At 73.6% G+C, this 114,500-nt stretch carries 93 protein-coding genes and 1 pseudogene (1 of these 94 running past the window's edge); 48 read left to right on the top strand and 46 right to left on the bottom strand.

Features of this window, described 5'->3' with window-relative positions; all coding sequences use genetic code 11:
• From ACIRPK_RS00470 to ACIRPK_RS00430, 9 genes are all read right to left on the bottom strand, one after another.
• Positions 1-5, bottom strand: the beginning of a protein-coding gene (locus tag ACIRPK_RS00470) for an ABC transporter ATP-binding protein (protein WP_403030816.1). The gene continues 892 nt to the left of window position 1, outside the view; the window shows 5 of its 897 coding nt (coding positions 1-5); the start codon lies at positions 3-5; the stop codon falls past the left edge of the window.
• 62 nt (positions 6-67) lie between these two features.
• Complete coding sequence (locus ACIRPK_RS00465; protein WP_403030813.1) at positions 68-2,911, bottom strand: hypothetical protein; 2,844 nt, start codon at positions 2,909-2,911, stop codon at positions 68-70.
• Between the two features lie 79 nt (positions 2,912-2,990).
• Positions 2,991-6,326, bottom strand: coding sequence for an FtsX-like permease family protein (locus ACIRPK_RS00460; protein ID WP_403030807.1), 3,336 nt, complete (start codon positions 6,324-6,326; stop codon positions 2,991-2,993).
• Positions 6,327-6,447: 121 nt separating this feature from the next.
• A complete protein-coding gene (locus ACIRPK_RS00455) occupies positions 6,448-6,981 on the bottom strand; it encodes a hypothetical protein (protein WP_403030804.1) in 534 nt (177 codons plus the stop codon).
• Between the two features lie 105 nt (positions 6,982-7,086).
• Positions 7,087-8,307: a beta-ketoacyl-[acyl-carrier-protein] synthase family protein gene (locus ACIRPK_RS00450; RefSeq protein WP_403030801.1), complete on the bottom strand. Its 1,221-nt coding sequence runs from the start codon at positions 8,305-8,307 to the stop codon at positions 7,087-7,089.
• Positions 8,308-8,338: 31 nt separating this feature from the next.
• Positions 8,339-9,451: a beta-ketoacyl-ACP synthase III gene (locus ACIRPK_RS00445; protein WP_403030798.1), complete on the bottom strand. Its 1,113-nt coding sequence runs from the start codon at positions 9,449-9,451 to the stop codon at positions 8,339-8,341.
• Positions 9,448-10,302 (bottom strand): SDR family NAD(P)-dependent oxidoreductase, encoded by an 855-nt coding sequence (locus ACIRPK_RS00440; protein WP_403030795.1) that lies wholly within the window; start codon positions 10,300-10,302, stop codon positions 9,448-9,450. Before ACIRPK_RS00440 ends, ACIRPK_RS00445 begins: the two co-directional genes overlap by 4 nt.
• Entirely contained in the window at positions 10,299-11,324 is a 1,026-nt protein-coding gene (locus ACIRPK_RS00435; protein WP_403030792.1) for a 3-oxoacyl-ACP synthase III family protein, read from the bottom strand. The genes ACIRPK_RS00440 and ACIRPK_RS00435 overlap by 4 nt, the downstream gene beginning before the upstream one ends.
• Positions 11,321-13,213: an acyl-CoA dehydrogenase gene (locus ACIRPK_RS00430; RefSeq protein WP_403030790.1), complete on the bottom strand. Its 1,893-nt coding sequence runs from the start codon at positions 13,211-13,213 to the stop codon at positions 11,321-11,323. Before ACIRPK_RS00430 ends, ACIRPK_RS00435 begins: the two co-directional genes overlap by 4 nt.
• 262 nt (positions 13,214-13,475) lie before the next feature.
• On the opposite strand from ACIRPK_RS00430, the gene ACIRPK_RS00425 reads away from it, so the two are divergent.
• The 11 genes from ACIRPK_RS00425 (at position 13,476) to ACIRPK_RS00375 (ending at position 26,431) form a co-directional block, all read left to right on the top strand.
• On the top strand, positions 13,476-14,663 hold the full coding sequence (locus ACIRPK_RS00425) for a metallophosphoesterase (protein ID WP_403030787.1): 1,188 nt from the start codon (positions 13,476-13,478) through the stop codon (positions 14,661-14,663).
• 226 nt (positions 14,664-14,889) lie between these two features.
• On the top strand, positions 14,890-15,291 hold the full coding sequence (locus tag ACIRPK_RS00420; RefSeq protein WP_403030785.1) for a YegP family protein: 402 nt from the start codon (positions 14,890-14,892) through the stop codon (positions 15,289-15,291).
• Positions 15,281-15,670 (top strand): hypothetical protein, encoded by a 390-nt coding sequence (locus tag ACIRPK_RS00415; protein ID WP_403030783.1) that lies wholly within the window; start codon positions 15,281-15,283, stop codon positions 15,668-15,670. Before ACIRPK_RS00420 ends, ACIRPK_RS00415 begins: the two co-directional genes overlap by 11 nt.
• Before the next feature lie 315 nt (positions 15,671-15,985).
• Positions 15,986-17,014: a substrate-binding domain-containing protein gene (locus ACIRPK_RS00410; protein WP_403030780.1), complete on the top strand. Its 1,029-nt coding sequence runs from the start codon at positions 15,986-15,988 to the stop codon at positions 17,012-17,014.
• 107 nt (positions 17,015-17,121) lie between these two features.
• Positions 17,122-17,757 (top strand): hypothetical protein, encoded by a 636-nt coding sequence (locus ACIRPK_RS00405; protein ID WP_403030778.1) that lies wholly within the window; start codon positions 17,122-17,124, stop codon positions 17,755-17,757.
• 199 nt (positions 17,758-17,956) lie between these two features.
• On the top strand, positions 17,957-20,464 hold the full coding sequence (locus ACIRPK_RS00400) for a hypothetical protein (protein ID WP_403030775.1): 2,508 nt from the start codon (positions 17,957-17,959) through the stop codon (positions 20,462-20,464).
• Positions 20,465-20,573: 109 nt separating this feature from the next.
• On the top strand, positions 20,574-21,569 hold the full coding sequence (gene pstC, locus ACIRPK_RS00395; protein WP_403030772.1) for a phosphate ABC transporter permease subunit PstC: 996 nt from the start codon (positions 20,574-20,576) through the stop codon (positions 21,567-21,569).
• A gap of 18 nt (positions 21,570-21,587) precedes the next feature.
• The gene (gene pstA, locus ACIRPK_RS00390; RefSeq protein WP_403030769.1) at positions 21,588-22,853 is read left to right on the top strand and encodes a phosphate ABC transporter permease PstA; all 1,266 of its coding nucleotides are present in this window, start codon (positions 21,588-21,590) and stop codon (positions 22,851-22,853) included.
• A gap of 62 nt (positions 22,854-22,915) precedes the next feature.
• A complete protein-coding gene (locus ACIRPK_RS00385; protein ID WP_403030767.1) occupies positions 22,916-24,634 on the top strand; it encodes a substrate-binding domain-containing protein in 1,719 nt (572 codons plus the stop codon).
• Positions 24,631-25,578 (top strand): class E sortase, encoded by a 948-nt coding sequence (locus ACIRPK_RS00380; RefSeq protein ID WP_403030764.1) that lies wholly within the window; start codon positions 24,631-24,633, stop codon positions 25,576-25,578. The genes ACIRPK_RS00385 and ACIRPK_RS00380 overlap by 4 nt, the downstream gene beginning before the upstream one ends.
• 31 nt (positions 25,579-25,609) lie before the next feature.
• Positions 25,610-26,431, top strand: a complete 822-nt coding sequence (locus ACIRPK_RS00375; protein WP_403030761.1) for a phosphate ABC transporter ATP-binding protein — start codon at positions 25,610-25,612, stop codon at positions 26,429-26,431.
• Between the two features lie 13 nt (positions 26,432-26,444).
• On the opposite strand, the gene ACIRPK_RS00370 is transcribed toward ACIRPK_RS00375, so the two are convergent.
• The 3 genes from ACIRPK_RS00370 to ACIRPK_RS00360 all read right to left on the bottom strand — a co-directional run bounded on the left by ACIRPK_RS00370 (position 26,445) and on the right by ACIRPK_RS00360 (position 31,999).
• A complete protein-coding gene (locus tag ACIRPK_RS00370) occupies positions 26,445-27,254 on the bottom strand; it encodes a lysophospholipid acyltransferase family protein (RefSeq protein WP_403030758.1) in 810 nt (269 codons plus the stop codon).
• A 73-nt stretch (positions 27,255-27,327) separates the two neighbouring features.
• Positions 27,328-28,149: a GNAT family N-acetyltransferase gene (locus tag ACIRPK_RS00365; RefSeq protein WP_403030756.1), complete on the bottom strand. Its 822-nt coding sequence runs from the start codon at positions 28,147-28,149 to the stop codon at positions 27,328-27,330.
• Between the two features lie 139 nt (positions 28,150-28,288).
• Positions 28,289-31,999, bottom strand: coding sequence for a hypothetical protein (locus ACIRPK_RS00360; protein WP_403030753.1), 3,711 nt, complete (start codon positions 31,997-31,999; stop codon positions 28,289-28,291).
• A gap of 192 nt (positions 32,000-32,191) precedes the next feature.
• On the opposite strand from ACIRPK_RS00360, the gene ACIRPK_RS00355 reads away from it, so the two are divergent.
• Together ACIRPK_RS00355 and paaI are read left to right on the top strand one after the other, a co-directional pair.
• On the top strand, positions 32,192-33,106 hold the full coding sequence (locus ACIRPK_RS00355) for a GNAT family N-acetyltransferase (protein WP_403030750.1): 915 nt from the start codon (positions 32,192-32,194) through the stop codon (positions 33,104-33,106).
• A 45-nt stretch (positions 33,107-33,151) separates the two neighbouring features.
• Positions 33,152-33,613: a hydroxyphenylacetyl-CoA thioesterase PaaI gene (gene paaI, locus ACIRPK_RS00350; protein WP_403030747.1), complete on the top strand. Its 462-nt coding sequence runs from the start codon at positions 33,152-33,154 to the stop codon at positions 33,611-33,613.
• 172 nt (positions 33,614-33,785) lie between these two features.
• Here paaI and ACIRPK_RS00345 read toward each other — a convergent pair whose 3' ends face one another.
• From ACIRPK_RS00345 to ACIRPK_RS00300, 10 genes are all read right to left on the bottom strand, one after another.
• A complete protein-coding gene (locus ACIRPK_RS00345) occupies positions 33,786-35,042 on the bottom strand; it encodes a phenylacetate--CoA ligase family protein (RefSeq protein ID WP_403030744.1) in 1,257 nt (418 codons plus the stop codon).
• 33 nt (positions 35,043-35,075) lie between these two features.
• Positions 35,076-35,945: an SDR family NAD(P)-dependent oxidoreductase gene (locus ACIRPK_RS00340; RefSeq protein WP_403030741.1), complete on the bottom strand. Its 870-nt coding sequence runs from the start codon at positions 35,943-35,945 to the stop codon at positions 35,076-35,078.
• Positions 35,942-37,234: an MFS transporter gene (locus ACIRPK_RS00335; protein WP_403030738.1), complete on the bottom strand. Its 1,293-nt coding sequence runs from the start codon at positions 37,232-37,234 to the stop codon at positions 35,942-35,944. Before ACIRPK_RS00335 ends, ACIRPK_RS00340 begins: the two co-directional genes overlap by 4 nt.
• Positions 37,231-38,454: an AMP-binding protein gene (locus ACIRPK_RS00330; RefSeq protein WP_403030736.1), complete on the bottom strand. Its 1,224-nt coding sequence runs from the start codon at positions 38,452-38,454 to the stop codon at positions 37,231-37,233. Before ACIRPK_RS00330 ends, ACIRPK_RS00335 begins: the two co-directional genes overlap by 4 nt.
• The gene (locus tag ACIRPK_RS00325) at positions 38,451-39,473 is read right to left on the bottom strand and encodes a RimK family alpha-L-glutamate ligase (RefSeq protein ID WP_403030733.1); all 1,023 of its coding nucleotides are present in this window, start codon (positions 39,471-39,473) and stop codon (positions 38,451-38,453) included. Before ACIRPK_RS00325 ends, ACIRPK_RS00330 begins: the two co-directional genes overlap by 4 nt.
• Complete coding sequence (locus tag ACIRPK_RS00320) at positions 39,470-40,888, bottom strand: KamA family radical SAM protein (RefSeq protein ID WP_403030730.1); 1,419 nt, start codon at positions 40,886-40,888, stop codon at positions 39,470-39,472. The genes ACIRPK_RS00325 and ACIRPK_RS00320 overlap by 4 nt, the downstream gene beginning before the upstream one ends.
• An 8-nt stretch (positions 40,889-40,896) precedes the next feature.
• A complete protein-coding gene (locus ACIRPK_RS00315) occupies positions 40,897-42,603 on the bottom strand; it encodes a class I adenylate-forming enzyme family protein (RefSeq protein WP_403030727.1) in 1,707 nt (568 codons plus the stop codon).
• A 145-nt stretch (positions 42,604-42,748) separates the two neighbouring features.
• On the bottom strand, positions 42,749-44,110 hold the full coding sequence (locus ACIRPK_RS00310) for a flavin monoamine oxidase family protein (protein ID WP_403030725.1): 1,362 nt from the start codon (positions 44,108-44,110) through the stop codon (positions 42,749-42,751).
• A gap of 11 nt (positions 44,111-44,121) precedes the next feature.
• The gene (locus tag ACIRPK_RS00305) at positions 44,122-44,406 is read right to left on the bottom strand and encodes an acyl carrier protein (RefSeq protein ID WP_403030722.1); all 285 of its coding nucleotides are present in this window, start codon (positions 44,404-44,406) and stop codon (positions 44,122-44,124) included.
• Positions 44,407-44,464: 58 nt separating this feature from the next.
• Positions 44,465-45,991: an amino acid adenylation domain-containing protein gene (locus tag ACIRPK_RS00300; protein ID WP_403030720.1), complete on the bottom strand. Its 1,527-nt coding sequence runs from the start codon at positions 45,989-45,991 to the stop codon at positions 44,465-44,467.
• Between the two features lie 545 nt (positions 45,992-46,536).
• Between ACIRPK_RS00300 and ACIRPK_RS00295 the strand changes: the two genes are divergently transcribed.
• The 3 genes from ACIRPK_RS00295 to ACIRPK_RS00285 are packed head-to-tail and all read left to right on the top strand — an operon-like array spanning position 46,537 to position 50,429.
• Positions 46,537-47,910: a hypothetical protein gene (locus ACIRPK_RS00295; RefSeq protein ID WP_403030718.1), complete on the top strand. Its 1,374-nt coding sequence runs from the start codon at positions 46,537-46,539 to the stop codon at positions 47,908-47,910.
• Between the two features lie 45 nt (positions 47,911-47,955).
• Complete coding sequence (locus ACIRPK_RS00290; RefSeq protein ID WP_403030716.1) at positions 47,956-49,182, top strand: AAA family ATPase; 1,227 nt, start codon at positions 47,956-47,958, stop codon at positions 49,180-49,182.
• A complete protein-coding gene (locus tag ACIRPK_RS00285; protein WP_403030713.1) occupies positions 49,179-50,429 on the top strand; it encodes a VWA-like domain-containing protein in 1,251 nt (416 codons plus the stop codon). The genes ACIRPK_RS00290 and ACIRPK_RS00285 overlap by 4 nt, the downstream gene beginning before the upstream one ends.
• Positions 50,430-50,447: 18 nt before the next feature.
• Here ACIRPK_RS00285 and ACIRPK_RS00280 read toward each other — a convergent pair whose 3' ends face one another.
• Positions 50,448-51,200: a histidine kinase dimerization/phosphoacceptor domain-containing protein gene (locus tag ACIRPK_RS00280; RefSeq protein WP_403030710.1), complete on the bottom strand. Its 753-nt coding sequence runs from the start codon at positions 51,198-51,200 to the stop codon at positions 50,448-50,450.
• 259 nt (positions 51,201-51,459) lie between these two features.
• Between ACIRPK_RS00280 and ACIRPK_RS00275 the strand changes: the two genes are divergently transcribed.
• A complete protein-coding gene (locus tag ACIRPK_RS00275) occupies positions 51,460-52,587 on the top strand; it encodes a nucleotide disphospho-sugar-binding domain-containing protein (RefSeq protein ID WP_403030707.1) in 1,128 nt (375 codons plus the stop codon).
• 289 nt (positions 52,588-52,876) lie between these two features.
• Here ACIRPK_RS00275 and ACIRPK_RS00270 read toward each other — a convergent pair whose 3' ends face one another.
• Both ACIRPK_RS00270 and ACIRPK_RS00265 read right to left on the bottom strand, forming a co-directional pair.
• Positions 52,877-54,550: a flavin monoamine oxidase family protein gene (locus tag ACIRPK_RS00270; RefSeq protein WP_403030705.1), complete on the bottom strand. Its 1,674-nt coding sequence runs from the start codon at positions 54,548-54,550 to the stop codon at positions 52,877-52,879.
• A gap of 202 nt (positions 54,551-54,752) precedes the next feature.
• Complete coding sequence (locus ACIRPK_RS00265) at positions 54,753-55,448, bottom strand: TetR/AcrR family transcriptional regulator (protein WP_403030702.1); 696 nt, start codon at positions 55,446-55,448, stop codon at positions 54,753-54,755.
• A gap of 124 nt (positions 55,449-55,572) precedes the next feature.
• Here ACIRPK_RS00265 and ACIRPK_RS00260 point away from each other — a divergent pair, with 124 nt between their 5' ends.
• From ACIRPK_RS00260 to ACIRPK_RS00235, 6 genes are read left to right on the top strand one after another with little or no spacing between them, the layout of a single operon-like run.
• Entirely contained in the window at positions 55,573-57,273 is a 1,701-nt protein-coding gene (locus ACIRPK_RS00260; protein WP_403030700.1) for an amidohydrolase, read from the top strand.
• 27 nt (positions 57,274-57,300) lie between these two features.
• Positions 57,301-58,923: an ABC transporter substrate-binding protein gene (locus tag ACIRPK_RS00255; protein ID WP_403030698.1), complete on the top strand. Its 1,623-nt coding sequence runs from the start codon at positions 57,301-57,303 to the stop codon at positions 58,921-58,923.
• Positions 58,920-59,894, top strand: a complete 975-nt coding sequence (locus tag ACIRPK_RS00250; RefSeq protein WP_403030695.1) for an ABC transporter permease — start codon at positions 58,920-58,922, stop codon at positions 59,892-59,894. Before ACIRPK_RS00255 ends, ACIRPK_RS00250 begins: the two co-directional genes overlap by 4 nt.
• Positions 59,891-60,751: an ABC transporter permease gene (locus tag ACIRPK_RS00245; protein ID WP_403030692.1), complete on the top strand. Its 861-nt coding sequence runs from the start codon at positions 59,891-59,893 to the stop codon at positions 60,749-60,751. The genes ACIRPK_RS00250 and ACIRPK_RS00245 overlap by 4 nt, the downstream gene beginning before the upstream one ends.
• Positions 60,751-61,734, top strand: a complete 984-nt coding sequence (locus tag ACIRPK_RS00240; RefSeq protein ID WP_403030689.1) for an ABC transporter ATP-binding protein — start codon at positions 60,751-60,753, stop codon at positions 61,732-61,734. The genes ACIRPK_RS00245 and ACIRPK_RS00240 overlap by 1 nt, the downstream gene beginning before the upstream one ends.
• Entirely contained in the window at positions 61,731-62,567 is an 837-nt protein-coding gene (locus ACIRPK_RS00235) for an ATP-binding cassette domain-containing protein (protein ID WP_403030686.1), read from the top strand. The genes ACIRPK_RS00240 and ACIRPK_RS00235 overlap by 4 nt, the downstream gene beginning before the upstream one ends.
• A gap of 46 nt (positions 62,568-62,613) precedes the next feature.
• Here ACIRPK_RS00235 and ACIRPK_RS00230 read toward each other — a convergent pair whose 3' ends face one another.
• Positions 62,614-63,222, bottom strand: coding sequence for an SGNH/GDSL hydrolase family protein (locus ACIRPK_RS00230; RefSeq protein WP_403030683.1), 609 nt, complete (start codon positions 63,220-63,222; stop codon positions 62,614-62,616).
• 77 nt (positions 63,223-63,299) lie between these two features.
• Positions 63,300-63,698 (bottom strand): hypothetical protein, encoded by a 399-nt coding sequence (locus ACIRPK_RS00225; protein WP_403030681.1) that lies wholly within the window; start codon positions 63,696-63,698, stop codon positions 63,300-63,302.
• Positions 63,699-63,831: 133 nt separating this feature from the next.
• Here ACIRPK_RS00225 and sigJ point away from each other — a divergent pair, with 133 nt between their 5' ends.
• Positions 63,832-64,776: an RNA polymerase sigma factor SigJ gene (sigJ, locus tag ACIRPK_RS00220; protein WP_403030678.1), complete on the top strand. Its 945-nt coding sequence runs from the start codon at positions 63,832-63,834 to the stop codon at positions 64,774-64,776.
• Positions 64,777-64,978: 202 nt separating this feature from the next.
• On the top strand, positions 64,979-65,848 hold the full coding sequence (locus ACIRPK_RS00215; protein ID WP_403030676.1) for a hypothetical protein: 870 nt from the start codon (positions 64,979-64,981) through the stop codon (positions 65,846-65,848).
• A gap of 46 nt (positions 65,849-65,894) precedes the next feature.
• On the opposite strand, the gene ACIRPK_RS00210 is transcribed toward ACIRPK_RS00215, so the two are convergent.
• Entirely contained in the window at positions 65,895-67,100 is a 1,206-nt protein-coding gene (locus ACIRPK_RS00210; RefSeq protein ID WP_403030673.1) for an MFS transporter, read from the bottom strand.
• Positions 67,101-67,308: 208 nt separating this feature from the next.
• Here ACIRPK_RS00210 and ACIRPK_RS00205 point away from each other — a divergent pair, with 208 nt between their 5' ends.
• On the top strand, positions 67,309-68,091 hold the full coding sequence (locus ACIRPK_RS00205; protein ID WP_403030670.1) for a sporulation protein: 783 nt from the start codon (positions 67,309-67,311) through the stop codon (positions 68,089-68,091).
• Between the two features lie 21 nt (positions 68,092-68,112).
• Here ACIRPK_RS00205 and ACIRPK_RS00200 read toward each other — a convergent pair whose 3' ends face one another.
• Positions 68,113-68,340, bottom strand: coding sequence for a hypothetical protein (locus ACIRPK_RS00200; RefSeq protein ID WP_403030667.1), 228 nt, complete (start codon positions 68,338-68,340; stop codon positions 68,113-68,115).
• 171 nt (positions 68,341-68,511) lie between these two features.
• Between ACIRPK_RS00200 and ACIRPK_RS00195 the strand changes: the two genes are divergently transcribed.
• Positions 68,512-70,896 (top strand): helix-turn-helix domain-containing protein, encoded by a 2,385-nt coding sequence (locus ACIRPK_RS00195; RefSeq protein ID WP_403030664.1) that lies wholly within the window; start codon positions 68,512-68,514, stop codon positions 70,894-70,896.
• Positions 70,897-70,911: 15 nt separating this feature from the next.
• On the opposite strand, the gene ACIRPK_RS00190 is transcribed toward ACIRPK_RS00195, so the two are convergent.
• Positions 70,912-71,976 carry an alpha/beta hydrolase gene (locus ACIRPK_RS00190; protein WP_403030661.1) on the bottom strand — a complete coding sequence of 355 codons (1,065 nt, stop codon included), beginning with the start codon at positions 71,974-71,976 and terminating at the stop codon, positions 70,912-70,914.
• A gap of 192 nt (positions 71,977-72,168) precedes the next feature.
• On the opposite strand from ACIRPK_RS00190, the gene ACIRPK_RS00185 reads away from it, so the two are divergent.
• The 3 genes from ACIRPK_RS00185 (at position 72,169) to bla (ending at position 76,049) form a co-directional block, all read left to right on the top strand.
• Complete coding sequence (locus ACIRPK_RS00185; protein ID WP_403030658.1) at positions 72,169-73,134, top strand: hypothetical protein; 966 nt, start codon at positions 72,169-72,171, stop codon at positions 73,132-73,134.
• A gap of 105 nt (positions 73,135-73,239) precedes the next feature.
• A complete protein-coding gene (locus tag ACIRPK_RS00180; protein WP_403030656.1) occupies positions 73,240-74,988 on the top strand; it encodes a protein kinase in 1,749 nt (582 codons plus the stop codon).
• Positions 74,989-75,092: 104 nt separating this feature from the next.
• Positions 75,093-76,049, top strand: a complete 957-nt coding sequence (gene bla, locus ACIRPK_RS00175) for a class A beta-lactamase (RefSeq protein ID WP_403030654.1) — start codon at positions 75,093-75,095, stop codon at positions 76,047-76,049.
• Positions 76,050-76,142: 93 nt separating this feature from the next.
• Here bla and ACIRPK_RS00170 read toward each other — a convergent pair whose 3' ends face one another.
• Positions 76,143-76,592 carry a hypothetical protein gene (locus ACIRPK_RS00170; protein WP_403030651.1) on the bottom strand — a complete coding sequence of 150 codons (450 nt, stop codon included), beginning with the start codon at positions 76,590-76,592 and terminating at the stop codon, positions 76,143-76,145.
• A gap of 262 nt (positions 76,593-76,854) precedes the next feature.
• On the opposite strand from ACIRPK_RS00170, the gene ACIRPK_RS00165 reads away from it, so the two are divergent.
• Together ACIRPK_RS00165 and ACIRPK_RS00160 are read left to right on the top strand one after the other, a co-directional pair.
• A complete protein-coding gene (locus ACIRPK_RS00165; RefSeq protein WP_403030648.1) occupies positions 76,855-77,814 on the top strand; it encodes a Dyp-type peroxidase in 960 nt (319 codons plus the stop codon).
• Positions 77,815-77,885: 71 nt separating this feature from the next.
• Complete coding sequence (locus ACIRPK_RS00160; protein WP_403030645.1) at positions 77,886-78,353, top strand: GreA/GreB family elongation factor; 468 nt, start codon at positions 77,886-77,888, stop codon at positions 78,351-78,353.
• Between the two features lie 713 nt (positions 78,354-79,066).
• Here the strand turns inward: ACIRPK_RS00160 and ACIRPK_RS00155 are convergent.
• A complete protein-coding gene (locus ACIRPK_RS00155; RefSeq protein ID WP_403032769.1) occupies positions 79,067-79,201 on the bottom strand; it encodes a hypothetical protein in 135 nt (44 codons plus the stop codon).
• Between the two features lie 18 nt (positions 79,202-79,219).
• Positions 79,220-79,342, bottom strand: a pseudogene (locus ACIRPK_RS00150) (radical SAM protein); the annotation flags it as partial.
• A gap of 326 nt (positions 79,343-79,668) precedes the next feature.
• Between ACIRPK_RS00150 and ACIRPK_RS00145 the strand changes: the two are divergent.
• On the top strand, positions 79,669-80,898 hold the full coding sequence (locus ACIRPK_RS00145) for a branched-chain amino acid ABC transporter substrate-binding protein (protein WP_403030643.1): 1,230 nt from the start codon (positions 79,669-79,671) through the stop codon (positions 80,896-80,898).
• A gap of 455 nt (positions 80,899-81,353) precedes the next feature.
• Here the strand turns inward: ACIRPK_RS00145 and ACIRPK_RS00140 are convergent, their stop codons facing one another.
• The gene (locus tag ACIRPK_RS00140) at positions 81,354-82,160 is read right to left on the bottom strand and encodes an exodeoxyribonuclease III (protein ID WP_403030640.1); all 807 of its coding nucleotides are present in this window, start codon (positions 82,158-82,160) and stop codon (positions 81,354-81,356) included.
• A 248-nt stretch (positions 82,161-82,408) separates the two neighbouring features.
• Here ACIRPK_RS00140 and ACIRPK_RS00135 point away from each other — a divergent pair, with 248 nt between their 5' ends.
• A complete protein-coding gene (locus ACIRPK_RS00135; RefSeq protein WP_403030637.1) occupies positions 82,409-83,191 on the top strand; it encodes a GntR family transcriptional regulator in 783 nt (260 codons plus the stop codon).
• An 81-nt stretch (positions 83,192-83,272) separates the two neighbouring features.
• Here the strand turns inward: ACIRPK_RS00135 and ACIRPK_RS00130 are convergent, their stop codons facing one another.
• On the bottom strand, positions 83,273-84,433 hold the full coding sequence (locus ACIRPK_RS00130) for an ROK family protein (protein WP_403030634.1): 1,161 nt from the start codon (positions 84,431-84,433) through the stop codon (positions 83,273-83,275).
• A 348-nt stretch (positions 84,434-84,781) separates the two neighbouring features.
• Here ACIRPK_RS00130 and ACIRPK_RS00125 point away from each other — a divergent pair, with 348 nt between their 5' ends.
• On the top strand, positions 84,782-85,456 hold the full coding sequence (locus tag ACIRPK_RS00125) for a class I SAM-dependent methyltransferase (protein WP_403030631.1): 675 nt from the start codon (positions 84,782-84,784) through the stop codon (positions 85,454-85,456).
• Between the two features lie 61 nt (positions 85,457-85,517).
• Here the strand turns inward: ACIRPK_RS00125 and ACIRPK_RS00120 are convergent, their stop codons facing one another.
• The 5 genes from ACIRPK_RS00120 to ACIRPK_RS00100 all read right to left on the bottom strand — a co-directional run bounded on the left by ACIRPK_RS00120 (position 85,518) and on the right by ACIRPK_RS00100 (position 91,895).
• Positions 85,518-85,946 (bottom strand): GNAT family N-acetyltransferase, encoded by a 429-nt coding sequence (locus ACIRPK_RS00120; RefSeq protein ID WP_403030628.1) that lies wholly within the window; start codon positions 85,944-85,946, stop codon positions 85,518-85,520.
• A 357-nt stretch (positions 85,947-86,303) separates the two neighbouring features.
• On the bottom strand, positions 86,304-88,721 hold the full coding sequence (locus tag ACIRPK_RS00115) for a glycoside hydrolase family 3 C-terminal domain-containing protein (protein ID WP_403030625.1): 2,418 nt from the start codon (positions 88,719-88,721) through the stop codon (positions 86,304-86,306).
• Positions 88,718-89,560, bottom strand: coding sequence for a carbohydrate ABC transporter permease (locus tag ACIRPK_RS00110; protein WP_403030623.1), 843 nt, complete (start codon positions 89,558-89,560; stop codon positions 88,718-88,720). Before ACIRPK_RS00110 ends, ACIRPK_RS00115 begins: the two co-directional genes overlap by 4 nt.
• The gene (locus ACIRPK_RS00105; RefSeq protein WP_403030620.1) at positions 89,557-90,516 is read right to left on the bottom strand and encodes a carbohydrate ABC transporter permease; all 960 of its coding nucleotides are present in this window, start codon (positions 90,514-90,516) and stop codon (positions 89,557-89,559) included. Before ACIRPK_RS00105 ends, ACIRPK_RS00110 begins: the two co-directional genes overlap by 4 nt.
• 89 nt (positions 90,517-90,605) lie before the next feature.
• Complete coding sequence (locus ACIRPK_RS00100; protein ID WP_403030618.1) at positions 90,606-91,895, bottom strand: extracellular solute-binding protein; 1,290 nt, start codon at positions 91,893-91,895, stop codon at positions 90,606-90,608.
• A 445-nt stretch (positions 91,896-92,340) separates the two neighbouring features.
• Between ACIRPK_RS00100 and ACIRPK_RS00095 the strand changes: the two genes are divergently transcribed.
• The 6 genes from ACIRPK_RS00095 (at position 92,341) to ACIRPK_RS00070 (ending at position 100,163) form a co-directional block, all read left to right on the top strand.
• Positions 92,341-95,685, top strand: a complete 3,345-nt coding sequence (locus tag ACIRPK_RS00095; protein WP_403032678.1) for a discoidin domain-containing protein — start codon at positions 92,341-92,343, stop codon at positions 95,683-95,685.
• 88 nt (positions 95,686-95,773) lie between these two features.
• Positions 95,774-97,165: a DUF1996 domain-containing protein gene (locus ACIRPK_RS00090; RefSeq protein WP_403030616.1), complete on the top strand. Its 1,392-nt coding sequence runs from the start codon at positions 95,774-95,776 to the stop codon at positions 97,163-97,165.
• Between the two features lie 80 nt (positions 97,166-97,245).
• A complete protein-coding gene (locus ACIRPK_RS00085) occupies positions 97,246-97,785 on the top strand; it encodes a hypothetical protein (protein ID WP_403030613.1) in 540 nt (179 codons plus the stop codon).
• A gap of 55 nt (positions 97,786-97,840) precedes the next feature.
• A complete protein-coding gene (locus ACIRPK_RS00080; RefSeq protein WP_403030611.1) occupies positions 97,841-98,902 on the top strand; it encodes a LacI family DNA-binding transcriptional regulator in 1,062 nt (353 codons plus the stop codon).
• A gap of 117 nt (positions 98,903-99,019) precedes the next feature.
• Positions 99,020-99,466, top strand: coding sequence for an excalibur calcium-binding domain-containing protein (locus ACIRPK_RS00075; protein WP_403030608.1), 447 nt, complete (start codon positions 99,020-99,022; stop codon positions 99,464-99,466).
• Between the two features lie 64 nt (positions 99,467-99,530).
• Positions 99,531-100,163, top strand: a complete 633-nt coding sequence (locus tag ACIRPK_RS00070; RefSeq protein ID WP_403030605.1) for a class F sortase — start codon at positions 99,531-99,533, stop codon at positions 100,161-100,163.
• An 11-nt stretch (positions 100,164-100,174) separates the two neighbouring features.
• Here the strand turns inward: ACIRPK_RS00070 and bioD are convergent, their stop codons facing one another.
• The 3 genes from bioD to bioB form a co-directional block, all read right to left on the bottom strand.
• The gene (gene bioD / locus ACIRPK_RS00065) at positions 100,175-100,897 is read right to left on the bottom strand and encodes a dethiobiotin synthase (RefSeq protein ID WP_403030603.1); all 723 of its coding nucleotides are present in this window, start codon (positions 100,895-100,897) and stop codon (positions 100,175-100,177) included.
• Complete coding sequence (locus tag ACIRPK_RS00060; protein ID WP_403032676.1) at positions 100,894-102,126, bottom strand: adenosylmethionine--8-amino-7-oxononanoate transaminase; 1,233 nt, start codon at positions 102,124-102,126, stop codon at positions 100,894-100,896. Before ACIRPK_RS00060 ends, bioD begins: the two co-directional genes overlap by 4 nt.
• Before the next feature lie 67 nt (positions 102,127-102,193).
• Entirely contained in the window at positions 102,194-103,417 is a 1,224-nt protein-coding gene (bioB, locus tag ACIRPK_RS00055) for a biotin synthase BioB (protein ID WP_403030600.1), read from the bottom strand.
• A 154-nt stretch (positions 103,418-103,571) separates the two neighbouring features.
• On the opposite strand from bioB, the gene ACIRPK_RS00050 reads away from it, so the two are divergent.
• Complete coding sequence (locus ACIRPK_RS00050) at positions 103,572-104,288, top strand: hypothetical protein (protein ID WP_403030597.1); 717 nt, start codon at positions 103,572-103,574, stop codon at positions 104,286-104,288.
• Positions 104,289-104,294: 6 nt separating this feature from the next.
• On the opposite strand, the gene ACIRPK_RS00045 is transcribed toward ACIRPK_RS00050, so the two are convergent.
• Entirely contained in the window at positions 104,295-106,436 is a 2,142-nt protein-coding gene (locus ACIRPK_RS00045) for an RICIN domain-containing protein (protein ID WP_403032674.1), read from the bottom strand.
• Between the two features lie 61 nt (positions 106,437-106,497).
• The gene (locus ACIRPK_RS00040; protein WP_403030594.1) at positions 106,498-108,393 is read right to left on the bottom strand and encodes a glycoside hydrolase family 3 protein; all 1,896 of its coding nucleotides are present in this window, start codon (positions 108,391-108,393) and stop codon (positions 106,498-106,500) included.
• 165 nt (positions 108,394-108,558) lie between these two features.
• Here ACIRPK_RS00040 and ACIRPK_RS00035 point away from each other — a divergent pair, with 165 nt between their 5' ends.
• The 3 genes from ACIRPK_RS00035 (at position 108,559) to ACIRPK_RS00025 (ending at position 111,953) form a co-directional block, all read left to right on the top strand.
• Entirely contained in the window at positions 108,559-109,161 is a 603-nt protein-coding gene (locus tag ACIRPK_RS00035; RefSeq protein WP_403030591.1) for a TetR family transcriptional regulator, read from the top strand.
• A gap of 91 nt (positions 109,162-109,252) precedes the next feature.
• Positions 109,253-110,173, top strand: a complete 921-nt coding sequence (locus ACIRPK_RS00030; RefSeq protein WP_403030588.1) for a C40 family peptidase — start codon at positions 109,253-109,255, stop codon at positions 110,171-110,173.
• Positions 110,174-110,351: 178 nt separating this feature from the next.
• Positions 110,352-111,953: a hypothetical protein gene (locus ACIRPK_RS00025; protein ID WP_403030585.1), complete on the top strand. Its 1,602-nt coding sequence runs from the start codon at positions 110,352-110,354 to the stop codon at positions 111,951-111,953.
• Here ACIRPK_RS00025 and ACIRPK_RS00020 read toward each other — a convergent pair.
• The gene (locus ACIRPK_RS00020) at positions 111,934-112,482 is read right to left on the bottom strand and encodes an OsmC family protein (protein WP_403030584.1); all 549 of its coding nucleotides are present in this window, start codon (positions 112,480-112,482) and stop codon (positions 111,934-111,936) included. The two genes, ACIRPK_RS00025 and ACIRPK_RS00020, sit on opposite strands and share 20 nt — an antisense overlap.
• A 185-nt stretch (positions 112,483-112,667) precedes the next feature.
• On the opposite strand from ACIRPK_RS00020, the gene ACIRPK_RS00015 reads away from it, so the two are divergent.
• The 3 genes from ACIRPK_RS00015 (at position 112,668) to ACIRPK_RS00005 (ending at position 114,322) form a co-directional block, all read left to right on the top strand.
• Positions 112,668-113,201: a hypothetical protein gene (locus ACIRPK_RS00015; protein ID WP_403030581.1), complete on the top strand. Its 534-nt coding sequence runs from the start codon at positions 112,668-112,670 to the stop codon at positions 113,199-113,201.
• A gap of 37 nt (positions 113,202-113,238) precedes the next feature.
• Entirely contained in the window at positions 113,239-113,838 is a 600-nt protein-coding gene (locus ACIRPK_RS00010; RefSeq protein ID WP_403030578.1) for a hypothetical protein, read from the top strand.
• A gap of 79 nt (positions 113,839-113,917) precedes the next feature.
• The gene (locus ACIRPK_RS00005; RefSeq protein WP_403030575.1) at positions 113,918-114,322 is read left to right on the top strand and encodes an ATP-binding protein; all 405 of its coding nucleotides are present in this window, start codon (positions 113,918-113,920) and stop codon (positions 114,320-114,322) included.
• Positions 114,323-114,500: the final 178 nt, after the last annotated feature.

Genomic DNA, 114,500 nt, shown 5'->3' with positions numbered 1-114,500 from the left:
ACCATGGGCCGGTCGGCACGGGTCGTGCCCCCCGCCCCGGTCACGGGCCGTTCGATCGGACGGACAGTCACAGTGCCTCCCCCAGTCGTAGGACGGCGCCCAGTCCGCGACGCCGGCTGATCACCGCTTCCAGTGCGGCCGCCCCCAGGACCAGCACCGCCAGCGCGGCGCCGAGCAGCGCGGTGGCGGTCCAGTCGACGTGGACGGCGGGCTCGAACGGCCCGCCGGTCAGGGCCCGGAGCTGCAGACCGGGGCCGAGGGCGCCGGGCAGCAGCAGTCCGAGACCGCCGCCGCCGACCGTCGCCGCCAGCAACAGCGGTACCAGTTGCAGCAGTTGGAGCCCCAGCACGGCGCGGCCGCCGAGTCCCAGGGTGCGCAGGTAGGACGTGGTGCGGGCGCGTTCGGTGGCGCTGAGCACCAGTTCGAGGGCGACCGCGCCGAGCGCCAGCAGCAGGCCGATCCCGGTGCTGACCTGGAAGGCCAGCCGGACCGAGCGGACCAGCCCGTCGCCGCTGAGCACGTCGAGTTCCTCGGCCCGGTCCCGGAACTCCACCGGCAGCTCGCCCACGCCGGCGGGGGCGGTCCGCTCGGCGGCGGCGGTCCGTACGGCGGCCGGGTCCAGCGGGGGCCCACCGGCGGCCGGGTAGAGCAGCAGGGCGGACCGGGCGCCGCTCTGCACGGGCAGCAGCTGCCCGGACGGGCCGGTGAACGCCAGCAGGGCGCCGGGCTGCCGCCCGTCGCCGAGCACCGGCCCGAGCACCGGGTCGCGCAGGGCGTCGGCGGGCAGGGCCCCGACCAGGCGGACCCGGAAGTTGGTGGTGCCCAGGGTGGCCACCTCGAAGACGGCGTCCGGGAACGACCGGGCGAGGGCCGGGTCGGCCAGCGCGGTGAGCACGGGGTCGGTGCCGTTCGCACCGGCCGGCTGCACGGGTGCGTTCGCCTCGGCGGCGGCCAGCAGGGCGGCCGCCAGTGGGGAGGAAGGGTCGGCGGCACCCAGCGTGGCCGCGTCCAGCGCGACCAGGGCGACGTCCGGGACGGTGGTGCCGTCCTCCTGCGCGGTGAGCTCGCCGGTCGCGCCGGTGACGGTCAGCTGGCGGCCCACGGTCCGGACCTGTGACAGGTCGTCGGGCAGCCGGGTCCGCGGGCCGACCAGCGCGGCGGGTGCCCCGCCGGTCCGCCAGTCGGCGGTGTGCACCCGGTCGTCCGCCAGGGTGCGCGAGACCATGCTGCCGAACACCCCGCCGCCCATCGCCAGCACCAGCACCAGCAGGGCGAGCGCGGCCGCGCCGCTGGTGGCACCGGCCCGGGCCATGGCCACCAGCGGGACCAGGCCGGAGGAGCGGCGGGCCCAGCGGGTGGTCCGGAGCAGCAGCGGGGGCAGCAGCCGGAGCAGGGCCAGCACCGCCACCAACGCCAGCAGGATGGGTACCAGGGCGAGTTGGAGGTCGACGCCGGAGCCGGTGAAGGCGCCGCGAGCGCGCAGCGCGGCCAGCCCGGCCCCGGCCACCAGCAGGACCAGGGTCTCCAGGACCAGCCGACGTGTGCGCGGCAGGGGCCCGGTCCGCCCGGCGGAACCGAGCAGCACGGCGGCGGGTGCGCACCAGACCGCCAGGGCGGCGACCAGCACCGGGACCCAGGAGCCCAGGTCGGCGTCGGCCGGCGCGAGCGCGCGGCCGAGGGCCCAGCCGGCGGCGACGCCGGCGCCGACCGGGAGCGCGGCCTCCACCAGCAGGCGGCCCGCGATCCCGGTCAGCCGTGCGCCGCGCGAGAGTTGGAGGGCGAAGGCGCCGGCCCGGCGGCGCGCGCCGAGCCGGGCGGCCGCGACGGCGGTGGCCACCACCACGGTGAGCAACCCGACCAGGGCGAAGGCCTGGAGCTGTTCGGTGCGCCCGCGCTGGGTGACGAAGGCGTCCAGCTCCGGGGTGAGCCGGTCGGTGAGGTCGGGCTTGGTCACCCGGTGACCGGTCAGCTGGCAGGTGTCGGCGGACCCGGTCAGGCACAGCCGGTACGCGTCGACGGCCCGCAACCCGGCCAGCGCGGACCGCTGTTCGGCGATCGCGGCCGGGGTGGCGGCCCGTCCGGAGCGGTCGACGGCCACCGGCAGGTCCCAGGCCAGCTCCAGCGGCACGGTGCCCCGACTCTCGGCCTGCTCGATCCCGCCGGAGCTGGTCAGCAGCTGGCCGTTCAGCTGGCGGCCGATCCGGGAGGTCACCACCACCGGGGTGACCAGCATCGGGAACTGCTGCCAGAGCCGGGCGGCGCCGCGATCGGTGCGGAAGGAGCCCACCAGCACCACCGGGGTGGCCCAGCGCTCGCCGGTCAGGTCGAACCGCTGACCAATCGTCAGGCCGAGCCTGGCCCGGGTGGCTTCGGAGACCGCGACCTCGATCGGGGTGGTGACCTCCTCGCGCGGGACCATCGGGTCGGCGGCGGGCCGGCTCGGGGCGCGGCCCTGGACGTACTCGACCGGGCCGTCCGGTCCTGGCTGGGCGTACGCCAGGCTGACCCGGGGCGGCAGGCCCTCGAAGGTGGGCACCCCGGGCCCGTCCGCCGTCGCGGTGGGGGTGACGGCGCGCGCCGCGGCCGAGCCGAGCGCGGTGGCCAACGGCCGCTCGGCGGCGCCGCGCAGACCCTTGCCGATCTCGTTCAGATCCCGGTCGAGGGTGCCACGGGCCACCGGGAACTCGGTGTCGCCGTACGGCATCCGCTCGGTGCCGGCCCGGGCCGAGAGCAGCGGCCCGGACAGCTGGGCGCGGTCCAGCCGGTCCGCGAGGGTGTCGGCCGCCAGCCGGTCGAACCGGGGCGGCCAGCTCAGCGACAGGGCGGTGAGCAGGACGGCGAGCAGCGCGAGGACGGCCGCGACCGGCCAGCCGATTCGCGCCTCGCGCCGGATCAGGCGCAGTGTCAGCATCTGGAGCTCCCCCTGTCGGACCGTCCGGCCACGCCTGCGCCGCCGTCCCGGGCCGGCCGCCGTCGACTCCCCGCCGGGCTCATCCGTCGTCCCCGGCCCGCAGCGCCCGGACCAGGTCGACCCGGGCCAGCAGCCGGGTGAGGACCAGCACCGCGAGTATCAGCAGCAGGCCGCCGGCCAGCGCCGCGAGCGCGGCGGCGGGCCGGCCCGGTGCGGCGCTCAGCGCCGGGAAGAGCGGGCCCGCGCCGTCGTCCAGCACCAGGACCGGCAGCAGCAGGGCGGCCAGCAGCAGGCCCAGCAGGCCGCCGAGCAGGGTGGGCAGTACGGTCACCGCCACCTGTTCGGCGCGGAGCACGGCGGTCAGCTCGCCGCGTCGTACGCCCAGTGCGCGGAGCACCGCGAACTCCCGTCGGCGGGCCCGGACCGCGCCCACCGCGTGCAGGGTCAGGGCGGTCACCGCGAACAGCGGCGCGGTGACCAGCACCAGCAGCCAGGCGCAGCGCAGGCCGGCCCGGAACGGGTCGGCACCCAGCTCGGCGGCGACCTGCCGGGCACTCTGCACCCGGCCGAGCCGGCCGCCGCCGGCGGCGGCCGAGGCCGAGGTGGCCGCCGGGTCGTCGCTGCGCAGCAGCCAGCGGATCCCGGTGGGCGGCGCCGCCCCGGTGGCGGCGCGGTCGGCGGCGACGGCGCGCAGGTCCAGCAGCAGGTGACCGAGGTCGCGCGGGTAGCCGGGCAGGGCGTCGATCTCCCCGGTGATCAGGATCGGCCGGGTGGTCGGCGCGCCGCGCTCCCAGGTGAGCTGCACGGTGTCGCCGACCCTGGCGTGCACCGCGTCGAGCAGCGCGCGGTCGGCGACCGCAGGCAGGGCGGGACGGGGCGCCACGCGGTCGCCGGTCCCGGGCTGGACGGCGAGGACCACGTCCAGGTGGGCCGGGTCGGTCCGGGGCGAGGGCTCGTGTGAGCGCAGCACGGTGTGCAGCAGGTCGGAGCCGTCGCCCTGCCAGGTGCAGGCACTGGCCCAGGCGTCCTCGGGGAAGCCACCGGCCAGGTAGGAGGACGTCTCGACGCCGGGGCAGCCGATGGCGGCCGGCGTACCGAAGACCGTGCCGGAGCGGAACCAGCCCTGCCCTGGGGGCAGCGCCAGGTCGGTCCGCTGCCCGGCGGTGACGGCGCTGATCCGGGGGAGGCGCAGGTCCAGGGTGGTCCGCGAGGCCAGCTCGGCGGGGAAGTGCACCCCGAGCCGACTGACCGTCAGCGGGTGGGCGCGCCGCTCGGTGTCGGCCAGCGGCAGGGTCAGGAGGTGCGGGAGGCCGTCGACGGGCAGCGGCACCGTCAGACGGTCGGTCAGCCCGTGGGCGTCCTGGACCCAGACCTGCAGCAGCAGCCCTGCGGCCGGGACCGGCCGGTCGGCGGCGGCGAGCACGGCCACCTCCAGCGCGCCGGGCCGCCCCGGCAGCGGGATCCCCTGGGCCGGTACGGCGGCCAGCGGGGCGAGCAGGGCCCGGGCCGGGCGGTCGGCCTGGTCCGGACGGAGCGCGGGCAGGCCGACCGCCGTCGCGGTGGTGGTGTCGACGGCGACCGTCTGGACCACCGTGCTGCCCACCAGGGCCGACTGCTCGGCCACGGGGGTGAGCCCGGTGACGCCCGGCAGGGCGGCCAGCGCGGCCTGGCGCTGCTCCGCCGCGCCCGACAGCCCGGACACCCGGAGGTCCGCACCGACCGCGAAGGCGGCCCGGTCCCGGTCGCTGGCCGGCAGTGCGCCCAGCACCCCGGCGGCCAGGCTCCCGGCGGCCACCGCCAGCAGCGTCACCAGGACCGGGACCGCCTGGCGTCCGGCGGCGCGGCTCAACTGCCAGCCGCCGAGCGGCAGGACCAGCCCGCGGGCCCGGCCGGCCGCCCGCTCCAGCAGCCGTCCGACCAGCGGGAACAGCCGGAGCAGCAGCACCGCGCCGGCCACCGCCATGGTCATCGGGGCGAGCACCAGGACCAGGTCGACCCCGGCGTCGAACCCGCTGCCGGAGCTCTGCGTCAGCAGGCTCCGGTAGTGCCGCAGTTGGAGGAAGGCGAGGCCCGCCAGGGCGAGCAGCGCCAGGTCCGCGCCGGCCTGCTGCGGTCCCAGCCGGCTCGACCGGCGTCCGCGCAGCGCCCGCTGCGCCCCCGGGTCCAGTGCCTGTAGGGCGAGCGGCAGCAGCAGGGCCGCGCCGTGCACCAGGAGCGCGAAGCCGGCGCTCCACCAGGCGGACCGGGCGCCGTCCGCCGCCAGGCCGGACACCCCCGCGCCGCGCAGCACGGCAGCGAGCAGCGGTTCGGCCAGCAGCAGTCCGGCGGCGGCCGCCGGTACGGCGGCCAGCGCCCACTCGGCGGTGGTCGCCGCGAGCAGCCGTACCGAGCCGGCTCCCCGGGAGCGCTGGAGCGCCCGCTCGGCGGCGAGCGAGTCGGCCAGCCGACGGGCCGTCAGGATCAGTACCACCGCCGCCAGCACGGCGAGCAGGGCGAGTGGCACGGCGACCTCGGCCCGGGCCGTCAGAGCCGGGACCACCAGGCGGTCGACCGCCTCGGGCAGGCCGCTGCGTGCCGTGGTGTCGGCCAGCGCCGGAGCGCCGCCGCGGTAGACCGAGCGGGCGGTGTCCGCGCCGGCGAAGGCGGCCACCCGGTCGCGCAGCGCGGCGAGTTCGGACAGGCTCAGCCGGTCGGTGTCGGGCAGGGCCAGCCAGACGTGCAGCAGCAGGCCGCCGAACGCGGGCAGCGCGGTCAGCTGGGCGCCGTCGGCCAGCAGCAGGTCCGGGTCCTCGCGGTCGGCGCCGCCGAGCGCGGACCAGACCGCGGCGGCGGCCGGGTCGGGCCGGTAGACGCCGGTCACGGTGAGCCGGAGCGGGCCGCCGGTGACCGGGTCGGTGACGACCGTGCTGCCACCGCTGTCCAGGCCGAGCCGGTCGGCCGTCGACTCGGAGAGGGCGACCCGCAGCCCTTCACCGGCCCCGGGGGTGCCGGCAGCGGGCCAACTGCCGCTGCGCAGCAGGGCGTACCGGCCGGGGTCGGACAGGGCGACCGGGAGTCCGGGGAGCGTGCTGTCGGTGACCTGCCGGCGTCCGGCGGGCGGCAGCGGCAGGTTCACGGCGCTGACCGAGCGCAGTGCGGTCTCGGTACGGAACGGGGTGCCGCCCATCGCCCGGACCAGCGCGGTGTGCACCGCCCGGTCGGCGGCGGGCAGGCCCTTGGCGGTCCAGCGGGCGTCCACCTCGACCGAGCGGGCGGCGTCGGCCGCCAGCCGCTCGCGCACCCCCGCCGTGGCCGCCGCCCCGGCCAGGCCGGTCACCGCGGCCAGCACCGCCGTCGCCACCAGAATGCTCACCGCGACGGATGCGAGCACCAGTCCGTGCCGCCCGAATCGGCGCCCGACCCCCGCCAGTGCCATCCGCTGCTCCCCTCAGTGCCCCCACCCCGAAGGGTCACCTGCCGCGTGATCGATCTGCGGCGCGGAACTGACGTTCTATCACAGCGATCACCGTTTGGTCTGTACCAATCCGATGGGTGGATCACCCGTCGACGATGGCGGTCGCCAGGGCGGCGACCAGGTTCAGCACGGCGCAGACACCCAGGGCGACCGCGGCTCCGACCGCGATCCGCTCGGGGCGGCGGGTCCGGGTGAGCGGCCTGGCCAGGCCGAGCAGCAGCCGGACGCCCACGGCCGCCGCCGCGAGGGCGGCGAAGGCCGCGGCGGCCCAGGCGACCGCCACCGAGGGCTCGACCAGGTGGCAGCTGCGGCCGGTGCAGCGGACCGGGACCTCGCGGCCGAGCCCGACCCGGCTGCCGACCCTGGCCTCGGCGACCCACGGCGCGTCACCTTCCGGGTGAAAGGTGCCCCGGCAGTAGCTGACGGTGCTCGGCTCCGCCGGGTCCAACTCGCAGGAGGCGGCGACCAGGTGGCCGGGAGTGCCGAGCAGGCCCGCCGAGTGCCCGAAGTTGGCCCCGGTGGTGGCGGCGCCCCACAGGCCGAGCACGCACAGCGCGAGCGCCGCCGCCGCGATGCCGAGCGCGCGCGTCAGCGCCCGGCGGATGTCCGGGTCCATCCCCACCCCTGTCCTCGGCCGTCCTCGCGCCGGCCGGCGGCCGACCTGACGGTCCGGGGGATGGGACGCGCCCACCGGCGCCGGGGTTCCGCCGAGGGCGGGGCGTCACCGGGTGAAGACCAGCACCGTGTTGTGGCCGCCGAAGCCGAGGGAGTGGCTCAGCGCCAGGTCGATCCGCTGCGGCCGGGCCGCCCCCGCGACGATGTCGAGGCCGTCGGTGTCCTGGTCCGGCGCGACGAAGTTGGCTGTCGGCGGGGCGAGTTGGCGGCCCACGCTGAGCAGGGTCAGCACGGCCTCCACCGCCCCCGCGGCGCCCATGGTGTGGCCGAGCACGCCCTTGGCGGAGGTCACGGTGGGCCGGTGGTGCGGGTGGAGCCGACGGATGGCGGCGGCCTCGGCGCGGTCGTTCAGCGGGGTGCTGGTGCCGTGGGCGTTGATGTGGTCGACGTCGCCGGGGCCGGCGCCGGCCATGGTCAGCGCGGTGGTCACGGCCCGGCGCAGCGCGGTGCCCTCGGGGTCGGGGGCGGTGGCGTGGTGGGCGTCGCCGGTGGCGGCGTAGCCGGCCAGGGTGGCCAGCGGGCGGGCCCGCCTGGCCCGGGCGTGCGCCGCGTGCTCCAGCACCAGGACGCCCGCGCCCTCCGCCAGCACGAAGCCGTCCCGGTCCCGGTCGAACGGCCGGGACGCGCGGGCCGGGTCGTCGTGGCGGCGGGACAGCGCACCCATCTTGGCGAAGGCGGCGGCGCACAGCGGGGTGACCATCGCGTCCGTACCGGCGGCCAGCGCGAGGTCGCACTGGCCGGTGGCCAGCAGCAGGGCGGCGGTGATCACGGCGGAGGCCCCGGAGGCGCAGGCCGTCGAGGTGTGCAGGGACGGACCGGTGATGCCCAGCCGCAGGGCGAGGTGACCGGTCGTCATGTTGGGGAGGAACCCGGTCATGGTCAGCGGGGAGACGCTGCCCGGGCCGTCCGCCAGCAGCCGGCCGTGCTGCGCCTCCAGGGTGGCCACCCCGCCGGCGGCGGAGCCGACCACCAGGGCGACCCGGGTGCCGTCCCAGTCCGCGCTGGAGAGCCCGGCGTCGGCGAGCGCCTCCTGCGCGGCGGCGAACAGCAGCAGGGTGCTGCGGTCGTAGCGCCACGGCTGACGCACGGTCAGCTGATCGGGCCCGAGCTCGGGCGCCCGGGCCGAGAAGGCGACCGGGAGCCCGGCCAGCCCGGGGTCGGGGCGGGCGGTGGGGCGTCCGGCGCAGACGCCGGCCCAGGTGGCCTCGGTGCCGATGCCGGCCGGGGTCACCAGGCCGGTGCCGGTGACCACGACGGGGCCGCGCACTACCCGGCTCCGGGTGCGGCCGCCGGTGGGGTCAGCCGCCGGTCGACGTGGTCCATGTGTGACTCCTTGCCAGATCGGTGCTGCTGAGCGGGGTCTGACCGAGCTCCGGTACGGCGGGCAGCCTCCGGGGCACGGCGGCGGGCCAGTTGAGGGCCACCGAGCCCCAGGCGAGACCGCCGCCGAAGGCGGTGAGCAGGCAGCGCAGGCCCGGTTCGAGCGCCTGCTGGGTGGTGGGGTCCGCCAGCACCAGCGGGATCGAGGCGGCGGCGGTGTTGCCGAGCTCGCGGATGTTGCCGTGGCAGTGCTTCGGGTCGATGCCGAGCCGCTGCGCCACCGCGTCCAGGATGCGCTGGTTGGCCTGGTGGCCGATGAAGGCCCGGACCGACCCGGCCGGCCAGTCGGCCCGGTCGAGCACGGTGCGGGAGGACTCCACCATCCGGCGGACGGCGTGCGCGTACACCTCGCGCCCGCGCATCCGGAAGTACGGCTCCGCCGGATCGGCGCGCTCCCACCGGGGGTGGCGGGAGCCGCCGCCGGGGACGGTGATCAGCCGGTCCCCGGCGCCGTCGGTGCCCAGGTCGACGGCCACCACCGCGCCCGGCGCCTCCGGCGGGCCCGGGCGCAGCAGGACGGCGGCGGCCCCGTCGCCGAACAGGGCGGCGGTGTCGCGGTCGGTGGGGTCGACGATGGTGGAGTAGGTGTCGGCGGCGACCACCAGCGGTGCCCGGCACAGGCCGCCGCGCAGCAGGGCGGTGGCGGTGGCCAGCGCGTACGGGAAGCCGGCGCAGACGGCGGCCAGGTCGAAGGCGGGGACCGGGCCCAGGCCGAGCCGGTGGGCGATCCGCGGCGCGGTGCCCGGGAGCGGGTGGTCGGGGGTGCTGGTGGCCAGGATCAGCAGGTCGGGCGGTGGGCCGCCGTCGGACTCGACGGCGGCCAGCCCGGCCGCGGTGGCCAGGTCACCGGTGCTCTGGCCGGTGGCGACCCGGCGGCGGTGGACGATGCCGGTACGGGTCCTGATCCACTCGTCGGTGGTGCGCAGGTCCCCGGCGGCGATGACGTCGTCGTTGTCGAGCACCCGGTCGGGCAGACAGGCGCCGATGCCGGTGACGACGGCGGTGGTCCCGGTGAAGTGCGGGCCGGTCATGACGGGACGAACGGCGAGGCCGGCTTGGGGATGCCGGCCAGCCCGCCGTCGGGGACGCTCAGCCCGCCGTCCACCACCAGGGCCTGGCCGGTGACGAAGGAGGCGGCCGGGGAGGCGAGGAACAGCGCCACCCGGGCGACCTCCTCCGGCTCGGCCCAACGCCCCATCGGCACATGGCTCATCAGCCAGTCGGAGAGCGGCGCGGTGTCGGCCGCGAACTCCGTCATCCCGGTCCGGGTCCACCCCGGGCAGAGCGCGTTGACCCGGATGCCCTGCCGGGCCCAGCCGACCGCCAGGCTGCGGGCCAGCGAGACCTGGGCGGCCTTGGTGACCGCGTACGCCTCCATCATCGGGGCGCCGATCAGGCCGGCCACCGAGGACATCAGCAGCAGGCTGGCGCGGTCCGAGGCGGCCAGGTGCGGGTGGGCGGCCCGGCAGAGGGCCGCGGTGGCGTCGAGGTTGACGGTCATCACCGCGTCCCAGTGGTGCGGTTCGGAGATCTGAAAAGGCATCAGGACCGGCGCCAGGTCCTCGGTGAGCGGCAGGGTGCCGGCGTTGTGGACGATGACGTCGAGCCCGCCGAGCGCGGCGGCGGCCTGGTCCACGCAGGCGGTGGCGGCTCCCGGGTCGGCGAGGTCGCCGACGACGGTGTGGGCCTTCCGGCCGCGCCGGTGGACGCCCTCGACCACCTCCTCCAGGGCGGCGGCGGTGCGGGCGGCGACCGCGACGTCGCAGCCCGCGTCGGCCAGGGCCAGCGCGGTGGCCAGGCCGATGCCCCGGGAGGCGCCGGTGACCAGGGCGCGGGCACCGTCGAGCCGGAAACTGTCCAGGGTGGTGACTACGGCACTCATGGGGTCTGCCTCTCTGTGGTTCCGGTCCACCGGAGCAGGGCGCTGCCCCAGGTCATGCCGGCGCCGAACACGGTGATCAGGACGGTGTCGCCCGGGCGGAGCGAGCCCCGGGCGGCGGTGGCGAGCGCGTACGGGGAGCTGGCGGCGCCGATGTTGCCCACCCGGTCGCCGACCACGACCAACTGGCTCTCGGTGATGCCGAGTTCGCGGGCCAGGTCGCGCAGCAGGACGGGGTTGGGCTGGTGGGCGACCACGCAGGCGAGGTCGTCGAGCTTGAGCCGGTTGCGGTCGAGGCTCTCGTGGACCAGCCGGGGGAAGACCTGCTTGATGAACCGGCTGACGGAGCGTCCGTCCATCCGGATCAGGTGGCCGCCGTCCCGCAGGGTCGCGGCGCTGGCCGGGTGGCGGCTGCCGCCGGCCGGGATCAGCACGTAGTCGGCCAGCGAGCCGTCGGAGCCGAAGTGGAAGTCGGTGAATCCGCCCGGCGCGGCGACCGGTCCCAGCACGGCGGCGGCGGCGCCGTCGGCGAACAGCACGGCGGTGCCCCGGTCGGCCGGGTCGAGGAACTTGGAGTACGCCTCGACCCCGACCACCGCCGCGCACCCCCGGGTGGGGTCCTCGCGCAGCCAGTCGTGCGCCACCTTCGCCGCGAACAGCCAGCCGGAGCAGGCCGCGCTGACGTCCAGGGCGACCGCGCGGGTGGCGCCCAGCAGGCCCTGTACCCGGCAGGCGGTGGACGGGCCCAACTCGTCGGGGGTGGAGGTGGCGAGGACCAGCAGGCCGAGGTCGGCCGGGTCGATCCCGGCCTCGGCGGCGGCCGACCGGACCGCCTCGGCGGCCAGGTCGGAGGCGGCCTGCCCGGCGGCGGCCACGTGCCGGGCGCTGACGCCGGTGCGCTCGCGGATCCACTCGGGGCTGACCCCGACGGCCTCGGCCACCTCGGCGTTGTCGCGGATCCGTGCGGGGAGGTAGCTGCCGGTGCCCCAGACGCCGATCCTGGGCGGGGTCGGGCCGGGGCTCACGCGGTGCCTCCCCGGTGCCAGGCGAGGGAGTCGGAGAGCGCGCCGGTGAAGTCGGGCATCCCGAGCGGGGACGGCACGACGCTCTGCGGGTAGGCGAACGCCTGCTCCAGCAAAGGGAGTCGGGGTATCAGCCGGTCGCACAGCAGGTCGGCCGCGACCAGCAGCCGCTGGACCTCGGCCGGCCGCAGGGTGCCCGCCGCGAGCAGCGAGCCTGCCAGCCGGCGGGCGCCGGCCACGCCGTAGAGGCCGGCCAGCGCGGCCAGGGCGGTCGCACTGTCCGGGTCGCGCTCGCCCGCCCGGGTCACGGCGCCGAGCAGGTCCTCGGCCACCAGCCGGGCGGCGTAGGTCTCGCCGAGCTCGCCCGCGTCCGCCAACAGCGGGTTCCAGCGCGCGAACTCGTCGTCCGGCCCGTCCGCCCCGTCCGCCCGCTCGTCCCGCCGGGCGCGCAGCCGGACCGTCAGCCGGTGCTGGTGGGCGGCGAGTACGGCGGGCCACCAGCCCGGCTCGCCCGGTGCGGAGGTGACCCGGGGCGGGGCCGGCACCGGGGCGTCCTCGGCCAGGGCGCGGCCGAGGTCGAAGAGGATCAGCTGACTGTCACCGCCGGCCGCGTCGAAGGCGTACGGGAAACCGTGGTACGCCACCAGCCAGTTGCCGTCCAGGTGCCCGGAGAACCCGCAGTGCCGCTGGCAGTCGGCCACCACCCGGGCCGCCGCGCGGACGGTGTGCGCCTTGTACGCCGAGAGCGGGCGGCTGACGGCGGTCCAGGGCGCGAAGGTCATCGAGCCCTCGCCGTCCGGGCTCCCGTCGGTCCGGCCAGGACCGGTGCCGGACCACACCTCGAGGGCCCGGGAGGCCGCGCAGGTGAGGGCGAACGCCTCGGCGAGCGCGCCCAGCACCCCGTACTGCTGGGTGCGGTAGGCCAGCAGCGGGCGGCCGGGGGCCAGCCTGCTCTGGGTCCGGCGGCCGGCCGCGTAGCGCACGGCCAGCACCGCCGACTGCCGGGCCATCGCGGCCAGGCCGGACGGCAGCGCCGCCCACAGGGTCTGCCCCACGCAGAGCGTGCGCTGCAGGCGCAGGTCCGGGCTGCCGAGCGGGTCGTGGAAGGTGCCGTCCGCCGCGATGGCGGCGCTGTCGCGCAGCCAGTGCCCGTACGGGAGGCGGACGCCGTGGAACCGGAACTGCGCGTAGTTCAGCGGCAGTGCGCTGAGTTCGACCCCGGTGGACATCTCGACGCCCGGGCGAAGCCCGTCGTGGTCGGCCAGGTCGACCACGAAGGAGAACACCCCGCAGTCGGCGCCGCCGACCACCAGCCGGGCCAGCATGACGGCGATCAGCGGGCCGCCGTCCGCCGTCCCGCTGGTGAACTTGGTCGCCGCCCCGTCGGGCGTGCCGATCACGAACTCCCGGGTCACCGGGTCGAACTCGGCGGTGGTCCGGGTGTCCAGATGGCTGTTGGCCTGCCCGACCTCGGTGATCATGTAGACCCCCCTGGCCCGGCCCGACTCCAGCGCCTCGAAGTGCGCCTTGAGCAGGTCGGGTTCGGGGGCGAGCAGTTTCATCGAGCTGAGCACCAGCAGGTACTGGTACGCCAGCACCATCGCCATCGAGGGCTGGGACGCCGCCGTCCAGGCCAGTACCGCCCCCAACTGCGCGGGCGCGTCCAGCAGTTCGCGACCCGGTGGGACGGCTCCGGCGATCCGCAGCAGCCGGCGCCTGACCTGCGCCTCCCGGCCGGCCGGATCGGGGGTGGCGGGCATCGGGTCACCGTGCAGGGCCTCGCCCAGGGCGTGCAGGAGGGCGGGGGGTACCCGGCCGTGCACCAGTTCCTCCAGGGCGCTGAGGCCGGCCGGTGCGAGCGGCGGGGGAGATGACGTGCGGTCAGTGGGCATGGCGGAGCTCCAGAAGGTTCTCGGCACGGGACTGCGGAGGGTCGGCGGCACGGGCAGCGCGGAGCCTGCCCGGCGCGGGACTTCCTCGGGTGGGAGAGGGAGCGTACGGAGGAACTCTTCGAGACTGCCCGGTCCGGTGGGGCGCAGGCCACCGGCCGGGGCGGGTGGTCTGTTGAACGCCGCCCGGTGTTGAAGACCGTCCGGGGAGGGCGGGTGCCCACCCCGGTGCCGGGAGGGTCCGCCGATCTCCGATACTGGGTCGGTGATCATCGTGCCGATCCTGCTGACGGTTCTCGCCCTGCTCGTCCTGGTGCACCGGTACCTCTGGCGGCGGCTGGTCCGCGACGTTTCCGCGCCCGGCGGGTGGTACCGGCGGCTCGGGACGGGGCTGGCGGTGCTGCTGCCGCTGCTCTCGGTCGGGGCGGTGGCCGGCGGCCGGCTGCTGCCGCTGGCCGCCGAGCGCTGGCTGGCCTGGCCGGGCTACCTCTGGCTGGCGGTGCTGCTCTACCTGACCATGGCCGTCCTGGTGGGCGAGCTGGTCCGGGTGGTCTGGCTGCGGATCGCGGCGGCCCGGGAGCCGAAGGCGGCCGTTGGCGCGACCGAGTGCGCGGCTGCTCCGGACGACCCGTCACGGCGGCTCTTCGTGGCCCGGACGGTGGCGATCGGCGCCGCCGGGGCGGCCGCCGCGGTGGTGGGCAACGGTGCGTACGGGGTGCTGCGCGGGCCGCGGCTGAAGCAGCTGACCGTCCCGCTGGCGAAGCTGCCCCGGCGGGCGCACGGCTACCGGATCGCGGTGGTCAGCGACATCCACCTCGGGCCGATCCTGGGCCGCTCGCACACCCGGCGGATCGTCGACACCATCAACGGCACCCAGCCCGACCTGATCGCGATCGTCGGCGACCTGGTGGACGGCACGGTGCCCGAACTCGGCCCGGCCGCCGTCCCGTTGCGCGAGCTGCGGGCCCGGGACGGCGCGTTCTTCGTGACCGGAAACCACGAGTACTTCTCCGGCGCCCGGCCGTGGGTGGAGTTCGTCCGCTCGCTCGGGGTGTTCCCGCTGGAGAACGACCGGATCGAACTGCCCTGGTTCGACCTGGCCGGGGTGAACGACCTCGCGGGCACGGCCGAGGGCCAGGGGCCGGACTTCGAGCAGGCGCTCGGCGACCGGGACCGGCTGCGGGCGGCGGTGCTGCTCTCGCACCAGCCGGTGACCGTGCACGACGCCGTCCGGTACGGGGTCGACCTCCAGCTCTCCGGGCACACCCACGGCGGGCAGCTCTGGCCGGGCAACTATCTGGCCGAGCTCGCCAACCCGACCGTGGCCGGTCTGGAGCGGTACGGCGACACCCAGCTCTACGTCACCCGGGGTGCCGGGGCCTGGGGTCCGCCGGTCCGGGTCGGTGCCCCCTCGGACATCACGGTGCTGACGCTCGCCGCGCTGTCGGCCTGACCTGGCCGACGCTCCGATCCGACGTCAGGGGGCAGGTCCGGCGGGGGAGTTGACGTGATGTCGGTTCTGTCACCGACCCCTTTCGGCCGTACTTCGTGAACGAGGGAGAACATCGCGGCCAACAGCCCTGCCGAAGGATGATTGTCCCTTCAATGACTCCCGTGTGCACACGTAGCTTTGGGGTGCGCTGCCGGGGCGGCTCCGGTGCGAACGGGGAGGCACTCGGATGGCAGGGCAGCGGGTACGCGACGACGGGGTGGCCGAGCCGGTCCGCCGGGGATCGGTGCAGGCCGAACGGGACGTGAACGGACGGTACCGCTGGTCCCTGAAGGCTCCGAACGGCCGGATCGTGGCGGTCTCCGCCTCGGTGTACGAGACCCCGGAGCTGGCCCGGCAGGTCTTCGAGGGCTTACGCGGCGCGGCGCCGGGCTTGGTGGTCCGGATCACCCACGTACGGGACGGGATCGGCTGGATCTGGGTGGTGCCGGGACCGCGCGGGGTGCCGGACGCCCGGTCGCACCGGACCTACGAGCGCTACGCCACCTGCCAGAACGCCTTCCGTCGCTTCGTGGCGCTGCTGGAGCGCTCGGAGGGCGTCGAGATCTCGGTGTCGCGCGATGGGTTCTGACACCGGGTCGGGCCCCCGGAGAGGCCCGAGACTGGTCACCGTCCGGCTGGGCGGCGGGCGGATCGGCTGGCTGCTGGCGGCCGCGAACGGCCGGCAGCTCGCCAGGTCGGCGGTGACGTACCGGAGCGAGGCGGAACTCGACGAGGCGGTCCGGCAGTTGTTGGTGGAGCGGGCCGCGCTGCGCTACCTGGTGCAGCAGGGCGGCGACCGGTCCTGGGGCTGGTCGGCGCTGCTGCCGGTGCGCAGCTCGGGGCAGGTGACCGGCGAGGCGGTGGCCCGCAGCGCCCGGGGCTATCTGCGCCAGGACCAGTGCCGGCAGGGGATGGTGAGCTTCCAGTCGATGCTCCAGCAGCTGCGCGCGGTCCGGGGCGCCGGGTGACCGGCAGGTTGCCGATCCCTCCCCGAACCGCCACCTGGAGAAGAACGATCCACTCGTGACGGGAAGTTGACAGAGTCGTGGTGAAGCCGAACCCACCCGGCCCGGCCTCGGGCTAAACCCCGGGGCCGGGCCGGATTCGGGTCGGCGGGCGGAACCGGCCCGGTTGAGACGGACCTTCCACCGGCACGTGCCACCCGGCAAGTATCGGAGCCGCCGGACGGACGGCCGCCCAGTGCGGACGCCGCCGGTGCTCCCGACCGGGCCCCGGGCCGGGAGCGGATGAATTGATGCTCGCTCCTACCGGAGGAACACCAAATGCGTCACACCGCTGCCAAGCTGGTCGCCGCCGTCGCGGTCACCGCCGCCACCGTCCTCGCGGCAGTTCCCGCCCAGGCCGCCGACCCGAGCCCGATCCCGAACGCCGTCGACATCGTCGGCACCGGCTCGGACACCACCTCGACCTACCTGTCGCAGGTCTCGGCCGACTACAACGCCTCCATCGCGGGCGCCCCGGCCAGCACCCCGCGGCTGTACAGCTGGGAGCCGCTCGGCACCTCCCCGATCACCCCGAAGACGGGTGGGGCCAGCATCGCCCGTCCGAACGGCTCCGGCGCCGGCATCACCGCGCTGATCAACAACACCTCCGCCACGGTCGACTTCGCCCGCTCCTCGCGTGGCCGTCAGGCCAGCGACCCGGCCTCCATCCTGTTCGTGGCCTTCGCCAAGGACGCGGTGACCTGGTCCGCCAAGGCGACCGGCGGCCACGCCCCGGCCAACCTGACCACCGCCCAGCTCAAGGGCATCTACGAGTGCACCATCACCAACTGGAGCGCCGTCGGCGGCACCGCCGGCACCATCAAGCCCTTCCTGCCGCAGAACGGTTCGGGCACCCGCACCTTCTTCCTGCAGGCCATCGGTGGCGCCACCCCGGTCGTCCCGGGCGCCTGCGTGACCAGCGGCCCGCAGGAGAACACCGGCACCACCGCGGTGCTGGACGATGTCGACGCGATCTTCCCCTACTCGGTCGCGCACTACATCTCCCAGGTCTTCGGCGGCCACAGCACGGCCACCGACGCCCCCGGCCCGCTGACCCTGCGCAACGTGAACGGTGTCGTGCCGGTCAACGCCACCACCCATGTGATCAACGCCCCGTTCGCGGCCAGCGCCTACGGCCGCGTGATCAACAACGTGGTCCGGACCAACGACTGGAACACCGCCGGCGCCTACCAGACCACCCTCAAGGGCATCTTCGGCCCGGCCGGCTGGATCTGCACCCACCCGGCGACCATCACCAACTACGGCTTCCTGACCCTGCCGGGCACCGCCTGCGGCACCACCAGCTGATCACCACCCCGCACCACCCGACGGCCGAGCCCGCAGGGGCCCGGCCGTCGGCCTGCCCGGCCCCGCAGTGCCCTCAGCAGAACCGCCCGCACCCGAAGGAGCACGCCATGAACCGCCTCCGTACCCGTCTCGCCCTCGCCGGTGCCGCCGCGCTGGCCGCCGTGACCACCTTCTCCGGCCTGACCGGTACCGCGGTCGCCACCGAGGCGCAGGCCGCCCCGGCCACCCAGGCCCAGACCGCCCCGGTCACCTCGATCGGCACCGCGCTGATCCGCGAGGACAGCGACTTCCTGCGGCGCAGCGCCGAGGCCGGCATCTTCGTGGTGCCGCTGCCGCCGGGCACGGTCGGCTTCGACCCGGCCGCGGGCTTCTCGGGCACCTTCCCGGTCACCGGTGCGACCGGGGTGCTGCGCGAGTACTACGGCACCGTCCAGCTCGGCGGCAGCCTGCTGGCGGTCAACGTCCGCACCGGCCGCACCGTGCTGTTCCAGCAGCTGGCCTTCGACGTCGACAACTGGCAGCTGACCGGCGTGCCGCTGGGCAGCACCGCCCCGGTCGGCCTGCTGGAGCCCACCGAGAGCTCGCTCGTGGTGAACGGCGCGGTCAACTCGCTGACCTCCACCGGCCTGGCCGTGAACGCGTCGGGTGCGCAGTACCTGGACAGCAAGCTGGCCACTTCGTTCTTCGCGGCCGGCAGCCAGATTGGCTCATTCGCGCTGAACTACACCCAGCCCGCCGCCTGATCCGTCGTGCCGGAACGGGCCCGTGACGCCACTTCGGTGTCACGGGCCGTCGGGATATTCCGTTACTGCGCTGGCAAGTTGGGGCCTTATACATCTGAATGGTCATCAACTGTCATATCCACATGGGGAAATACCGAAGTCTCGATCCCGGTGGGTCCGGTTTCGGACAGCGGTGATCGGATCAGCGAAAGGACACCCCATGAGGCTCCGCAGACCGGGCAACCCCGCGCGTCGGCGGCTGGCGAAGATCTTTGCCGCCGCCACCGTCGCCTGGGCGGCGGCGCTCACGATGGTGGTGCTGCCCGGGGCCCTGGGCCCGGCGCCCGAGGCGCACGCGGCCGGCGGTGTGACGGTGCCGGGCCCGCCGGTGTGGAACCCGGCGGACTGGACCACCGGTGAACGCGGTTCGGTCACCCTGGACACCACCGGCAACCTGGGCAACGAGCGGGTCCGGGTCCGCTGGGCCGGCTTCACCCCGAGCGCGTTCACCTGGGGCGACCCGGTGGACGTCGCGGTGGTCGGCTCCACCCAGATCCTGTACTCGGTCCGGGTCTACCAGTGCCGGGGCACCGACCCGAAGCCGACCGACTGCTACGGCAGCACGGTGTACAACGGCAATCCGGCCAAGGGCTTCGAGCAGGCGATGGCGCAGGGCGCCACCACCCCCGAGTTCCCGAGCAACATGGTGATCGCGGCGACCAGGCCGGACGGCACCGGCGAGGCCGAGATCGAGCTCTGGACCTCGCAGCAGAGCCAGACCCTGGGCTGCGACGCGGCGCACGCCTGCTCGCTGGTGGTGGAGCCGCAGTACGGCGGCGACGCGATCGGCGCTTACCAGAGCCCGGCTGGCACCGTCAACTGCGACGACCACTCGGGCGACAACGACGGGTTCTTCAACACCGCCTCGGACGGTTCGTTCTGGAAGAACGTCGGCACGCCGTACAACACCGGCGAGACCTGCGCCTGGAACCAGCGGGCCGTGGTGCCGCTGCACTTCGCCGCCACGCCCAGCGACTGCAAGGCGGGCGGCGACGCCTTCGCGATGGCCGGTCTGGAGATGGCCAACCGCGCGGTGCAGCAGTGGCGGGCCGGATTCTGCGGCGGCGACCAGCCGCTCAACCTGGGCTACGTGTTCGGCGGGGGCGAGCCGCAGGCCCGGGCCGCCTTCCTGGAACGCCGGGGCGCCGACGTGGCGTTGACCGCGCGGCCGGACCGGAGCCCGGCCGCGCGCCCGTACGTCTACGCGCCGCTGGCCACCACCGCGATCTCGGTGGTCTACGTGATCGACGACGCCACCAGCCGCCGTCAGATCCGTCAACTGAAACTGAACGCACGGCTGTTGGCGAAGCTGCTGACCCAGTCCTACGACCTGCAGTACGGCGCCTCGATCCCCTCGGTGGACGGCAACCCGAAGTGCGTCTTCCTGGATCCGGAGTTCCTCAAGCTCAACCCGGTGGACGCGGTGAACGGCCCGGTCTGGCCGGACTGCGGCTCGGGCGGGAACAAGGCCGAGACCACCCCGATCGTGATCGGCGGCACCTCCGACCTGGTGTACCAGCTGACCGCGTGGATCGCCGCCGACCCGGACGCGGCCCAGTTCCTCGGCGGCGCGAAGGACCCCTGGGGCATGCGGCTGAACTCCTACTACCTGCGCTCCAGCTTCGCCGGCTACCCGGTCGACAGCTTCGTGCCGCAGGACTTCAGCGGCCCCGGCAACTGGAAGCAGTACGAGTGGAACCCGCTCAGCGGCGGGCTCGGCGCGGTGTCCCGGAACGTGCTGGAGAACCGGGCCACCTGCAGTGACCCGAACATCGACAACACCGGCGCCCACCCGAAGTGCGCGCCGGAGCCGATCGGCCAGCGCGCGCTGTTCGCCGTGATGGACGCCGGCCAGGCCAAGGCGTACTCGCTGCCCGAGGCCGCACTGGCCAACCCGGCCGGGGAGTTCGTCACCCCGTCGACCGGGGCGCTGCAGGCGGCGGTCGCGGTGATGCCCACCGACCCGGTCACCGGCACCCAGCAACTCCCTTACGGCGATGGCGGTTCGGCCTTCGCCGGGGCGAAGGCGGCCTACCCGCTGACCGCCGTGCAGTACGCGATGCTGCCCACCAGCGGTCTGGACGGCGGCAAGGCGGCGGCCGTGGCCAAGTTCGTCCGGCAGGCCACCGACCTCGGCGGCGGGCAGATCTACGGCACCGCGCCCGGTCTGCTGGCGCCCGGTTTCCTGGCGCTGACCGAGGCCCAGTCCGCGCAGGCGCAGGCGGCGGCCGGCCATGTCGGCGCGCAGGACTCGGCGCTGCCGGGCAATCAGGTCACCGCGAGCGATCCCGGTGGCACCAGCGGCGGCGGCTCCGGCGGCACCATCACCGGTGGTCAGTCCGGCTCCACCGGGGGCAGCGGTTCCGGCGGCACCTCCGGTGGCGACAGCACGGGTGGCACCGGCGGGACTTCGGGTGCGGCAGCGGCTGCGGGCGGTCCCGCCCCGGTGGCCAACCCGGCCCCCTCGAACTCCCCGATCGCGGTCGCCCCGGTGGCGGCCGGCCGCCCCGGGCAGGACCGGGCGGGCGCGGCCCGGCTGATGCTGCCGGTGCTGCTGGTGATCGGCGGGGTGCTGCTGGTGGGCGGCCCGACCACGCTGCTGCTCAGCGGCACCGCGGCCGGTGGGCGGATCGCGGGCTGGTTCCGCCGGCTGTTCGGCCGGAGCTGAGACCGGTCGGGCCGGCCCGGGCGAACCCGCCCGGGCCGACCCGGAAGCGGGCCGAACCATTCTGCCCGGAAGCCCAGTTGACCGTCCCGAACGCTGCGGAGAACCCGTCATGACAGCAACCCTCCCCGCCCCGGCGGACCTCGAAGACCGACCACGGCGGATCAGTGCGCCGGTCTCCCGGGGTGACCGGGTGTTCCGGATCCTGCTGACCGCAGCGGGGCTCTCGGTCTTCCTGATCATGGGCCTGATCGCCTTCTTCCTGCTGCTGCGCGGCGGACAGGCGCTCCGGGTCACCGGCTGGTCCTTCTTCACCGAGCAGCGCTGGAACACCGCCGCCTACCAGTTCGGCATCGCGGCGGTGCTGCCCAACGGCGTGCTGATCGCCGTGGTGGCGCTGCTGATCGCGGTGCCGGTGGCGCTCTGCGCGGCCGTGTTCATTTCCGAGTACGCACCCGTGCGGGCCCGGAAGGCACTGATCGCGGTGGTCGACCTGATGGCCGCGATCCCGAGCATCGTCTACGGCCTCTGGGGCCTGTTCTTCCTCCAGCCGAGGATCATCGGCCTGTCCCGCTGGGCCTCCAACCACCTCGGTGACACCCTGCCGTTCCTCAAGGTGCGCACCGGCGACGTCGGGGCCTCCTACACCTCCTCGACCTTCATCGCAGGCGTGGTGGTGTCACTGATGATCGTCCCGATCGTCACCGCGCTCAGCCGGGAGGTGTTCTCGCAGGCGCCGCAGGGCGAGCGGGAGGGCGCGTACGCGCTGGGCAGCACCCGCTGGGGGATGGTGCGCACGGTGGTGCTGCCGTTCGGCAAGGGCGGCGTGATCGGTGCGGTGATGCTCGGCTTCGGCCGGGCGATGGGCGAGACCATCGCGGTCGCGCTGATCATCTCGCCCGCCTTCGTCTTCAAGGGCCACCTGCTGGAGAACGGGGCGAACTCGATCTCGGCGCTGATCGCGCTGCGCTTCGGCGAATCCGACGAACTGTCACTCTCCGCCCTGATGGCGGCCGGACTGGTGCTGTTCGCCCTGACGCTGCTGGTCAACGTGGTGGCCGGCGTCATCATCAACCGCTCGCGCTCCGGCGCGGCGACCTCCGACTGAGCACCGAGGACACGGCCGATGACCGACATTGCCGAAGACACCAGCCCATCCCCGACCGAGGCCGCCGAGGGGCCCGAGACCCGGATCAGGTTCGGCGGCGTCACCCGGGCCGATCTGGCCACCGCCGTCGGCGCCGCCGGCGGATCGCTGGGGCTGGACTGGCTGCTGTACGAGCGGATCCTGCCGTTCAGCGGTGCGTTCGGCTTCCTGCTCAGCTGGTACCTGCTCTTCCTGGCCTGCTACGGCGGCGCCGTCGCCGTGCAGTGGAACGGCCGGCTGGTGCGCGAGCGCCTGGTCGCCGCGCTGGCCTGGAGCTCGGGCGCGCTGGTGCTCGGGACGATCCTGGAACAGCTCGGGTTCCTGCTGGTGCACGGGATCACCGCCGCCCGGCACGCGAACTTCTTCACCCAGTCGATGGAGACCACCGCCGCGCTCTCCCCGATCACCTCGGGCGGCGCGCTGCACGCGATCATCGGCTCGGTCGAACAGCTCGGCCTGGCCACGCTGTTCTCCGTCCCGCTGGGCATCGCCGCCGCCGTCTACATGTCCGAGGTGGGCGGCCGGTTCGCCCGGCCGGTGCGCACCCTGGTCGAGGCGATGACCGCGCTGCCCTCGATCGTGGCCGGGCTGTTCGTGCTCGGCGTGGTGATCCTCACCTTCGGGATGGAGCGGTGCGGCTTCGCCGCGTCGCTGGCGCTCACCGTGATGATGATGCCGATCATCACCAGGGCGGCCGAGGTGGTGATCCGGCTGGTGCCCGGCACCCTGCGGGAGGCGTCCTACGCGCTCGGCGCCAGCCAGTGGCGCACGGTCTGGAACGTGGTGCTGCCCACCGCCAGGCCCGGGCTCTCCACCGCCGTGGTGCTCGGGATGGCCCGCGGCGTGGGCGAGACCTCGCCGGTGCTGCTCACCTCGGGGCTGACCGCCTACTTCAACCTCGACCCGTTCCACGGCCAGCAGGTCAGCCTGCCGCTGTACATCTGGAACTACGTCCGCCAGCCCTACGAGGACATGGTGGCCCGGGCGTTCGCCGCCGGGCTCACCCTGATGGGCGTGGTGCTGGTGCTCTTCCTCGCGGCCCGCGCCCTCGGCGGCCGCCGCCCAGGCGAGCTGAGCCGCCGTCAGCGCCGGCTGATCAGCCGGGACGCCGCCGCGCGGCGCCGCCCGGCCCGGCCCGCCGTGGCCCTGGCCCGGGTGCAGTCGCCCGACCCGGACGCCGCCCCGGACGCCGCCGTTGCGCGACGTCAACCGAACGCCCCGGAGATCGCCGTGGTGCGGCCATGACGCGCCCCCGGCGGTTGCCCGACCCCGCTCCCGTACCGACCGACCACCCCAGAGGAGTCCCCATGCCGTGGGCATCCGCTCACCGGCCGCAGCGGTCCGCCGCCCTGCTGCTCGTCCTGTTGCTGCTCGCCGCCTCGGCGGCGCTCGGCCGGGCGACCCCGGCGTACGCCGCGACCTCGCTCAACGCGGACGGCTCCAGCTGGGCCGGACCGGCCATCGACCAGTGGCGCCAGGACGTGGTGCCGCAGGGCATCCAGATCAACTTCAACCCGGTCGGCTCGGCCGCCGGACGGAAGAACTGGGCGGCCGGGCTCAACGACTTCACCGCCTCCGACGTGCCGTTCCGCGCCAAGCTGGACACCGGGGCGAGCGGCGCGGTCGGCGGCTCGGGCGCAGCCGGCGCGGAGCGGGCGGTGTACGGCTACTCCTACGTGCCGATCACCGCGGGCGGCACCGCGTTCATGTACAACCTGGTGCTGGCCGGGAAGCGGGTCACCGACCTGCGGCTCTCCTCGGACACCCTGGTGAAGATCTTCACCAGCAAGATCGCCTTCTGGGACGACCCGGCCGTCACCAAGGACTACGGCCGGGCGCTGCCGCACGTGCCGATCACCCCGGTGGTGCGCTCCGACGGCTCCGGCGCCACCGCCCAGTTCACCCGCTGGATGCAGCACACCCACCGGGCCGAGTGGGAGGCGTACTGCACCGGGATCAACAGCGTCACCTGCGGCGACTACACCGAGTTCTTCCCGACCTCGGGCCGGATGGTGGCGCAGAACGGGTCCGACGTGGTGGCCAACTACATCAAGTCCCCGTCCGGGCTCGGCACCATCGGCTACGACGAGTACGCCTTCGCCAAGCGCAGCAACTGGCCGGTGGTCAAGGTGCTGAACGCCGCCGGGTACTACACGCTGCCCACCGCCTCCAACGTCGCGGTCGCGCTGACCGCCGCGAAGATCAAGGGGGTCGACGACCCGACCCCGCCGACCGACCCCAACTTCCTGCAGCAGAACCTGGACGACGTCTACAACATGGCTGACAAGCGGGCCTACCCGGTGTCCAGCTACAGCTACCTGATCGTGCCGCGCCAGGGCGTTGCCGACCCGGTGCCGCCGCGCTTCAACGACGCCAAGGGCAACGCGCTCAGCCGGTTCATCTCCTACGTGCTGTGCGCGGGGCAGGGCCAGGCCGACAGCCTCGGCTACTCGCCGATCCCGCGCGGCCTGGTGCGCGGCGGGATGCTCCAGGTCGGTCACATCCCGGGCAACGCCAGCCCGGTGAACGCCGACACGCTCGCCAACTGCGCCAACCCCACCTTCAACAGCGCCGGTGAGCTCACCGTGCTGGCGAACGCCCCGCAGCCGAGCCCCTGCGACAAGCTCGGCGCCCCGCTGGACTGTGTGGTCAAGGACGGCCAGCCGGTCAGCAGTGGCAGCGCCGGCGGCAGCAACTCCGGTGGTACCAAGGGCGGTTCGACCGGCAGCGGGACGACCGGCGGGACCGGTGGCACCGGTGGAGCGGCGGCGGCCGGCGGCACCGCGGCCGACCCGAACGCGGCACCCCCGGCGATCGATCCGCAGACCGGTGAGGTGGTCGGCGCGGGCGGGGCCGGCGGTGGCGGCGGCAACCTCCAGGCCAGTGTGGTGGAGGTCGGCAACCGCAAGGACGAGTGGCTGCTCAGCACGCTGACCGCGATCGAACTGCTCGCCCTGGTCGCCGTGCCGCCGCTGCTCGGCGGCTGGCTGGCGGCCCGGCGGCGGAACCGGGGGGTGACGCGATGAGCGCGCCGACCAGTGTGCCGCCGACGGTCAGGCCCGACCGGGAACCCGACGTCCCGGCGGCCGCCGCGCCGAAGGACGCCGGCCCGTCGCCCGCCGCGCCGGAGCGGGCCGCCGCCCGGCCGCCGCTCAGCGCGGCCCGGCGCCGGCTGGTCCAGGCGGGCTGGGCGACCACCTCGCTGGCGGTGCTGGTGATCGGTTTCGGGGCGTTCCTGCCCACCCTGTCCGGGCTCCAGGAGCAGCACGCGCAGGCCGCCGCGTACAAGACCCTGCGCGAGCGGTTCGGCACCGCGGTGGCCCCGACCGGGCCCACCGTCGACGGTGCACCGGTGGCGGTGATCGACATCCCGGCGCTCGGCCTGTACCAGACGGTGGTGGTCGAGGGCACCACCGGCCGCGACCTGATGCGGGGCCCCGGTCACCGGCGGGACACCGTGCTGCCGGGCCAACAGGGCGTCAGCGTGCTGTTCGGCCGCCGGGTCAGCTTCGGCGCCCCGTTCGCCCGGATCGCCGAGCTGCACGAGGGCGACCGGATCGACGTCACCACCGGCCAGGGGAAGTCCAGCTACGTCGTCAACGAGCACGGCGAGGGCGGCGACCCGCTGACCGACCAGGCGGAGAACCGGCTGGTGCTGGTCACCGGCGACTCGGACTGGATCTCCTCCTCGACCGTGATGGTCGGTGCCCGGCTGCTCGGCGAGCCGTACGCCGACGCCGGCACCCGGGGCGCGCTGCGCCCCACCGACAAGGCGCTGGCCGCCGACCGGTCCGCGCTCTCGGCGCTCCAGCTCTGGACGCTGGGCCTGCTCGGGTGCGTCACGCTGACCACCCTGGCGGTCCGGCTCTGGCACCGCTGGGCGGCGTACCTGTGCTCGGCGCCGGTGCTCGGCGCGGTGCTCTGGAGCTGCTACGAGAACGCCGCCGCCCTGCTGCCCAACCTGTACTGAAGCGCCCAACCTCTACCGAAGGACCATCGGGATGACCGACGCCATCGACACCGCCGTACTGCCCAGGACCGACGACTCGCTGTACGGCATCGAGACCCGGGGCGTCTCGGCCTGGTTCGGTGACCACAAGGTGCTGGACCGGGTCTCGCTGAGCATGACGGCCGGTCAGGTCACCGCCCTGATCGGCCCGTCCGGCTGCGGCAAGTCCACCTACCTGCGGATCCTCAACCGGATGCACGAGATGGTCCGCGGCGCGGGCCTGTCCGGTGAGGTGCTGCTCGCGGGCACCGACATCTACGCCACCGGGCGGCGGCCCGCCGACGTCCGGCGGCGGATCGGCATGGTGTTCCAACGGCCCAACCCGTTCCCGGCGATGAGCATCTACGACAACGTCGCGAGCGGCCTCAAGCTGGCCGGGATCAAGACCGACCGCGAGCAGCGGGACCACCTGGTGGAGAGCAGCCTGCAGGCCGCCGGCCTCTGGCAGGAGGTGAGCAACCGGCTGCGCTCGCCCGGCGGTTCGCTCTCCGGCGGGCAGCAGCAGCGGCTCTGCATCGCCCGCTCGCTGGCCGTCTCGCCGGACGTGCTGCTGATGGACGAGCCCTGCTCGGCGCTGGACCCGACCTCGACCCGGCGGGTCGAGGAGACCATCGCCGAGCTGCGCGGCCGGCTCACCATCGTGATCGTGACGCACAACATGCAGCAGGCGCAGCGGGTCTCGCAGTCCTGCGCGTTCTTCCTGGCCAGCCACGACACCCCGGGCCGGATCGTCGAGGCAGGCCCCACCGACCGGCTGTTCGGTGCGCCGGCCGACCAGCGGACGGCGGACTACGTGAACGGCCGGTTCGGGTAGGGCGTGTCCTCGGTCAGCGCCAGGCGGCGGTCCCGGCGACCTGCGGACGCTGCCGGGCCGGGACGTACGGGCGGCCGACCACGTGGTCGGCCTCCGGGCCGCTGCCGACGGCGGCCTGCGCCCGGCGGGCGAGCAGGCGGCGGTCGGTGCCGTTGTCGGTGGGCATCGGGGAGTGGAAGGTGACCTCGGCGACCAGGCCCCGGGCGGCCACCACCCGGCGGATGGACGGCAGCAGTTCGTCGTCGCCGACGTAGGCCGGGGCGGTGCAGAGCCGGCCGTCCGGCTGCCGGTAGCGGATCGTCACGGGCTGGACCGGCGCCGCCGCGTCGATCGCCGCCTGGAACGCCGCCGGGCGGAACCGCCCGCCCGCCTCGCCGCACCAGGTGCTGCCCTCGGGGAACGCGGTGATCGGCCGCCCGGACCGCAGCACGGCGGCCATCTCGGCCACCCGGTCCGGGAGTTGGCGCAGGTGGTCGCGGTCGATGTAGACCGTGCCGCCCCGTCCGGTCAGCGGGCCGAGCACCGGCCAGTCCCGGACCTCGGTCTTGGCCAGCATCGGCCCGGGCCGCACGGCGGTGAACAGCACGATGTCCAGCCAGGAGATGTGGTTGGCCACCCGCAGCACGGAGCCGGGGGCGGGCACCCCGACGACCCGCAGGCGGACGCCCATCGCGGTCAGCAGCGACCTGGTCCAGAACCGGAGCGCCGCGTCCCGGAGCCGGGGCGCCCGGTCCCAGCCCCGGACCAGCACGACCACGGCGATCCCGGTCAGCAGGACGCCGAAGCTGCCGGCCCCGCGCAGCAGGCGCAGCGGTGCGGGCACCGTTGGCCCGGGGTCGGCGAGACAACTCTCCGGCGTACACGGAGCGGTGGGGAGCCAGCTGCGCACGGCGCGGTCACCCGCCCGCGCCGGCCGGGGTGCCGGCCGAGAGGAAGTGCCGCAGGTAGCGCGGGTCGGTCCGCTCCAGCGAGAGCAGCACGTACAGGTCGGCCACCCCGAAGTCCGGGTCGTACGCGGGCTCGCCGCAGACCCAGGCGCCCAGCCGCAGGTAGCCGCGGAGCAGGGCCGGGATCGTGGTCCGCTCGGGCCGGACCACGCCGGTCGGGTCCCACGGGCGGTGCGGGGTGACCCGGTACTCGGCCGGGGCCAGGTAACGGGCCGTCATGGCGTCCCAGACCCCGGCCGCGCTGGCGCCGCCGTCGGCCAGCGGGACGGAGCAGCAGCCGGCCACCCAGGTGTTGCCGGTGTCGACCAGGTAGCGGGCGATGCCGCCCCACATCAGATTGATCACGGCGCCGTTGTCGCGGTGCCGGATGTCGATGCAGGACCGGCCCACCTCGACCAGGCCGGGGCGGACGGCCGCCAGGTTGGTCAGGTCGAACTCGGTCTCGGAGTACAGCCGTCCGGCCCGGACCGCCGCCTCCGGGCGGAGCAGCCGGTAGGTGCCGACCACCTCGCCGGTCTCGTTCTCGCGCACCAGCAGGTGGTCGCAGAACTGGTCGAACGGGTCGATGTCCAGGCCGGGCACGGGGGTGTCCAGGACGGCACCCATCCCGCCGGCGAAGACGTCGTGGCGCAGTCGCTGGGCCGCTCGGACGTCCGCCTCGTCGGAGGCCAGCGACACCGAGTAGGCGGGAGCGGTGGTCGGGCGGGTGGCGGGCCGCGTGACGGTGGGGCGGGTCACGGTGGGGGAGCTGAGCGCGGTACCAAGGGCCATGACGGGGTTCTCCCAGGGCTTGGGTCGAGCGTGGCGATCGGTGCTGCCCTATGTCTCTCCAGATTGGTTGGCGTTCGTATGACCAGCCGGGAGAGTGGAGATGTGGACCTGTTGAATGCACCGGTGTCGGCGGCCCGCTTCAGTGGCCCCGGTCGGCCGACCTGAGACCCAACACCCGGGCCAGTGCGAGGAGTTCGCGTACCTCGGGGTCCTCGGAGCCGCCGCCGGCGGGCGCGTCGAGCACCGCGGACTCGGTGGCGGAGAGGGAGCCCGGCGGCCGGTGCAGCAGCGCCCCCGGGTGGTGCAGGTCGTGCAGCAGCCCGGAGCCGTCCGGCGCGCCCGAGCCCGCCACCGGGCGCCCCGCGTACGCGACGTACCGCCCGTCCGGCGAGCAGCGGAGCACCCGGGGCCACTCGACCAGCTCGGCCAGGTGCGGCGGCACCGGCACCGGGGCCAGGGTGAGCTGGTCGTAGAAGTGCACCCGGCCCTCGCTCGGGGCCAGCCCGCCGACCACCTGCCAGGCGGGGACGGCGAACAGGTTGCGCAGCCGAGGGGTGTCCCGCCGGACGGTCGGCCGGGGCTCGGCGCCGGCCAGCTCCCAGAGCGTCAGACCGCCCTGGCGGCCCGAGCCGAGCAGGCGGTCGGGCCCGGCGAAGGTGAGGTCGAGCAGCCGGCCGGGCTCCTCGGGCACGCCGGCCGTGCCGAGCACCGCCCGCAGGCCGGTGTCGGCGAGGACCAGCCGACGGCCGTCGGAGAGGGCCAGCAGGTCACCGCCGGGCGCGACCGCGAGCAGCTCGGCGTTGGCCAGGCCCCAGGGCTCCAGGCCGACCTGCCGCAGCTCCGAACTCCCGTCGTCCACCAGCGCCCCGGGGCTGAGCCGGAGCCCCGCCACGTACCCGGTGCCGGTCGGCACCAGCCGGGCGGCGGCCACCGCGAAACCAGCCGCCAGCAGCTGCGGACCGGCCGCCGAGTGCCGGACCAGCTCGAAGTGCGGGTCGTCCCCGCCGACCCGGCGGGCGGCCACCACCTGACCGGGGCCGAGGCAGACCACGGAGGAGTGGCCCGCCTCGCCCAGGTGCAGCGCGGCCCGGCGGTCGGTGCCGAGTTCGAGGGTCTCGATCAGCTCCTGCCGGGTGCCGTGCCCGGGGGTGGCCAGCGCCAGCGCGGGGCTGCCGTGGGCGAACGAGACGTGGTCGGCGTCGAGCAGGCGCAGCCCGGCGGGCAGCCGGACGGTGGCCGGCCCGACCGCGCGGGCGGCGGCGGCAGCCACCCGGTGGGTGTCCAGCGCGGCCAGCCGGTGCAGCAGCTCCCGGTCGGCCGCGGCCGGCGGGTGCCAGTCGGCCGCGAGCAGCCGTGCCGCCAGCGGGGCGGCGGCCACCACCGGTGCGGTGCAAGTGAGTTCCCAATAGGCGGGCCAGTCCTGCTGCCGGGCGAGCTCGGCGGCGCGCACCTCCACCGGGACCGGCGGCGGGGACCAGAGCCCGCGCGCCGCCGGGGCGGGGCCGGTCCGACGGTCGGCCGCCCGCAGGGTCTCCCGCTGCCCGTCCAGCGCCTCCAGTAGGGCGGCCCGGTACGTGGCGGGGGCACGCTGGGCGAGCCGCTGCCAGAGCGCCACCGCGGCCGCCCCGGCCCGCACCGCCTCGCCCGGCCGCCCGGCCGCGGTGAGCAGCCGGCGGAGTTCGCCGAGCGCAGTGGCCCGCTCCTGGTCGTCGGGCCCCTCGTCGGCCTCCCCGGCCGCCGCCTCGCAGAGTGCCACCAGCTCCTCGGCGACCCGCACCGCCTCGTCCCGGCGCCCGGCCCGGGACAGGTCGTCGCGCAGGCCGAGCAGCGCCCGGGCCAGGTCGCCCCGATGGCTGGCCGGGTCCTCGGCCGCCAACTCCCGCCAGTGCGTCACCGCTTCCCTGGCCGGGTCCAGGTCGTCGGCCGCGCCCAGGCCGCGCAGCGACAGTCCGGCCGCCGTGCTCAGCGCCGCCGCCAGCCCGGCCCGGTGGGACCGGTCCTGCGCCACCAGCCGGCGGTAGCGCTGGACCGCCTGCCGGTTGGCCCGGTGCGCGTCGCCCCACCGCCCGGCGCGCTCGAGCAGCGTGCTGTGCGCGGCCAGCGCGGCGGCCAGCCCCGGTTCGAAGTCGGCCCGCCGCCGCAGCAGTTCGACCGCCCTGGCCTGGGCGGCGACCGCCTCGTCCAGCCGCCCGGCGACGGCCAGCCGGCCCGCCAGCGCGGCCAGCGACCGCGCCAACCGGTGCTCGTACCGGGCGGGTTCGGCGGCCACCAGGTGTCCGAGCAGCTGCACCGTCCGCCGGGCCGCCTCCACCGCCTGCTCGTCCCGGCCCAGCGCGCCCAACTGCTCGGCGTGCTCGGCGTGCAGGCGGGCGTGGGCCGCCGGATCGTCGGTCCGGCCCAGCCGGTGCGCCAGCAGACGCACCGTCAGGGCGGCCCGGCCGGGGACCAGGTCGGCCGGAGCCGGGGACGGTATCGCCGCGAGGATCCGCTCCAGCAGCGCTGGCTCGATGCCCGGGAGCGCCGCCAGCGCGGTCAGCCCGGGGCTGCCGGCCGCGACCGCGATGCCGGGATCGGCGGCCAGCAACGGGAAGAGGCAGTTCGGCCCGACGTGCGGCCAGCGGGCCGCCGTCGCCGCCAGCACGGTGACGGCCCGGCCCGGCCGCCAGCCGCCCCGGGTCAGCACCGCCGCGATCGCCGGGGCCCAGGGCTGCGCCGGGTGGTCGGCCGGATGGCCGGGCAGGGTGAGGGCGAGGAAGTCCTCGGCGAGGCGGTCCGGGGCCAGCGCGGGCAGCACGGTGCCGGGGACGGGTGGCGGGTAGCAGGTCGCGTGGTCGGCCAGCAGCGCGGCGGTCGGCTGCTCCAGGCCGAGCGACTCGATCAACTCGGCTGCGGTGTCCGGGGACTGCGGGCCGACCAGGGTGGCGGCGAACACGGTGCGGTTCATCACCCAGGGCGGGGAGCTGAACCGTCCGGGTCTGTGCTCCCGGTGCAGCCGGGCCCAGTTGAGCTGCTCGCGGTCGAGCAGGTGGACGGACAGCCCGGCCGGCTGGGTCGGGGCCCGACGGCCGGTGGCGTACGCGTCGACGGTGACCAGCGCGGCCATCAGGACGGCCAGGGTGAGCCCAAAGTCGGGGTGGTCCAGCGCCACCGGATCGGCGGGCGGCCGGACACCGTACTGCTCGGCGAAGGCGTCCACGGCGGCGCGGAACAGCGCGGGCCGGTCCGCCGTCGGCAGCGGGGGCAAGGTCCGGCGGGTGGTGTCCTGGAAGGCGGCCCGGAGCACGGTCGGCGCGTCGGCGCTCCGGGCGAGCAGCAACACCCGGGTCGGCAAACCGCGCTGACGCAGCAGCGCATTGCCGAGCAGCAGGGCGAGCCGGCCCGGCGTCCAGTGGTCGGCCCGGTCGACCAGCAGCAGCAGGCCGACGGCGCCGGCCACCCGGAGGTCGGTACCGCCGGGGGGTGCCGGGAGGCCGTCGGGGCCCTCGTCGGCCGTGACCACCTGCCAGCCCGACTCGGCGAGCTCCCCGGCCAGCCGGTCGGCGATCCGGCTCTTCCCCTGACCGCCCGGGGCGTGCAGCCAGCGGGCCGCCGTCGGCGGCCCGACCGCGCACCAGTCCCGCAGCTCGGCCAACTCCCGCTCCCGGCCGGTGAACCCGACCACGGCCGAGCGGGCGTCCAGCAGCCGGCTCGGCTGCTCGCCGAGCCAGGCACGGTCCAGCGGGGCCGGTGGACGCCAGCCGGCCAGCCGGTACAGCGGAACACCCTCGGCCGAGACGTGGAGGTCGGCGCCGAGCACCCCGTACGCCGTCCCCCCGGTCAGCGCACCCCCACGTTCGGCACGGTGAACCAAGGACGATTCAGTCAACATCTGGGCCCCGATCAGATGTGCACGTGCGACCCGGACCATGCTGCCACCCGGCCCCGGCCGTCGCAGGCGAATGGGACGCCTGGTGCAGGGCGGGTGCACGATCGGTGTACGGCGACCGCCCGGCCGGGGTTGTCGGATGGACAGCGGCGGTGCCGATGGCAGAGGGTTCACCGCATGTCAGACCATTCACCGCAGGGACTGCCCGCCGGCTACCGCACCCGAGCCGCCACCGCCGCCGACCTCCCGGCGATCCACCGGTTGGTGGCCGACTGCGAGCGGGCGCTGTACGGAGCCGCCGAGACCGACCTCGACACGGTCGCCGCCGACCTGGCCCGTCCCGGCCTGGTGCCGGAGCTGGACACCGTGCTGGTGCACGGCCCGAGCGGTGAACTGGCGGGCCGGGCCTGGGTGAACCGCCGCTCCGAGGTCGACGTGCACCCCGCCCACCGGGGCCTGGGCATCGGCCGCTCGCTGCTGGCCTGGGTCGACGAGCGGGCCCGCCGGGCCGGCACCGCGTGGGTGGCGCAGACCGTCCCGGACGGCGACCTGGCGGCGGTGGCGCTGTTGCAGGCGGACGGGTACCGGCCGATGGTCACCGCCTGGCTGCTGGGCATCGAGCTGCCGACCGAGCCGGTGGTCCCCGAGCCGGCCCCCGGCATCACGGTGCGGTCGTTCCGGCCGGGCGACGAGCACCCGGCCCACCTGCTGACCGAGGACGCCTTCGACGAGTGGCAGTCCCGGCGGAAGTCCTACCAGGAGTGGGCGCTGCTCGCCGTGGAGCGCAGCAGCTTCGCCCCCGAGATGTCCTCGCTGGCCTTCGCGGACGGCGAACTGGTCGGCGCGGTGCTGGCGTTGGACGTGCCGGGCGCCGACGAGGGGTACGTCGAGCGGGTCGCGGTGCGGGCCGACCAGCGGAACCGGGGGATCGCCCGGCTGCTGCTCCAGCACACCTTCCGGGGTTTCCACCGGCAGGGCCGGCGGGGCTGCACGCTCTGGACGCACTCCGACACCGGGGCGCTGACGCTGTACCAGCGGGTGGGCATGACGGTCCGTCGGAGTTCCACCGTGCACAGCAAGGCACTCGGGTAGCGGCCGTCATGGTTGCCGGGCCGTCCGGGGGGAAGGCAGGAGATCATGGGAACACTTGTCGGGCCGGACGTGGCGGCCCATCCGAGGATCGTCGCGCTGTACGAGCGCGACCAGACCTGCCAGACCCTGCGGATAGCCCTCGACGAGGTGTCCACCGGCCGGGCGCTGATGCGGATGCGGGTGACCGCGAGCATGGTGAACGGTCACGGGATGGCGCACGGCGGCTATCTGTTCCTGCTGGCCGACGCGGCGTTCAGCTACGCCTGCAACAGCTACGGCCCGGTCACCGTGGCGCAGGCGGCCCAGGTGACCTTCCTCTCCCCGGCGGCCGTCGACGACGAGCTGGTCGCCGAGGCGGTGGAGCGGGCCAGGTCCGGGCGGACCGGGGTGTACGACGTGACCGTCCGTCAGTCCACCGGCAGGGTGGTCGCCGAGTTCCGCGGCCAGAGCGTGATCCTGGCCGGTGGGACCGGCCGGCACCCGGAGGGCGGCGTCGCGGGCCGATGACTCCCGCCCGGCCGGCTTCTCCTCCGTCGCCAGGGCTCCGCCACGGCTCCTCCCGGACCCGGCCCGCTCCTTCCCCCACCCTCCGGGTGCCGGCCGGTCTGAGCCGCTGGACGACTGACCCCGGTCGCCGCCGGTCCCGCCGGGGGGCGGGGCGGGCGGCGACCGGACCGGCTCAGGCCGGCGGGCGCTCGTCCAGGACCTGCTGGAGCTTGCCGGTGCGCGGGTTGGTGACCAGCTCGGAGGTCGGCACCCACTCGATGCCGAGCGGGTGGATGGCGCCGTCCGCCACCTCCGCCGGGAAGACCGGCCGGGCGGCGTAGACCGCCTCGACCATCCGCTGCCCCAGGTCGGCGGGCGGCTCGTTGACGTACCCGAGCCGGAGGATCAGGCCGTCCCGGCCGTCCCACCGGCGGTGCACCATCTGCATCCCGACCATGTGCCGGTCCCGGTCGGCCTCGACCAGCACCGCGCGGATGTCCTCCAGCGGCATCGCGATCGTGCCGACCCGGCCGCCCTCCATCGACCGGCCGAGCAGCCGGAACCGCTGCCGCTCGGGGTCGACCCACTCGGCGCGGTCGCCGGCCGGGTAGCGGAGGACCGGCATCAGGGTGCGGAACAGGTTGGTGACCAGCAGCCGCCCGGGCACGCCCGCAGTGGTGATCGGCTCGCCGGTGACGTCGTCGACCAGCTCGACCAGGGTCCGGTCGGGGAACGCCTCGTGGACGCGGACGTCGTCGCCCGGCACCGGGCGGCCGACCAGTCCCGCGTCGATCGAGGCGTAGCCGACCGAGGCGACGGCCGCCTTCGGGAAGGCCCGGGACAGGATCGGCCGCAGGTCGGTGAAGAGCAGGTCACCGCCGAACAGCAGCAGTTCGACCGAGTCGGCGACCTGGCCGCGCTCCACCAGGTACTCGGCCACGGCGGCCAGCTTCATCGGCACGCCCGCCAGCACGTTCACGCCGAAGGTGGCGATCAGGTCGACGATGTACTCGCTGGAGGCGGCGGCGCCGACCGGCAGCCGGACGTTGTCCACCGGGGCGTGGTGCAGGGCGTTCTCGATGTACAGGAACCCGCCGTAGAGTTCACCGGCCCAGAACAGGTTGGCCACCCGGTGACCGGGCTTCAGCCCGGCCCGGACCATCCCCGCGCCGAACGCGGTCACCGAGTCGGCGTGCTCCGCGCGGGACCAGACCGAGAGCTTCGGGACACCGGTGGTGCCGCCGCTCTTGTAGACCCCCGCATCGGTCAACGGCCCGGTCAGCAACCGGTTCTCGGGCCAGGTGTTGGCCGCCCAGAAGGCGGTCTGGTCGATGATCGGGAGCTGGGTGAGGTGCGAGACCACGGCGGGGACGTCGCGGTACGCCTCAGCGTAGAACGGCGAGCGGGTCCGGGCGTGGTCGACCAGCTGTTGCAGGGACAGAGCGGGCACGGTCACTCCTGTTCGGTCGAACGAGCACAGGGATCAGGGGAGTTCGGGGCGGCCGAGCCAGCTCCGGGCCAGCGCCCGCACGGTCGAGCCGTCCCGGTCGGCGAGCTTGTGGTCCAGGTGGCCGGCCGCCCAGTCGTTGGTCGGCACCCGGAACGGCGGCCGGTCGGCGCGCAGCGTCCGCACCACCACCTCGGCCACCTCCTGGGCGGACTGGGCGCCGGAGGTCCAGCCCTGGCCGCCCAGCGAGGCCACGTAGTCGGCGAAGGTCGGCGCGTACGGACCCGAAGCGGCCTCCACCGTCCGGCGGTTGACGTCCGGGAAGATCCCGAACGAGGTGCCCCGGACGAAGCCGGGCACCACGATCGAGACCAGGACGCCGTGCGCCTCGGCGACCGGGGCCAGGCTCTCCATGAATCCCTCGACGGCGAACTTCGCGGCGCAGTAGGCCTCGTTGAAGGGCTGGCCGACCACGCCGTGCACGCTGCCGATGGTCACCAGCCGGCCCCCGCCGGCCCGGAGCAGCGGCAGCGCGGCGCGGCTGACCTCGACCACGCCGAAGAAGTTCACCTCCAGGTTGGCCCGGAGCGCCGCCGCACCGGACATCTCCAGGGTGGGGTCGAAGTTGGAGATCCCGGCGTTGTTGACCACCGCGTCCAGCCGGCCGTACGTCCGCCGGACGCCGTCGACGCAGGCGGCGACGGACTCCGGGTCGGTGACGTCCAGGCGTCGGACGTCCAGCGTGACGCCGGCCTCCCCGGCCGCCGCGAGCAGCGCCCCGGCCCGGTCGGGATCGCGCAGGGTGGCGACCGTGGTGTAGCCGGCCCGGGCCGCCGCGACGGCGGTGGCCAGGCCGATGCCGGAGGAGCAGCCGGTGATCAGCACGATCCCGTGTTCGGCCGTCATGACGCGTTGTCGGCCAGCGCCGGGGCGGCGTCGGCCGCCGCCTGCTGTTCCCGGGCGGCCGCGTCGAGACGGGACTGGACGCCGAGCGCGGGCAGGAACGAGCAGGCCGCCAGCAGGGTGCCGCCCACCATGGTGACCCGGGCCGCGTCCAGGATGCCGAGCGGGCCGGTGAGCAGGGTGACGGCCACCCCGCCGACCAGCGCGGCCAGCGGGATCACGCCCCAGGTGAAGGTCCGGAACGCCGCGTGCATCGCGCCCTGGTGCTGGGCGGACATCCGGGACTGCCGGATCGGCGCGCTGCAGACGTTGATGCAGGACATGAAGAAGCCGTAGCAGCCCATCGTCGCGGCGATCACCGGGCCGGTCGGCAGCGCGGGTGCGGCGAGCACGCCGAGGCCGACCAGGCAGTGCAGCAGCAGCGCCCAGGCCAGGGTCCGTCCGGTGCCGAGCCGTTCACTGATCTTCGGGGCGACCACGGCGCCGACCAGCGCGCCCACCGCGGCGACCGACATGGCCGCGCCGAAGACGGCGACCGAGGCGCCGAGGCCCCGGTAGGCGAGCACCGGCAGCACGGTGACGAAGATTGGGCCGCCGCAGTTCAGCGTGACCGCCGCCAGCACCACCCGGCGCAGCACCGGGTCGGACCAGTTCAGCCGGAAGCCGATGGTCAGCCGCTGCCAGACCGAGCCGGTGGCGACGGTCCGCTCGCCCCAGGACGGCATCGAGCGGAAGCACAGCGCGGAGACCAGGTAGCTGGCCGCGTCCACCAGCAGGGCGGCCACGCCGAGCGCGCTGTACAGACCGGCCGCGATCGAGGGCCCGGCCACCTCGGAGACCGAACGGCTGCCCTCCAGCCGGGAGTAGGCGCGGACCAGGTGCTCCTGTTCCACCACGGCGGGGACGGCGACCAGGTAGCCGACGGTGAAGAAGATCGTCGCGCCGCTGATCACCGCCACGCAGCCGAACAGCAGCGGGGTGGACAGCAGGTCCAGCCAGTACGCCAGCGGGATCACCGCCACCGCGAGCAGCCGGACGAAGTCGCAGACCAGCATCGTCCGGCGCTTGTCCCAGCGGTCCACCAGCACGCCGGCCACCGGTCCGAGCAGCGGGATGCCCAGGTACTGGGCCATCGCCACGATCCCGACCTGGAGGGCACTGGCGTGCAGCACGAAGATCATCACGGTCGGCACCACGAAGACCGTGATCCGGTCGCCGACGGTGCTGATGGTCTGGCCGAACCAGTAGAGGTTGAAGCCGCGTCCCAGCGAGAGCGGCCGGTGTGGCTTCACGAGTCCTCCCGGACCACGAGGTTGGCGGTCTTGCCGGTCCGGTCGTTGCTGATCAGCGCGTCCACCGCGCGGACCCGGAAGGACTCCGGGTCGTGCTGGAAGGCGGTGCTCAGGGTGAAGGTGGCGGACAGCAGGTCGGCGCGGATCCGCTCGACGTCCGGGGCGGGGCCGCCGGTGAGCAGCAGCAGGTCGACGCCGGTGGCCCGGCCGCCCTGTTGGGTGAGCACGAACTGGGCCCGCGTCACGCCCGGTTCGCGTTCCACCCGCCCGATGATCTCGTCCACGTGCAGACCCAGACCGCGCACCTGCACCACGCTGTCCCGGCGGCCCAGCACCCGCATCGACCGGCCCGGTCGGCCGCACGGGCAGCTCACCAACTCCCCGGCGTCGCCGGTCCGGTAGCGCAGCACCGGGTTGAGCATCTCCGGGTTGAGGGTGGTGAAGTCGAGCAGCCCGTCCGGGCCGACGTGCACCAGCTGCTCGGGCAGGGTGTGGAAGGTGTCCTCCGGACAGTCCGGGGTGTTGGTGCCCACCACCCAGGTCTCGGTGCTGCCGAACATGCCCCAGCGGCGCGCCTGCGGTGCCACCGCGGCCATGTCCTCGTCCAGTTGGGGCTGCCAGGCCTCGCCGAGCCAGAGCACCTTGCGCAGGGCCGGCAGCTTCACCCCGGCGGCCCGGGCGCTCGCGAACCACAGGCGCAGCACGCTCGGGGTGCCGCCGATCGCGGTCACCCGGCGGGTGGCGAAGAACGCCAGCCAGTCGGGGTACTCGTCCCTGGTGACCGAGCCCACCGAGAGCACCTGGCACCCGGACAGGTCGGCCAGCGCGGCGACCAGGAAGTGCGCGCCCCACATCCGGCCCGCGCCCCAGGCGTTGACGAACACGTCGTCGCGGTCCAGCGGCCGCCACTGTGCGTACACCCCGGCCATGTAGAAGCCGGTGGGGGCGTAGCCGACCTTCGGCGCACCGGTGCTGCCGCCGCTCTGGAACAGCCAGGTGGCGCCGACCTCGGCCTTCGGCTCCAGGTGTGCCAGCGCGGTGTTCAGGTCGTCCTTCATCATCGGCGGCAGCGCGGCCAGGTCGCCGAGCGTGCGCAGTCGGTCGACCCCGGTGTAGCGCTGGGCCAACTCCGGTACGGCCCGCAGCAGTTCGAGCGAGTTCCGGGCGACCCGGAGCTGCGGCTCGGCCGCCTCCGGGGTGAGCGAGAACGAGTCGGTCATCGGGTGCCCCCCTCGGGGTTGCGGTTGGCCCACCACTTGGCGTGAGCGTCCCGGTAGGCGGTGAACCGGGCCCGGGTGATGCCCCGTTGGACGGTCCGGTCCGGATCGTCCAGGTCGGGGGCGATCACCCCGTCGGGCTCCAGCTCGGAGAACCAGAACCGCTCGCCGTCGTGCAGGAAGTCCACGCAGAAGTACGGGATCGGCAACCGCTCGGCGAAGTAGGCGGTGGCCGCCGCGAGTTCGGCCGGGATCTCGGCGAACTCCATGGTGCCGCCCCGGCTGGCGTTGGCCACCGGCGAACCGGCCTCCGGGGTCCGCTTCAGCACGGCGTAGGGCTTGCCGTCGATCACGTAGACCCGGTAGTCGACCGTGCCGTCCCCGAGGTAGGGCTGCACCACCAGCGTGGTGTCGCCGCCCTGGGCCAGGCTGGCCAGGCCCCGGACGTCCTCCGGGCCGCGGGCCAGGTTGATCCCGCCGCCACCGCACCAGCCGGCCGGCTTCACGATGGCTGGGTAGGTCATGTTCGCCAGTGCCACCTCGTAGAGGTGCTTGCCGACGTCCCGGCCGGTGCCGATCCGGACGGTCGGGATCGGCGGCACCGGGGAGCCGTTCAGGTGCAGGACGGTGGCCAGCTTGTCGTTGCCGATCAGCGACACCTGCGGCGGGAAGGGCAGGTGGAAGCCGGCCTCCTCCAGCACCGCGTACAGCGCGTACTGGTTGAAGATGTCCATCGACTGGTAGGGCAGCGAGTAGAGCGCGGTGACGAACAAGGTGTCCTGCGGATCGACCGGTTCGTCGTCCACGTAGACCCGGGGTGCGCCGCGCACGGTGCCGTCCACGGTGACCGCGTCGGGGGAGTGCCTGGTCCAGCGCATCCCCTGCTGCTCGGCGACCTCCTCGTAGAGGTCCCAGAAGTAGTGCTTCCACATCGCGCCGGTCCGGGTCGACTCCCGGTCCGGGAAGATCCAGCACATCCGGCGCAGCCGGCCGGCGGCGTCGTTCTCAGGGGTGGGGTTCACCGAGGGTCCTTCCCAGGGATGGGGGAGCACGAGCCGCCGGGCTGCCCGGACCACCACCGGCGGCCGGCCTCCGGGAGGGTGTCCAGCGGGTCGTAGTAGGGGTGGCGCCGGTCGAGCGGCGCGGCCGGGCCGGCGTCCCCGGCCTGGCGGACCTCCCGCTCGGTGCGGTAGTTCTTGGTCCAGTACGAGATGCCGCGCACCCGGTCGTAGGCGACCGCCTGGTGCACCCAGCGCTTGCCGACGTCCGGTACGTCGCAGACGATCCGGGGCGTGGCGTAGCCCGGCAGGTAGCCCATGATCGCCTCCTGGAGCAGCTGGGCCTCGTGCATCGAGGTGCGCCAGTGCTCGGAGTTGGGGATCATGTCGCACAGGTAGAAGTAGTACGGCAGGATGTTCGCCTCGCCCTGGAGGGCGAAGCAGAGGTCGAGCAGGTCGGCCGGGGTGGCGTTCACCCCGCGCATCAGGACGCCCTGGTTGCGGACGTCCCGGACGCCCGCGTCCAGCAGGGCCCGGGCCGCCTCGGCGACCAGCGGGGTGACCGACTGCACGTGATTGGCGTGGGTGTGCACGGCCAGGTTGACCGACCGCCGGGCGGCCAGCGCCGCCACCCGGCCCAGCCCCGCCAGCACCTGCGGCTGGAGCCAGTGCTGTGGCAGGCCGACCACCGCCTTGCTGGCCAGCCGGATGTCGCGCACCGTGCCGAGGTCCAGCAACTGGAGCAGGAACGACTCCAGTTGGGGCCACGGCACATTGGCCAGGTCGCCGCCGGAGACCACCACGTCGCGGACCGCCGGGGTGCGCTTGAGGTAGTCGAGGATCTGCTCCTGCCGGTCGGCCGGCCGGAGCGCCAGTCGGGTCTTGGTGAGCTGCGGGGTGGAGTTGCCGACCAGGTCCATCCGGGTGCAGTGCCCGCAGTACTGCGGGCAGGTGGAGACCAACTCGGCCAGCACTTTGGTGGGATAACGGTGCGTCAGGCCCTCCACCACCCACATCTCGGTCTCGTGCAGCGAGTCCCGCTCGGCGTTCGGGTGGCTCGGCCAGACCGGGTGCCGGTCCGGGCGGACCGGCAGCATGTAGCGGCGGACCGGGTCGGCGAAGAACGCCTCGGTGAACGCCTGCGGTTCGGCCGGGGCGTGCGGTGCCATGGTGTTGAGCATCTGCGGCGGCAGCAGCATCGACATCATCGCGTACCCGGATTGGTCGGCGGCCAGCTCCTGGTAGAACAGGTCGGTGAGCAACTCGCCCATCACAGCGCGCAGTTGCCGGATGTTCTTGACGCAGTGCGCCCGCTGCCACTGGGCGTCCCGCCACTGCTGCGGCGTGACGTGGCGCCAGCCCGGCAGCCGACGCCAGTCCGGCTCGGCGAGCGGCGTCCGGACGTACTGGTACGGCTGCCGGATCGTCTGGAGACCCATCGGGGGGTCTACCGTCCGGTGAGCAGGGTGGCGAAGCGGGTCCGCAGTTCGCGCTTGAGCACCTTGCCGGTGGGCCCGAGCGGGAAGTCGGCCGGGATGCGGGCGATGCTCACCCCGGCGAGCCCGGTCAGGCCCGCCCCGGCCAGCGCCTTGTTGGCGGCCTCCTGGACCTCCTCGGCGGTGCACTGCTCGGCCTCGGCCTGCAACCGCACCACGGCGAAAGGGTGTTGGCCCGTACCGGCAGCCCCGGGCAGGCCGATCACCGAGCAGTCCTGCACCAGTTCGGCGCAGTCGGCCAGCAGCACCTCCTCGATCGGCAGGCTGTAGACCGGGCCGCTCGCGGTGTCGATCACGTCCACCGTGCGGTCGAGGTGGTAGAAGTTGCCGTCGGCGTCGCGCCGGGCCAGGTCGCCGGTGAGCCAGTAGCCGGCCAGCTCGAAGGTGCCGGTGAGCTTCGGGTTGTTCCAGTACCCGGGGGTGCGGGAGGGGGTGATCACGCCGAGCAGGCCGACCGTGCCGTCCGGGACCTCCGCGCCGTCCTCGTCCAGCACCGCGGCTCTGGTCACCACTTCGAGCGGCTTGCCGACGCACCGGTCGTTGCGGGTGCTCTCCACCGTCGTGACCTGGCCGAACAGCGCCATGCCCATCTCGGAGGAGCCCAGGCCGTCGATGAACTGCGAACCGGCCAGCGCCGGTTGGTCGGCCGCCTCGCTCGGCAGCAGCCAGGGCTTGATCAGCCCGGCCGGCCGCTCGCCCAGCCGGACCAGCCGGCGGATGTGCCCGTAGTGGGCGCTGTCGCCGGTGTTGAACCAGGAGTGCACCCGGGCGGCGCCCTCGACCGGCAGCTCGCCGGTGGCCAGCTCGACGAAGGTGCGCGGGAAGGAGGCGACCATGGTGGGCCGGAACGCCCGCATCACCGGCTCCACCGTCACCCGCCGCCAGTCGGACATCACCACGGTCGGCAGGCCGAGCAGGGTGGCGGTGAGGAAGTAGCTCAGACCGCCCGCGTGGGTGTGCGGCATCAGCGACATCAGGCGGTCGTAGGACTCGGCGGGGAAGCGGACCATCCGCGGCTGCTTGCCGTCCCAGAACTGACGGTGCGCCAGCATGGTCGACTTCGGCGTCCCGGTGGTGCCGGAGGAGTGGATCAGCGCCACCACGTCCTCGGCCGCGTGCCGGTACGGGTAGACCTCGGGGAGCGCGGCCGACTCGGCGTCGAACGCCTGGATCTCGGCCGCCAGGGCGATGAAGCGCGGACGGGAGCGCGGGTCCTCCCGGTAGGCGGCGGCCAGCCGGGTGGGGTCGTCCGCGACGATGCCGACCACGCCGACGTGGTCGAGGTAGCGGACCATCACGTCGTGCCGCATGGCGTCGTTGACCAGGGCCGGGACGGCGCCCAGCGCGGTCAGCGCGAAGAAGTGCAGCAGCGGCTCCAGGCCCTCGCCGACCACCACGCCGACCGGCTCGCCGGGGCGGACGCCGTTCGCCCAGTACCACTTGGCGTAGCGGTCGCGCAGTGCGGCCAGGTCGAGCAGGCTGTGCCCGCGCAGCACCACGGCGCCGCGATGGTCGGTGTGGTGGCTGTAGGCGAACGGGACCGCGCGGTGGGGGTTGACCGCCAGGGCGTGGTCCAGGAAGTTGCCGGCCCCGAGGGTGGGCTCGGTCATCAGCTGCTGCCGGGCGGCGAGGGGTGCGATGGAACTCTGTTCGCTCATGGCGGTCTCCCGGTGCGGGTCGCCCCGGCGCGCGCTCTTGTGGAACGGCTGCCGGGTGAACTGGTCGAGGGGGTCTGGTGCTCGGCGGAACGGGGTGGTTCGGCGGCGCAGGATGGGCCGGTGACGCGGGTGACGCGGGCGGGCGCTAGCGACGGGCGAGGATCTCCGCGACCACGCGGTGGCCGGAGCGGATGGCGCCTTCCATCAACCCGAAGTACTCGGTGCTGGTCTCGGTACCGGCCCAGTGCACCCGGTGGTGCGGCGTGGTCAGCGTCGGGCCGAGCGCAGACCAGTCCCCGGGGCCGAGCAGCGCGGCGTAACAGCCCCGGCTGTACTGCTCGTTGACCCAGTCGGTGAGCCGGAAACCGATCGGCTCCGGCAGCATCGGGAACAGCCGGGCGGCCTGTCCGACCGCCGCCGAGCGCTGCTCCGCCTGGGTCAGCGCCGCGTACCGGTGCGCCTCGGCGCCGGTGACGAAGCCGGTGAGCACGCCGACCCCGCCCTCGGCCGGTGAGTCGTCCACCGTGGAGAGCAGCGGCCCCTCGGCGTTGACCGACCAGCCGGAGAGGCCGTGGTCGCGCCAGAGCGGCGCCGGGTAGACCAGGTTGACCTTGACCGCGCAGCCCCGGCCGGTCCGCCCGGTCGCCCGGCGGACCGGCAGGGCCGGCCGGTGGTCGACGGCGTCGGCGAGCAGCGGCGGCAGCGCCAGCACCGCCAGGTCGGCCCGGTACTCGCCCCCTGGTGTGCCGACGGTGACCCCGTCCTGGTCCTGATGGACCGTCAGGACCGGTTCCCCGAGCCGGACCCGGCTGCCGAGCCGGTCGGCCAGCAGTTCGCACGCCTGGTGGGCGCCACCGGCGATCCGGTCCTGCTGGGCACCGCCCTCGAAGGCGTTCAGGTAGCGCAGCCCGCCGCCCGAGCGCAGGTAGAACGCCAGGTGCAGGACGGAGACCTCGGCCGGGTCGGCCGCCATCATCTCGCCGAGGAAGAGCGGGAAGAACAGCCGGGCGTCCGGGTGGGTCAGGTGCTGCTCGGCCCAGTCGGCGGCGGTCAGGGCGTCCAGCCGCGCGGCGTCCGGGGTGAGCCAGGGGGCCTCCGGCCGTACGGTGGTGGCGAGTTCGTCCAGCAGCTCGAACAGGTCGCCGAGCGCCACGGCGTTGAGCGGCGGGAACCGTCCGTCCCGGGTGGCCTGTTCGGCGCCGAGGGCGAAGCGGCTGGCGCCCTGCATCGTGGTCGGGGTGGTCTTGAGGCCCAACTCGGATATCAGGGACAGCAGTTCGGTGTGCCGGTCGCCCAGGTAGGCGGCGCCGGCGTCGACCCAGGCGTCCGGTCCGACCCGGAGGCCGTGGGTACGGCCGCCGACCCGGTCGCGGGCCTCCAGCACGGTGACCTCGATCCCGTGTGCCGCCAGCCCGGTGGCGGCCGTGAGCCCGGCCAGTCCGGCCCCGACCACGACGGCGCTGGTGGCGCCCGGGCGGCCCTCGCCGACCTGGAGGCCGTCGCTCATCGGGCCGTCGCTCATCGGGCGGCCGCGATCCGGTCGGCGAGGCCCTGCGGGGTGGGCGCCAGGACGAAGTCGTCGAAGGTCAGCTCCACGCCGTGGCCCCGGGCGATCGCGCTCAGCACCCGGGTGGCGATCAGCGAGTCGCCGCCGAGCAGGAAGAAGTCGGAGTCCGGCGCGACCTCGGTGCTCTCCAGTACCCGACGGAAGATCGCCACCACGCTCTCGACCTCGGCGCCGGGGTCCGTCCCGGGATCGCCGGGCGTGCCGCCCGGGGCGGCGGAAGTGGTGTCAACGCTCATCGAAGGTCTCCTTTGACCTGTCAGCGGGCCTTGCCGGTGGGTGTGTCGGTGCGCTGTGTCAGCGCGCTGCGTGGCGCAGGTGCGAGCCCGCGCGATCGACCTTTCCGGTTGCGGTGAGGACGAGTCGGGGGACGACGGTGATCCGGCTCGGCACCAGGTGGCCTGGCACCCGCCCGCGCAGATAGGACCGGACCTCGGCGTCCAGGGTCCCGGCTGCGGCGGTGGTCCTGGGGACCAGGTAGGCGACCAGTGCGGACCGGCCGGCCAGCGTGGTGCCCACCACGGCCACCGCCTGGACCCCGGGGTGGCTCGCGATGTGGGCCTCGACCTCGCCCGGGTCGACCCGGATGCCGCGCACCTTGATCTCGTGGTCGAGCCGGCCCAGGTGGGTGAGCAGGCCGTCCGGTGCACTGCTCACCCGGTCGCCGGTGCGGAACCGCCGCTCGCCGTCGACCAGGGCGAACCGGGCTTCGGTGGCCTCGGGCAGCCCGAGGTAGCCCAGTGCCAGCGCGGGGCCACCGATCAGCAACTCGCCCTGCTCGCCGATCTGTTGGACGACGTGTGGGAGGGCCCGCCCGATCGGGGCCGGGGTGCCGGCCGCCCAGTCCCACCCGGGGGAGGGCGCCTCGGGGCCGTGCAGGTCGACGGCATGGGTGACCAGGGTGGTCTCGGTGCAGCCGTAGGTGTTGAGCAGTCGGATACGGCCGGTGTCCAGCCGGCTCCAGTCGGCCAGCCGGGCCGGGCTCACCGCCTCGCCGCCGATCACCAGCAGGCGTACGCGGTCCGGGAGGGCGAGCCGGTCCTCGGTGAGGTGCAGCACCAGCTCGTGCCAGAAGGCGGTCGGCAGGTCGAGGACGGTGATCCGTTCCCGTTCGACCATCCGCAGGAACCGGGGGAACGAACCCGAGTGTGCCTCGCGGTCCAGCACCAGGGCGGCACCGGCGGTGAGGGTCGGCAGGATCTCCTCGAAGCAGGTGTCCCAGTTCAGCGAGGCGAACTGGAGGACCCGGTCCTCGGGGGCCAAGCCGAACAGGTGCCGGAGCGAGTGGACGCCGGCGGAGATCGCCCGGCGGGGCGTGACGACGGGTTTCGGCTGCCCGGTCGAGCCCGAGGTGAAGAGGACGTAGGCGGGTGCGTCGGCGGCCGGAGGTGCCTGACCGGCCGGCGCGGTCGGGTGCTCGGCCGCCGCCGCCACGAGTCGGCCCAAGTCCAGCTGTCTCAGTCCGAGTTGGGCTACCGGATCGGGATCGGTGCTCAGCACGGTGCGACAGTCGACCGCCGACAGCATGGCCTGTCGCCGGTCCGCCGGGAATGCCGGATCGACGGGGCAGTAGACCCCGCCGACGGCCAGCACACCGAGCAGTCCGACCACCGTTTCCGGGGTGTGCGTCGCCTGCACGGCAACCGCGCCGGGATTGGAACCCAGTTGTGCGGCAAGCGTGTTCACCAGCTCGTCGAGCCGGCCGTAGCTGACGGTGCGTCCGTGGTGGATGAGTGCCGGACGATCCGGGAAGCGAAGAGTAGTTTGCCTGAACGCGTCAAAAAGGTCGGAAGTGACCTCGCTGGCGCCGCGATTATTTGACATGCCCGCCCCAGGTAATGCTTCGCGAGCGCTCATTCGTGCTCGGCGATCCGGGACTCTACCTTCGAACATGTGTCGCCACAATGGTTGTTGAGGCTGTTTCCTCAAGGCCGCGTGGCGGACCTGTGAACGGGCCTGGCCTGCTCGGGAGGGTGGAATGCCTCTGCCGCCGACTCCGCCTCGTGCGCGGCCGGCTGCATTGCGTCATGACCCGGCGGTCATGACGCGCAGCGCTCCGTATGCGGAATTCACCGACGGTCGACGGGTCGGCGGAAATGGCCGAGAACTGACACCTCGGCACCAGCTCCGCCGGTCACGGTAGTTCAACTTCCTTTACCCGCAACAGAGTCGGGTGTCCGGTTCCTGACGGGCCGGGCGAAGTCCGGCGGGTGTTCCGACCCGGTTCGGCCGAGTACGCGGCGGAACGCCCGGCCCGGGTCACCGGAAAAAGGTCCTGGCCGTTCGGAAGGCGGGGCGCTAGGGTCATCCGCGATGACTACTCACTCCGTTCAGAGATCGGGGGTCCCGTCCGCGCAAGGTGAGTGCTGATGTTCACTCGGATCGCGAATGGGGATTCCCAGCTGTCCCGCTGGCTGCGCGTGCGCGAGTTCGCCGTGCCGCTCGCGATGATCGAAACCGCCACCGCCCGCCGGCACGCCGGGGACTGGGCGGGTGCGTGCACCGCCGCGGGCGTCGACCTCGACTTCGGCCTGCGCGGGCTGACGCACCGTCACGGCCGCGAGCTCGCCTCCCAAGTGCGGTCGGATCTGCGCCGGTTGGCACCGGATCTGCTGCGCTGGCACCTGCCGAGGATCGCCCCGGACGGGCTGCTGCGTCCGGGGCTGACCATCGCGCTGGCCCGGTACCGGACCGACGGGCGTCACCCGGTGCACCTGGTGCTCCGGACCCCGCCCGCCTGGGCGGACGCCGGTCAGCGGATCAGCCTCGGGGTGTGGGACGGCTCCCGGGCCGACCCGACCTCCTGGGGTCCGCCGCACCCCCGGCCGGACCCGCGCTACCGCCTCGACCTGCACCGTCACCTCTGGGACGCGGGCCGGACCGGTGAGCTGCGCAGTCGCTCGGGAGCCGACGGCGGTCCGCCGGCGACTCCCGAGCTCACGGCCCTGGTGCCACCCGGCTACTCGTGCGCCGTCGACCGATGGGCGGCCGAGGCGGCCGTCCTGCTCCGGGCCGAGGGCCGGTCCACCGGCGCCGTCGGTGTCCGGCTCGGGGCCCGGCACCGGCTGCTCCTGGAGCTGGACGAACCACAGGGCGCGACCCTGCGGCCCGCCGCCGCGTCCCGGGGGTGCGGAGCATCCCCCCCGCCCGTCCTGCCCGACGCGGCGACCTGGACGCTGCCCGACCTCGACCTGCTCCGGGCCGGGCTGATCGAGGCCGACCGCCTGCACCCGCTGGTCGCCTCGGCGCTGGTTCCCGACCACCCGCCGACCGCCCCGCCCCACCGGCCGGACCCGGCCGGGCAGCCACAGCTGGTGGAGTGCCGGGGAGCTCGGCACCGGATCGGCCTGGTCGACGGCGTCCTGTCCGCCCTCGACCACGATCCGGCCGAGATCCGGCGCGAGGAACTGCTGATCGCACTCTCCGGCACCCCGCTGCCCTGCCTGCGGGCGATCGACCTGGCGCACCGTCACCCGGACTGCCTGGTCGGCGTCCGCGAACGCCTGGACCACGGCGACATCGCCGGCGCGCTCGCGGTGGTCGAGGGCCTGCTCGGCCCCAACGCCCTGCTGCGCAGCGGCGACCTGCGGGACGAGCTGGAGACCGTCGCGCAGCGGCGGATCAGCTACGGCCTGTTCCGGGCGGGCCTGGCCGGACCCGGTGTCGGGCCGCTGCGCGGCCGGACGGACGGCCGCCGCACCGCCCTGCGCCGCTCGCACCCGCGCCACGCGCTGAACCACTGAACCCCGGGGACCCGTCCCCCTTCGACAGACCACAGGTGACCAGACATGTCCACGTACTCCCAACCCACCCAACTCAACGTTGCAGCAGAGCTGTTGACCCTGCTCCGCGACGCCACCACCGAACCCCGCCCGGACGTCCAACTGGAGGCGCTGACCCTCACCGTCGCCGCCGACCTCCCGGTGCTGCTCTGGGGCGAGCCCGGTATCGGGAAGACGGCGGCGATCGCCCAGCTGGCGGCCTCGCTGGACCTGCCGCTGACCACGGTGATCGCCAGCGTGCACGAACCCTCCGACTTCTCGGGGCTGCCCGTCCTCGGCGACGACCCGGCCGAGCAGGGCGTGCCGATGGCGCCGCCGGACTGGGCCGTCCGGCTGGTCCGGGCCGGCCGAGGGCTGCTCTTCCTGGACGAGCTCTCCACCGCGCCGCCCGCCGTCCAGGCCGCGCTGCTCCGCCTGGTGCTTGAACGGCGCATCGGTGCGCTGCAACTGCCGCCCGGGGTACGGATCGTGGCGGCCGCCAACCCGCGCGCCTCGGCGGCGGACGGCTGGGAGCTGAGCCCGCCGCTGGCCAACCGGTTCGTCCACCTGCAGTGGACCCACGACCACGAGGTGGTGGTGCGCGGTCTGGGCGGCACCTGGCCCCGGGCCACCCTGCCCCGGCTCGATCCCGAACGGCTGGCGACCGCCGTGGAGTTCGCCCGCCGGGCGGTCTGCGGTCTGCTCGCCGCCCGGCCCACCCTGGTGCACCGGCTGCCGTCCGGTGAGACCCGCCGCGGCGGTCCCTGGCCGTCGCCCCGGAGCTGGGAGATGACGCTGTGTCTGGTGGCCTTCGCGACGGCGGCCGGGTCGTCCAGGGAGGTGCTCTCGCTGCTGGTCCGGGGGACGGTCGGGGACGGCCCGGGGCTGGAACTGCTGGCGAGCCTGGACCGGTTGGATCTCCCCGACCCCGAGGAACTGCTCGCCGACCCGGCCGGTGCCGAACTGCCCGAGCGGGGCGACCTGCGGCAGGCGGTGCTCGACGGCGTGGTGGCGGCGGTCCGCAACCGGCCGGAGAAGGGCCGCTGGGACTCCGCCTGGGCCCTGCTGGTCCGCGCGTTGGAGACCGGTGCGCCCGATCTGGTGGTGGTCCCCGCGACCACCCTGGCGGCGCTGCGCCGGGAGGACTGGGACGTGCCGCCGGCGATCGAGCGGCTGGCCGGGGTGGTGTCGCTCTCCCAGCGGGCCGACCGGACGGCGGCCCGGATCGCGGTCGGCGCGCAGGCGGGCCGGTGACCACGGTGCCCGAGCTCGACCGGGACAGGCTGTTCGCCGCCCGGCTGCACGCCGCCCGGGCCCGGCCGTACCTGGCGACGGCGCTGTTCGCGTTGCACGTGGTGCCCTCGCGCCGGGTCCCGACGATGGCCGTCGACCGGCACTGGCGGTGCTACGTCTCACCGGCCTTCGTGGCCCGGACCCCGGAGGAGGAGCTGGCCGCGGTCTGGGTGCACGAGGTCTCGCACCTGCTCCGCGACCACCACGGGCGCAGCGACCGGTTCGCCCGCGAGCGCGGGCTGAGCGGCCCGGCGGAGCGGCTGCGGATGAACATCGCCGCCGACTGCGAGATCAACGACGACGCGTACGGTGACGGTCTGGTCCGCCCCGAAGGCGCCTTCGTGCCGGCGGACCTGAGCCTGCCGGAGGGCGAGCTGATGGAGGAGTACCTGACCCGGTTCCGGCTCGGCCCGCTGACCGAGCAGCTCGCCTGGCTGGACTGCGGCAGTGGCGCCGATGGGCTCGAACGGGACTGGGAGATCGGTCCGGACGGCGCGCACGGACTCAGTCCGCAGGAGCGCGACGCGGTCCGGTTCCGGGTCGCGCAGGGCATCAGCGGCCGGCCCGGGGACGCACCGGAGGGCTGGCAGCGCTGGGCCGAGGAGGCGTTCCAGGCTCCACAGCAGTGGCGGGAGCTGCTGGGGGCGGCGGTCCGCTCCGCCGCCTCCGGTGCCGGCGCGGACGACTACAGCTACGGCCGCCCGGCGCGGCGCTCGGCCGGAGTGCCCGGCGCCGTCCTGCCAAGCCTGCGCCGCCGCCCGCCCCGGGTGGTCGTGATCATCGACACCTCCGGCTCGGTCAGCGACGCCGAGCTGGGCAGCGCGCTCCTGGAGGTCGCCGCGATCTCCCGGGCCGTGGGCGGGCGTCGCGACCTGGTCAGCGTGCTGTGCTGCGATGCGGCGGCCGGGACGGTGCACCCGCTCTGCCGGGCCGAGGGCATCCCGCTGACGGGCGGCGGCGGTACGGATCTCCGGACCGGCTTCGCCGAAGCGCTCCGTACGGGGCCCCGGCCGGACGTCATCGTGGCCCTGACCGACGGTCAGACACCCTGGCCCGACCGGCGGCCACCGTGCCGCACGGTGGTGGGCCTGTTCCCCCGGCTACGGACGGCCCGGTCGTGGGACGAGGAAGACCCCGACTACGTACCGGACCCGCCACCGGACTGGGCCCGGGTGGTGGAGATCGGGTCGGCACCCGGTGGCCGGTGAGCCCCGGCGGCGTCGGAGTCAGGGGCTCAGCACCCGCTCCAGGCGGGCGAGTTCGGTCAGCACCCGGCGCCCCTGGTCGCCGATGCCGTGCACCGCCTCCCCAGCCAGGCGGGGGTTGACCGGCAGGACGTACTGGGCGCCGCCGGCCTGGACGGTCATCGCCGTCAGGTCGTGCGTGATCACGTCGTGCAACTCCTCGGCCATCCGGGTGCGGACCGCCTCCCGGGCCAGTTCGGCCCGGGCCGTCGCGGCCCGGTCGGCCAGCGCGGCCAGCTCCGCGCGACGGGCCCGGGACCACAGCCCCCAGGCCCAGCAGAGCAGGAAGGGGACCGGGTAGGTCACGGTGACGAGCAGCAGCTGCCCGGCCGAGAAGGAGCCGAGACTCCCGTCGGCCAGCCCTCGTGCCACGGCCAGCGGCCCGACCGCCAGCGCACCGGCGCACGCGGCCAGCGCCACCCGGGGTGACCCGAAGCAGCTGGCCCAGCGGGCCAGCACGAGGCAGCCGACCTGGAGCAGGCCGGGCCCGGCGCCCGCCGCCAACTGCCCGAAGCCCAGGGCGATTCCGCCCAGCACGGCGAGGCCCGGGTGCCGGCGTCGGACCAGCATCAGGACGGCGAACGCGCAGCCGACCGCCAGGCAGCCGAGCTGCGGCGGCCCGAACGGCCCCGGCCGGCCGGCCGCCGCCCACCAGCCCAGCAGGAACAGGCCCATCGCCCAGGCGCCGTCACCGATGCCGGGACGGCGGAGGAACCACGCGTGGAGTCGGTACACGTCGTCAGCGTAGACAGCGGGCCGCCGTCGCCGAGTCGGCCGCAGTGCTGAGCCGCCCTCCTCCTCCGGGAGTACGGATCCTCCGGCGTACGGAGCGGGGCACCGCCGGCGCCGGCGGAGCACACCGCGCCCCGTCGGGCAAGACCCGGCGCAGAACGTCCGATTATCGACCATGCGGGGAACACGAACTGATCGTCCGTCGGTTGACGGAGCGGCGGGCCACCGGCCCGTGCGATCCGCTACCGAGCAGGAGACCACCGTGCGCATTCTCTTCACCGGCCCGGCCGCTCCCAGCCACCTGTTCCCGATGGTGCCGACCGCGCAGGCGTTGCGGGCCGCCGGGCACGAGGTGCTGTTCGCCAGTCCGAGGCCGATGGAACAGCTCCGGCAGGCGGGCTTCCCGATCGTCGAGATCGGCGACGGGCGGGGCCTGCTGGAGTCCTTCCAAGCGGTCAGCGGCGAGCAGCCGCGCTACGCCCGGCCGGATCTGACCGAGGACCAGCTCCTGGACATCGGTGCCCGCGCCTTCGCGCACGCCTCCCGGGCCACCGTGGACGGCCTGCTGACCGTGGCGGGGGAGTGGGAGGCGGACCTGCTGATCCACGACTCCTGCCTGGCCTCGGCCCAGTTGGTGGCGGCCAAGCTCAAGATCCCGGCGGCGCTGCAGAACTTCGGCGTCAGCTCCGGCCTCGAGATGGCCGCCCGGCTGGCCGGCCACTTCACCGAGGTCTACGAGGCGTACGGCGTGGCCGGCCCGGCCGAGACCACCCCGCTGAACATCGTGCCGGCCTCGCTCGGCGGGGACCAGGGCGGACTGCGGATGCGCTACCTCCCCTACAACGGCGGCGGTGTGGTCCCCGCCGACCTGCTGCGCCGGGGCACCCGGCCGCGGGTGGCGGTCACCCTGGGCACGGTGCTCGCCGGGGTGGACGGGGTGCAGGCGATCACCCGGCTGATCGAGGCGGCCGCTTCGGTGGACGCCGAGTTCCTGCTCGCCGTCGGGGACGCCGACCTGAGTGACCTCGGTACGCTTCCGGCCAACGTCCGCCCGCTGCCGTGGGTCCCGCTGGCGGAGCTGCTGCGGGTCTGCGACGCGGTGGTCCACCACGGTGGCTCGGGCAGTTCGCTGACCGGACTGCAGGCCGGTATTCCCCAGCTGCTGCTGCCGCAGGGCGCCGACAACTTCAGCACCGCCGACACCTTCGCCGCCACCGGCGCCGCCCTGCAGGCCCGCTCCGGCGAGGTCGACACCGCACTGCTGGTCCGCCTGGTCATCGACCCGGCGCTGCGCGAGGCCGCCGTCCGGCTCCGGGCCGAGAACGACGCCCTCCCCACCCCGGCGGCCCTGGTCCCCGCCATCGAGGCGCTGGCGACCGCCGCCCGCTGAGACCACCCGGGAGCCGTCACGTCGGCGGGCGGGGGGTGTAACCCTCGCCCCGGTCGGAGGGACGGTCCGGACGGCACCCGGCGGTCAGCAGCGGGTGCGTCCGCCGTCCGGCCGGGACGCCGGATCTTCGATGGCGCAAGGGCAGACGGAACCACACCGCGCTGATGGCGGCGCTCAGTTGAGGGCGCATGGCCGTCACTCCAGGGCGGCGTCCCCACCCCGGGGCAACCGAATTCGGTTCGCCCGTCGCGGTGCGGCCCGGGTGGGGCCGCACCGCTCCGACGGGTGGTCAGATCTGTGCGGTGATCTCGCCGGCCGCGCGGGCGCCGGAGGCCACCGCGGCGTTCAGGGTGGCGTTGTCCACGTCGGTGTGCTCGCCCGCGAAGTGGATCCGGCCCTCCTGGACGGCCTCGTAGCCCGCGAACGAGGTGTACTGGCCGACCTTGTAGTAGTGGTAGGCGCCCAGGTGCCAGGGGTCGAGCGACCAGTGGTCCTCGTAGGCCCGGCCGTTGTAGGCGGCCGTGGTGCCGGGGAGGACGTGCTCGATCTGGGCCAGGAAGGAGTTCACGTCAGCGGCCGGGGCCGGGCCGTGGGCCGCGCCGGTGAGGCGGTCCCGGGCGCCGTCGCCGCCGGGGAAGTTGACCAGCAGGGCCGGGGCGCCGGTCTCGCCCGACTGCACCGAGCCGTCCCAGGCGGTCTGGTAGCCGAGCGGGCCGGTGTTGGAGATCCCGTTGCAGCCGAGCGCGGGCCAGGTCTTCCGGGTCAGCTGGGTGACCAACTTGCCGTTCTGGCCCATCCCCTGCTGCCGGATCGCGGTCAGCTTGAGTGGGGACAGCTGGGCCCTGGACAGGTCGACCCTGCGCAGCATGCTGAACGGCAGTGCCAGCACCAGGTGGTCGGCCGGGACCGAGACGGTGCTGCCGCAGTGGTCGAAGGTGCAGGTGTAGCTGCCGTCGCCGTTCCGGACCACGGCGATCAGCTCGTAGCCCTGCTTGACCGCACCTGCGGGCAGCTGGCCGACCATGCCGGTCACCAACTGGTCGTTGCCGCCGACCAGGTGGTACTTCTCGTCGAAGCCGCCGCCCGCGCCGAAGATGCTGGAGGCGCCCAGGAAGCCGATCATGTTCAGCGCGGAGGACTGCCCGGGCTCGCCGCCCGACTGCAGCTGGAGCGACTGGATCAGCTGCCCGAGCCGGGAGTTCGCGGGGAGGCCGATCTCGGCGAGGTAGTCCAGGCAGGAGAGCTGGTCGAGCCGACGGGCCTCGGCGGTGTGGTTGTCGTAGCGCGGGGTGCCGATGGCCCGGTAGGAGGCGCTGAAGGCGTCGAAGGCGCCGGCCGCCCAGTCGTCCTGCTGCTGCTCGCCGTTGTAGAGCGAGTCGTTGACCCAGCCCGCGTAGTCGCCGGAGTCCAGCGCGCCGCCGTTGGCGTACTCGCGTTGCAGGCCCAGGCTGTTGGCCAGGTTGAGCACGGCCTTGTCGGTGGAGCTGATGAACGAGCCGCCGTGCTCGCTGACCTGGCCGCCGGCGAAGAAGCCGCGCAGTGACCAGCAGCGGCCGCCGAGGTGGGTGGTGTCCGCCTCGTAGACGGTCGCCGCGATCGGCCTGCCCCGGTTCCACAGCTGGTGGGCGCAGCGGAGCCCGGCCAGCCCGGCCCCGACGATCACCACCCTGGGTGCGGTGGCCGCGGCGGCCCGGGACGGGGCGAGCAGCCCGGCGGGTACGGTGGCGGCGGCGAGTGCGCCGGCGCTGCCCAGCAGCCGGCGGCGGCTCAGCCCGGGCTCGGTACGGGCGGCTCGTCCGGCCTGTTCGGCCTGTTCGCCGACGACCTCGGCGACGGGCATCCGGCGGCGCCGGGCCTCGCCGTGCGCGGCGAAGACCGCCCGCAGCGGAGCGGGCAGGCCGGCCCGGTCGCCGCCGGGGGAGCCGGTGCGGGTCGCGGGCAGGCCGGTGGGTACGCGGTCCATGTGGTGCCTCTTCTCGGAGGGATGACTTCCCTGCGGCAGACGTGGGGGTGCCGGCAGGTGCAGACAGGTCGGAGAGGCTCGCGCGGCGGCATGGCGCCCGACGCGTTTTCGAGTTGATGGGGAGTGAAGCGCTCGCGCACCACTGTTGTCAACGGTGTTGCGCACCTTGGCACGGTGCCCGGCCCCCGGGTCGGACCCGCCGTCACGCCTCCCGGACGGCCGCCGCCCGCTGCTCGATCGCGGTGATCAGGGCCTCGACCCTGGCGTGGAAGATCTGATCGTGGGTCACCTCGGCCAGCTCCCGGCCCAGCCCCGCGATGTTCGGGAAGCCCTCGGCGTCGACCAGGCGGTACTCGCGGCTCCAGGAGGACTCGTCACCGGCCCTGACCTCGGGATCGAAGAGCAGGTAGGCGGCCCGCTGGCCGACGTAGGCCAGCAGCGAGTCGCCGACCATCCGGTAGTGCACCGCCGCGTCGACGCCGTCCAGCCCCGCCTCCCGGACGGCCCCGAGGATCAGCTCGACCACCCGGAACTCGTTGGTGCGCCGGGTGGTCCGGCTGGCCATCGCCGAGCTGACGGCCGGGTACTTCAGCGCGACGGCCAGCGAGCCGTCGGCCAGTGCGCGCAGCCGTCCCTTCCAGTCGAGCCCGGCCGGGATGCTGTCCAGCACCTCGCCCAAGGTCCGGTCGGCGACGGAGAGCAGCAGCTCGTCCTTGTCGCGGTAGTGCCGGTAGATCGCGGTCGGATCGGCGCCGAGCTCTTCGCCGAGCCGGCGGACGGTGAAAGCGTCGGCACTTCCTCGGGCGGCGATCCGCAGACTGGCGTCGATGATCGCTTCGGGGGTGAGCTGGGCGCCAACGCGCTTGCTACGGGCAGGAGTCACAGGTGGCTTCGACATGGTGTCCCCAGTGTATCGATGTGCCCACGAGTTGGCGCAACACCGTTGACAACAGTGTTGCGCTGCCGTTCACTCCTCCTCAACAACACGCCGTGCGGGCCAGCCCCGCCGAGGGGGAGTTCCGTTGACGACACAGGGCACACCAGGGCAGCACGGGCGGCGGGCGGACACCGTCTTCGTCGGCGGGCGGGTCTTCACCGCCACCGGCCCCGAGCCGATCGAGGCGGCGGTGGCGGTGACCGACGGCCGGATCGTCGCGGTGGCCGACGAGGCGGCCGTCCGGCTGCTGGTGGACCGGGACACCGAGGTGGTCGACCTGGCCGGCGGCCTGCTGGTGCCCGGCTTCCAGGACGCCCACGTGCACCCGGCGGTGGCCGGTGTGCAGATGCTGCGCTGCGACCTGTCCGCCGAGCGCTCGGTCGAGGGCTACCTGGCGGTGGTCGCCGCCTACGCCGAGGCGCACCCCGACAAGCCGTGGATCTGCGGCGGCGGCTGGTCGATGGACGTCTTCCCCGGCGGCGTCCCGACCCGCGCGATGCTCGACGCCGTGGTGCCCGACCGGCCGGTGCTGCTCACCAACCGGGACGGCCACGGCGCCTGGGTCAACACGGCGGCGCTGCGGCTCGCGGGCGTCGACCGGGACACCCCCGACCCGGCGGACGGCCGGATCGAGCGGGAGGCGGACGGCAGCCCGGCCGGCACCCTCCAGGAGGGCGCGATGGACCTGGTCGCCGACCACGTCCCGGTCGCGACGCCGGACGAGGCGCACGCCGGACTGCTGGTGGCCCAGGAGCACCTGTTCTCGCTCGGGGTGACCAGCTGGCAGGACGCGATGATCGGCGCCTTCCCCGGCAACCCCGACAACTACCCGGTCTACCTGCGGGCGGCGGCGGACGGCTCGCTCAAGGCCCGGGTGGTCGGCGCGCTCTGGTGGGACCGCGAACGCGGCCTGGAGCAGCTGCCCGAGCTGGTGGAGCGCCGCCGGGGCGGCCGGGTGGGCCGGTTCGCCGCCACCACCGTGAAGATCATGCAGGACGGCATCGCGGAGAACTTCACCGCCAGCATGCTGGAGCCCTACCTGGACGGCTGCGGCTGCCCGACCCAGAACACCGGGCTGACCTTCGTCGGCCCCGAGGTGCTCACCGAGGCGGTCCGCGCGCTGGACGCGGCCGGCTTCCAGGTGCACTTCCACGCCCTCGGCGACCGCGCCGTCCGGCAGGCCCTGGACGCGTTGGCCGCCGCCCGGGCGGCCAACGGCCCGAGCGACAACCGCCACCACCTGGCGCACCTCCAGGTGATCCACCCCGACGACCTGCCCCGGTTCGCCGAGCTCGGCGCGGGCGCCAACATCCAGGCGCTGTGGGCCGCGCACGAGCCGCAGATGGACGAGCTGACCATCCCGTTCCTGGGCCCCGAACGCGCCGCCTGGCAGTACCCGTTCGGCGACCTGCAGCGGGCCGGTGCCCGGCTGGTGGCCGGCAGCGACTGGTCGGTGAGCAGCCCCAACCCGCTCTGGGGCATCCACGTCGCGGTCAACCGGGCCGTACCGCTCGACGCCCCCAACGCCTCGGACGACCGCAAGCCGCGCGAGCCGTTCTACCCCGAGCAGGCCCTGACGCTCGCTCAGGCGCTGACCGCCTACACGGCGGGCAGCGCCTGGGCCAACCACCTGGACGACGTCACCGGAACGGTCGAGGTCGGCAAGTACGCGGACCTGGTCGTGCTGGACCGCGACCCCTTCGAGCACCCGGCCGAGGAGATCGGCCTCACCCGGGTGCTGCGCACCTACCTGGACGGCCGAGCGGTCTTCACCGCCACCTCCTGACCGCCCCTCCCCCCACGAAGGACCCCCATGAGACCTCGCAGCCTCCTCGCCGCCGTCACCCTGGCCACCGCGCTGGCCGCCGGCGGGTGCAGCGGCACCGCCAAGCAGGCCGACGGCACCGGCGCCGGCTGGCAGTTGACCGACACCACCCCTGCGGCCGCCGGTGGGCTGGACTCGTTCACCTGGTCGCTGTTCGGCGAGCCGACCACGATCGACTACGCCTACGCGTTCGACTTCCCGCCGAACCAGATCCTCGCCAACGTCTGCGAGAGCCTGCTGCGTTGGAACCCGGACCTGACCAGCTCGCCGAACCTGGCCAGCTCGTACAGCAATCCGACGCCGACCAGCTGGGTCTACCAGATCCGGCCGAACGTCAAGTTCCACGACGGCACCGTGCTCACCGCGGACGACGTGGTCGCCTCGCTCCGGCGCAACCTGGACCCGGAGGTGGGCAGCGTCTGGGGCAACCAGTACCGCAACGTGGAGACGATCGGGCGGACCGGTCCGCTGGAGGTCACCGTCACGCTGAAGGCACCCGACTCCACCTTCAACAAGTACCTGGGCGCCGGCCCCGGCGTGATCGAGTCGGCCGCCACACTGGCCAAGGCGGGCAAGGACTACGGCAGTCCGGCCGGCGGGGTGAACTGCACCGGGCCGTTCTCCTTCGACACCTGGACCTCCGGGCAGTCGCTGACCCTCAAGCGGTTCGACGACTACTGGAACCCGCAGCTCAAGGCGAAGTCCGCGCAGGCGAAGTTCGTCTTCCTGGCCGACCCGACCACCCGGGTGAACGCGTTCCGCACCGGCGAGGTGGACGGCGGCTGGATGGTGCCGGCGGGCGCGTACGCGCAGTTGAGGTCCACGCCGGGCGGCGCGCTCTACTTCGGCCAGAACACAACCGTCGCCACCGAGGTAGTCAACAACCTCAAGGGCCCGCTCGGCGACGCCCGGGTGCGGCAGGCGCTGCTGATGGCGGTGGACCGCAGGGGCATCGTCAAGGCCGGGGCCGGCGGGGTCGGCGAGGTGGCCGACTCCCTGGTGACGGCGAACAACTGGAACGGCGCACCGGGCGCGGCCGACCTGCTCAAGGCACTGCCCGACTACCCGTACGACCCCGCGAAGGCCAAGGCGCTCGCCGCCGAGGCCGGGGTGAACGGCCAGAAGGTGGTGATCGCGACCAGCCCGCTGGACTCGCAGACCACCATCATCACTCAGGCCGTCGCCCAGGCCGCGACCGCGATCGGGCTCAAGCCCGAGATCGACACCATCGCGGCGGACAAGTACACCGCACTGTTCACCGACGCGGCCGCGCGCGAGGGCATCGACCTGTTCCTGACCTTCTGGTACACCTCGATCACCGACCCGCTGGACATGTACAGCTCGCTGCGCACCGACGCGTTCAGCAACTACGGCGGCTGGTCCGACCCGAAGTTCGACGCGGCCGTGGACAGGGCCGTCGGCACCTACGACCCGGCCGCGCACGCCGCCGCCACCGCGGAGGCCCAGCAGATCGCGATGACCCAGCTGCCCTGGCTGCCGCTGTACACCGAGCCGGTCAGCGTCTTCCTCGGCAAGAAGATCACCGGCGTCAAGCCGTCGATCGCCTACCTGTACTACCCGTGGGCCGCCGAGATCGGCGCCAAGGGATGACCCCCGCCTCCGCCCTCCGGGCGGCCGGGTCGGCGGCGCGCAGGCTGCTGGGGATGGCGGTGACCCTGCTGGTCACCTCGTTTTTGGTGTTCTCCTCGCTCTACCTGGCCCCCGGCGACCCGGCGAGCTTCCTGGTCAAGGGCCGCAGCGCGAGCCCGCAGGAACTGCTGGCGATCCGTCAGCAGTACGGCTTCGACGACCCGTTCCCGGTCCGCTACTGGCACTGGCTGGAGGGCGTGCTGCACGGCGACCTCGGCCGGTCGTACCTGTTCCACCAGAGCGTCGGCGAGGTGCTGGCGGCCCGGCTGCCGGCCACCCTGCTGCTGGTGGGGGTGGCGGCGCTGCTGATCGCCGTGCTGGGCGTCGGCGCCGGGATCGTCGGCGCGCTGCGGCGCGGCACCCGGACCGGCTCGGCCGTGCTGCTGCTGGTGACGGTCGGCGCCGCGGTGCCCTCCTTCGTCGCCGCGATCGTGCTGCGCTCCGTGCTCGGGGTCCAGCTCGGCTGGTTCCCCACCATCGGCAACGGCACCGACCTGCTGGACCGGCTGCACCACGTCGCGCTGCCCGCGATCGCGCTGTCGATCACCTTCATGGCCCTGGTCACCCGGGTCACCCGGTCCTCGATGCTCGACGAACTGCGGCGTGAGCACGTCGAGGTGGCGCTCAGCCGGGGCCTGCCCCGGCGGACCGTGATCCGGCGGCACGTGCTGCGCAACGCGCTCGGCCCGATCGTCACGGTGGGCGGCCTGCTGGTCTCGGGGATGCTGGTCAGCACCGCGATCGTGGAGACCGCGTTCGGCATGTCGGGCATCGGCTCGCTGCTGGTCCAGTGCGTGGACCAGCTGGACTTCCAGGTCGTCCAGGCGATCGTGCTGCTGGTGGTGGCGGCCTTCGTGGTCGTCAACACCATGGTGGACCTGGTCCATCCGCTGATCGACCCGCGCGTGCGCGCGGCCGGAGGAGCCCGGTGAACATCTCGACCTCCCCGCTCGGCAGCCCGCTCGGCGCGCTGCGCCGGATCGGCGGCGGCCCGTCGGCCCGACTGAGCACCGTGGTGCTGGCCCTGTTCGTGCTGGTCGCGGTGTTCGCACCGTGGCTCGCCCCGCAGGACCCGACCTACGGCGAACTGGGCAACAACTTCGCCGGTCCAGGACCCGACCACTGGCTCGGCACCGACGGCGGCGGCCACGACACCTTCTCGGCGCTGATCGAGGGGACCCGGACCAGCCTGGTCGGCCCACTGGCCGTGGTGGTGTTCGCCACCCTCGGCGGCATCGCGGTGGGACTGTTCACCGCCTGGCGCGGCGGCTGGGTCGACACGGTGGTGGGCAGGGTGCTGGACGTCCTGTTCGCCTTCCCGGCCCTGCTGCTGGCGATCCTCGCGGTCGCGCTGTTCGGCAAGGGGCTGACCGCCCCGGTGTTCGCGATGGCGATCGCCTACCTGCCGTACACCGCCCGGCTGGTGCGCGGCCTGACCGCGCAGGAGAAGGTCCGGCCGTACATCGCCGCCTACCGGGTGCAGGGACACTCGGCGGTGTTCGTCGCGCTGCGCCGGCTGCTGCCCGGCATCATGCCCACGGTGCTGGCCCAGTCCACGGTCAACTTCGGCTACGCGCTGCTCGACCTGGCCGCGCTGTCCTTCCTCGGGCTCGGCGTCCAGCCGCCGACCCCCGACTGGGGAGCCATGATCAACCAGGGCCAGGCCGCCGTCCTGCAGGGGGAGCCGCTGTCCGCGATCGTCCCGGCCGTCGCGGTCGTGCTGGTCGTGGTCGCCTTCAACGTCGTCGGGGAACACCTCGGCGACCGGCTCGCCGGGAGGGAATCCTGATGCCGATTCTTGCGTACGAGGCGCTCGACGTCGCCCTGCCGGGGATGGCCCGGCCGATCCTGGACGGCGTCAGCCTGAGCGTGGCCGAGGGCGAGGCGGTCGCGCTGGTGGGGGAGTCCGGATCGGGCAAGTCGCTGACCGCCAGGGCCGCGCTCGGCCTGCTGCCGGCCGGTGCCCGGGTCGGCGGCCAGGTCCGGGTCGCCGGACATGAGTTGATCGGCGCGGATGCCGACACCCTGCGCGCGGTGCGGACCGGCGAGGCGTCCATGATCTTCCAGGACCCACGGGCCGGCATCAACCCGGTGCGCCGGGTCGGTGACTTCCTCACCGAACAGCTCCGGCTGGTCGGCGGCCGGTCCAGGGCCGAGGCGGAGCGGCGCGCGCTCGAACTGCTCGGCGCCGTCGGCCTGCCCGACCCGCCCCGGCACCTGCGCCAGTACCCGCACCAGATGTCCGGCGGCATGCTGCAACGCGTCATGATCGCCGGAGCACTGACCGCCGAACCCCGCCTGCTGCTCTGCGACGAACCCACCACCGCCCTGGACGTCACCACCCAGGCCGAGATCATGGCGATCCTGCGCCGGCTGCAACAGGAGCAGGGCCTCGGCCTGCTGCTGATCACCCACGACCTCGACCTGGCCGCCGCCACCTGCGACCGGATCTACGTGATGTACGCCGGGCGGATCGTCGAGACCGGCACCGCCGCCGAGCTGCTGGTCGCGCCCCGACACCCTTACACCGCAGGGCTGTTGGGCTCCTCGCCGCCGCTGCACGGCCCGCTCTCCCGGCTGCTGCCGATCCCCGGTACGCCGATGAGCCTGGCGCAGAGCGCACCCGGCTGCGCCTTCTTCGATCGCTGCCGGTTCGCCCGGCCCGGGCGCTGCGACCAGGCGGTGCCCGCGTTGATCCCGGTGGGGCCCGCGCTGGTCGCCTGCCACCGGGTGGACGAACTCGCCGACCCAGCCGCCCAGGAGAACCGTTGACCACCGACCCCGGCCCGCTGCTCCAGGTGAGCGGCCTGCGCAAGACCTACCCCTCCGGCGGGACCCAGGTGGTCGCGGTCGACGACCTGTCCTTCGCGCTGCGTCCCGGTGGCGCCCTCGGCATCGTCGGGGAGTCCGGCTCCGGCAAGACCACCACCGCCCGGATGCTGGTCGGCCTGGAGCGGCCGGACCAGGGCGAGATCCTGGTCCAGGGCACCCCGCTCGCCGCCCGGGTGCGCGGGCGGACGGCCCGGCTGGCCCGGGCCAAGGCGGTGCAGATCGTCTTCCAGGACCCGTACCTCTCGCTGGACGCCAGGATCGGCATCGGCGCCACGGTGGACGGCGTGCTGCGCCTGCACGGCTCGCACTCCGCCCAGGCCCGGGCGGCCCGGGTGCGCGAGCTGCTCGCCCAGGTCGGCCTCGGTGACCGGGAGGCCGCCGCACTGCCCCGCCAGCTCTCCGGCGGTCAGCGCCAACGCGCCGCCATCGCCCGGGCGTTGGCCGTCGAGCCGGCCGTCCTGGTGCTGGACGAGGCGGTGTCGGCCCTGGACGTCTCGGTACAGGCCCAGGTGCTCAACCTGCTCGCCGACATCCGGCGCGACACCGGCATCGGCCTGGTCTTCGTCAGCCACGACCTGGCCGTGGTGCGGTACGTCTGCGACGAGGCGCTGGTGATGTACCGCGGCCGGACCGTGGAGCACCAGCCGGTCACCGACCTGCTGACCACGCCGCACCACCCGTACACCCGGCTGCTGTTGGCGTCGGTCCCGCACCCCGGGTGGGACCCCGAGGCGATCGGCGGGCAGCGCCGCGGACTCGCGGCGGCCGGGTAGCGGTGCGGAGCCCCCTGGCCGGGGGCTCCGCCGCTGCGGTGACGAACTAGACGTCCGTCAACGCACCGAGCCCCAGCGTGCGCAGCGTGTGGTTCGCCATCTGGAGGTGGCCCACGGCGTTGGGGTGCGCCGGGTCGTCGAGCCAGGGGATCGGGTCGGCGCCGGCGGGGAACCGGGCCAGCCAGTGCGCCTCGTGGTCCACCAGCAGGGCGCCCGTGTCCCGCGCGATCTCCCGGACGGCCCGGCAGTAGGCGGGCAGTTCGGCCCGGGCGGCCCGGCCGCTCATGCTGGTCAACACGGGGGTGTGCAGCACGATCTGGGCCCCGTCGGCCCGGGCGACGATGGCCCGCAGGTCGGCGTGGAAGACGTCGAGCCCGGCGAGCCCGGCCCGCGCGTCGTTGGTGCCGAGCGAGATCGACAGCACGTCCGGGGCGAACCGGCCGATCAGGTGGTCGTAGCTGCCGAGCACGTCCTTGGCGCACCAGGCGGAGACGCCGGAGTTGACGACGATGTCGGTCAGCCGGTCCAACTGCCAGCGGATCCGCTCGTGGAGGTGCTCCACCCAGCCGCGGGCGCCGTAGGTGTGCTGCACGGCCTGGGTGATGCTGTCACCGGCCGCCACCCAGGTCATCGGCCTCGCCGACAGCTCGATCACGTGATCATCCCCTGCTCCTCGGGGTGCGCCCGGTCCGGCGCACGGACGTCATTCGATCACGACGGTGCGCGGGGCGGCTACGACCGGGCGCGGTCCGGCCGCCGGGCGGAGAGCTGCAGGCCGAGGTCCAGCAGGCTCAGGCCGAACATCAGGACGCCGAGCGGCAGGTGGACCGACGGTAGGTGCGCGACGCCCAGGACGACCTGGAGCGAGGCGAGCACGAGGAAGCCGGTGGAGTACAGGATCGGCCGGGGCGACCCGCCGCCCGGCTTCCAGGCCAGCACCGCGGCGAGCACGTAGAGCATCGACGCGCCGTACATCACGCGTGCGCCCACGCTGTGCAGCGTCTCGCCGTAGGAGGTGGAGAGCAGCAGCCCGGCGGTGCTCGCCTGGAAGAGGATGGCCAGGGTCTGCAGCGCGACCGAGACCTGCACGAAGGTGGTCCGGGTCGGTCCGGCCGTCGTCTGGGCGCCCATGATGCGGTCCCCGTTCTGCCTCGCGGCGGTGGATCAGTAGTGTCTCGGTAGTCCGACGACGCAGGCCCGTGAAATGTCAGGCGAGGCGTCGGGAACCGGGGCGGACGAGCAGAGCCGGGGGAGCAGTCGCAGCATGAGCACCACCACCGAGGCAGGGCACGACCGTCCGGAGCCGGACCTGAGCGTGATCGTCGGCGAGCGGCGGCACCTGACCAACCTCGCCTACCGGCTGCTGGGTTCGCTGGCCGAGGCCGAGGACGCCGTGCAGGAGACCTACGCCCGCTGGTACGCGATGTCGGGGCCGCAGCAGCGGGCCATCGACTCGCCCGGTGCCTGGCTGACCACGGTGGCCGGCCGGATCTGCCTGGACCAGCTCGGCTCGGCCCGGGCCCGGCGGGAGCGGTACGTCGGCGAGTGGGTGCCCGAGCCGCTGCCCGACCGGACGGAGTGGTTCAGTGGCCGGGAGAGCGGCGACGGCGCCGACCCCGCCGACCGGAACACCCTGGACGAGTCGGTGAACATGGCGTTCCTGATCGTCCTGGAGTCGATGACGCCGGCCGAGCGCGTGGCGTTCATCCTGCACGACGTCTTCCGCTACTCCTTCGGCGAGGTCGCCGAGATCGTCGGCCGGACGCCGGCCGCCTGCCGGCAGCTGGCCTCCTCGGCCCGCCGCCGGGTCGCCGACGCGCGGGTTCCGGCGGTGCCGGCGGCCGGGCAGGCCGTTCTGGTACGGCACTTCAAGGAGGCGTGGGAGGCCCGGGACATCAGGGCCCTGGTCGGCCTGCTGGCCCCGGACGCCACGATGACGGCCGACGGCGGCGGCCTGGTCGGTGCCGCCCTCCGTCCGGTCGAGGGCAGCGAGCGGATCGCCCGGTACCTGATCACCATCGCCGACCGGGCGCCCGGGCTGACCTTGCTGGAACGGACCGTCAACGGCCTGCCCGGCCTGGTCGCCCAGCACTCGGGCAGCACCGTGACCGTGGCGGCCATCGGAATCGCCGACGGCCGGGTCGCCCGGATCTGGGCGGTCCGCAACCCGGAGAAGCTCGGCGCGTGGACCGTGGACGGCGCGAGCTGACCCTGTGCCAGGTCCGGGGCGCGGGCCGGTGCCTGGCGGCGGGCCGGGTCGCCCCGATCGGCAGCCCCGGGTCACCCGGGAGGGCGAAGGTCGGGCGCCGGTCGGCGCCGTCGGCACGGTCCGGGTGGGCCGCCGGGCATAGCTTCGTGGACGAACGTGGACGCCGACCCGCGGCGCCCGCGCCCGTCCTGATGGAGACCCCATGCGGATCCCCGCCACCCTGGCCGTCGCGCTGACGGCCGCTCTCGTCCCCGTCACCGCCCTGGCCGCGCCGTCCCCGCAGCCTGCTCCGCCGTACGCCCGCGACCTGGCCGTGACGGTCGCCGCGCCCGACCCGGCCGCGCCGCCCGGCGCCACCGTGCCGTTCACCGTGGTGGTCTGCAACCACGGTACCGAGACGCCGCAGACGCCGGCCACCCTGGTGGTCAACGGGCCGCCGGACGAGGGCATGCAGCTCTCCCCGGAGTCCGGCGAGGCCACCGACGGCGGCTGGAACTGGATCCGGCTCCCGGTCGCCCAGGGGCTCCAGCCGAACCAGTGCAGCTACGTCAAGCTGCGCTCACGCACCATCAGCGGCCTGCCGGGCCCCAAGAGTTACCCCGGCGGCACCGCCGAGGTCAGCTGGGACGGTGAGCAGAACCCGGCCGACAACCTCGCCACCTGGACCTCGGAGATCTCCGCCCCGGTCACCGGCGCCTACCTCTCACTGGCCCGGCCGCCGCTGCCGGCCGCCCCGGGCAACCCGGCCGACTTCGAGGTCGAGGAGCGCAACCTCGGCCCGTCCACCGACTACCCGTGGCGCGGCCGCCTGGTCGCCCAACTGCCGCCGGGATCGACGTTCCTGAGCTCGGCGCCGGAGTCGCAGCCGTGCGAGTTCTCGGTCGACGGCACGACCGCGATCTGCCCGGACTCCGTCGGCAGCACCTGGGCCTGGCTGAACCGGGGCTTCGCCGTCCGGATCAGCCCCTCCGCCCCGCACGGCGGCACGGTCACCGCCACCCTGACGTACGAGGCCCCGGCCGACCCCGTGCCGCACGCCTTCGTCCTGAAGGTGGACATCCCGGTGCTGTGACGTCCGGTCCGCCCGCCCTCGCCCGGGCAGGCGGGCGGACCATCCGTCAGCGGGCCGGCCGGGCGCGTTCCACGGCCGGCCGGGAGAGCACCGTGACGGCGAGCGAGACCGCGGCGACGACCGTGATCACGGCAGCCGGGGCGAGGTACTGGGCGGCGCCGCCGGCGAGTGCGGCACCGAGCCCCTGCCAGGTCATCCGGCCCGCCGACTCGACCCCCTGGACCTGGCCGCGCACCGGATCGGGGGTGAGCGCCAGCAGCTGCTCCTGCAACGGGAGGGTGGCCGCGAAGCCGGCACTCGCGACGAACACCGCGACCGTCAGCACCACCGTCGGCGGGTGCAGCACGAACAGCAGGTACGGGACGGCGAGCAGCAGCCGCAGGGCGAAGGCGGAGCGCCGTCGCTGCTCGGCGGTGAGCAGCCGGCCGACGGCCAGGTCGCCGAGCAGCAGGCCGGCCGACCCGGCCGCCAGCAGGGTGCCCGCCCGGTCCGGCGCGTAGGAGAGGAACAGCGCCTCGCAGCCGACCACGAGGCCGTTGGGGATCCAGAGGTTCACCAGCAGCACCCGCTGCCCCGGGGACGAGAAGAGCGCGACGTTGGTGGTCCAGGTCCGCCGCAGCCCGGGGCGCCGGGTCAGCCGGATCGAGTGCTCCCGGACGGTGGCCGCCACCGTGACCAGTCCGAGCGCGGTCAGGACCGAGGCCAGACCGAAGACCTGGTAGGGACCCAGCTGCCGCAGCAGCGCGGCCCCGAGGGCGAATCCGACCACGGCCGTCCCGCCCGAGGTGATGTTCATCAGCGAACGGGCCGGCGCGTAGGCCGAGTCCGGTACCACCTCGGCCAGCAGCCCCAGCCGGGTGCCCGTCCCCAGCGACTGGAAGAACCCCAGCACCAGCAGCAGCCCGAACCGTCCGGCCAGCGGCAACCCCGGTATCGCCTGCGCGGCGACGCCGAGCAGCGTGAGGCAGTGGAGCACGACGAGGGTACGGCGCGGGCGCCGGCCGTCCGCCACCGACATCAGCGTCAACGCCCCGAGCACGGCGGCGAACGTGGCGCCGTACATGCTCACGGCCGTCAGGAACGGCGAGTGGGTCTGCCGGCTGACCAGGGTGCCGAGGGCGAAGCCCGACAGGGTGGTGGCGGCGCCGGTCAGGGCGAAACCGGCGTACAGGCCGGTGAACTCGGTGATGCGGAGCAGGTCACGGTAGCCGGTGACGGCGGGCGCCACGGGCGCAGAGGTGTGGGAGGACATGAAAAAAGCCTCCGCGCACCCACCACCCGGGCGCGTCCGAAGGCCAACACCGTGATTTTAGCATCCCTGCGGGGCAACCGTGCGTCGGGTGCACCGAACTGACGGGAGGTCCGCCGCCGGGGTCGGGCCACCCCGGGACTGGCCGTCGCGGGTCCGGACCGGCATCGCTACCCTGATCAGCGGTGTTGTGCCGACGAAAGGAACTGCGATGGGATTCAAGCGTTTGCTGGCCGGGCTCGGCGCCGGGGGCGCCTCGGTCGAGACGGTCCTCGCGGACCCGAACGTGCTGCCCGGCGGCACGTTGCGCGGCGAGGTCCGGATCCAGGGCGGCAAGGTCGACCAGACGATCGAGGGGCTGACCCTCGGCCTGCAGGCCCGGGTGGAGGTGGAGGGCGGCGACAGCGAGCACCACCAGGACATCCGCTTCCAACAGCACCGCCTGGGCGGGGCGTTCGAGCTGAAGGAGGGCGCGCTGCACGTGGTGCCGTTCGCCTTCCAGGTGCCGTACGAGACCCCGGTGACGGCGGTCGGCGGGCAGCAGCTGCGCGGCATGGTGCTCGGCGTGCACACCGAGCTGGCGATCGACCGGGCGGTCGACGCCGGTGACCTGGACCCGATCGCGGTGCACCCGCTGCCGGTGCAGCAGGGCATCCTGGACGGCTTCGGGCGGCTCGGGTTCCGCTTCAAGGGCGCGGACCTGGAGCGTGGTCAGATCCGGAACACCCGTCAGCGGCTGCCGTTCTACCAGGAGATCGAGTTCTTCGCCGCACCGCAGTACCCGGGGCTGACCCAGGTCGAGCTGTCCTTCGTCGCGGACGAGCACGCGGTGGACGTGGTGCTGGAGATGGACAAGCGCGGCGGCCTGTTCACCGAGGGCTCCGACACCTTCCGCTCCTTCACCGTCCCCCACGGCGAGGCGGCCGGCACCGACTGGGCCGACTACCTGCACCAGTGGCTGCACTCGGTGGGCGGCCGCCGCGGCTGGCTCTGACCCGACCACCGCCGACAGCCCCTAGCGGCGGCAGGAGGCGGCCAGGATCAGGATCATCACCAGGAGCCCCACCAGTTGGGCGCAGCCGACGGCCCTGTTCGGGTTCCTGCGGTCGGTCTCGACCTGGCCGCCGGGGAAGATCTCGGGGTGCCTGGCGGTGTAGTGCTCGGTCTGCTGCCGCTCGACCTGGGACTCGGTGAGCCACCCGGTCCGGAATCCGCACTCGCCGCACCAGTAGCGGTAAGCCATGTCGACTCCTCCTGTCCTGCGCGGGATGCCGCCCCCGACGGGCGGTGCCGGCCGGGCCGGTTCCGATCGTGGGGTCCTCGCCGTCCGGTGGACAGGACAGCGGACCGGCCAGCTGTGGCCGGTGGTCGGATAGGCTCTCCGGAGGCCGGGTTCGTGGGCGAAGGGGGCTACGTGACAGACCAGTTGGGCACGCTGCTGCGCAGGCTCAGGGCCGAGGCGGGGCTGACGCAGGAGGAGGCGGCCGAGCGGTCCAAGCTGAGCGTCCGCACCATCCGCCGGCTGGAGACCGGCACGGCCACCGATCACCGGCTGGGGACCGTGAACCAGTTGGCGGACGCCCTGGAGGTCGGGCCCGAGGACCGGCAGCGCCTGGCGGCCCTGCTGGCGGGGGCCGCCGGTGCACCCGGCCCCGACCCGTCGGTACCGGTCACCGAACCGCTTCCCGGCCCGCCGCCGCCCGTCCGGGGAGCGCTCGCGGAGGCCGCCGAGGAACTGGCCAGGGAGGTACGCCGCCGGTGGCAGCGCGAGGAGGAGCACCGCCGGGTGCAGGACCCGTTCCCGCTGCCGGTGCGGTGGCGGACGGCGCCCCCGGACCTGACGGACCATGAGGAGAACATCCAGCGCCTGCCGGCCGGGGCCGGTGCCGGTGCTCCCCGGATGGATCTGACGGGTGATCTGCGCGGCGTGGCCGAGGTCTACCGGGGCGTTCCGTCCGGGCGGATGGTGATCCTGGGCCGGGCCGGCTCGGGCAAGTCGATCCTGACGATCCGGTTCCTACTGGACCAGCTGGCGGCCCCGGCCCCCGCCGACCGGGTGCCGGTGATCTTCAGCATCGGCTCCTGGGACCCGACGGCCGACGGGCTGCGGGACTGGCTGGTGGACCGGCTGCTCCGGGACCACCCGTACCTGACCCGCAGGGTCCCCAGCGGTTCGACGCTGGCCGCGGCCCTGGTCGACGCCGACCTGGTCCTCCCGGTGCTGGACGGGTTCGACGAGATCGCCGAGGGCCTGCGCAAGGAGGCCCTGGAGGCGCTCAACGGTGTCTCGATGCCGCTGGTGCTGACCAGCAGGCGGGACGAGTTCGCCGACGCGGTCAGCGCTGCCCGGGCACCCCTGCTCTGGGCGGCGGGCGTCGAACTCACCGACCTGACCCTGGACGACCTGGCGGCCTACCTGCCGCGGACCGCCCGTCCGGCCGCGCACGGCACCGGCGGACCCGGGGCGGTCTGGGACCTCGTACTGAAGGAACTGCGCAGCGGAACGAGCCGGGGGAGCGTGAACCTCGCCCGGGTCCTGAGCACCCCGCTGATGGTGGTGCTGGCCCGCACGATGTACAGCGAGACGCCCGAGCTGGATCCGGCGGAACTGCTGGACACCGCACGGTTCCCCACCGCGCACGCCCTCGAACAGCACCTGCTGGCGGGTTTCGTGCCGTCGGTCTACCGGCGCCGGGCCCCCGACCGCGCCGACCGGGGGCGGCCGCGGAACTGGGACCCGGCGCGTGCCGAGCGCTGGCTCGGCTACCTGGCCCACCACATGGCCCGGGCCGACCGGGAGCAGCAGGACCTGGCCTGGTGGCGGATCGGCGACTCGCTCGGGCGCTCGACCCGCCTGCTGGCCGTCGTGCTGGTCTCCGGCCTGTGCGTCGCGGTGTCCGGCTGGGTGGTGGGCCTGTTCGCCTATCAGGTCACCTCGGGGGACATGCTGTTGGTGGGCGCCCTGATGGGACCGACCGCCGGCCTGGCCTTCGGGGCCGTGCACCTGGTCATCGGCAGGTTCGGCCACCGGGCCTTCGAGCCGACCCAGGTACGGCTGCGGATGCCCGGCGCGGGCAACGGGATCGGCCGCAGACCGCTGCGGACCTTCGCCGCCCGGTTCACGACCGTCCTGCTGGGCGGGTTCGTGATCGGTGTCGGGTGTGCGTGCGCCCTGACCCTGGACCGGGTGTTCTTCATCGAGCTGCCGGTCACGGCGGAGCTGGTCGAGGGCACGCTGATCAACATGCTGGCGTTCGGCATGATCTTCGGGTCGAGTGCCGGGCTGGTCTTCGGCCTGCTGGCCGCGCTGGAGGCACCCCTGGACATCGCCTCGGCGGCCACCCCGGGCAGCCTGCTGTCGTCCAACCGGGCCACCGTGCGGCGGCAGACCCTGGTGCTCGCACCGCTGCTCACCCTCACGGTCGCGTTCGGCGGGCGGATCGTCGTCAGCCTGCTCCAGCCGCTGGTCGGCCCGCTGAACTGGGGGCTGGACGACGGGCTGTTCATCGGAGCGGTGGGCGGGCTCGGCGGTGCGCTCTCGTACGCGCTCTCCTTCACCGCCTGGGGCCAGTGGGTGACCCTGTCCCGGATCTGGCTGCCGCTGACCGGCCGGCTGCCCTGGGACACGGCCGCCTTCCTGGAGGACGCCTACCGGCGCGGGGTGCTCCGCCAGACCGGCGCGGTCTACCAGTTCCGCCACATCCGGCTGCAGCACCACCTCGGTCAGCTGTTCCGCCGGAGCGAGGCCGGCTACGCGCCGGCCACGCTCCGGCGGAACGTCGAGGGGTGGGCCGACTGACCGTCGGACGCCGGGTCAGCCGGCGGCGAGGGCCCGCTCCAACCGGGGCATGTAGTCCACCAGGTCCTGGGCCCAGCAGCCGCTGTTGTGGTCACCGTTGCACTGGGTGCCCCAGCCCGCGCCGTTGCCGTAGGCCACGTAGTAGTAGGGCAGCCCGAGTGCGTCCAGCGAGTCCTTGACGTGCTTGTTCGCCCCCTCGACCCAGAACTCCGGGCTGAGCGGGTTGCCGTTGCCGCTGCCGGTGTAGATCGAGATGCCCATGCCCGCCAGCCTGCTCACGTGCGAGGCGGGGTCGGCCTCGTTCCAGAGCCGGTCGATGTTGAACACGGGGTAGGGCGAGCCGAACAGGGCGTCGCTCGACACGGCGGGCGTGTAGGCGCCCTGGCAGTCGCCTGAGCTGCAGAAGCCGCCGGGGGCGTTGGTCAGCGAGGCGACCACGGCCATCCGCAGGTCCATCGAGGCCGCCGACAGGTCGATGTCCCCCGACAACGAGCCGACCTGGCTGAACAGTTCGGGGCGGCGCTGGGCGTAGTGCATGGCGCCGAAGCCGCCCATCGAGATGCCGGCGACGGCGCGGCCCTGCTTGGTCGCGACGGTGCGCAGGTTGGCGTCGATGAACGGGATCACCTGGTCGAGGTGGAAGGTCTCCCAGTTCTGCGCACCGGCGGGGGTGTTCTGGTCACGCCAGTTGGAGTACCAGCCGCGCGCACCGCCGTCCGGGACGACCGTGATCACCGAGGAGCTGTGCAGGGCGGGGTAGGTCTGGTTGACCGGGCTGTCCGGTGAGCCGTGCAGGAAGTACAGCACCGGGTAGCGCTTCGTCGGGTTCGACCAGTAGCCGTCCGGCAGGATGATCTTGATGGGGTGCGGCTTGGCGACCTGGGCCGTGGTCACGGTGACCACGAAGTCGGTGGCCGTCCCGGTGGAGCCGACCTGGGTCAGACCCTGACCGTCCGTCAGGACCGGTGGGGCCGAAGGGTCGGCCTGCGCGGACGGCGCGGCCAGTGTGATCACGGCGAGGGCCGCGGCGGCGACGACCGCCTTGGCCCGCAGGCGCCAGCCGGGCAGTGGTGAGCTCATCAAGGGTCCTCCGGAGTGGGGTGGACTGCTGGGTGGCCCGCGCAGGGGGCCGGGCGATGACCATCTGATCGCATGCGTCCCGAGCGGCGCCACCGTGGGCCCCGGCCCAGTTGGGCCATTGGCGTATACAGGCCAACCGGCGGGTAACCTGTGCGGGCCGACCCGACCGGGGGCGACGACGATGGGGGTGCCGTGTCCGACGCGCTGGATCCGGACTCCGACGGCGGCCGGGTCTACCGGGCGCTGGTCGGTCACCCCCGCGCGGCCGCCGACGCCCTGACGGACCGGACCGGTCTGAGTGGGGCAGCCGTCCGGGCGGCGCTGGACCGACTCGCCGCCGAGGGCAGCATCGTGACGGCGGACCAGACCGGCCGTACCTGGGAGGCGCTGCCGCCCGCGCAGGTGGTCGACGCGGTGCTGCACCGGGACGCCCTGCGGCACGCCGATCTGCGCTGCGCCGGCGCCGAGTTGGAACGGCTCTACCACTTCGCCAGGACGGAGGAGGGTCGCTACGGCGCCCTTGAGGTGGTCGAGGACACCGCCCGGCTGCTGGCCGCCGTCCGGCAGTTGCAGCAGGCCGCCCGGCACCGGGTGCGGGTCATCGACATGCCGCCGTACGTCGGCTCCGCCGAGCACTACCTCCGGCAGGAGGTCCTGCAGCGTGAGCGGATGGCCGCCGGGGTGGGCTATCGGACCGTCTACTACGAGGCCGCGTTCGCTGACCCGGTGGTCGGCCCCAACATGGCGCGCATGATCGAGGCCGGCGAGCAGGCCAGGACCCTGGCCGAGCTGCCGATGAAACTCGTCATCGGGGACGACGACCTGGCGATCGTGACGCTGGACGCCGACCACCGCCCCGGCGTCGTCGCCCTGCTGATCCGGCCGTCCGGCCTGCTCCGGGCGCTGTCCAACGTGTTCGAGATCCTGTGGAAGCTCGCCGTGCCGGTGTCGGCGGCGGGCACCGCCGCACAGATCGACGGCCGCGACCGCCGGATCCTCTCGCTGATGGCCAGCGGTGCCACCGACGACGCGATCGCCCGCCGCCTCGGCCTGGGCCGCCGCACCGTGGTCCGCCGGGTCGCCGCCCTGCAGGCCGGGCTGGGAGCCACCACCCGCTTCCAGGCCGGCGTCCAGGCGGCCCGGCGCGGCTGGCTCTGACCGGGGCCGACGGCCACCGGGCGCGCCGGCGCCCGTCCGGCGGGAGACTGGGGGAGACCGGGGGAGCGGCTCGGGGACGCCATCGGGGACGGACGGTGGTTCGGCATGAGTTCTCAGGAGGGCGGCAGGTCCGACGCCGACCGGCTGATCGCCGGCCGCTACCTGTTGCAGGAGCAGCTCGGGCGCGGCGGAATGGGCACCGTCTGGCTGGCCCGGGACACCAAGCTGGAACGCTCGGTGGCGATCAAGGAACTGAGCGTCAGCGGTATCCCCGAGGCCGAGCTGCCCACGCTCAACTCGCGGATGCAGCAGGAGGCCAGAGCGGCGGCGAAGATCAAGCACCCCGGAGTGATCACGGTCTACGACGTGCTGGAGCAGGACGGTCGGCCGTGGATCGTGATGGAGCTGATCGACGGCCGTTCGCTGGCCGAGGTGATCGACTCGGAGGGCACCCTGCTCCCGCGCGACGCGGCCCGGGTCGGCGAGCAGGTGCTCGCGGCGCTCGACCAGGCGCACCGGCACGGCGTGCTGCACCGGGACGTCAAACCGGCCAACGTGCTGCTGGAACGCGGTGGCCGGGCGGTGCTCACCGACTTCGGCATCGCCCTGCTGGAGGGCGCCCCCGGGCTCACCCGGACCGGTGACATCGTCGGATCGCCGGACTACGTCGCCCCGGAGCGGGTCAGCGGCCACCGTCCCGGCCCCGAGTCCGACCTGTGGTCCCTGGGTGCCACCCTGTACGCGGCGGTGGAGGGCCAGACCCCGTTCCACCGCACCACGACCATGGGCACGCTCCAGGCGGTGATCGCGGACCCGCTCCCGGAGCCCCGGCACGCGGGGGCGCTCGCCCCCGTCATCGAGGCACTGCTGCGCAAGGACCCGGCCGAACGCCCCACGGCGGAAGAGGCGTTGGGCCTGCTCGCCGAGGCCGCCGCGTCCGGAGCGTGGGGTGTCGGCCGGACCCAGCCGCACGCCCCGACCCAGACCACTCCGCCGACACCGATCCCGATCCCCGTACCGGTCCCGCCGCTCCCGCCCGTCCCGACGCCCGGGCCCGTCTCCGCTCCGCCGACCCCGGCGCCGGGTCTGCCCGCCCCGGCCGGCGACGGGCGGCGACGGTCCCTGCTGATCGTCGGCGGGGCGGTCGGGGCGGCGCTGCTCACCGGTGGCGTGGTCTTCGCGGTGGTCAACAGCGGCTCGCCGAATCCGACCCCGGCCGCGATCGTCACCTCCTCGGCGGCCACTACGCCGGTCTCGCAACCGCCGTTGACCCAGGCCCCGACTCAGGCCCCGACTCAGGCCCCGACCACCCAGACCCAGGCGCCCAGCTCGCAGCCGCCGACCTCCCAACCCCCGGTCAGTACCGCCACCGTGGCCTCGCCGACCACGCTCGGGCAGACCGCGCAGCCGGTGCAGCCCGCGCCCGCCGGGTTCCGCTGGGTGGACGATCGGGCCGGCTTCCGGGTCGCGGTCCCGCTGAACTGGACCAGGAGCGAGACCGGCGGCCAGATCGACTACTCGCCGGACGGCGGGCTCCACCTGTTCCGGGTCGGCGTCGGCCCGGGTGCGACGCAGAGCCCCGAGGCGCACTTCCTGGAGCTGGAACTGACCGCCGCCCGGCAGCCCGACTACCAGCGGATCACCCTGCAGTCGAACGTCTACCGGGGCACCGAGGGCGCCCTGTGGGAGTACACCTGGACCGACGCCAGGCGCGGCCCCCGGCACGCGGCCGACCAGGCCTTCGTCGCCCCGGACGGAACGGAGTACGCCGTCTACCTGGCCTCCCCGCCGGGGGACTGGAACACCACGCGGCAGCAGTTCGCCACGGTGCTCAACACCTTCGCGCCTCGCTGAGACCCGGTGTTCCGCAGATTCCGTGTGCAAAGGTGCGTCTACGGTGAATCCGGTGGACGGCGGCGAACCGCTCAAGGCGGCGAGGCGTCCCTTTCCTCCGAAGGATGATCGTCACAACGGAGGAGGAAGCAATCGTGGGGACCTTCGAAGGGCGCCCGAGCCGTCGTGCGGTGCTGGCCGTGGGAGCCGGGACGGCGCTGGCCGTCGCGGTGCCCGTGAGCGGGTCGGCCCAAGCGGTCGGCAGCACGTCACCCGGTGCGGACCGGGTGATCCGGGCACTGGCCGAGCTGGAACGGGAACACGGCGCCAGGCTGGGGGTGTTCGCCCGGAACACGGCCACCGGCCGGACGGTGGCCTACCGGGCCGACGAACTGTTCCCGATCTGCTCGGTGCACAAGACGATCACGGCGGCCGCGGTCCTGCGCGACCTGGACCGGAACGGCGAGTTCCTCGCCAAGCGCGTCCGGTACACCGAGCAGGAGGTCAAGGACTCCGGCTACGCTCCGGTCACGGGCACACCGGAGCACCTCGCGAACGGTATGACCGTCGCCGAACTCTGCGCCGCCGCCCTCGACTTCAGTGACAACGCGGCCGACAACCTGCTGCTCCGCGAGCTCGGCGGCCCGACGGCGGTGACCCGTTTCTGCCGGTCCATCGGCGACGGCGTGACGCGGCTCGACCGCTGGGAGCCCGAGCTGAACACCGCCGAACCGGGGCGGGTGACGGACACCACCAGCCCCGCCGCGATCGGGCGGAGCCACGCGAAGCTGGTGCTCGGGGACGCGCTCGCGCCACGGGACCGACGGCAGTTGACCGAGTGGCTGCTCGCCAACACCACCAGCGGTGCCCGGTTCCGCGCCGGGCTGCCCGAGGACTGGGCGCTCGCCGACAAGACCGGCACGGGGTCGTACGGCACCACCAACGACGTCGGCATCGCCTGGACCCCGGACCGCCGGCCCGTCGTGCTGGCCGTCCTGTCCACCAAGCCGGACGCCGCCGCCAAGGCGGACGAGCCGCTGGTCGCCCGCACCGCCGCCCTGCTGGCGGTAGCGCTGGCCTGACCCTCCGGCGGTACGGGGGCGAGGGCTTCACACCCGACCCGTGCCCGCAGCCGGTGCAGCCCGTCGTGCTCTGGCGGCGGGCACGGGTCGGGCTCAGGCCGGTGGGTCCTGGAGGCCGTCGATGCGCAGGCCGGCCAGGCGGACCTGGTACCAGACGTCCGTGGTGGAGCCGTCGCGCCACTTCTCGGTGAGGATCACGGTGCTGTGGCCGGCCCCGCTGCCGGCGTAGGCCACCGACCAGTCGTCGGGGACGTTCTGCGCGCGGAACACCGGGTCCGCCTGGTGGTCGGCGGCCCACCGGTCGAGCTCGGTGTTCAGACCGGGCGTCAGGAACTCCTGCCGTACCTCGGTCGGGTCCTGGTTCGGGTTCTGCCCGAGGACCGCGTCCCGGTACTGGCCGAAGAACGCGTTCACCTGCTTCTCGGCCCTGGTCTGAAGGCCCGCCTGCGCCTGCGAGGGTGCGGACAGCAGTGCGGAGCCGGTCAGCAGAGCGGTCGTGCACGCGGCGACCACGGCACCGCGCAGCTTCGTGGAGTGGGACATCGACTCTCCTCCATGATCGTCGGCACTGACGGGGCATCAGGCCGTCCGCGCGTAGTGAATCATCCGTAGGAGAACCATCCGTGCAGGCGCACGCGGAACGGTCGGTTCTGCCGCGCGGCGGTGGCCGTCGGGCAGGGCGCGCAGTGCGGTCACCCGGCGTCGGCGCGCGGCGCGTTGCACTCGCTGGTCCCGGCGGCGCGTGGCAGGGTGCACAGAGTGGCGGGCCGCATCCCCAAGGTCGCCACCAGGAGGGACGACCCCGTTGGACACCCTGCCGCAGCCCGTGCTCAGCCCGCTGACCGCTGCCTCGCTCTTCCTCGTGCTCACCGTCGACCCTGGCGGCGAACCGGTGGTCCGCGAGCTGCTCGCCGACCTGGCGGGGCTGCAACGGGCGGTCGGGTTCGGACATCCGGACGGGCGGCTCAGCGTCGTCGCGGGGATCGGTTCGGCGGTCTGGGACCGTCTGGTCGACGGGCTGCGGCCGGCGGAGCTGCACCCGTTCCGGGAACTGCACGGTGCCCGCCACCACGCCCCGGCCACGCCGGGCGACCTGCTGTTCCACGTCCGGGCCGCCCGGCAGGACCTCTGCTTCGCCCTCGGTGCGGAGATCATGACCCGGCTGCGGGGCTCGGCCGCGGTCGCCGACGAGGTCACCGGTTTCAGCTGTCTGGACCAGCGCGACCTGCTCGGTTTCGTCGACGGCACCGAGAACCCGGTCGGGCCGGACGCCGCCGACGCCGTGCTGATCGGTGCCGAGGACCCGGACTTCGCCGGCGGCTGCTACGTGGTCGTGCAGAAGTACCTGCACGACCTCGACGCCTGGAACCGGCTCCCCGTCGAGCAGCAGGAACAGATCATCGGCCGCCGCAAGCTCGGCAACACCGAGACCGGCACCCCCAGCTCGCACGTCGCCCTGAACACCATCACCGACCCGGACGGTACCGAACGCAAGATCCTCCGCGACAACATGCCCTTCGGCAGTCCCGGCAGGTCCGAGTTCGGCACCTACTTCATCGGCTACGCGCGCACGCCCGCCGTCACCGAGGAGATGCTCCGGCACATGTTCCTCGGCGACGGCCCCACCAGCCACGACCGGATCCTCGACTTCTCCACGGCGGTCACCGGGACGCTGTTCTTCGTGCCCCCGGCGGGCTTCCTGGCGGACCTGTCCCGGGAGGACGAGCTGCCGAGCACAGCCGAGGGAACGGTAGGTGCCACCTGAGAGACCGTCAGGCGCCGTAGCAGTCCACCCGATGCCGTCACCCCGTCCACCAGCCAACCCCGGGAGCAGCAATGAGCAGCGGACCCGCACCGATCAGCGCCGAGGCCCGCCGGGCCCTGGAACAGGAACTCGCCGACCTGCGCGCCGAACGCGGGGCGGTCGCCGAGACCCTGGGGAGCACCGACCCCGTGGGCGATCCGGCCGACCAGGCGGACGAGCTGCAACGGGCCACCGAGGTGGCCCGGCTGGACTCGCGGATCGACGAGATCACCGCACGGCTGCGGGACGGGGCCGAGGCCGGGCCGCCGCGTACCGACGTGGTCGGGGTCGGCAGCACCGTCACCGTGCGGTTCCCCGACGAGGGCGTGCAGACCGTCCTGGTCGGTGAGGTCGCGGTCGGCTCGGCGCTCACCCTGGTCACCGCCGACAGCCCGCTCGGGCTGGCCCTGCTCGGCCGCCGGGCCGGCGACGCGGTGAGCTGGCAGGCCCCCGACGGACCGGCGACGGCGGTCGTGGTCTCGATCGGGGACGGCGGGTAGCAGGCCCGGGCGCTGCGTCCCCGGCCGACCGCTCCGCCCAGCAGGTCCGACTCCGCCGGCCTGCATGCGGGAATGGAGGAAGGCGAAACCGTCACCGGACAGCTTGTCTGCGAACTCCGCGAACGTCGCCCTGACGCCTTCCGGGTGCCTGCCGAAGGCCTGGACGTTGTCCGGCTGAGTGGTCGGGTGGCCGGGGAACTCGCGGAGCCGGACACGGGTACAGACTGTCCCAGGGCGTGCCGTTTCACCAGCGGCTTGGAAGGAGATGACCCGGGCCTTGGCGGCACCGTGGGAGGAAGCGAGCTCGGCAGCCAGCTCGGCCGCGTCCGCCAGTCCGGCAGTCCCGGTTCCGTACAGGTGAACCTTGACGGTTCCGGTGCCTCGGTGGGTCAGAGTCGGGATGAGTGTCGTGGTCTGCCGGTGGACGATGTCCAATGGAAGTACGGTCTCGTCCTTGGCATCGGACCATCGCCGGTCCTTGTCGTAGGGCAAGAAGAGCCCTGTCCCTGCGGCAGAGAGCACGTCGGCGAGCAGCTGCGGCGTCAGAGAAGCAGGGTGGACCGGCCCGAGCGTCGGCACGTACGGAACGGTCATCACAGGACTTGGCCAGTCCCATCGGAAGCGCATGGTTGAACCCTGCTCATGAGCACCGCAGGTCGCAGGCCCCGGCGCGAACTGCCGCCGGGGCCTGCTTAGTTGTGCCTGCTACGGGCTTAGAACGGGTTGTCGTCGCCCGCGTTGCACGAGCACGTCGTGGACTCCGCCAGGTCGTCCAGGTCGTCCACCAACTCGATCTCGCCCACGTCGGCGCGGGTGGCGCTGAGCTGGATCAGGGCTTCCGGCTTCATGCGGTTACCTCTTCTTGCGAGTGGTGCCTTCGCCTCCTGGTAGAGCTTGGCCATCGGTCGGCAGACCCCGCAGGAGCCGGACAGCCGACAGCCAGAGCACCCACCAGTGCGAAGCATGAGGGAATCGGCGATGGCGCCGAGGGTGCCAATCCGGCGAGTGGGTAAGCGTTTTGCTGACACTCACCGTGTTTGGACGAACCCGTTGACGCCCCCGGTGGCACACCGTAAGGTCACGCCCCGTGGACGCCGGTCGGTGATCCGGACCGGGCGCGCGGAACGCTCCTGGGCCCGGTTCGCCGCCCCTCGCCGGGCGGTCCGCTGAGGCGCCAACCACCTTGTTCCTGTGCAGAGTCAACCGGACAGGTGGTCAAATCGTGCCTTCCTTCGCGCCGTCCCGCCGCCCTGCGGTCGTGGAAGGCCGCGGTCCGGCGTCCCATGAGTAAGCCCAACGTCGCAAGGGATGCACGGTGACCGGTTCTACTCTCCCCAGGGCCTCTGTGCTGGGAGTGGTCTGCGCGGTGCTGCTGTCCGGCTGTTCGTCGGGCGGCCTGGGGTCCGGATCGACGATCACGGTCACCATCGGCGTTGACGGTCCGCTGACCGGCAATCTCGCCGACCTGGGACTTGGCATCCGATACTCGGCTGAGCTGGCTGTCGCCAAAGCCAACGCCAAGAACACCGTCCCCGGTGTGAAGTTCATCCTGGACGCCAAGGACGACCGGGCCGACGAACAGGCCGCCCGCGCCAACGGTGAGGCGTTTGCCGCCGACCCGAAGGTCGTGGGAGTGGTCGGCCCGCTGACCTCGTCCAGCGCGCTCGCGATGGCTCCGGTCCTGTCGAAGGCGGGCCTTGCCGAGATCTCCCCGTCCAACACCGCACCCGCGCTGACCTGGGGTGCCGACTACCGCGCCGCCGGGAAGAAGCGCCAGTACCCGACCTACTTTCGCACCGTCACCACCGACGCCGTCCAGGGCCCGCTGCTCGCCCGGTATGCGCACACTCGGCTGAGCGCCAACCGGGCCGCCGTGGTCAGCGACACCAAGGCGTACGGCACCAACCTCGCGGCCGAGTTCGCGACCGCCTTCGAGGAGGTCGGCGGCAAGGTGGCGTTCCGGGCCACGGTGGAGCAGGGCACCTCGGACTTCACCAAGCTGGCCTCGCAGATCGCGGCCTCCCGTCCCGACATCGTGTACTACGGAGGCGAGCACCCGGAGGGCGGCCCGCTGTCCGCGGCACTCAAGGCCGCCGGAGTGAAGGCACCGATGGCCGGTGGCGACGGCCTGCACACCGACGGATACCTCAAGGCCGCAGGTCCGTCCGCCAACGGCGACCTCTCAAGCCAGCCGGGCATTTCGGTGGAGGGTCTCGCCTCCGCCTTCACCTATCTTGACGCCTATCACCAGGCCGGCCACGAGGAGGAGCCCGGCCCGTTCGGCCCTTACGCCTACGACTCCACCTGGGCCCTCATCCTGGCCGTCGGCCGAGCCCGCCAGGGCGGGAACGGGACGGACCTCACCGGTCCTGAACTGCGAAAGGCCGTCGCGGATGCCCTTCAGGACATCTCGTTCTTCGGTGTCACCGGCGACGTCGCCTTCGACGAGTTCGGCGATGCCCGTAGCCAGGTGGCCTCCATCTACCAGGTCCAGAAGGGCACCTGGACCTCCATCGTCCCGGTCGGCCGGCTCCGCGACTTCTGACGGCTCGCGCCCAGTCCCTCAGCGCCGTCGGACTGGACCGGATCGGTGGAGGCGGGGAGGCCGAGGGATCTGAAGTTCACAGTCAAGGACAAGCTGCGTCTCACGATCCCCTGGGAACCCCACCCTCTCAAAGCAGGCGCTGCCCCGACACGCTGGGCCAGGGCACCAAGGCGGCGTCGAGCCCAAGTTGGCCGATTCCACGGCCTCGCCCTGGCCCTGGACCTCGACACCCGGCTGCGCCAGGCCAGGCGGACGACGTGCACGGTCACGGGACGGTGGCCACGGTTCACTCCGGAGGAGCTGGTGCAGCGACCTCTCCCAAGAGATCCCCGGTGAGGTCATGCGACGGGAGCGCAGTCCCAGGCGGCCGGGCTTGCTGGTGTGAGGCGGTCCCGATGTGCGAGCTCCGCAGACCAGGACCGCCCGATGCCTTCTCAACTGCCCATGCCTGCTGGTCAGTTGGCTTCGAGATTGAACTCCGCAGTGACGGGGGCGTGGTCGCTCCAGCGTTCCGCGTGGGAGGCGGCGCGCTCGACGTGGGCCCTGACGCACTTGCTCGCGAGATTCTGGCTGGCCATCAGGTAGTCGATCCGCCAGCCGGTGTCGTTGTCGAAGGCGCGGCCGCGGTAGGACCACCAGGAGTACGGGCCCTCCTGGTCGGGGTGCAGGGCGCGGACCACGTCGACGTAGCCGACCTCGTCGAGGACGCGGGTGAGCCAGGCGCGCTCCTCCGGGAGGAAGCCGGCGCTCTTCTGGTTGGCCTTCCAGTTCTTCAGGTCGGCCTCGCGGTGGGCGATGTTCCAGTCGCCGCAGACGACCACCTCGCGGCCCTCGGCCTCGGCGCGCTTGCGGAGTTCGGTGAGGTGCACCAGGAACTCGGCCATGAAGCGTTCCTTCTCCTCCTGGCGCTCGGTGCCGACCTCACCGGAGGGGAGGTAGAGACTGGCCACCGTCAGGCCCGGCAGGTCGATTTCGACATACCTGCCCGAAATGTCGAATTCGGCTGAGCCGAAGCCGATCGCGGTCCGGGTGGGCTGCTTGCGGGAGAGGATCGCCACGCCCGCCCGGCCCTTGCTGGCGGACGGTGCCCAGACCGCGTGCCAGTCGGTCAAGTCGCGCAGCTCGGCCGGAAGTTGGTCGGGCTCGGAGCGGACCTCCTGCAGGCAGATCACGTCCGCCTGGGTGGCCGACAGCCACTCCAGCAGGCCCTTCTTGGCGGCTGCCCTGATGCCGTTCACATTCACCGTCGTCACGATCGTCACCCGGGAAGGGTATCGGGCCCACCTTCAGGCGTGACGCAGGGCGGGTGGATTCGCATCGTGAACGACCTGTGAAGTGTTGTTCCAACCTCGTCAAGCGACGCCATTGGTCTTGACCATCTCGGCGGCCACCCCCTAGGGTCCTTACTGCAAAGACCTTTAATAAAGAAGGACGGATAAAGCCCGCCCCTCCCACCTGCCGGAACATCGGGCGTGGGGCCGGCCCGGCGTCCTTCAGGGTGGAGGACACGGTGGGGCAGGGACAGCTCGCGGCAGTACCGGAGCCGAAGTACTGGCACCTGCGTACGGTGCTGGTGCGCACCATCGACGCGGAGTTCTCCACCGGCCAGATCCTGCCCAACGAGCGGGAGTTGGCCTCGCGCTTCGGCGTGGCCCGGGCCACCCTGCGGCAGGCGCTCGACCAGCTGGAGCTGGAAGGGCGGCTGGTCCGCCGGCGCGGCATCGGCACCCTGATCGCCGCCCCCCGAGTCGGCGTCCCGGTCAGCCGGCGCGAGGAGGGCTGGCCCGGTGCCGCCCGCAGCCAGTCCTGGCGGAGCGTCGACTGCGTGAGCTCCCCGGCCTCGGCCCAGATCGCGCTGGCGCTCGGCATCGCGCCGGGGGAGACGGTGCACACCGTCCGCCGCCTGCGGCTGGTGCAGGGCCAGATCATGGCCACCGAGTCGCTGCACGTGCCGGATGCGGTGCTGCCGCAGCTGCCCGCCGTCCCGCGGGTGGTCGGCGGCGAGACCGAGCCGGCCCGTTCGGTGCTCCGTCAGCTGGAGCGGCTCGGTATCGACGGCGAGTCCCGCTCGGTCGAGCTCGGTGTCGCCGAGGCCGACCAGGCCGCGTTGCTGGAGCGTCCGCCGGGCACCCCGGTGCTGATCGTCACCACCCAGTACGCCTCGGCCGGCCGCCTGGTCGCCGTCGCCGTCTCCACCTACCGGGCCGACACCTGCAAGCTCACCTTCGGCGAGACCGGCCTGGTCGAGGTCACCCCCGTCGAGGCCCAGCAGCCGGTCGGCGCCGCCTCCTGACCACGTGACGAAGCCCCCGACCCGGACGGGTCGGGGGCTTCGTCGTGGCCGGTCCGGACCGCCCCGGCGGGGCGGGGCGGGTCAGCGCGCCGAGGCCCCGGGGGAGTCGACGGCGAACAGCTGCTCCTCGACGGTGTCCAGGGCGATCCGCAGCGCCCCCATCGCCACCACCTCCTCGCCCAAGGCGGCGAGCGCCACCTCGGGTGCCCGGAGGCAGTACAGCTCCAGCTGCTCGCGCAGCGGTTCCAACACGCCGTCAAGTCCGGCCGCCCAGCCGCCGACCACCACGATCTCCGGATCGAGGGCCAGCACCAGCGCGGCGACGTCGTGCACCAGTCGCCGCAGGAAGCGGTCCATCGCGACCTGGGCCACATGGTCGCCCTCGCGGGCCAGCCGGAGCACCCGGGCGACAGCGGCCTCGTCCAGCGGGTCGAGCGGTTTTCCGGTGGTGGAGAGCAGCCGCTCGGGGGTGGCCTCCTGGCCGAGCAGGTGCAGCGCGCCGATCTCGCCGGCCGCGCCGCCGAAGCCCCGGTGCAGCCGTCCGTTGATCAGTGAACCGGCGCCGGGGCTGAGCCCGGCCATCACGAAGACCAGGTCGCCCTTGCCGACCGCCGCGCCCTGCCAGTGTTCGGCGATGGCGGCCAGGTTGGCGTCGTTCTCGATGATCACGGGGCAGCGGAACGAACGGCGCAGCCGGGCGCCGAGGTCGAGGCCGGTCCAGCCGGGCATCGCGGTGCCGAGCCGGACGGTGCCCTCGCGGTCGACAATGCCGGGGCTGCCGACCGCGACCGCCCAGAGACTGTCCCGGGAGACGCCGGCCTTGCGGAGCACCTCGGCGACGGTGGTGCGGGCCAGGGCGAGCCGCTCCTCCGGATCGAGGGTCTCGGCCGCCGACCTGGCGTGGCTGCCCAGCACCCGGCCGGTCAGGTCGGCCAGGATGACCCGGATCTCGTGCACCCCGATCTCGATGCCGAGGATGTGCCCGGCCTCCGCCCGGAACCTGAACCAGCGGGCGGGGCGGCCGCGCTGACGGCCGTTGTCCTGGGACTGCTCGACCTCGGCGACGAGTCCGGCCTCGATCAGGCCCTCGATCACGCCTTCGACGGTCGGCCGGGAGAGACCGGTGTCGCCCACCAACTGGGTGAGGGTGACCGCCTGTCCGTCCCGGAGCGCCCGCAGGGTCACCGCGGCGTTGATCCGACGCAGCAGCGAGGAGTCTCCTCCGGTGAGCCGATCCGCCAAGTCGCTGCCCTTCCGCAGATTCGCGCGACAGCACTGGCGCGCGTACCGAGTGCGCGAGACCAGCCTGCGTGCCCCCGCGTGATGAGCCGACCGGGTTGCGCGACACGGGGTACGGGCGCCGGAGGGCGTGAGCCGGATGCTACTCGGCGGCCCTCCGAGCCGCGAGCATTTCCGCAGCTCATCACCGGTTCGGTATGAAAACGGTACGTAGCCCCGCCGGTCGGGGGGCCTCTCCCGGCCACCGGACGGGCCTGGTCCGGACTGGACGGACCGCCGGACCGGCCGCCGCCGAAGCGCGGGAACCGGGGATGACTCCCGGTGCACTAGGGTCGCCCCACAGTGACAAACATGGAGGCGGACCAGGTGTTGAGCACACAGATCGGCGTCACGGACTTCGTGAGCGCGAACACCTCCGTCGGCCCGGTTCCCTTCGTCCCCGAAGTGCGGCTGCACCTGGCCCCCGAGGCGATCGCCCTGTGGGAGCGGATGGAGGAGAGCAGCGGTCGGTCCGACACCGCTCCGCCGTTCTGGGCCTTCGCCTGGGCCGGCGGCGTCGCCGTCGCGCGGTACGTGCTGGACCACCCGGAAGTGGTGGCGGGCCGTACGGTGCTGGACATCGCGGCCGGTTCGGGACTGGTCGCGGTGGCTGCCGCGAAGGCCGGTGCCCTCGGTGTCCGCGCGGTCGAGATCGACCCGTACGCCGTCGGGGCGATCGAGCTGAACGCCCGGGCCAACGCGGTGGTGGTCCAGGCGGACTGTGCGGACCTGCTGGACGGTGACGGTGCGCCGGCGGACGTGGTGCTGGCCGGCGACGTGTTCTACGAGCGCGCGATGGCCGCCCGCTTCCTGCCGTTCCTCGAACGGGCCCGCCGACGCGGCGCCGTGGTCCTGGTCGGCGACCCGGGGCGGGCCTACCTGCCGGCGGACCGGTTCCAGGCAGTGGCGCGCTACGACGTGCCGGTGTCCGCCGATCTGGAGGACCGGCCGATGAAGCCCACCACGGTGTGGCAGCTGCTCGCCTGACCGCTGCCCTCCCTGCCACGCCGGGCCCGGCGGCACCGGCGGCCGCCGGGTGGTCGAGCGCTCAACGCGCCGTCAGCGGCTTGGTCCAGCGGCGCCAGCGGTCCTCGCGTCCGTACCCTGCGGCGGCCCAGGCGTGGTGGGCACGCCGGTTGTCCTCCAGGACCATGGCGTCGCCCCGGCGGCCCCCGAGCGCGACGAAGCGGTCCTCGGCGGCGGCCAGCAGCGCCTTGGAGATGCCCTGCCGCCGGTGCGAGGGCAGGACCGCGAGCCGGTAGAGCGACGCCCGCCAGCCGTCCCAGCCGGCGATCACGGTGCCGACCACCAGCCCGTCCAGCTCCGCCACGATCAGGGCCTCGGGGTCACGCTCGATCAGCCGCGCGACGCCGGCCTCGTCGTCCGTGATGCTGGTGCCCTCGGCGGCGCGGGACCAGAAGGCCAGCAGGCCGGGCACCTCGGACGGGGCGGCGGGGCGGATGGTGATGGTGTCCATGGCGTCATGTTCTAGCAGCGGGCGGCCACTTCGGCCGAGCCGGTTTCTCACTCCGCGAGACGGGACGCCGGGCGCTCGCGGAGCACCAGGCCGAGGCCGGGTACACCCGGGCGGTCGACCTGGTGGCCCGGCAGGGATCGCCGGATGCCGAGGGGGACCTGCTGATCGCGGTGGCGACCGGGTGCCGGCCCGGCGTCAGTGGCAGGGCGAGCGTGGCGGCGGTGGCGGTCAGGCGTCGGTACATGCCCCCGAATCCAGGCCGGACCTGCCGACGGCTCGTCAACTCGGCGGAGGAGACGGGTCATGCGTCCGGATGGGCCCCCGTCCACCACCTGTGGGCGGACAGGGGGCCCTGGGTCAGGCGGTGAACGCGGCCGACAGCGGCAGCTCCCCGGCGGAGGGCCCGGCCAGCGCGGTGAAGCCGCCCGGCTCGGTGCGCCACCCGCCGTCGGGCACCGACCAGTGCTGGAGTGCCCGGGGCGCCACCCGCACCGCGACCTCGACCCGTTCGCCCGGCGTGGCCGTCACGGCCGCGAAGCCGGCCAGCCAGCGGACCGGCCGGGCCACGGCGCTGGCGGGCCTGGCCAGGTACAGCTGCACCACCTCGCGGGAGGCCCGGGCGCCGGTGTTGCGCACCGTGACCCGGGCGGTGAACGGCTGGCCGGGCGCGACCTGTTGGGGCACCTCGAGCCCGAGGTACTCCCAGCTGCCGTACCCGAGGCCGTGGCCGAACCAGTAGGCCGGCTCGGCCCCGGTCCGCAGCCAGCCCCGGTGGCCGACGTCCAGGCCCTCCCGGTAGTCGAGTACTCCGTCGACCGGCCGGGTGTCGAGCACCGGGACGTCCTGCTCGGTGCCGGGCCAGGTGGTCGGCAGCCGCCCGCCGGGCTCGGCCCGGCCGAGCAGCAGCTCGGCGAGCGCGGCGCCGCCCTCCTGCCCGGGGAACCAGCTCAGCAGCACCGCAGGGACCTGCCCGCGCCAGGGCAGCAGCACCGGGCCACCGGAGTTGACCACCACCACGGTGGCAGGGTTGACGGCGGCCACCGCCGACACCAACGCGTCCTGCTCGCCGGGCAGTCGGAGGTCGGGGCGGTCGAAGCCCTCGGACTCGTACTCGGTCGTGGTGCCCACCACGACCACCACCGCGTCGGCGTCCCTGGCCAGTTCGACCGCCGCCGCCAGCTCCGGGCCACCGGGCGGGTCGGCGGCCAGGCTGAGCGCCCGGCCGTGCGCCGCCTCGACCGTGCGGCGGGCCAGCAGGGTGACCTCGCCGCCCGCCGGCAGCTCCAACTCCACCTGTCGGTACGACGGGGAGACGTGCAGGTAGGTCGGGTCGTCGGACTCGGGGGCGACGTACTCGTCCACCAGGACGCGGTCGTCGGCCCGCAGCAGGATCTGCCCGAGGCCGATCACGCCGAGCCGCCAGTGGCCGCCGACCGGTGGGCGGAACACCGCGCTCACCTCGACCGTCTCGGCCGTGGTCAGATCGGTGCCCACCGAGGGTTCGAGCACCCGGCCGCTGAGCCGGTGCTCGGTGTGGAGCTCGCCGTTCTCGGCATCCAAGTAGCGCACCAGCAGGCCGGGTTCGCCGGTGCGCGGATTGCGGCAGTCGGCCGCCTCCAGCGGGGTGGGACGGGTGCCGGTGCGGACGCCCGGCAGGTGGAGCAGCTCCACGTCGGGCGGCAGGGCGGCGCGCAGTCCGGCCAGCGGGGAGACGGTGGCGACCGGGAACACCTCGGCGCTGCCGCCGCCCTGGGCCCGCGCGGTGGCGGCGTTCGGGCCGAGCACCGCGATCCGGCGCAGCCGGGCCGGGTCCAGCGGTAGCAGCCCGCCCTCGTTGCGGAGCAGCACCGACCCGGCACCGGCCGCCCGCCGGAGCAGGCCCCGGACGGCGGGGTCGGTCGGGGTGGGCCCGGGTGCGGGCGAGGGGTCGAACGCGCCGACCCGGTGGGCGAGTCGGAGGTAGCGGCGGACCTTGTCGTCGATCACCGACTCCGGGATCAGGCCCGCCTCGACGGCGGCGACCAGGCGTTCGCCCCAGTGCTCGTTCGGCCCGGGCATGGCGAGGTCGATCCCGGCCGCCCCGGGCCCCTCGGTGGAGCGCACCGCACCCCAGTCGGAGACCACCAGGCCGTCGAACCCCCAGGCGCCTTTGAGCGGTTCGGTGAGCAGCGGACTCTCGCTCATCGACGCGCCGTTGACCCGGTTGTAGGCGGACATCACCGCCCACACCCCGGCCTCGACCACCGCCTCGAACGGGGCCAGGTAGACCTCACGCAGGGTCCGCTCGTCCACCCGCGCGTCCAGGGTGAGGCGTTCGGTCTCGGAGTCGTTGGCGACGTAGTGCTTGGCGGTGGCCGCCACCCCGCCGCTCTGCACGCCCCGGACGTAGGCGGCGCCGATCCGGCCGGTGAGCAGCGGGTCCTCGGAGAAGCACTCGAAGTGCCGCCCGCCGAGCGGGGAGCGGTGCAGGTTGAGGGTGGGGGCGAGCAGCAGGTGGACGCCCTTGCGGGTGGCCTCGGCGGCCAGCAGCGCGCCGAGTTCCGCCACCAGCCGCTCGTCCCAACTGGCCGCCAGCGACGTGGCGGAGGGCAGCAGCAGCGCGGTGTCGGTCTCGTCCCAGCGCTCGCCCCGGACGCCCACCGGGCCGTCCGAGGTGACCACCGGGCCGAGGCCGAGGTCGGGTTCGGCGCTGGTCCGGAAGGTGCCGCCGCCGGAGATCAGGCGGACCTTCTGCTTGAGGTCGAGGCTGGCGACCAGGCGGTCGATGGCGGTCATCCCTTCACGGCTCCCTGCATGATCCCGTCGATGATGTGACGGCCCAGCACCAGGAAGGCCGCGATGACGGGGAGGCTGGCGACCAGGGCACCGGTCAGGACGAGGGAGTAGTCCCGCAGGTAGCCACTGGCGAGTTCGGAGAGGGTGAGCTGGATGGTCGGGTTCTGCTGGGTCATCACGACCGTCGGCCAGTAGAAGTCGTTCCAGGTGGCCATGAAGGTCAGCATGCCGAGCACGGCCATCGCCGGCCGGGCGCCGGGCAGCACCACGTGCCGGTAGAGGCCGAAGGTGCGGCAGCCGTCGATCCGGGCGGCGTCGAGCAGTTCGTCGGGGACGGCGCCGAGCAGGTACTGCCGCATGAAGAACAGCCCGAAGGCGTTGGCGACGGCCGGCACGATCAGGGCCTGGAGGTGGTCGGCCCAGTGGAACCAGTTGGCCATCATGACGTAGAGCGGGATGATGCCGAGCTGGGTCGGCACCATCATGGTCGCCACCACGGCGGCCAGCAGCGGACTGCGGCCGGGGAAGCGGAGTTTGGCGAAGGCGAAGCCGGCCAGCGTGGAGGTGAGCACCACGCAGACGGTCACGGTGCCGGAGACGATCAGCGAGTTGGCCAGGGCCAGGCCCATGTCGGTCTGCTCGAAGGCCCGGCCGATGTTGCGGAACAGGTTGCCGCCGGGCAGCAGCACCGGGGGCACCGAGTTGATCTCGGTGTTGCTCCGGGAGGCGCCGACCACGGTCCAGTACAGCGGGAAGACCGAGAGCAGCACCGCGATGCCGAGGACGGCGTACACCCAGGCCCCGGCGCCGAGTTGGCGGTTTCGGGCGGCGCGGATCATTCGGCGTCGACCCCTTTCAGGCGGCGGGCGGCGAGCAGGTTGACGGTGACGATCGCCACGATCAGCAGGAACATCGCCCAGGAGACGGCGGCACCGTAGCCGTACTTGAAGCGGCCCCAGAACTGGCTGTAGGAGTACAGCGCCAGGGTCTGGAACTGGTGCTGCGAGCCGCCGCTGGTCGGGTCCTGCTGCTGGCTGAACAGCATCGGCTCGCCGAACAGCTGGAGCGCCCCGATGGTGGAGACGATCACGGTGAAGAGGATGGTGGGCCGCAGCATCGGGACGGTGATCGAGCGGAACTGCCGCCAGCGGCCGGCCCCGTCCAGGGCGGCGGCCTCGTAGAGCTCGTACGGCACCGACTGCATGGCGGCCAGGTAGATCAGCGCGTTGTAGCCCGTCCAGCGCCAGGTCACGATGGTGGCGATGGCAGCCCAGGAGGACAGGGTGCCGGCCTGCCAGTCGATCCGGTCCACGCCGAACACCCCGAGCACCCAGTTGACCAGGCCGAAGTCGCGGCCGAACAGCTGGACGAAGATCAGCGTGACGGCGGCCACCGAGGTGACGTTCGGCAGCAGGACGCCGAGCCGGAGCAGGGTGCGGCCGCGCAGCCGGTGGTTCAGCAGGTGGGCCAGGCCGAGCGCGAAGAGCAGTTGCGGGACGGTGGCGAGCACGCCGATGCCCAGGGTGTTCCACAGCGCGTTGCGGAAGAACGGGTCCTCCAGCAGCCTCCGGTAGTTCTCCAGTCCCACCCACTGGCCCTCGCTGCCCGGCACGTCCGCCCGCCACCCGGTGAGCGATACGTAGCCGGTGTAGAGCAGCGGTAAGAGGCCGAAGACGGCGAAGACCAGGAAGAACGGGGCGATGTAGAGGTAGGGCGAGACCACCCGGTCGAGGTGGCGGGCCGGTCTCGCCCGGGCGGCGCGCACGGGCCGGGCCGCGGTGGCCGGTACTGCCATGGATCCGGACTCCTGACGGTGCTGGGCGGTACCGGCACCGGTGTCAGGGCCGGTGCCGGTACCGCGGTACGGGGGGAGGTGACGCGAGGTCAGCCGGTGATGTTGGCGATGTCGGCCAGGGCCTTCTTCCAGGCCCCGGCGGCGTCGGTCTTGCCCTGCTCGACGGAGGTCAGCGCGTTGCCCAGGGCGGTGCCGATCTCGGCCCCGTGGGCACCGAGCGGCTGTGGCTTCAGGTCCTTGGCGGACTGCGAGAAGATCTTGCCGGTGGGCGCGTTGTTGAACAGCGGGTCGGTGTGCCCGGCGATCTCCGGTTGGCTCCAGAGGGCCTGGTCGGAGGGGAAGTAGCCCTTCTCCTTGAACAGCCAGGACTCCTGCTCGGGCGCGGTCAGCCACTTGGCCAGCTCGACGGCCGCGTCCGCGTGCTTGCTCTGCTTGGGCACGGTCAGGTAGGAACCGCCCCAGTTGCCGCCACCGCCGGGGACCCGGGCGATGTCCCACTTCCCGCCGTCGGCGGGTGGGTTGGCCTTGAACTGGTAGCTCATCCAGGCCGGGCAGGCCACGGTGGCGAACTGGCTCTGCTGGAAGCCGGTGTCCCAGGCGGGGGTGAACGCCTGGATGCCGGCCGACTGGCCGTCCTGGACGGCGGCGGCCACCGAGTCGAAGGCGGCCTTGACCGCCGGGTTGGTCTCCACCACGGGCTTGCCGGACGCGTCGTAGAAGCCGACCGGCGCCTGCGCGATCACGGCGCTGAACAGGTTGCCCGCGCTGTCGAACCAACGGACCTTCTTGTCCGGGCTGTTGGCGAGGAACTGCTTGCCGGCGGCGGTGTACGCGGGCCAGTCGGTCATCAGCGCGGCGACCTGCTCGCGGTCGGTGGGCAGTCCGGCCGCCCGGAACAGGTCGGTGCGGTAGCAGAGCGCCATGCCGCCCATGTCGGTGCCGAGGCCGAACAGCGCGGAGCCGTCCTGGCTGGAGGCGGGCGCGGTCTTGGACGGCACCCACTGCTCGCGGTTCACGCCGTGCGAGAGGAAGTTGACGAACCTGTCGGCCTGCGGCTGGAAGCCGGCCACCTGGCCGATCTCGATGCCCTCGACGTCGGCGGCGCCGGAGCCGGCCAGCAGGTGGGCCCGGAGGTTCTGGTGGTGGGCGCCGAGATCGGCCCGGTTCTCCTTGATGGTGATGTTCGGGTGCAGCTCCTGGTAGCGCTGGTACAGGTCGGCGTACCCGAAGTCGGAGAACAGGTTCACGGTCAGGGTGATCTTGGCGTTCGGGTCGTCCGAGGCCGAACCGCCGCTGCTGGAACAGCCGGTGGCGATCAGCGGCAGGGTGAGTGCGAGGGCGGCGGCCAGGCGGCGAGGTCTGGCGGTGCGGCTGGGCATGGGTGGATCTCCTGGGTGACGGCCGGGCGGGCACGGCGGTGGAGGGATGCGTCGGCCGGGGCGCGGGCGGGCGGACCGGATCACACTGGGAGAGCGCTCTCCCATGGGGCTGGAGCCTGGACCCAGCCGGGATGGAAGTCAAGGGGGTCGGTCGAAGTCGGCGTCAGGTGCCAGGTGCGACAAGGTGCTTGACACAACGGAAACACCCGCGCAACCATCTCAACGCCAGGAGAGCGCTCTCCCAGAGCGGACGCCCGACCCGGCCCTGCCGTGCCCGCCACCCCTCGGGCCGACGGCGGGCACGGCCGGGTGCCCCCCTTCCGCACTGCTCACCTTGGAGAGTCCTGCCATGCCCAACTCCACTGTCCAGCAATCAACTTCGCCACCGATCCGGTGGCGCTCGGTGGCCGGCCCGGTCGCGCTGGCGCTGGTCGCCGCGCTGCTGATGCTGTTTCCGACCACGGCGGCTCAGGCCGCACCCGCCCTGCTCTCCCAGGGCAAGACCGTGACGGCCTCCTCGGAGGAGAACTACGGCACGGCGGCGGCCAACGCGGTCGACGGCAACGCCGGTACCCGTTGGTCGAGTTCGAACTCCGACCCGCAGTGGATCCAGGTCGACCTGGGCGCCGCGGCCACCGTCAGCCAGGTGGTGCTCCAGTGGGAGTCGGCGTACGGGAAGGCGTACCAGATCCAGCTGTCCACCGACGGCAGCACCTGGACCACGGCGTACTCGACCACCACCGGCGCCGGTGGCACCGAGACGCTGGCGGTGGCCGGGACCGCGCGGTACGTCCGGATGAACGGGACGGTGCGCGGCACCGGATACGGCTACTCGCTCTGGGAGTTCCAGGTCTTCGGGACGGCCGGCGGTGGCAGCGGTTGCGGGACCGCGAACGCCGCGCAGGGCAAGGCCGCGACGGCCTCCTCGGAGGAGAACTACGGCACGGTGGCGGCCAACGCGGTCGACGGCAACGCCGGTACCCGCTGGTCGAGTTCGAACTCCGACCCGCAGTGGATCCAGGTCGACCTGGGCTCGGCCCAGCCGGTCTGCCAGGTGGTGCTGCAGTGGGAGTCGGCGTACGGGAAGGCGTACCAGATCCAGCTGTCCACGGACGGTACGAGCTGGGCCACGGCGTACTCGACCACGACGGGTGCCGGTGGCACCGAGACGCTCGCAGTCTCGGGCACCGCGCGGTACGTGCGGATGAACGGCACCGCGCGGGGGACCGGTTACGGCTACTCGCTCTGGGAGTTCCAGGTCCGCACCGGCACCGGCCCGAGTACGCCCCCGACCACTCCGCCGCCCACCACCCCACCGCCGGGCAACTGGACCACGCTGTGGAACGAGGACTTCACCGGCGGGGCCGGCAGCGGCCCGTCGGCAGCGGACTGGATTGTCCAGACCGGTACCAACTACCCTGGCGGCCCGGCCAACTGGGGCACCGGTGAGGTGCAGACCGACACCAACGCGCCGGGCAACGTCTCGCTCGACGGCACCGGGAACCTCAACCTGACCGCGCTGCGCAACGGCACGGCCTGGACCTCGGGCCGGGTCGAGAGCCGCCGCTCGGACTTCACCGCCCCCGCCGGCGGCCAGTTGCAGATCTCGACCACCGTCAAGCAGCCCAACCCGGCCAACGGGCAAGGCTACTGGCCCTCGTTCCGGCTGATGGGCGCGGGCAACCGGGACAGCTTCACGGCCTGGCCCGGTGCGGGCGAGATCGACGTGCTGGAGAACGCCAACGGCCGCAGCCAGCTCTCCGCCACCCTGCACTGCGGCACCGCCCCCGGCGGCAACTGCAACGAGTACAACGGGATGACCAGCGGGCTGGCGAGCTGCACCGGCTGCCAGACCGGCTACCACACCTACTCCGCGATCATCGACCGGAGCGTCACCGACGAGGAGATCCGCTGGTACCTGGACGGCCGGCAGATCTGGCGGGTCAAGGAGTCCCAGGTGGGCGTGACCACCTGGCGCAACGCCGTGCAGCACGGCTTCTACCTGGTCTTCAACCTCGGGATCGGCGGCGGCTTCCCGAACGCGGTCTGCGGCTGCACCTCGCCCGGTGCCGACACCTCCTCGGGCGGTGCGCTGAGCATCGACAAGGTGACCGTCTCGCAGACCACCGGCACCGCCCCGGCCCCGCTGACCGACCCGCCGGTGCCCACCGGTGCCTCCACCGTGAAGGTGACGGGCGGTCAGGGGAACTGGCAGCTGACCGTCAACGGCGCGCCGTACCAGGTCAAGGGCATCACCTGGGGCCCCGCCAACAGCGCGGCGGACGCCTACATCCGGGACCTGAAGTCGATGGGCGTCAACACCCTGCGCACCTGGGGTACCGACGCGGGCAGCAAGCCGCTGCTGGACACCGCCGCCGCGCACGGTCTGAAGGTGGTGAACGGCTTCTGGCTCAACCAGGGCGCCGACTACGTCAACGACACCGCCTACAAGACGACCACGCTGGACCAGATCAAGCAGTGGGTGACCACCTACCGGAGCCACCCGGGCGTGCTGATGTGGGACGTCGGCAACGAGGTGCTGCTGACCACCCAGGACCACACCTACAACGGCACCACGGTGGAGCAGCAGCGGGTCGCCTACGCCAAGTACGTCGAGGAGATCACCAAGGCGATCCACGCGATCGACACCGACCACCCGGTCACCTCCACCGACGCCTGGACCGGCGCGTGGAAGTACTACAAGGACTACACGCCCAGCCTGGACCTGCTCGCGGTGAACTCCTACGGCTCGGTCTGCAACGTCAAGTCCGACTGGATCAGCGGGGGTTACACCAAGCCGTACATCATCACCGAGTCCGGTGAGCCCGGTGAGTGGGAGGTCCCGAACGACGCCAACGGTGTGCCCACCGAGCCCAGCGACATCGCGAAGCGGGACGCCTACCTGGCCAACTGGGCCTGCATCAGCGGCCACACCGGGGTCTCGCTCGGGGCCACGGTGTTCCACTACGGCACCGAGAACGACTTCGGCGGGGTCTGGTACAACACCGTGCCGAGCGGCTGGAAGCGGCTCAGCTACTACTCGGTGGCGAGCGGCTACGGCGGCAACCCGGGCGGCAACCGGCCGCCGGTGATCTCCGACCTGTCGCTGAGCAACACCGCGACGGTGCCGGCCGGCGGCACGTTCACCATCGCGGCCGCCGCCACCGACCCGGACGGTGACCTGATCCGGTACCAGCTCCTGTACTGCGCGAAGTACCTGGGCGGCGGCACCGGCTTCCAGCAGGTGGGCTTCACCCAGACCGGCGACGGCCGGTTCACGGTCACCGCGCCCAGGACACTGGGCGTCTGGAAGGTCTACGTCTACGCCTACGACGGCCACGGCAACGTCGGCATCGAGACCAAGTCGTTCAAGGTGGTCGCCCCGCCGGTGAACGGGACGAACGTCGCGCTCGGCAAGCCGACCACCGCCTCCACCTACCAGGCGGTCGGCAACGGCGCGCCCTACCTGCCCTCGTACGCCACGGACGGCAACTGGGGCAGCCGGTGGGCCAGCGAGTGGGCCGACGGCCAGTGGCTCCAGGTCGACCTGGGCCAGGTCACCAACCTGCGGCACGTGCAGCTGGGGTGGGAGGCCGCCTACGGCAAGGCGTACCAGGTGCAGAGCTCGAACGACGGCACCAACTGGAGCACGCTCTGGTCCACCGTCAACGGGACCGGCGGCGTGGACGACTTCGACGTCGCCGGCTCGGGCCGCTACGTGCGGCTGAACATCGCCCAGCGGGGCACCGCGTACGGCAACTCGGTCTACGAGTTCGCCGTCTACTCCTGAGCCCCGCGGGCCACCGAACTCCCGGGGCCGGTCCTCGACTCCGGCCCCGGGTGATCCCCCACCCGCTTCCTTTGACCTGGAGGGTCAGATGAGAACCCGTTACCACCCCCGAGGCAGACCACGCCGGACGGCGTTGCTGGCCTCGTTCGCCATCCTGCTGTCGCTGCTCGGCCTGGGCAGCGCCACCCAGCAGGCGACCGCCGCGGACAGCCTGATCTCGCAGTCCCGGCCGGTGGTCGCCTCCTCGATCGAGACCACCGCGACCCCGGGCGGAGCGGTCGTCGACGGCGACGGCTCCACCCGCTGGGCCAGCGAGTGGAGCGACCCGCAGTGGATCCGGATCGACCTGGGCGGCAACGCCTCGATCAGCCGGGTCGAGCTGCAGTGGGAGGTCGCGTACGCCAGCGGCTACCGGCTGGAGGTGTCCCCGGACGCCGTCAACTGGAGCACGGTGTACTCGACCGCCAACTCGACCGGCGGCAACCAGACCGTGAACCTGGCGGCGACCGGCCGGTACATCCGGCTGTTCGGCACCGCCCGGGCGACCGGGTACGGCTACTCGCTGTACGAGTTCAAGGTCTTCGGCTCGGTCCAACTCGGCACCACGGGCTACGTGTTGGCGAATCCGCAGGTGACAGGTGTGAGCCCGTCGACCAAGGTGCCGCCGAACACCTACTTCCACGAGTTCCAGGCGAACTGCTCGGTGACCAGGAACCTGCCGGACGACCCGATCGTCTTCCCGGGCCAGGCCGGCGCCTCGCACATGCACACCTTCCTGGGCAGCACCGTGACGGACGCCAACTCCACGCTGGCCTCGCTGCAGGCGGGTTCGACCTCCTGCGTGGCGCCGGGGGACAAGTCCGGCTACTGGATGCCGACCATGTACAACGGCAGCACGCCGGTGCAGCCGGTCGGTCCGCAGGTGATCTACTACAAGACCGGCGTGATCGACTACACCAGTGTGCGGCCGTTCCCGCCGGGCCTGCGGTTCGTGGTGGGCAGCCCCACCGCGTCCGCGACCGAGTTCGCCACCAACCCGGGCTACGTGGCGGGCTGGGAGTGCGGGGACAGCTACCGCAACATCGACCTGCCGGTCAGCTGCCCGGCCGGGACCCAGATCAACCTGCGCTACCAGGCGCCGAGTTGCTGGAACGGTCTGTACCTGGACACGCCGGACCACAAGAGCCACATGGCGTACCCGATCAACGGCATCTGCCCCACCTCGCACCCGGTGGCCCTGCCGATGATCGAGTTCAAGATGGCCTTCCCGGCCGGCAGCGGTGACCTCAGCCAGCTGCACCTGTCGAGCGGACGGGGCTTCTCCTTCCACTACGACTTCTTCAACGCCTGGGACGTGCCCACGCTGGCCGCCCTGGTGAACCACTGCGTCATCGGTGGTCTCCAGTGCGACGCGCGCGGCTACGACGAGACCCAGCCCGGCCGGGGCGCCGCGCTCAACGCGCAGTACCAACTGCCCTGACCGGCCCGCTCCGGCGCCGCGCCGGTGACCGCTCGTAGGTCACCGGCGCGGCATCGTCCTTCTGTCACAAGGGAGTTCCGATGAAGAACCGGTCCGTCGGATGGCTGCTGATCGGGTTGGCCCTGACCGGTTGCGGCGGGACGCCGACCGCTCCGCCGACGTCGCCGTCCCGGTCGGCGCCCGCCCTGGCGCAGGGGCCCTCCGACGAGGCCAGGCTGGTCTGCACGGGGCGGACGGCCGAGCACATCTCCGGTGCGCTCGGGATCGCCGCGCACAGCCCGCTGCAGCCGACCTGGGCCGAGGGCGTCTACGCCTGCGACTACGTCTACCCCGACGGTTCGACCATGCGACTGGCCGTCAAGGACCTGCCCGACGCGGGCGCGACCACCGCGTACTTCGAGGCCAAGCGGGTGGTGGCGGGCGAGGTGACGCCGCTGGAGGGCATGGGGGAGGGCGCCTTCGCCCGGGCGGACGGCTCGGTGGTGGTGCGGAAGGACAACAACGTGCTGGTGGTCGACGTGACCGCGCTGCCGGCCGCCTTCGGGGCGCCGCCGCGCTCGCGGGCGAACGTCGCGCGGACCGTCGCGACCACCGTGCTGATCTGCTGGGTGGAGTACTGAGGTGAGTTCGGAGAGCAGTGGGAGAGCGCTCTCTCGGCGTGCTATAAACGACCCCATGAGCAGAGCCCTACCCTCGGCGGCCGATCGCAGGACGGCCACCCTGGAGGACGTCGCCCGGGTCGCGGGCGTCTCCCGCGCCACCGTCTCCCGGGTGGTCAACGGTGTCCGCAACGTCGACCCGGACCTCCAGCAGACCGTCCGGGACGCGGTGGCCGCCACCGGGTACGTGCCGAACGGCGCGGCCCGCTCACTGGTCACCCGCCGGGCGGGCGCGGTCGCGCTGGTGGTCTCGGGCACCGGCGCCGCCGTGGACGACGAGGAGTCGACCCGCAGTCAGGTCTTCACCGACCCGTTCTTCGGCCGGGTGGTGAGCGGGGTGTTCAGCGCACTCCGCCCGCTCGGCGTGCACCCCGTGCTGATGCTCGCCGACGACACCGCCGCCCGGGAGCAGGTGCTCGGGTACCTGCGCCAGGGCAACGCCGACGGCGCGCTGGTGGTCTCCACCCACGCCGAGGACCCGCTGCCCGCCCTGCTGCTGGCGGCCGGCCTGCCCACCGTGCTGTTCGGCCGCCCGGCCGAGCCGCTGCCGCTCAGCTGCGTGGACGTGGCGAACCGGGACGGCGGCCGGCTGGCCGCCGAACACCTGGCCGGCCGGGGCAGCCGACTGCCCGTCACCATCGCGGGCCCGGCCGAGGTCCCGGCCGGCCGGGACCGACTGGCCGGCTTCCGGGACGAGATGGCCCGCCGAGGCCACCCGTACGTACCGTCCGCCGAGGGCAACTTCACCCAGCTCGGCGGCGAGCAGGCGATGACCCGGCTGCTGGCCGAACACCCGGACCTGGACGGGGTGTTCGCCGCCAACGACCTGATGGCCCGGGGTGCACTCGCGGTGCTCGCCGACCAGGGCCGCCGGGTGCCGGAGGACGTCGCGGTGGTCGGCTTCGACGACAGCAGCGCCGCGACCGTCGGCCGCCCGCTGCTCACCACCATCCGGCAGCCGGTCGAGGAGATGGCCGCCGAGATGACCCGGATCCTGCTCTCCCAACTGGCCGAGCCGACGGCCCGGGCCACCTCGGTGCTGTTCGAGCCGGTGCTGGTGCTGCGCGGCTCCGCCTGAGAGGGGGTGGCGCGCTCCGGCGTGCGCTCGCGCCGGTGGGTCTGCCGAGTGGCCGGGGCCGGGCGGGTGCGGACGTATTGGTGGCAGTCATGTCACTCGACGTACGGAGTTCTGCTCATGCGTGTTGCCATTGCGGCCGGTGCGGCCCTGCTGATCTCGCTCGCCGGTGTCCCGCTCGCCGGGGCCGCCCAGGCCCAGGACCGGGACTGCCCCGAGTTCCGGACCCAGCCGGAGGCGCAGGCCGTCTTCAACCTGGACCGCTCCGACCCGAACCGGCTGGACGCCGACAACGACGGGATCGCCTGCGAGAACCTGCCGGCCAGTCTGCCGGGCGCCACCGTCACCCCAGCCCCGAGCACGGTCGCGAGTGCCGCCCCGAATCCCGCCGCCACTCCCGCGCCGCTGGTCCCGCCCGCTCCGGCGCCGCACGGCGCGGTGGCGGCGGGCGCTGGTCCGGCCGAGGGCGGCAGCACCCCCGTCGCGCTCTCGCTCGGCGCGGGTGCCGTGCTGGCGGCGGGCGGTGCAGTGGTGCTCCGGCGCCGTCAGGCCAAGCGGGAGAACTGACCGCGCATCGGCCCGGGCCGGGACGGCAGGCCGCCGTCCCGGCCCTCGCACGGAGGAGGGACGGATGGCCACGGCGGTCGGCGGCCGACGACGAGCCCGCCCGCGAGCACCCCGGTTGCTGTCCGGGCTGTCCGCCCTGCTGGCGGTCGGTGCCTGGCAGATCGGCCTGAGCGCGCCACCGGGCCCGGTCTCGCCGGTGGCCGCGCCACCCGTCCTTGCGTCAGCGGTGCCGGACGTCGGCGGACTGGCCCGCGCCGTACCGGTGAGGCTCCGGATTCCGGCGCTCGGCATCGATACCCCGCTTGTGCCGCTGACCCTCGATCAGGACGGCGCGCTGCGTCCGCCGGACCCGGACGGCCCCGACCTGGTGGGCTGGTACGCGGCGGGCACCAGCCCGGGCGAGACCGGCACCGCACTGATCACCGGGCATGTGGACACCGCGCGCGGCCCGGCTGCGTTCTTCGGCCTGTCCACCCTGACCGCTGGTCAGCAGGTCGAGGTGGCACGGGACGACGGCTCCACCGGTCGCTTCACGGTGGACGCGGTGGTGAACCATCCCAAGAGCGACTTCCCCGAACAGCGGGTCTACGCCGCCGCCCCGCGTCCCGAGCTGCGCCTGATCACCTGCGGCGGCCGCTACGACCGGGCGCATGGCGGCTACCAGGAGAACACCGTGGTGTACGCCCACCTGGTCTGACCGGCGACGGTTCAGGCGGGGTGGGCCGCCGTGAAGGCGGCCGCGTCCCAGCTGCCGCCGAGGGCCGGGGCCAGGGAGGACTTGGCCAGGGCGGCGAAGTCGGGGGAGTGCGGGGCGCCGTGCGGGAGGGCGCCGAGCAGCGGGGCGCCGGCGGCGCGGGGGAGGTCGGTGAGGTTGCAGCGGGTGGCCAGGTCGGGGTCGGCGGGCCAACTGCCGATCACCACGCCGAGGGTGTCCAGGCCGCGGTGGCGCAGTGCCTCGGCGGTGAGCGCGGTGGTGTTGAGGGTGCCGAGCCCGGCGGAGGCCACCAGCAGGACCCGGACCGGGAGGCCGAGGGCGGCGGTGGCGAGCGCCTGGTCGGCCAGCGTGCGGCCGTCCGCGTCGTAGCGGACCAGCAGGCCGCCCGCGCCCTCGACCAGCACCAGCCGGTGGGCGGCGGCCAGTTCGGCCACGGCCTCGGCCGTCTGCTGCGGCTTCAGGGCAGGCAGGCCGGACCGGCGGGCGGCGGTGTCGGGGGCCAACGGCTCGGGGTAGCGGGCCAGTTCGCGGGTGGTGACGTGCGGGCCCGCCAACCGGGCGACCTCGTCGGCATCGCCGGGCTCGGTCGCGGTGACGCCGGTCTGACCGGGCTTCAGGACGGCCACCGAGGCGGCCAGGGCGGCGACGGCCGCGGTGACGGCGGTCTTGCCGACCTCGGTGCCGGTGCCGGTGACGAACAGGACGGTGGCGGTCATCCGGCCACCGCCGCCGCGGCCACGGCCGTGGTGATCCGGGCCAGGTCGGCGTCGGAGGTGATGAACGGCGGCATGGTGTAGATCAGATCGCGGAACGGCCGGAGCCAGACGCCCTCCCGGGCGGCGGCCTCGGTGGCGGCCCGCAGGTCCACCGGGTGGTCCAGCTGGACCACGCCGATCGCCCCGAGCACCCGGACGTCGGCCACGCCGGGGAGTTGGGCCGCCTCGGCCAGCCCCTCGGTCAGTCCGGCCTCGATCCGTTTCACCTCGGTCCGCCAGTCCTGCCGGAGCAGCAGGTCGATCGAGGCGTTGGCGACGGCGGCGGCCAGCGGGTTGCCCATGAAGGTCGGCCCGTGCGCCAGCACCGGCAGCTCGCCCTGGCTGATGCCGTCGGCGACCTCGGCGGTGCACAGCGTGGCGGCCATCGTGAGGTAGCCGCCGGTGAGCGCCTTGCCCAGGCAGAGCACGTCGGGGGAGACACCAGCGTGGTCGGCGGCGAAGAGTTCGCCGGTCCGGCCGAAGCCGGTGGCGATCTCGTCGAAGATCAGCAACACGCCGTGCCGGTCGCAGAGTTCGCGCAGCAGCCGGAGGTAGCCGGGGGAGTGGAAGCGCATGCCGCCCGCGCCCTGCACCACCGGCTCGACGATCACGGCGGCCAGCTCGTCGGCGTGCTCGGCGATCAGCGCGGCCAGCTGCCCGGCGTACGCCTGGTCCGGCTCGGCGCCGAAGCCGGCCGGGGGCTCGCCCGCGAACAGCTGACGCGGCAGCACCCCGCCCCAGAGCTGGTGCATCCCGCCCTCGGGATCGCAGACCGACATCGGGTGGAAGGTGTCGCCGTGGTAGCCGCCGCGCCAGGTGAGCAGCCGGCGCTTCTCCGGCCGTCCGGTGGACTGCCAGTACTGCAGGCACATCTTGACCGCGACCTCGACGGCCACCGAGCCCGAGTCGGCCAGGAACACGTGCCGGAGCGGCTCGGGGGTGATCTCCACCAGTTTGGCGGCGAGCCGGACGGCGGGTTCGTGGGTGAGCCCGCCGAACATCACGTGACTCATCCGGCCGAGCTGGTCCCGGACCGCCTCGTCCAGCACCGGGTGCCGGTAGCCGTGGATCGCGGCCCACCAGGAGGACATCCCGTCGATCAGCTCCCGGTGCCCGGCCACCGGCTCGGCGAGCCGGAGCCGGACACCGGCGGCGGACTCGACCACGTACGGGGTGGAGGTGCCGGGCATCGGTGCGTACGGGTGCCAGACGTGCGCCCGGTCGAGGTCGAGGAGGGTGTTCACGGTGCGTCAGTTCCTAGGCGTTCGGTGCCAGTTCGGTGCCGGCGCCACGGCGGCGGACCCGGACCAGGTCGGAGCGCAGTTCGTCGTTCTCCGGCGTCGCGGCAGGAGCGTCGCCGTGGCCGCCGCACGGGCCGCAGCCGCCGCCGGTGCCACAGGCGTGCGCGGCCTCAGTCCCGGAGGCGTCGGAGCAGCCGCCGCCACCGGTGCCGCAGCCGCCGCCGAGCGCGGCCTCCGCGCGGTGCCGGGGCAGGGTCGGCTCGCCCGCGCCCTCCACCTCGAAGCCCGCGTCCGCGATCATGTCGAGGTCGGTCTGGCCGGCCTGACCCTCACTGGTGAGGTAGTCGCCGAGGAAGATCGAGTTGGCGATGTGCAGGCCGAGCGGCTGCATCGAGCGCAGGTGCACCTCGCGGCCGCCGGCGATCCGCACCTCGACGTCGGGGCAGACGAAGCGGACCATCGCCAGGATGCGCAGGCAGCGCTGCGGGGTGAGGTTCCACTCCTTGGCCAGCGGGGTGCCCTCGAACGGGATCAGGAAGTTGACCGGCACCGAGTCGGAGCCGATCTCGCGGAGCGCGAAGACCACGTCCACCAGGTCCGCGTCGCTCTCGCCCATGCCCGCGATCAGGCCCGAGCAGGCGGAGAGCCCGGCGCCGTGCGCCTTGGTGACGGTGTCCACCCGGTCCGCGTAGGTGTGGGTGGTGGTGATGTCGCCGTAGGTGGCTTCCGAGGTGTTCAGGTTGTGGTTGTAGGCGTCGGCGCCCGCCGCCTTCAGCCGTTCGGCCTGGTTGTCGGAGAGCAGGCCCAGGCAGGCGCAGACCTCGACGGCCTCGTTGGCGTCCTTGATGGCGGCGATGGTGTCGGCCACCCGGTCGATGTCACGGTCCGTCGGACCGCGTCCGCTGGCGACCAGGCAGACCCGCTTGGCGCCGCCCGCGAGACCGGCGGCGGCGGCCTCGGCGGCCTGCTCCGGCTTGAGCCAGGTGTACTTGAGGATCTCGGCCTTGGACCCGAGCCGCTGCGAACAGTAGTTGCAGTCCTCGGGGCAGAGGCCGCTCTTGAGGTTCACCAGGTAGTTCAGCTTGACCCGGCGGCCGAACCACTGGCGGCGCACCCGCCCGGCGGCCGCGACCACGTCCAACAACTCGTCATCGGTGGTGGCGAGTACGGCCAGCGCCTCCTCCCGGGTCGGTGTTTCCCGGCGCAGGCCCTTGGCGGTGAGGGTGTCGAGCAGATCCATGAGCCTGATCCTGCCCGGGTGACGTGGAGTCGCGCCAGAGGGAACCACCCAGAAGATCTCTCGGAACGTGTGCGGGTTGTCACAGTCGCCGTGGTGCGGTACGGCGCGGCCCCGGGGGGTCGGCTGTTCGGATCATCCGTTTAGAATCTGCGCCATGACCACGCAGGGGGAACGCCACACCCATCGGGCGCACGGCAGCCGACGCCGGACCATCGCCCTCTGCATCGTCGGCGCGGCGGCGATCACGGTAGGGGTGGTGGTGACCGAGACCGGCGACTGGCTGGAGGGCGCCGGGCGGACCACCCAGGTGGTCTCCTCCGACTCCGTGCCGCCGTCCCAGCCGCTGTCCGAGAAGGACTTCTTCGTCGCGGAACGGTACTTCCCGGCCGCCAAGCCGATCGAGCAGGACGGCTACAAGGCGCTGCGCACGGTCGGGCGGCAGGGCGAGCCCTGCGTCGACACCCTGGCCGACCGGGCCCACGACGTGCTGCACGACACCGGCTGCCTGGGCTATGTGACGGTGGGCTACCTGCGCGAGGACAGGCAGGTGACCACCAGCGTGACGGTGCTCAGGTTCGCCGACCAGGCGGCGGCCGAGAAGGCCGGGCAGCTGCTGGCGGCCGACAGCGCCGCCGCGATCGCCTTCGTCGCGGCCGACCCCGGGACCGTCCCGCCGGTGACCGGCTCGCCCTCGCCCGGTGCGGCCAAGCCGGTCACCGTCACCAAGGTGGAGTCGGTCGGCCACTACCTGACCGTCACCACCTCGCGCTTCGCGGACCTGCGGCCCACCCCGCCCGCCAACGACGTCTCGCTGGACGCGGCGACCCGGGCGGTGTCGTTCACCGCCCGGGCGCCGTTCATCTGGCTCTGAGGACCGCTACGGGTAGCTGACCAGGTTGGCCACGTTGCTGCCGGAGTTGGACGGTCCGCCGGTGCCGTTGATCACGTGGTTGATGGTCCCGGTGCCGCCGAGCGAGACCGTCACCATGTCGTGGAACCGCACGCCGCTGCGGTTCGGAACCTCGAAGGCGTGCTCGGCCACCACCGCCGGGTTGACGTTGAAGTAGCAGTAGCTGCCCAGACCCCAGGCCTCGTGCGTGGTGACCGAGTCGGCCACCTTGTACGCGGCGTAGCCCTTGGTGCCGCCGTTCGTCCAGGCGGCCTGGTTCGGCGGGTCGTAGGGCATCTCGTTCTGGTAGAAGTACGTCCGCCCGCCGTTGCCGTTCCAGATCACCTGGTGCTGCTGGTAGTGCTCGACGAACAGGCCGTACATGGTGACGTCGGTGCCGTTCACCACCAGGCCGGTGGCCGCGGTGTTGCTGGACCAGCCGACGCCGCTGCCGTGGTCGGCGCGCCAGATCCACATGTGGTCGCCGATCACGTCGGAGCTGTTCACCACCAGGCTCTGGGTGGCCTTGCCGACGCCCGCGCCGCCGATCCGGAAGAACACGTCGTGCAGCGAGGTCGGGTCGGCCGTGTGCCGGGCGGCCGCACCGGCCGGGCCGATCTGCATCAGCACCGGGGAGTTGACCGGGCCCGCGTCGATCAGCAGCCCGGCGATCTTCACCCCGTCCACGTCGGCCACGGTCATCGCGGTGATGCCGTTGTCCGGGATCAGGGTGGCCAGGCCGAGGCCGAGCACCACGGTGTCGGCCCGGGCCACGTTCAGGGTCTGGTCCAGGTGGTAGACGCCCGGGGTGAAGAGCAGGTTCTTGCCCTGGCCGAGCGCGGCGTTGATCTGGCCGGCGGTGGCGCCCGGCTTCACCACGAAGAACTGGTCGATCGGCAGCGAGCTGCCCGGCTGGCTGCCCGAACCCCAGCTGGTCCCGGTGGAGTTGCCGCGCAGCGCGGGCACGAACACCCGGTACGCCCCGGCGCCGTCCACGTACAGGAACGGCTTCTCCCGGACCACCGGGGTCTGGCCGACCGTGGTGTACGGCGGGTTCGGGAAGGTGTTGGCGGGTGCGTTGACGTCGCCGACGAAGACCATGTTCCAGTTGGAGCCGGTCCAGCTGCCCCACTGCGAGTTGCGGGACAGCCACTGCTGCTGGGAGCCGGAGCGGACCTGGCCGTCGATCTTCGAGTCGGCCATCAGGCCACCGCTGGACCAGCCGCCGTCGTCCAGCTGGAGGTTGCCCCGGACGTGCATCCGGCGGTACGGGGCGGCCTGCGAGACCGCCCAACGGTCGGTCCCGGAGGGCGGGTTGACGGAGAGGTTCTCGGCCGAGCGCCAGAAGTTCTGGGTCGCGTTGCCCTGGAACCAGTCCGCTTCGGCGTGCACCCCGCCGTTGATCGTGACGTCGTCGGGGGACAGGCCGAGCCCGGCGACCTGGGTGTAGAAGCCGACGTTGGCGTCCACGTTGTAGCTGCCGGGCTTGAACAGCAGGGCCTGGCGCTGGGTGCCGAACTGGTTGGTCTCCTGCTGCTGGAAGACCGAGTTCAGCTTGGACTGGATGGTCGAGGCGGCCATCGAGGGGTCGAAGACGGTGACGTTCGGACCGAGATCGGGGTTGCCGGGGGTCACCGGAGTGCCGACCGTGAAGGACTGGGCGGTGGTGCCGTTGCAGGTGTACTGCTGGAGCACCACACCGTCGGCGGTGGAGGCGGCGGGCACGTCGAGGCACTTGCCGCTGTTGCGGTTGACGAAGTGGTAGCCGCCGCCGGCCTCCTCGACCGGCAGCCACTGCTGGTTGGCGCCGCCGCCGTAGGCCCAGAGCTGGAGCTTGGCGCTGTCGGCGGTCGACACACCGGTCACGTCGACCACCTTGGTGGCGTCGTTCAGGTTGGCGATCCGGACGTAGCCGGAGTCGGTCGGCTGGAGCTGCCACTGCTGGGCGGTGGTGCCGTTGCAGGAGTACTGCTGGACGGCGGTGCCGTTGGCGGTGGCGGCAGCGGCGGCGTCCACGCACCGGCCGCTGTTCCGGTTGACCAGGGTGGTCCAGCCGGTGGGGACGGCGGCCTCGGCGGGGGCGGAGGCGACCAGGGCGGCGGGTGCCAGCAGGGTGGCGGCGGTGAACAGGCGTATGCCGTAGCGCCGTTGTCCGGAATTCACGGGTGTTCGCTCCTGATGTGTGGGGGGATCAGCGGCGGGTGGTCAGGCCGAAGCCGTACCGGAACAATGGGTCGTAGTCGCGGTCGCCGACGTTGATCGGCTCCTGGGCCTCGGTGCGCGGCCAGCTGACCGGGAGCTTCCCGGTGAAGCCGCGCTCGCCGAACAGCACGTCGGCCACCCCGGCGCCCTCGCTGCCGGGCAGCCAGGACATCACGAAGGCGTCCAGCTTGGGCAGTTGGTCGGCGATCAGCTGCGGACGTCCGGCCACGTCGAGCACCACGCAGGTGGCGATCGCCGAGCAGACCTTGTCGATGTTCGCCTGGTCGGCGGCCGAGAGCGCGAGGGTGTGGCCGTTGGTGCCGACGTCGCCGACGCCCTCGGCGTACGGGGTCTCGCCGACCACCACGATGCCGACCTGGTAGCCGGCGGTGGGGGCCGAGGCGTCCAGGCTGTAGGCGGCGTCCGGGGCGTACTGGCGGATGCCCTCCAGGAGGGTGGTGGCGGGGATGGTGTCGCCGGATCCGCCCTGCCAGGTGACCGTCCAACCACCGGCCTGGTTACCGGGGTTGTCGGCGTTGGCGCCCGCCACGTAGATCCGCTGGGAGCGGCTCAGCGGCAGCGCCCGGTGGTCGTTCTTCAGCAGCACCTGGGACTTGGCGACGGCCTCCCTGGCCACCGCGCGGTGGGCCGGCGAGCCGATGGTGTCGGCGTACCGGCGATCGGTGAACGGGTGCTCGAACAGGCCGAGTTCGAACTTGGCGCGGAGGATCCGGCAGACCGCGTCGTCGATCCGGGCGGTGGTCACCCGGCCGTCCTGGACCTCGGCGAGCAGGGCCTGCTCGAACCTGGCGGCGCTGTACGGCACCATGAACATGTCCAGCCCGGCGTTGACCGCAGTCCGGACCTGGGTGGCGTAGTCGCCGGGGAGTTGGTTGATCGCGTCCCAGTCGCTGATCAGGAAGCCGTCGAAGCCGATCTTCTGCTTGAGCACCTCGGTGAGCAGCTCGTGGTGGGCACTCATCTTCACCGGGTTGCCGACGCCGTCCTCGGTCCAGTCCACGCTGGAGTAGGACGGCATGATGCTGCCGACCCGGTGCTGCTGGACCGCCGCGACGTACGGCGCCAGGTCGATCCGGCGGAACCGCTCGTGCGAGGTGATGGTCACGCCCTGGTCCAGCTTGTAGCTGCCGGCCGCCGAGCCGTACGTGGTGTCGCCGTCACCGGCGAAGTGCTTCGCGGTCGCCAGCACCCGGTCGGGGCGGTCGAGTTGGCTCGCGTTGCGGCCCTGGAAGCCGTCGATCGCCGTCTCCAGGCTGGTGACCAGGTCGGGGTCCTCACCGAAGCTCTCGTAGGTACGGCCCCAGCGGTCGTCCCGGGCCACGCACAGGCACGGGGCGAAGACCCACTGCGGGCCGGTGGCCCGGGTCTCGGTCGCGGTGATGTGGGCGGCCTCGCGGACCAGCTCCGGGTCACGGGTGGCCCCGAGGGCGATGTTGTGCGGGAAGACGGTGGCGCCGACCAGGTTGCCGTGGCCGTGCACCGAGTCCACGCCGTAGAGCAGCGGGATGTGCAGCCGGCCGGCCAGCGCGCGGGACTGGTAGCCGTCGATCATGTCGGCCCAGGCGGCCGGGGTGTTGGGGGTGGGGGTGGAGCCGCCGCCGGAGAGCAGCGAGCCGAGGCCGAGGCCGGTGATCTGCGCCGGATCGCCGTCGACCGCGTTGCGTTCGGCCTGGGTCATCTGGCCGATCTTCTCCGGCAGAGTCATCCTGGCCAGCAGGTCGCTCACCCGACGCTCGACCGGCTGGCGGGAGTTGAGGTAGGGAGCGGTGGCCTCGGCGGCCGCCGAGGGCGTGACCGAGAGGGTGCCGGCGGCGACGGTCGCGGCGGTGAGCAGGGCTCCGCCGAGCAGGGTGTGCCGTTTCATGCAGGTGTCTCCAGTCCTGGGTGGGATGCCGGAGGTGCGTTGGCAGCAAGCATGAAAGCAGACCTACCGAGTGGTTGGTAAGTAGTTGGCGGCTCTTTGTTCAATACTTGAAGTTACCCGTGAAGTAACCCGTGGTCAGGGCGGTGGCGCCCGTAGACTCGGGCGATGAAGAGCGGACAGACCGTCAGAGCAGTTCGGGTGGGCCGGCGCGAGGAGATCCTGCGGATCGCGATGGAGACCTTCGCCACCCGGGGCTACCACCATGCCTCGCTGGCCGAGATAGCCGACCGGGTCGGGCTCACCCAGGCCGGGCTGCTGCACCACTTCCGGTCCAAGACCGCACTGCTGAGCGGGGTGCTGGCACTGCGCGACGAGTCCGACATCGAGCAGCTCGGCACCGAACGGCCGCGCGGGCTGGCCTTCCTGGACCACCTGGTGGACACCGCGCGGCACAACGCGGAGCGGGAGGGCATCGTCCGGCTGTACGCCGTGCTCTCGGCGGAGAGCGTCACCGACGGGCACCCCGCCCAGGGCTACTTCCGGGAACGCTACCGGGGGCTGCGGGCGATGGTCGCCGAAGCGCTGGTCGAGGCGGCCGAACTCGGCGAGCTGCGGCGGGAGTTCGAGGTCGAGTCGGTGGCCGCCGCGATCGTCGCGGTGATGGACGGCCTCCAGGTGCAGTGGCTGCTCGACCCGGGCGCCGTCGACATGGCGGAGAGCACCCGACGGGCCGTCCGGGTGTTGCTGGCCGACCTGCGGAGCCACTGAGGAGCGGGGTCCCGAGGGCTATCGGCGCCACCGGCGCCGGTGCTTGAATGGCCGCCATCAACCCCCGGTCCCCACAGACTTGGACGGTCCTGTGACCACGCGCGTAAACCTGGTGCCGCGGTGGATACTTCGCCCGCTGAGATACGCCGCCCTGCTCTCCGTCGTCGCCGCCCTGGCGGTCTTCTTCGCGGGCGTCCAGCCCGCCCGGGCGGCCCCCGCCTGCGGGGTGCTCGCCTCCGGTGCCGCCCCGCAGGCGGGGGCGGCCGTCAACGCGGCCTGCGGCCTGATCGGCACCCCCTACTCCTGGGGTGGCGGCCACGGCGCCCAACCCGGGCCCTCGTACGGCAGTTGCGACGCCTCCAACGGCGCGCCCGACGACTGCCACGTGCGCGGGCTGGACTGCTCGGGCCTGGTCCGCTACGCCTACTACCTCGCGGTCGGCGCCGACGTGATCAACGGGACGACGTACACCCAGTGGCCGTCCTCCCGCGCGGTGGCCCGCTACTACCGGGGCGACGGGCTGGCTCCGCTGCTCCCCGGTGACCTGGTGTTCTACGGGAACACCGCCGCGAGCATCCACCACGTGGCGATCTACCTGGGCCAGGGCTACATCGCGGAGGCGCCGTACTCCGGCGGCTACGTCCAGGTGGCGACGCTCTCCTCGCACGGGGACTACTACGGCTCGATCCGGCTGTACGGACCCGGCGGTGGCTCCACCACCCCGCCGCCGTCGGGCGGTGGGCAGTACTGGGTCGACACCTTCGCGAACGCGTCGGTCTACGGTTCGCCCAGTAGTACGGCGGCGACGGGGACGTTGTACCAGGGCACCAACTACGTGTTCTGCAAGGCGTGGGGGCGGGAGATCTCCAGTGGGGGCAGCTTCAACCACTGGTGGCTGAAGACCGATCCGGATGTCGGTCCCGGGGGGCAGTGGGTGTCCGCGTTCTACCTGTCGCGGTGGGGCAACGACGTGGCTAAGGACAACAACGGCACGGTGATTCCGGACTGCTGACGAACCATCTCACCGGCCGGGGCCGGGCGGTGGCCTGCCGCCCGGCCCCGGCCGGCGCTGTTCAGCTGGGGTGATGCGCCGGACGGGTAATGAAGTTGTGAGGGTTGCGTCGGCGTGCCAGCATCGCCGGGCCGTCGAGATCGTCGGCACCGAACAACGGGGGATTCACATGCACGGAATGTCCGTACGACCAGCCGTCGGCCGGGGAGCGATCGGCCTGCTGGCCGGAGCCCTGCTGGTGGGGGGTGTCGCCACCGGAGCGGAGGCGGCGCCGAAGCCGCGCCTGGCGCTCACCGCGCTCGCCTTCGCGGAGGCGTCGGTGGACGCCACCACCGGCAACGCCCGGGCCACCGTGGAGTGGACGGTGGCCGACAACCAGCAGACCGCGACCAACGTCGCGGGGAACGTGGTGATCCAGCAGCTCGGCCGGGACGGCCGCCCGGTCGGCGCCGCGTACCCGGTGAGCTTCGCGTTCCAGCGCAAGTGGGACACCAAGGCCACCCTGGTCTCGGGCACGGCGCAGTCGGCGACCTACCGCTACGCCTTCCCGGTGCCGCGCTACGCGGCCGTGGACCACGCCACCTGGGCGGTGGTGGGACTGACCGCCGCCGACGACCGGGGCACCGAGCTCTCGCTCGGCCGGGCCCGGCTGGGCGACTTCCACAACAGCTTCACCGCGACCGAACTGACCGACACCACCGGCCCGGGCGTCGAGGGCGCGTACGTGGTGTACGGCCAGCCCGTGTACCGGTTCCTGGACGGCCGGCCGGTCGCCGTCTCCTACGAGGTGATCGCCTCCGACCACGAAGCGGGCGTGTACAGCGGTGAGCTGACGGTCCGTGGGCCGGGCGGGGGCACCGCCACCGGCGGTTTCACGATCGAGCGGAGCAACGGTGTCTACACCTGCGGCCCCGGCACCGGGAACGGTGACACCGAGGAGGTCAGGTGCCGGGTCGACGTCCAGCTTCCGGCCACCGCCGCCGTCGGTGACTGGAAGATCACCCGGGTCCGCCTGACGGACAACGCCGGCAACGTCGCGGTGCACCGCGACCAGGCGCTCGCTCCGGTCCACCTGACCCGGAACGAGCAGTTGAAGGCGACCGAGCTCTCGGTCAGCCCGAAGGTGTTCGACAACTGGAGGGACTCGACCGAGGTCGTGGTCTCCCTGAAGCCGGTCGGACTGCGCGGGACGGTCGTCGAGGCCACCGTGCTGGCCAACGGCGCCTGTGACGACCAGAAGGTGGAGGCGCCGGCCCTGGAGGCCGACGGGACGCTCAAGGTGCGGCTCTGGGTGCCGCCGGGCTACTCCGACCACTGCACCGTCACGGGGCTCGCGCTGCTCGACAGTTCGGGACGCGCCGCGGCGTACGGGACGGCCTTCGGCGGCCCCGCGCTCGAACTGACGTCGACCCGTCTCCCGGACAGCACCGATCCGGTGGCCACCTCGGCGGTGCTGAGCGGGACCGAGTTCCGCACCAGCGAGATGCCGATGACCCTGGGTCTGGCCGTCGAGGCGAGCTCGCCGGTGGGCATCACCCAGGCCTCGTTCACCATCTACGACGCCGCGGGCCGGTCGGTCGGCGGCGAGAACGGTGGGGCGGCTCCGGCGGCGGACGGGAAGTTCCACCTCGGCTTCCACGGTTACCTGGCCCCCGGCAGCTACACCGCGGGCTTCACCGTCACCTCGGCGGGCGGCCGGTCCGCGATGTACGGCTACCCGGGCGGCGCAGGTCTGCCCGCCCCGTCCGGTCCGCTCGCCTTCACGGTGATCGAGGGCTGACCCGACCCACCACCACGGTGTGCCGGTCCCGGACCAGTTGCAGCATCGGGCAACGCCGGTCGGCCTCCGCCAGCAGCGCGGCCAACTCCTCGTAGTCGGCCGCGCTGTCCAGTTCCACCTCGGCGACCAACTCGTGCGGTACGGCGGGCGCTTCGGTCGGCACCCCGAAGAACCGGGCGTCATTGTTCCGGGCCCGGACCCTGACCTGGACCCGGTCCAGCGGGACACCGCCGACGGCGGCGAGACAGAGCACGGTGTGGGTCAGGCAGGTGCTGACCACGGCGCAGAGCAGCTCGGGTGAGGACGGTCCGAGGCCGAAGCCGCCGATGTCGGGGCCGCCGTCGCCGAGCAGCGACCAGTCGCCGACCCGGACCTTGCGCACGCCGGTCGCGTCGTCGGCGACGCAGACCGCCTCGATCCGCTCGTCCCAGTCGGCGCCGGTCGGGCGGCGGGTGGCGGCGGCCCGCATCGCGGCGCCCTTGTCGAGCAGGTGGTCGGCGAGCCCGGGGCGGCGGGCGGTGTCGGTCATGGCCCTCAACCTAGGCGGACCCGGGCCGGTCCGGCCGGTCCGGTCACGAGGCTGTAGGAAGACTGCAACGTACGCGGAGCACGGGCGGGCCGGTCCGGCGGAGGTTTGCAACTCGCCGGACGGGCAAGGCGGGGTTCGGTGGCCGCGACGCGGCCCGTCCCGAAACCGACCGAGAAGGAGTGGACATGGAGGTCGTCTACGGCGTCGTCATTCTGCTGCTCGCCCTTGGTGCGGGCTTCGCAGTCATGGCGCCCCGACTGCGCTCGCACCGACTGCACGAACGGTTCGGCGCGGAGTACGCCCACGCCGTGACCGTCCACCACGGCAACGTCCGGGAGGCCGAGCACGAGCTCGCCGACCGGCTGACCCGGCACCGGCAGCTCAAGCTAGCCCCGGTGGACGCGGCCGAGCGGGACAGGGCGCTGGCCGAACTGCGTGGCCTACAGGCGCTGTTCGTCGAGGACCCGCGGCAGGCCGTGACCCGGGCCGGGGAACTCCTCGACTCGCTGCTCGGCACCATCGGGTACCCGGAGCAGGGCCGGGAGGCGGCGCTGTCGGTGGACCACGGCAGCCGGATCCCCGCCTACCGTGCCGCCCGGCAGACCCTGAGCACCCCCGAGGCCGACAGCGAGGAACTGCGTCAGGCCATGATCGCCGTCCGCGACCTGATCCTGGCCCTGCTGCACCACGACCGCACCGGAGCGCTCGCAGCCCGCTGAGCCCGGACCCGGAACACCCGCCCCAGGAGGAGACCCCATGACGGACAGTCAGCGGAACACCGAGAGCGACGTGCAGGGCCGGCCGGACCCGCGTGCCGGGATACCGGAGCCCCGCGACGAGAAGCACAGCGACCGGAAGCCGCCGCGGCCCGACGGCCGCTCGGACGGCATCGTCGACCCCATGCACTCCACCGAGATCCCGAAGGCCACCAGGCGGTTCGTCGACGGCACGGGCGCCCCGACGAGCGCCGCCGGGCGGTTCGCGGAGGGCACCGGTGCCCCCGTGGGTGCCGCCGGGCGGTTCGCGGAGGGTACCCACGGGGGCGCCCGGCCCGTCGGCGCCGAAGCGGTCGTCGGCCCCTGGCTCGGGCAGAAGGAGGTGCAGGGCGTGCGTGAGGAATGGACCGGCGTCCAGGCCGACTTCGTGGACGACCCGGCCCGGGCGGTCGCGGCAGCCGGTGAACTGGTGGAGCGCACCGCCGAGCTGACCGCGGAGGCCGTCCGCCTCCGTCTGAGCAAGCTGCGGGACGGCAGCCGCCAGGGCGCCGACGGCACGGACGACGATGCCGCCCGCACCGAGCACCTGAGGCTGGCGATGCGCGAGTACCGCGCCGTCCTCGACCGCCTGGCCGGCTGACGGCCCGGGTGGCCGACGGCGTCAAGTGACCCGGTGCGCAGGCGGGCGACGGGAGTTCGGCGACGGAGGGAGCGGTGGGATGGACGAGCAGCAGCCGGTGTTGCGGGCGTTCGGCTGGGCCCGGGTGTTCCCGGTGTCGGGCGGGGTCCGCAACGGGCGGGCCTGGGCACGGCAGCACCTCGACGCGCTCGGCTGGACGGAGCACGCGCCGGAGTCGGCCGACGCGGTCGTCCTGACCGTCTCGGAGCTCATCACCAACGCCCACCAGCATGCCGCCAGCGACGCCGACCTCGTCCTCACCTGGGACGGGAGCTTTCTGTACGTCAGCGTGCACGACGCCTCTCCCGAGGCCCCCCGGCCACGGGAGGCGGACCCCGAGGCCACCTCGGGCCGGGGCATGGCGCTGATCGACGCCCTCGCCGACGACTGGCAGACCAGGACCAACCCGTCCGGCAAGACCGTCACCGCCCGGTTCCACCCGTGACGGGGCCGGGGTGCCGGGTGGCGCCGGTCCGGGGGGGGGGGGGGGGGGGGGGGGGGGGGGGGGGGGGGCGGGCCCCCCCCCCCCCACCGGTGCGTCCGGTCCCCCTCTCGGGGGGTCAGGGGTGCGTCATCCGCAGTACGTCCAGCGCCTCGTCGAGCTGGGCCGCCGTCAGCTTCCC

The sequence above is a fragment of the Kitasatospora sp. NPDC101801 genome (genome assembly GCF_044766665.1).
GTDB lineage: Bacteria > Actinomycetota > Actinomycetes > Streptomycetales > Streptomycetaceae > Kitasatospora.
This window is presented reverse-complemented; position numbering and strand designations above follow the sequence as displayed.

Bases quoted from the DNA above. Each gene is read 5' to 3' on its own strand.
- ACIRPK_RS00465 (WP_403030813.1), bottom strand. From the start codon at position 2,911: ATGCTGACACTGCGCCTGATCCGGCGCGAGGCGCGAATCGGCTGGCCG.
- ACIRPK_RS00460 (WP_403030807.1), bottom strand. From the start codon at position 6,326: ATGGCACTGGCGGGGGTCGGGCGCCGATTCGGGCGGCACGGACTGGTG.
- ACIRPK_RS00455 (WP_403030804.1), bottom strand. From the start codon at position 6,981: ATGGACCCGGACATCCGCCGGGCGCTGACGCGCGCGCTCGGCATCGCG.
- ACIRPK_RS00445 (WP_403030798.1), bottom strand. From the start codon at position 9,451: ATGACCGGCCCGCACTTCACCGGGACCACCGCCGTCGTCACCGGCATC.
- ACIRPK_RS00440 (WP_403030795.1), bottom strand. From the start codon at position 10,302: ATGAGTGCCGTAGTCACCACCCTGGACAGTTTCCGGCTCGACGGTGCC.
- ACIRPK_RS00430 (WP_403030790.1), bottom strand. From the start codon at position 13,213: ATGCCCACTGACCGCACGTCATCTCCCCCGCCGCTCGCACCGGCCGGC.
- ACIRPK_RS00420 (WP_403030785.1), top strand. From the start codon at position 14,890: ATGGCAGGGCAGCGGGTACGCGACGACGGGGTGGCCGAGCCGGTCCGC.
- ACIRPK_RS00415 (WP_403030783.1), top strand. From the start codon at position 15,281: ATGGGTTCTGACACCGGGTCGGGCCCCCGGAGAGGCCCGAGACTGGTC.
- ACIRPK_RS00410 (WP_403030780.1), top strand. From the start codon at position 15,986: ATGCGTCACACCGCTGCCAAGCTGGTCGCCGCCGTCGCGGTCACCGCC.
- ACIRPK_RS00405 (WP_403030778.1), top strand. From the start codon at position 17,122: ATGAACCGCCTCCGTACCCGTCTCGCCCTCGCCGGTGCCGCCGCGCTG.
- ACIRPK_RS00400 (WP_403030775.1), top strand. From the start codon at position 17,957: ATGAGGCTCCGCAGACCGGGCAACCCCGCGCGTCGGCGGCTGGCGAAG.
- pstC (WP_403030772.1), top strand. From the start codon at position 20,574: ATGACAGCAACCCTCCCCGCCCCGGCGGACCTCGAAGACCGACCACGG.
- pstA (WP_403030769.1), top strand. From the start codon at position 21,588: ATGACCGACATTGCCGAAGACACCAGCCCATCCCCGACCGAGGCCGCC.
- ACIRPK_RS00385 (WP_403030767.1), top strand. From the start codon at position 22,916: ATGCCGTGGGCATCCGCTCACCGGCCGCAGCGGTCCGCCGCCCTGCTG.
- ACIRPK_RS00380 (WP_403030764.1), top strand. From the start codon at position 24,631: ATGAGCGCGCCGACCAGTGTGCCGCCGACGGTCAGGCCCGACCGGGAA.
- ACIRPK_RS00375 (WP_403030761.1), top strand. From the start codon at position 25,610: ATGACCGACGCCATCGACACCGCCGTACTGCCCAGGACCGACGACTCG.
- ACIRPK_RS00365 (WP_403030756.1), bottom strand. From the start codon at position 28,149: ATGGCCCTTGGTACCGCGCTCAGCTCCCCCACCGTGACCCGCCCCACC.
- ACIRPK_RS00355 (WP_403030750.1), top strand. From the start codon at position 32,192: ATGTCAGACCATTCACCGCAGGGACTGCCCGCCGGCTACCGCACCCGA.
- paaI (WP_403030747.1), top strand. From the start codon at position 33,152: ATGGGAACACTTGTCGGGCCGGACGTGGCGGCCCATCCGAGGATCGTC.
- ACIRPK_RS00340 (WP_403030741.1), bottom strand. From the start codon at position 35,945: ATGACGGCCGAACACGGGATCGTGCTGATCACCGGCTGCTCCTCCGGC.
- ACIRPK_RS00330 (WP_403030736.1), bottom strand. From the start codon at position 38,454: ATGACCGACTCGTTCTCGCTCACCCCGGAGGCGGCCGAGCCGCAGCTC.
- ACIRPK_RS00320 (WP_403030730.1), bottom strand. From the start codon at position 40,888: ATGGGTCTCCAGACGATCCGGCAGCCGTACCAGTACGTCCGGACGCCG.
- ACIRPK_RS00315 (WP_403030727.1), bottom strand. From the start codon at position 42,603: ATGAGCGAACAGAGTTCCATCGCACCCCTCGCCGCCCGGCAGCAGCTG.
- ACIRPK_RS00310 (WP_403030725.1), bottom strand. From the start codon at position 44,110: ATGAGCGACGGCCTCCAGGTCGGCGAGGGCCGCCCGGGCGCCACCAGC.
- ACIRPK_RS00305 (WP_403030722.1), bottom strand. From the start codon at position 44,406: ATGAGCGTTGACACCACTTCCGCCGCCCCGGGCGGCACGCCCGGCGAT.
- ACIRPK_RS00300 (WP_403030720.1), bottom strand. From the start codon at position 45,991: ATGTCAAATAATCGCGGCGCCAGCGAGGTCACTTCCGACCTTTTTGAC.
- ACIRPK_RS00295 (WP_403030718.1), top strand. From the start codon at position 46,537: ATGTTCACTCGGATCGCGAATGGGGATTCCCAGCTGTCCCGCTGGCTG.
- ACIRPK_RS00290 (WP_403030716.1), top strand. From the start codon at position 47,956: ATGTCCACGTACTCCCAACCCACCCAACTCAACGTTGCAGCAGAGCTG.
- ACIRPK_RS00270 (WP_403030705.1), bottom strand. From the start codon at position 54,550: ATGGACCGCGTACCCACCGGCCTGCCCGCGACCCGCACCGGCTCCCCC.
- ACIRPK_RS00265 (WP_403030702.1), bottom strand. From the start codon at position 55,448: ATGTCGAAGCCACCTGTGACTCCTGCCCGTAGCAAGCGCGTTGGCGCC.
- ACIRPK_RS00255 (WP_403030698.1), top strand. From the start codon at position 57,301: ATGAGACCTCGCAGCCTCCTCGCCGCCGTCACCCTGGCCACCGCGCTG.
- ACIRPK_RS00250 (WP_403030695.1), top strand. From the start codon at position 58,920: ATGACCCCCGCCTCCGCCCTCCGGGCGGCCGGGTCGGCGGCGCGCAGG.
- ACIRPK_RS00240 (WP_403030689.1), top strand. From the start codon at position 60,751: ATGCCGATTCTTGCGTACGAGGCGCTCGACGTCGCCCTGCCGGGGATG.
- ACIRPK_RS00225 (WP_403030681.1), bottom strand. From the start codon at position 63,698: ATGGGCGCCCAGACGACGGCCGGACCGACCCGGACCACCTTCGTGCAG.
- sigJ (WP_403030678.1), top strand. From the start codon at position 63,832: ATGAGCACCACCACCGAGGCAGGGCACGACCGTCCGGAGCCGGACCTG.
- ACIRPK_RS00215 (WP_403030676.1), top strand. From the start codon at position 64,979: ATGCGGATCCCCGCCACCCTGGCCGTCGCGCTGACGGCCGCTCTCGTC.
- ACIRPK_RS00210 (WP_403030673.1), bottom strand. From the start codon at position 67,100: ATGTCCTCCCACACCTCTGCGCCCGTGGCGCCCGCCGTCACCGGCTAC.
- ACIRPK_RS00205 (WP_403030670.1), top strand. From the start codon at position 67,309: ATGGGATTCAAGCGTTTGCTGGCCGGGCTCGGCGCCGGGGGCGCCTCG.
- ACIRPK_RS00200 (WP_403030667.1), bottom strand. From the start codon at position 68,340: ATGGCTTACCGCTACTGGTGCGGCGAGTGCGGATTCCGGACCGGGTGG.
- ACIRPK_RS00190 (WP_403030661.1), bottom strand. From the start codon at position 71,976: ATGAGCTCACCACTGCCCGGCTGGCGCCTGCGGGCCAAGGCGGTCGTC.
- ACIRPK_RS00180 (WP_403030656.1), top strand. From the start codon at position 73,240: ATGAGTTCTCAGGAGGGCGGCAGGTCCGACGCCGACCGGCTGATCGCC.
- bla (WP_403030654.1), top strand. From the start codon at position 75,093: ATGATCGTCACAACGGAGGAGGAAGCAATCGTGGGGACCTTCGAAGGG.
- ACIRPK_RS00170 (WP_403030651.1), bottom strand. From the start codon at position 76,592: ATGTCCCACTCCACGAAGCTGCGCGGTGCCGTGGTCGCCGCGTGCACG.
- ACIRPK_RS00160 (WP_403030645.1), top strand. From the start codon at position 77,886: ATGAGCAGCGGACCCGCACCGATCAGCGCCGAGGCCCGCCGGGCCCTG.
- ACIRPK_RS00155 (WP_403032769.1), bottom strand. From the start codon at position 79,201: ATGAAGCCGGAAGCCCTGATCCAGCTCAGCGCCACCCGCGCCGACGTG.
- ACIRPK_RS00125 (WP_403030631.1), top strand. From the start codon at position 84,782: ATGGAGGCGGACCAGGTGTTGAGCACACAGATCGGCGTCACGGACTTC.
- ACIRPK_RS00120 (WP_403030628.1), bottom strand. From the start codon at position 85,946: ATGGACACCATCACCATCCGCCCCGCCGCCCCGTCCGAGGTGCCCGGC.
- ACIRPK_RS00115 (WP_403030625.1), bottom strand. From the start codon at position 88,721: ATGACCGCCATCGACCGCCTGGTCGCCAGCCTCGACCTCAAGCAGAAG.
- ACIRPK_RS00110 (WP_403030623.1), bottom strand. From the start codon at position 89,560: ATGATCCGCGCCGCCCGAAACCGCCAACTCGGCGCCGGGGCCTGGGTG.
- ACIRPK_RS00105 (WP_403030620.1), bottom strand. From the start codon at position 90,516: ATGGCAGTACCGGCCACCGCGGCCCGGCCCGTGCGCGCCGCCCGGGCG.
- ACIRPK_RS00100 (WP_403030618.1), bottom strand. From the start codon at position 91,895: ATGCCCAGCCGCACCGCCAGACCTCGCCGCCTGGCCGCCGCCCTCGCA.
- ACIRPK_RS00095 (WP_403032678.1), top strand. From the start codon at position 92,341: ATGCTGTTTCCGACCACGGCGGCTCAGGCCGCACCCGCCCTGCTCTCC.
- ACIRPK_RS00090 (WP_403030616.1), top strand. From the start codon at position 95,774: ATGAGAACCCGTTACCACCCCCGAGGCAGACCACGCCGGACGGCGTTG.
- ACIRPK_RS00085 (WP_403030613.1), top strand. From the start codon at position 97,246: ATGAAGAACCGGTCCGTCGGATGGCTGCTGATCGGGTTGGCCCTGACC.
- ACIRPK_RS00080 (WP_403030611.1), top strand. From the start codon at position 97,841: ATGAGCAGAGCCCTACCCTCGGCGGCCGATCGCAGGACGGCCACCCTG.
- ACIRPK_RS00075 (WP_403030608.1), top strand. From the start codon at position 99,020: ATGCGTGTTGCCATTGCGGCCGGTGCGGCCCTGCTGATCTCGCTCGCC.
- ACIRPK_RS00070 (WP_403030605.1), top strand. From the start codon at position 99,531: ATGGCCACGGCGGTCGGCGGCCGACGACGAGCCCGCCCGCGAGCACCC.
- bioD (WP_403030603.1), bottom strand. From the start codon at position 100,897: ATGACCGCCACCGTCCTGTTCGTCACCGGCACCGGCACCGAGGTCGGC.
- ACIRPK_RS00060 (WP_403032676.1), bottom strand. From the start codon at position 102,126: ATGCCCGGCACCTCCACCCCGTACGTGGTCGAGTCCGCCGCCGGTGTC.
- bioB (WP_403030600.1), bottom strand. From the start codon at position 103,417: ATGGATCTGCTCGACACCCTCACCGCCAAGGGCCTGCGCCGGGAAACA.
- ACIRPK_RS00050 (WP_403030597.1), top strand. From the start codon at position 103,572: ATGACCACGCAGGGGGAACGCCACACCCATCGGGCGCACGGCAGCCGA.
- ACIRPK_RS00040 (WP_403030594.1), bottom strand. From the start codon at position 108,393: ATGAAACGGCACACCCTGCTCGGCGGAGCCCTGCTCACCGCCGCGACC.
- ACIRPK_RS00035 (WP_403030591.1), top strand. From the start codon at position 108,559: ATGAAGAGCGGACAGACCGTCAGAGCAGTTCGGGTGGGCCGGCGCGAG.
- ACIRPK_RS00025 (WP_403030585.1), top strand. From the start codon at position 110,352: ATGTCCGTACGACCAGCCGTCGGCCGGGGAGCGATCGGCCTGCTGGCC.
- ACIRPK_RS00020 (WP_403030584.1), bottom strand. From the start codon at position 112,482: ATGACCGACACCGCCCGCCGCCCCGGGCTCGCCGACCACCTGCTCGAC.
- ACIRPK_RS00015 (WP_403030581.1), top strand. From the start codon at position 112,668: ATGGAGGTCGTCTACGGCGTCGTCATTCTGCTGCTCGCCCTTGGTGCG.
- ACIRPK_RS00010 (WP_403030578.1), top strand. From the start codon at position 113,239: ATGACGGACAGTCAGCGGAACACCGAGAGCGACGTGCAGGGCCGGCCG.
- ACIRPK_RS00005 (WP_403030575.1), top strand. From the start codon at position 113,918: ATGGACGAGCAGCAGCCGGTGTTGCGGGCGTTCGGCTGGGCCCGGGTG.